This is a genomic window from Agrobacterium burrii, from assembly GCF_017313405.1.
In the GTDB taxonomy this organism is placed as follows: Bacteria; Pseudomonadota; Alphaproteobacteria; order Rhizobiales; family Rhizobiaceae; genus Agrobacterium; species Agrobacterium burrii.
In genome coordinates, this window is the sequence record NZ_JAFLNA010000020.1 from 1 (window position 1) to 114735 (window position 114735).

96 protein-coding genes, 1 pseudogene and 1 riboswitch are annotated in these 114735 nt (G+C 58.6%); of the genes and pseudogenes, 53 read left to right on the forward strand and 44 right to left on the reverse strand.

The annotated features are described in order from the left end of the window. Positions 1-471 (forward strand): class I SAM-dependent methyltransferase (locus JZX89_RS26555; protein ID WP_207135905.1); only part of this gene is annotated, 471 nt, incomplete at its 5' end. Here the strand turns inward: JZX89_RS26555 and JZX89_RS26560 are convergent. Further along, positions 472-840, reverse strand: a complete 369-nt coding sequence (locus JZX89_RS26560) for a hypothetical protein (protein ID WP_207135906.1) — start codon at positions 838-840, stop codon at positions 472-474. A gap of 305 nt (positions 841-1145) precedes the next feature. On the opposite strand from JZX89_RS26560, the gene sdhC reads away from it, so the two are divergent. From sdhC to JZX89_RS26640, 16 genes are all read left to right on the forward strand, one after another. After that, positions 1146-1538 carry a succinate dehydrogenase, cytochrome b556 subunit gene (gene sdhC, locus JZX89_RS26565; protein WP_207135907.1) on the forward strand — a complete coding sequence of 131 codons (393 nt, stop codon included), beginning with the start codon at positions 1146-1148 and terminating at the stop codon, positions 1536-1538. A gap of 13 nt (positions 1539-1551) precedes the next feature. Beyond that, entirely contained in the window at positions 1552-1932 is a 381-nt protein-coding gene (gene sdhD / locus JZX89_RS26570; protein WP_149900519.1) for a succinate dehydrogenase, hydrophobic membrane anchor protein, read from the forward strand. Positions 1933-1939: 7 nt separating this feature from the next. Then, positions 1940-3781, forward strand: a complete 1842-nt coding sequence (sdhA, locus tag JZX89_RS26575; RefSeq protein ID WP_207135908.1) for a succinate dehydrogenase flavoprotein subunit — start codon at positions 1940-1942, stop codon at positions 3779-3781. A gap of 15 nt (positions 3782-3796) precedes the next feature. Further along, positions 3797-4576, forward strand: a complete 780-nt coding sequence (locus JZX89_RS26580) for a succinate dehydrogenase iron-sulfur subunit (protein ID WP_207135909.1) — start codon at positions 3797-3799, stop codon at positions 4574-4576. Positions 4577-4781: 205 nt separating this feature from the next. After that, entirely contained in the window at positions 4782-5324 is a 543-nt protein-coding gene (locus JZX89_RS26585; protein ID WP_149900522.1) for a protease inhibitor Inh/omp19 family protein, read from the forward strand. Between the two features lie 92 nt (positions 5325-5416). Continuing rightward, positions 5417-6580, forward strand: coding sequence for a cell division protein ZapE (zapE, locus tag JZX89_RS26590; protein WP_207135910.1), 1164 nt, complete (start codon positions 5417-5419; stop codon positions 6578-6580). Between the two features lie 178 nt (positions 6581-6758). Next, positions 6759-7724 (forward strand): malate dehydrogenase, encoded by a 966-nt coding sequence (gene mdh / locus JZX89_RS26595; protein ID WP_149900524.1) that lies wholly within the window; start codon positions 6759-6761, stop codon positions 7722-7724. Between the two features lie 30 nt (positions 7725-7754). Further along, positions 7755-8948 carry an ADP-forming succinate--CoA ligase subunit beta gene (gene sucC, locus JZX89_RS26600; protein ID WP_149900525.1) on the forward strand — a complete coding sequence of 398 codons (1194 nt, stop codon included), beginning with the start codon at positions 7755-7757 and terminating at the stop codon, positions 8946-8948. Positions 8949-8965: 17 nt separating this feature from the next. Further along, positions 8966-9868: a succinate--CoA ligase subunit alpha gene (gene sucD / locus JZX89_RS26605; protein WP_006310787.1), complete on the forward strand. Its 903-nt coding sequence runs from the start codon at positions 8966-8968 to the stop codon at positions 9866-9868. 179 nt (positions 9869-10047) lie between these two features. After that, positions 10048-13044 (forward strand): 2-oxoglutarate dehydrogenase E1 component, encoded by a 2997-nt coding sequence (locus JZX89_RS26610; protein ID WP_149900527.1) that lies wholly within the window; start codon positions 10048-10050, stop codon positions 13042-13044. A 53-nt stretch (positions 13045-13097) separates the two neighbouring features. Then, positions 13098-14315: a 2-oxoglutarate dehydrogenase complex dihydrolipoyllysine-residue succinyltransferase gene (odhB, locus tag JZX89_RS26615; RefSeq protein ID WP_207135911.1), complete on the forward strand. Its 1218-nt coding sequence runs from the start codon at positions 13098-13100 to the stop codon at positions 14313-14315. A gap of 69 nt (positions 14316-14384) precedes the next feature. Beyond that, positions 14385-14798, forward strand: coding sequence for an MAPEG family protein (locus JZX89_RS26620; protein WP_207135912.1), 414 nt, complete (start codon positions 14385-14387; stop codon positions 14796-14798). Between the two features lie 13 nt (positions 14799-14811). Next, entirely contained in the window at positions 14812-15456 is a 645-nt protein-coding gene (locus tag JZX89_RS26625) for a LysE family translocator (protein WP_207135913.1), read from the forward strand. A 67-nt stretch (positions 15457-15523) separates the two neighbouring features. Continuing rightward, entirely contained in the window at positions 15524-16930 is a 1407-nt protein-coding gene (lpdA, locus tag JZX89_RS26630; RefSeq protein WP_207135914.1) for a dihydrolipoyl dehydrogenase, read from the forward strand. 128 nt (positions 16931-17058) lie between these two features. Further along, positions 17059-17559 carry a cytochrome b gene (locus JZX89_RS26635; protein ID WP_207135915.1) on the forward strand — a complete coding sequence of 167 codons (501 nt, stop codon included), beginning with the start codon at positions 17059-17061 and terminating at the stop codon, positions 17557-17559. Between the two features lie 127 nt (positions 17560-17686). Beyond that, positions 17687-18142, forward strand: a complete 456-nt coding sequence (locus tag JZX89_RS26640; protein ID WP_207135966.1) for a DUF2867 domain-containing protein — start codon at positions 17687-17689, stop codon at positions 18140-18142. A gap of 16 nt (positions 18143-18158) precedes the next feature. Here JZX89_RS26640 and JZX89_RS26645 read toward each other — a convergent pair whose 3' ends face one another. Both JZX89_RS26645 and JZX89_RS26650 read right to left on the reverse strand, forming a co-directional pair. Beyond that, positions 18159-19253, reverse strand: coding sequence for a TraB/GumN family protein (locus JZX89_RS26645; RefSeq protein ID WP_207135916.1), 1095 nt, complete (start codon positions 19251-19253; stop codon positions 18159-18161). A gap of 183 nt (positions 19254-19436) precedes the next feature. After that, on the reverse strand, positions 19437-20384 hold the full coding sequence (locus JZX89_RS26650) for a tyrosine recombinase XerC (protein WP_207135917.1): 948 nt from the start codon (positions 20382-20384) through the stop codon (positions 19437-19439). A gap of 145 nt (positions 20385-20529) precedes the next feature. Between JZX89_RS26650 and JZX89_RS26655 the strand changes: the two genes are divergently transcribed. From JZX89_RS26655 to fdhD, 8 genes are all read left to right on the forward strand, one after another. After that, positions 20530-22746: a primosomal protein N' gene (locus JZX89_RS26655; protein WP_207135918.1), complete on the forward strand. Its 2217-nt coding sequence runs from the start codon at positions 20530-20532 to the stop codon at positions 22744-22746. A gap of 80 nt (positions 22747-22826) precedes the next feature. Beyond that, positions 22827-23213, forward strand: a complete 387-nt coding sequence (locus JZX89_RS26660) for an AGROH133_08824 family phage infection protein (protein WP_207135919.1) — start codon at positions 22827-22829, stop codon at positions 23211-23213. Between the two features lie 261 nt (positions 23214-23474). Further along, positions 23475-24041 carry a F0F1 ATP synthase subunit delta gene (locus JZX89_RS26665; protein WP_170979849.1) on the forward strand — a complete coding sequence of 189 codons (567 nt, stop codon included), beginning with the start codon at positions 23475-23477 and terminating at the stop codon, positions 24039-24041. Beyond that, positions 24041-25570: a F0F1 ATP synthase subunit alpha gene (gene atpA, locus JZX89_RS26670; RefSeq protein ID WP_149900537.1), complete on the forward strand. Its 1530-nt coding sequence runs from the start codon at positions 24041-24043 to the stop codon at positions 25568-25570. Before JZX89_RS26665 ends, atpA begins: the two co-directional genes overlap by 1 nt. 31 nt (positions 25571-25601) lie before the next feature. Next, positions 25602-26480, forward strand: coding sequence for a F0F1 ATP synthase subunit gamma (locus tag JZX89_RS26675; RefSeq protein ID WP_149900538.1), 879 nt, complete (start codon positions 25602-25604; stop codon positions 26478-26480). A 23-nt stretch (positions 26481-26503) separates the two neighbouring features. After that, positions 26504-27958 carry a F0F1 ATP synthase subunit beta gene (atpD, locus tag JZX89_RS26680; RefSeq protein ID WP_149900539.1) on the forward strand — a complete coding sequence of 485 codons (1455 nt, stop codon included), beginning with the start codon at positions 26504-26506 and terminating at the stop codon, positions 27956-27958. Between the two features lie 129 nt (positions 27959-28087). Further along, positions 28088-28498, forward strand: a complete 411-nt coding sequence (locus JZX89_RS26685; RefSeq protein ID WP_149900540.1) for a F0F1 ATP synthase subunit epsilon — start codon at positions 28088-28090, stop codon at positions 28496-28498. A 322-nt stretch (positions 28499-28820) separates the two neighbouring features. Beyond that, positions 28821-29627 carry a formate dehydrogenase accessory sulfurtransferase FdhD gene (gene fdhD / locus JZX89_RS26690; protein WP_207135920.1) on the forward strand — a complete coding sequence of 269 codons (807 nt, stop codon included), beginning with the start codon at positions 28821-28823 and terminating at the stop codon, positions 29625-29627. Positions 29628-29772: 145 nt separating this feature from the next. Here fdhD and JZX89_RS26695 read toward each other — a convergent pair whose 3' ends face one another. From JZX89_RS26695 to JZX89_RS26715, 5 genes are all read right to left on the reverse strand, one after another. Then, on the reverse strand, positions 29773-31512 hold the full coding sequence (locus JZX89_RS26695; protein ID WP_207135921.1) for a methyl-accepting chemotaxis protein: 1740 nt from the start codon (positions 31510-31512) through the stop codon (positions 29773-29775). Between the two features lie 409 nt (positions 31513-31921). Then, positions 31922-32398 (reverse strand): chemotaxis protein CheW, encoded by a 477-nt coding sequence (locus JZX89_RS26700; protein ID WP_003504949.1) that lies wholly within the window; start codon positions 32396-32398, stop codon positions 31922-31924. 264 nt (positions 32399-32662) lie between these two features. Continuing rightward, on the reverse strand, positions 32663-36823 hold the full coding sequence (locus tag JZX89_RS26705) for a translocation/assembly module TamB domain-containing protein (RefSeq protein WP_207135922.1): 4161 nt from the start codon (positions 36821-36823) through the stop codon (positions 32663-32665). 45 nt (positions 36824-36868) lie between these two features. Further along, the gene (locus JZX89_RS26710) at positions 36869-38794 is read right to left on the reverse strand and encodes an autotransporter assembly complex protein TamA (protein WP_207135923.1); all 1926 of its coding nucleotides are present in this window, start codon (positions 38792-38794) and stop codon (positions 36869-36871) included. Between the two features lie 175 nt (positions 38795-38969). Further along, positions 38970-39221 carry a YMGG-like glycine zipper-containing protein gene (locus JZX89_RS26715; protein ID WP_003492347.1) on the reverse strand — a complete coding sequence of 84 codons (252 nt, stop codon included), beginning with the start codon at positions 39219-39221 and terminating at the stop codon, positions 38970-38972. A 371-nt stretch (positions 39222-39592) separates the two neighbouring features. Here JZX89_RS26715 and hemA point away from each other — a divergent pair, with 371 nt between their 5' ends. After that, positions 39593-40810, forward strand: coding sequence for a 5-aminolevulinate synthase (gene hemA, locus JZX89_RS26720; protein ID WP_045021181.1), 1218 nt, complete (start codon positions 39593-39595; stop codon positions 40808-40810). Between the two features lie 46 nt (positions 40811-40856). Next, positions 40857-41291 (forward strand): hypothetical protein, encoded by a 435-nt coding sequence (locus JZX89_RS26725; protein WP_207135924.1) that lies wholly within the window; start codon positions 40857-40859, stop codon positions 41289-41291. A gap of 117 nt (positions 41292-41408) precedes the next feature. On the opposite strand, the gene dxr is transcribed toward JZX89_RS26725, so the two are convergent. Further along, positions 41409-42602, reverse strand: coding sequence for a 1-deoxy-D-xylulose-5-phosphate reductoisomerase (gene dxr, locus JZX89_RS26730; protein WP_207135925.1), 1194 nt, complete (start codon positions 42600-42602; stop codon positions 41409-41411). A 185-nt stretch (positions 42603-42787) separates the two neighbouring features. Between dxr and JZX89_RS26735 the strand changes: the two genes are divergently transcribed. Then, entirely contained in the window at positions 42788-43489 is a 702-nt protein-coding gene (locus JZX89_RS26735) for a phosphatase PAP2 family protein (protein WP_153515546.1), read from the forward strand. Between the two features lie 32 nt (positions 43490-43521). After that, positions 43522-44775 (forward strand): FAD-dependent oxidoreductase, encoded by a 1254-nt coding sequence (locus JZX89_RS26740; protein WP_207135926.1) that lies wholly within the window; start codon positions 43522-43524, stop codon positions 44773-44775. A gap of 6 nt (positions 44776-44781) precedes the next feature. On the opposite strand, the gene JZX89_RS26745 is transcribed toward JZX89_RS26740, so the two are convergent. From JZX89_RS26745 to JZX89_RS26760, 4 genes are read right to left on the reverse strand one after another with little or no spacing between them, the layout of a single operon-like run. After that, positions 44782-45708: an ROK family protein gene (locus JZX89_RS26745; protein ID WP_207135927.1), complete on the reverse strand. Its 927-nt coding sequence runs from the start codon at positions 45706-45708 to the stop codon at positions 44782-44784. A gap of 3 nt (positions 45709-45711) precedes the next feature. Then, positions 45712-46878 carry an N-acetylglucosamine-6-phosphate deacetylase gene (gene nagA / locus JZX89_RS26750; protein ID WP_207135928.1) on the reverse strand — a complete coding sequence of 389 codons (1167 nt, stop codon included), beginning with the start codon at positions 46876-46878 and terminating at the stop codon, positions 45712-45714. Continuing rightward, positions 46875-47897, reverse strand: a complete 1023-nt coding sequence (locus tag JZX89_RS26755) for an SIS domain-containing protein (RefSeq protein ID WP_207135929.1) — start codon at positions 47895-47897, stop codon at positions 46875-46877. Before JZX89_RS26755 ends, nagA begins: the two co-directional genes overlap by 4 nt. Before the next feature lie 26 nt (positions 47898-47923). Then, on the reverse strand, positions 47924-48679 hold the full coding sequence (locus tag JZX89_RS26760; protein WP_207135930.1) for a GntR family transcriptional regulator: 756 nt from the start codon (positions 48677-48679) through the stop codon (positions 47924-47926). A gap of 438 nt (positions 48680-49117) precedes the next feature. Here JZX89_RS26760 and JZX89_RS26765 point away from each other — a divergent pair, with 438 nt between their 5' ends. The 5 genes from JZX89_RS26765 to JZX89_RS26785 all read left to right on the forward strand — a co-directional run bounded on the left by JZX89_RS26765 (position 49118) and on the right by JZX89_RS26785 (position 54621). Continuing rightward, on the forward strand, positions 49118-50299 hold the full coding sequence (locus tag JZX89_RS26765; RefSeq protein ID WP_207135931.1) for a Gfo/Idh/MocA family protein: 1182 nt from the start codon (positions 49118-49120) through the stop codon (positions 50297-50299). A gap of 12 nt (positions 50300-50311) precedes the next feature. Further along, positions 50312-51196 (forward strand): carbohydrate ABC transporter permease, encoded by an 885-nt coding sequence (locus JZX89_RS26770; protein ID WP_149900555.1) that lies wholly within the window; start codon positions 50312-50314, stop codon positions 51194-51196. Beyond that, positions 51193-52050, forward strand: a complete 858-nt coding sequence (locus tag JZX89_RS26775; RefSeq protein WP_207135932.1) for a carbohydrate ABC transporter permease — start codon at positions 51193-51195, stop codon at positions 52048-52050. Before JZX89_RS26770 ends, JZX89_RS26775 begins: the two co-directional genes overlap by 4 nt. Before the next feature lie 38 nt (positions 52051-52088). Next, positions 52089-53321 (forward strand): extracellular solute-binding protein, encoded by a 1233-nt coding sequence (locus JZX89_RS26780; protein ID WP_149900557.1) that lies wholly within the window; start codon positions 52089-52091, stop codon positions 53319-53321. 187 nt (positions 53322-53508) lie between these two features. After that, positions 53509-54621, forward strand: a complete 1113-nt coding sequence (locus JZX89_RS26785) for an ABC transporter ATP-binding protein (protein ID WP_207135933.1) — start codon at positions 53509-53511, stop codon at positions 54619-54621. A gap of 152 nt (positions 54622-54773) precedes the next feature. On the opposite strand, the gene JZX89_RS26790 is transcribed toward JZX89_RS26785, so the two are convergent. Next, a complete protein-coding gene (locus JZX89_RS26790) occupies positions 54774-55259 on the reverse strand; it encodes a hypothetical protein (RefSeq protein ID WP_207135934.1) in 486 nt (161 codons plus the stop codon). Between the two features lie 243 nt (positions 55260-55502). On the opposite strand from JZX89_RS26790, the gene JZX89_RS26795 reads away from it, so the two are divergent. The 6 genes from JZX89_RS26795 to JZX89_RS26820 all read left to right on the forward strand — a co-directional run bounded on the left by JZX89_RS26795 (position 55503) and on the right by JZX89_RS26820 (position 62730). Continuing rightward, entirely contained in the window at positions 55503-56366 is an 864-nt protein-coding gene (locus JZX89_RS26795; RefSeq protein WP_207135935.1) for a MurR/RpiR family transcriptional regulator, read from the forward strand. An 83-nt stretch (positions 56367-56449) separates the two neighbouring features. Further along, positions 56450-57232: an SDR family oxidoreductase gene (locus JZX89_RS26800; RefSeq protein WP_207135936.1), complete on the forward strand. Its 783-nt coding sequence runs from the start codon at positions 56450-56452 to the stop codon at positions 57230-57232. Between the two features lie 44 nt (positions 57233-57276). Continuing rightward, positions 57277-59196, forward strand: coding sequence for a beta-N-acetylhexosaminidase (locus JZX89_RS26805; RefSeq protein WP_207135937.1), 1920 nt, complete (start codon positions 57277-57279; stop codon positions 59194-59196). 12 nt (positions 59197-59208) lie between these two features. Beyond that, entirely contained in the window at positions 59209-60642 is a 1434-nt protein-coding gene (locus JZX89_RS26810; RefSeq protein WP_207135938.1) for a M81 family metallopeptidase, read from the forward strand. Positions 60643-60704: 62 nt separating this feature from the next. Continuing rightward, positions 60705-61910, forward strand: coding sequence for an MFS transporter (locus JZX89_RS26815; protein WP_149900564.1), 1206 nt, complete (start codon positions 60705-60707; stop codon positions 61908-61910). A 79-nt stretch (positions 61911-61989) separates the two neighbouring features. Further along, positions 61990-62730, forward strand: a complete 741-nt coding sequence (locus JZX89_RS26820) for a copper homeostasis protein CutC (protein WP_207135939.1) — start codon at positions 61990-61992, stop codon at positions 62728-62730. Here JZX89_RS26820 and JZX89_RS26825 read toward each other — a convergent pair. From JZX89_RS26825 to JZX89_RS26855, 7 genes are all read right to left on the reverse strand, one after another. Further along, complete coding sequence (locus tag JZX89_RS26825) at positions 62696-63847, reverse strand: glycosyltransferase family protein (RefSeq protein ID WP_207135940.1); 1152 nt, start codon at positions 63845-63847, stop codon at positions 62696-62698. The genes JZX89_RS26820 and JZX89_RS26825 overlap by 35 nt on opposite strands. After that, positions 63844-65091, reverse strand: coding sequence for a glycosyltransferase (locus JZX89_RS26830; protein WP_207135941.1), 1248 nt, complete (start codon positions 65089-65091; stop codon positions 63844-63846). Before JZX89_RS26830 ends, JZX89_RS26825 begins: the two co-directional genes overlap by 4 nt. A gap of 43 nt (positions 65092-65134) precedes the next feature. Continuing rightward, a complete protein-coding gene (locus JZX89_RS26835) occupies positions 65135-66343 on the reverse strand; it encodes a glycosyltransferase family protein (RefSeq protein WP_149900567.1) in 1209 nt (402 codons plus the stop codon). 72 nt (positions 66344-66415) lie between these two features. Next, entirely contained in the window at positions 66416-67591 is a 1176-nt protein-coding gene (locus tag JZX89_RS26840; protein ID WP_142842334.1) for an ABC transporter permease, read from the reverse strand. After that, positions 67588-68586, reverse strand: coding sequence for an ABC transporter permease (locus JZX89_RS26845; protein ID WP_149900569.1), 999 nt, complete (start codon positions 68584-68586; stop codon positions 67588-67590). The genes JZX89_RS26840 and JZX89_RS26845 overlap by 4 nt, the downstream gene beginning before the upstream one ends. A gap of 1 nt (position 68587) precedes the next feature. Next, entirely contained in the window at positions 68588-70489 is a 1902-nt protein-coding gene (locus JZX89_RS26850) for an ABC transporter substrate-binding protein (protein ID WP_207135942.1), read from the reverse strand. Further along, positions 70486-72378: an ABC transporter ATP-binding protein gene (locus JZX89_RS26855; RefSeq protein ID WP_207135943.1), complete on the reverse strand. Its 1893-nt coding sequence runs from the start codon at positions 72376-72378 to the stop codon at positions 70486-70488. Before JZX89_RS26855 ends, JZX89_RS26850 begins: the two co-directional genes overlap by 4 nt. 211 nt (positions 72379-72589) lie before the next feature. On the opposite strand from JZX89_RS26855, the gene JZX89_RS26860 reads away from it, so the two are divergent. Next, positions 72590-73549 carry a glycosyltransferase family 32 protein gene (locus JZX89_RS26860; protein WP_207135944.1) on the forward strand — a complete coding sequence of 320 codons (960 nt, stop codon included), beginning with the start codon at positions 72590-72592 and terminating at the stop codon, positions 73547-73549. Here JZX89_RS26860 and JZX89_RS26865 read toward each other — a convergent pair. Together JZX89_RS26865 and JZX89_RS26870 are read right to left on the reverse strand one after the other, a co-directional pair. Then, the gene (locus tag JZX89_RS26865) at positions 73541-74284 is read right to left on the reverse strand and encodes a polysaccharide deacetylase family protein (RefSeq protein ID WP_207135945.1); all 744 of its coding nucleotides are present in this window, start codon (positions 74282-74284) and stop codon (positions 73541-73543) included. The two genes, JZX89_RS26860 and JZX89_RS26865, sit on opposite strands and share 9 nt — an antisense overlap. Then, on the reverse strand, positions 74281-75378 hold the full coding sequence (locus JZX89_RS26870; protein ID WP_207135946.1) for a glycosyltransferase family 4 protein: 1098 nt from the start codon (positions 75376-75378) through the stop codon (positions 74281-74283). Before JZX89_RS26870 ends, JZX89_RS26865 begins: the two co-directional genes overlap by 4 nt. Positions 75379-75505: 127 nt before the next feature. On the opposite strand from JZX89_RS26870, the gene JZX89_RS26875 reads away from it, so the two are divergent. Continuing rightward, the gene (locus JZX89_RS26875; RefSeq protein ID WP_207135947.1) at positions 75506-76846 is read left to right on the forward strand and encodes a nucleotide sugar dehydrogenase; all 1341 of its coding nucleotides are present in this window, start codon (positions 75506-75508) and stop codon (positions 76844-76846) included. Between the two features lie 12 nt (positions 76847-76858). Beyond that, positions 76859-77341, forward strand: a complete 483-nt coding sequence (locus JZX89_RS26880) for a class I SAM-dependent methyltransferase (RefSeq protein WP_207135948.1) — start codon at positions 76859-76861, stop codon at positions 77339-77341. 35 nt (positions 77342-77376) lie between these two features. Here JZX89_RS26880 and JZX89_RS26885 read toward each other — a convergent pair whose 3' ends face one another. The 4 genes from JZX89_RS26885 to JZX89_RS26900 form a co-directional block, all read right to left on the reverse strand. Then, positions 77377-79071, reverse strand: a complete 1695-nt coding sequence (locus tag JZX89_RS26885; RefSeq protein ID WP_207135949.1) for an adenylate/guanylate cyclase domain-containing protein — start codon at positions 79069-79071, stop codon at positions 77377-77379. Positions 79072-79394: 323 nt separating this feature from the next. Further along, positions 79395-80255, reverse strand: coding sequence for an MBL fold metallo-hydrolase (locus tag JZX89_RS26890; protein WP_207135950.1), 861 nt, complete (start codon positions 80253-80255; stop codon positions 79395-79397). Positions 80256-80444: 189 nt separating this feature from the next. Continuing rightward, positions 80445-80900 (reverse strand): cyclic nucleotide-binding domain-containing protein, encoded by a 456-nt coding sequence (locus JZX89_RS26895; RefSeq protein WP_149900577.1) that lies wholly within the window; start codon positions 80898-80900, stop codon positions 80445-80447. A 43-nt stretch (positions 80901-80943) separates the two neighbouring features. Beyond that, entirely contained in the window at positions 80944-83661 is a 2718-nt protein-coding gene (locus JZX89_RS26900) for an ABC transporter ATP-binding protein (protein ID WP_174374219.1), read from the reverse strand. Between the two features lie 344 nt (positions 83662-84005). Here JZX89_RS26900 and JZX89_RS26905 point away from each other — a divergent pair, with 344 nt between their 5' ends. After that, positions 84006-85826 carry an alpha/beta hydrolase family protein gene (locus JZX89_RS26905; RefSeq protein WP_207135951.1) on the forward strand — a complete coding sequence of 607 codons (1821 nt, stop codon included), beginning with the start codon at positions 84006-84008 and terminating at the stop codon, positions 85824-85826. On the opposite strand, the gene JZX89_RS26910 is transcribed toward JZX89_RS26905, so the two are convergent. Genes JZX89_RS26910 through JZX89_RS26930 form a run of 5 tightly spaced genes read right to left on the reverse strand, consistent with a single transcriptional unit; the run spans position 85794 to position 91582 of the window. Further along, entirely contained in the window at positions 85794-88250 is a 2457-nt protein-coding gene (locus JZX89_RS26910) for a glycoside hydrolase family 2 protein (RefSeq protein WP_207135952.1), read from the reverse strand. The two genes, JZX89_RS26905 and JZX89_RS26910, sit on opposite strands and share 33 nt — an antisense overlap. Further along, positions 88247-89230 carry a DUF1839 family protein gene (locus tag JZX89_RS26915; RefSeq protein WP_207135953.1) on the reverse strand — a complete coding sequence of 328 codons (984 nt, stop codon included), beginning with the start codon at positions 89228-89230 and terminating at the stop codon, positions 88247-88249. Before JZX89_RS26915 ends, JZX89_RS26910 begins: the two co-directional genes overlap by 4 nt. Positions 89231-89236: 6 nt before the next feature. Continuing rightward, positions 89237-90145 carry an amino acid--[acyl-carrier-protein] ligase gene (locus JZX89_RS26920; RefSeq protein ID WP_207135954.1) on the reverse strand — a complete coding sequence of 303 codons (909 nt, stop codon included), beginning with the start codon at positions 90143-90145 and terminating at the stop codon, positions 89237-89239. Between the two features lie 4 nt (positions 90146-90149). Continuing rightward, entirely contained in the window at positions 90150-91331 is a 1182-nt protein-coding gene (locus JZX89_RS26925; RefSeq protein WP_149900583.1) for an acyl-CoA dehydrogenase family protein, read from the reverse strand. Further along, positions 91331-91582: an acyl carrier protein gene (locus JZX89_RS26930; RefSeq protein WP_003504852.1), complete on the reverse strand. Its 252-nt coding sequence runs from the start codon at positions 91580-91582 to the stop codon at positions 91331-91333. The genes JZX89_RS26925 and JZX89_RS26930 overlap by 1 nt, the downstream gene beginning before the upstream one ends. A 183-nt stretch (positions 91583-91765) precedes the next feature. Continuing rightward, a riboswitch (TPP riboswitch) is annotated at positions 91766-91877 on the forward strand. A gap of 94 nt (positions 91878-91971) precedes the next feature. On the opposite strand from JZX89_RS26930, the gene thiC reads away from it, so the two are divergent. From thiC to JZX89_RS26960, 6 genes and pseudogenes are all read left to right on the forward strand, one after another. After that, positions 91972-93795 (forward strand): phosphomethylpyrimidine synthase ThiC, encoded by a 1824-nt coding sequence (gene thiC / locus JZX89_RS26935; protein ID WP_207135955.1) that lies wholly within the window; start codon positions 91972-91974, stop codon positions 93793-93795. Between the two features lies 1 nt (position 93796). Next, positions 93797-94799 (forward strand): annotated as a pseudogene (gene thiO, locus JZX89_RS26940) (glycine oxidase ThiO). Continuing rightward, a complete protein-coding gene (gene thiS / locus JZX89_RS26945) occupies positions 94768-94965 on the forward strand; it encodes a sulfur carrier protein ThiS (RefSeq protein ID WP_207135957.1) in 198 nt (65 codons plus the stop codon). The pseudogene thiO and the gene thiS overlap by 32 nt, the downstream one beginning before the upstream one ends. Positions 94966-94969: 4 nt before the next feature. After that, positions 94970-95743: a thiazole synthase gene (locus JZX89_RS26950; protein ID WP_207135958.1), complete on the forward strand. Its 774-nt coding sequence runs from the start codon at positions 94970-94972 to the stop codon at positions 95741-95743. An 88-nt stretch (positions 95744-95831) separates the two neighbouring features. Then, positions 95832-96836, forward strand: coding sequence for a P1 family peptidase (locus tag JZX89_RS26955; protein ID WP_207135959.1), 1005 nt, complete (start codon positions 95832-95834; stop codon positions 96834-96836). 3 nt (positions 96837-96839) lie between these two features. Continuing rightward, a complete protein-coding gene (locus JZX89_RS26960) occupies positions 96840-97235 on the forward strand; it encodes a winged helix-turn-helix domain-containing protein (protein ID WP_153515575.1) in 396 nt (131 codons plus the stop codon). Here JZX89_RS26960 and modC read toward each other — a convergent pair. The 4 genes from modC to JZX89_RS26980 form a co-directional block, all read right to left on the reverse strand. Next, complete coding sequence (gene modC, locus JZX89_RS26965; protein WP_207135960.1) at positions 97204-98280, reverse strand: molybdenum ABC transporter ATP-binding protein; 1077 nt, start codon at positions 98278-98280, stop codon at positions 97204-97206. The genes JZX89_RS26960 and modC overlap by 32 nt on opposite strands. Beyond that, positions 98277-98984 (reverse strand): molybdate ABC transporter permease subunit, encoded by a 708-nt coding sequence (gene modB / locus JZX89_RS26970; protein ID WP_153515577.1) that lies wholly within the window; start codon positions 98982-98984, stop codon positions 98277-98279. The genes modC and modB overlap by 4 nt, the downstream gene beginning before the upstream one ends. 53 nt (positions 98985-99037) lie before the next feature. Further along, positions 99038-99829 (reverse strand): molybdate ABC transporter substrate-binding protein, encoded by a 792-nt coding sequence (gene modA, locus JZX89_RS26975; RefSeq protein ID WP_207135961.1) that lies wholly within the window; start codon positions 99827-99829, stop codon positions 99038-99040. A gap of 302 nt (positions 99830-100131) precedes the next feature. Further along, on the reverse strand, positions 100132-101415 hold the full coding sequence (locus JZX89_RS26980) for an NAD(P)/FAD-dependent oxidoreductase (protein WP_207135962.1): 1284 nt from the start codon (positions 101413-101415) through the stop codon (positions 100132-100134). A 130-nt stretch (positions 101416-101545) separates the two neighbouring features. On the opposite strand from JZX89_RS26980, the gene JZX89_RS26985 reads away from it, so the two are divergent. Then, positions 101546-102460, forward strand: coding sequence for a LysR family transcriptional regulator (locus tag JZX89_RS26985; protein ID WP_207135963.1), 915 nt, complete (start codon positions 101546-101548; stop codon positions 102458-102460). A gap of 104 nt (positions 102461-102564) precedes the next feature. After that, a complete protein-coding gene (locus JZX89_RS26990) occupies positions 102565-102801 on the forward strand; it encodes an Lrp/AsnC ligand binding domain-containing protein (protein ID WP_003521320.1) in 237 nt (78 codons plus the stop codon). A gap of 283 nt (positions 102802-103084) precedes the next feature. On the opposite strand, the gene JZX89_RS26995 is transcribed toward JZX89_RS26990, so the two are convergent. The 3 genes from JZX89_RS26995 to epmA all read right to left on the reverse strand — a co-directional run bounded on the left by JZX89_RS26995 (position 103085) and on the right by epmA (position 105774). Beyond that, the gene (locus JZX89_RS26995) at positions 103085-103273 is read right to left on the reverse strand and encodes a hypothetical protein (RefSeq protein ID WP_045019798.1); all 189 of its coding nucleotides are present in this window, start codon (positions 103271-103273) and stop codon (positions 103085-103087) included. A gap of 375 nt (positions 103274-103648) precedes the next feature. After that, complete coding sequence (locus JZX89_RS27000; RefSeq protein ID WP_207135964.1) at positions 103649-104713, reverse strand: lysine-2,3-aminomutase-like protein; 1065 nt, start codon at positions 104711-104713, stop codon at positions 103649-103651. Then, positions 104710-105774: an EF-P lysine aminoacylase EpmA gene (gene epmA / locus JZX89_RS27005; RefSeq protein WP_153515582.1), complete on the reverse strand. Its 1065-nt coding sequence runs from the start codon at positions 105772-105774 to the stop codon at positions 104710-104712. Before epmA ends, JZX89_RS27000 begins: the two co-directional genes overlap by 4 nt. 250 nt (positions 105775-106024) lie before the next feature. On the opposite strand from epmA, the gene efp reads away from it, so the two are divergent. Next, the gene (gene efp / locus JZX89_RS27010) at positions 106025-106594 is read left to right on the forward strand and encodes an elongation factor P (RefSeq protein ID WP_149900622.1); all 570 of its coding nucleotides are present in this window, start codon (positions 106025-106027) and stop codon (positions 106592-106594) included. A 113-nt stretch (positions 106595-106707) separates the two neighbouring features. Here efp and JZX89_RS27015 read toward each other — a convergent pair whose 3' ends face one another. The 5 genes from JZX89_RS27015 to JZX89_RS27035 all read right to left on the reverse strand — a co-directional run bounded on the left by JZX89_RS27015 (position 106708) and on the right by JZX89_RS27035 (position 114460). Next, positions 106708-108150 (reverse strand): efflux transporter outer membrane subunit, encoded by a 1443-nt coding sequence (locus JZX89_RS27015; protein WP_149900597.1) that lies wholly within the window; start codon positions 108148-108150, stop codon positions 106708-106710. Positions 108151-108300: 150 nt separating this feature from the next. Beyond that, a complete protein-coding gene (locus JZX89_RS27020) occupies positions 108301-111390 on the reverse strand; it encodes an efflux RND transporter permease subunit (RefSeq protein ID WP_149900598.1) in 3090 nt (1029 codons plus the stop codon). A 53-nt stretch (positions 111391-111443) separates the two neighbouring features. Then, positions 111444-112646: an efflux RND transporter periplasmic adaptor subunit gene (locus JZX89_RS27025; protein ID WP_149900599.1), complete on the reverse strand. Its 1203-nt coding sequence runs from the start codon at positions 112644-112646 to the stop codon at positions 111444-111446. Positions 112647-112847: 201 nt separating this feature from the next. Next, positions 112848-113507 carry a TetR/AcrR family transcriptional regulator gene (locus tag JZX89_RS27030; RefSeq protein WP_207135965.1) on the reverse strand — a complete coding sequence of 220 codons (660 nt, stop codon included), beginning with the start codon at positions 113505-113507 and terminating at the stop codon, positions 112848-112850. A gap of 2 nt (positions 113508-113509) precedes the next feature. After that, positions 113510-114460 (reverse strand): phosphoribosylaminoimidazolesuccinocarboxamide synthase, encoded by a 951-nt coding sequence (locus JZX89_RS27035; RefSeq protein WP_149900601.1) that lies wholly within the window; start codon positions 114458-114460, stop codon positions 113510-113512. Between the last annotated feature and the right edge of the window lie 275 nt (positions 114461-114735).

A 114735-nucleotide genomic window follows, 5' to 3' on the forward strand; every position in this document is an offset into this window, starting at 1 on the left:
GGTGGGCAGGGGCTTGCCCGTTATGTGCTGGATCACCCTGACAGCGTGTGCGGCAAGCGTGTACTGGATTTCGCCAGCGGCTCCGGACTGGTCGCCATCGCCGCCGCAAAGTCGGGCGCCACCAGCGTTCTGGCTGCCGATATCGATCCGTGGACGGAGACGGCCATTCGGCTGAATGCGGCGCTTAATGGCGTGGCTGTCGATTTTACCGGGATCAACTTGGTGGGCAAGCCGGTTGAGGCGGATGTTCTGCTGGCGGGCGACGTGTTTTACGACCGCGCCTTTGCCGAACTTCTCGTTCCATGGTTTCTGGAACTGACTGAGAAGGGCGTGAGCGTTCTTGTGGGCGATCCGGGGCGTGCCTACCTGCCCAGACAGCGTCTTCGTGCCGAGGCGACCTATGAGGTGCCGGTGACACGGGCGCTGGAAGACAGCGAAGTGAAAAAGACTACCGTCTGGCGTTTCGTCTGATTAAGGCCGGATGATGCACACACCATGCTCATAAGCACAGGCGTCGCCGGCGGTTTCGGCGCGGACATTGATGATTTTAGCTTTCGGTGCAAGCCGGGCACCGATTGTTGCGTTTGCGCCGTTTCGCGCAAGCCGACCGCCTACCGCGAAATAATTGCCGTTGCCGCGAACGCGCAGCGCCGATATCGCGCCGACATAGGTGCCGCCGGAGAGGGTGGATGGCAGCCCATCGGTGGAGAAACTGACCTGTGATTGACGGTGCTGATAAAGATGGCGGCCCTGAAAATCCTCTGCCATTACAGGAGGCATCACGGCGAAAACGACGCCCGTGGCGACCATGGCGAAAGCGGCGATTCGACGCTGTAACATGAGCCTCATTCTCCGGATTTTCTTGGTTAATCAAAGGTAAATTACACGATTCCTGAATTACGTAAAGGTAAATATTTTGAGAGTGTAAATCTTGGAAACACTCGATTTTTTATTTTCAGGCAAAAAAAACCCAAAAAAATTCGTGAACCAATCGATTAAATTCGAATCGGTCATGAAATATGCTTGTCGTGACGCCCCCATGTGATTAAACGTCGCGGTTGGTGCAATGCACATTCTTTCGTCATGTGCAGTTGCTTGGGGGCGTCCTGTCTGATGGGCGCACGGGAAAACGCCGCGAGGTTCTGATGGCGAATTTGACAAATACCCGGCCTTTGTCGCCGCATCTTCAAATTTACAAGCCGATTCCGACGATGGTCGCGTCCATCGTGCACCGCATCACGGGTTCCGCCCTTTATTTCGGAACGCTGCTGGTCGCCTGGTGGCTTATCGCGCTTGCTTCCGGCCCGGCCTATTACGACTGGGTCAGCTGGGCGATGGGTACGATTATCGGCAAGATTATTCTGATCGGCTATACTTGGGCTCTCGTTCACCACATGCTAGGCGGCCTTCGCCATTTCATGTGGGATCTCGGGCACGGCTTTGAGAAGAACTTCAACACGAAACTCGCCAAGGCGACCTTTGTAGCGTCGATCTGTCTGACCGCGCTCATCTGGGTCATCGCCCTGATCGTGCGCTAAGGAGAAGCCTGTCATGGATATGCGTACACCTCTCGGAAAGGTTCGCGGCCTCGGCTCCGCCAAGGAAGGCACCGACCATTTCTGGCGTCAGCGCCTGACGGCGGTCGCCAACGTTCCCCTGCTGATCTTCTTCGTGGTCTTCCTCATCAAATATGCCGGCGCGCCCTATCCGGAAGTTGCAGCCGCGCTGTCCAACCCGCTCGTCGCGGTCATCATGGCTCTGGTGCTGGTTTCCGGCCTCGTCCACATGAAGCTCGGCATGCAGGTCATCATCGAAGATTACATTCACGCCGAGGTTTTGAAGCTCGTTCTTCTGATGCTCAACACGTTTTTCGCGATTCTGATTGGCGGTCTTTGCATCTTCGCCATTCTGAAAATCGCATTCGCAGGATAAGTCCGCCATGGCATCGATCAGTTCACCTTCCCAGAATGGCAAGGCCTACACCTATGTCGATCACTCCTATGACGTGATCGTGGTGGGTGCCGGCGGCGCGGGTCTTCGCGCCACGCTCGGCATGGCCGAACAGGGTTTCAAGACCGCCTGCATCACCAAGGTTTTCCCGACGCGCTCGCACACGGTGGCGGCGCAGGGCGGTATCGCCGCTTCGCTCACCAACATGACGCCTGACTGTTGGCAGTGGCACCTTTACGACACCGTAAAGGGCTCCGACTGGCTCGGCGACGTCGACGCGATGCAATATCTCGCCATGGAAGCGCCAAAGGCGGTCTATGAGCTGGAGCATTACGGCGTGCCCTTCTCGCGCAATGCCGAGGGCAAGATCTACCAGCGCCCGTTTGGCGGCCATATGCAGAATTACGGTGAAGGCCCGCCGGTGCAGCGCACCTGCGCCGCCGCCGACCGTACCGGCCACGCCATTCTACACACGCTTTATGGTCAGTCGCTGCGCCACAACGCTGAATTCTTCATCGAATATTTCGCGCTCGACCTCATAATGTCTGCGGATGGTCGCTGCACCGGCGTCGTCGCCTGGAACCTCGATGACGGTACGATCCATCGCTTCTCCGCCAAGATGGTGGTGCTGGCGACCGGCGGTTACGGCCGCGCCTATTTCTCGGCAACGTCTGCCCACACCTGCACTGGCGACGGCGGCGGCATGATCGCCCGTGCCGGCCTCCCGCTTCAGGACATGGAATTCGTGCAGTTCCACCCAACCGGCATTTATGGCGCAGGTTGCCTGATTACCGAAGGCGCACGCGGCGAAGGCGGTTATCTCGTCAACTCCGAAGGCGAGCGCTTCATGGAGCGTTATGCGCCATCCGCGAAGGACCTTGCTTCGCGTGACGTGGTGTCCCGCTGCATGACGATGGAAATCCGCGAGGGCCGTGGCGTTGGCAAGAACAAGGACCATATCTTCCTGCATCTCGATCACCTCGATCCGGCAATCCTGCACGAGCGTCTTCCGGGCATTTCCGAAAGCGCCAAGATTTTCGCTGGCGTCGACGTGACGCGCGAGCCGATCCCGGTTCTGCCGACGGTTCACTACAATATGGGCGGCATTCCGACCAATTATTGGGGTGAAGTGCTGAACGCCGATGCCGAAAACCCGGAACGCGTCGCGCCTGGCCTGATGGCCGTTGGCGAAGCCGGTTGCGCCTCGGTTCACGGTGCTAACCGTCTCGGCTCGAACTCGCTGATCGACCTCGTGGTCTTCGGTCGTGCTGCGGCCATCCGCGCCGCACAGGTCATCGATCGCGACTCGGCCGTTCCCGCTTTGGATATCGCGGCCTGCGACCGGATCATGGAGCGTTTCGACAGCTTGCGTTTTGCCAATGGCTCGACGCCGACGGCGGTGCTGCGCGACAAGATGCAGCGCGCCATGCAGGACGATGCGGCCGTGTTCCGCACGCAGGAATCGCTGGAAAGCGGTTGCCAGCGCCTGTCCGCCATCTGGAAAGAGCTGCCTGACATCAAGGTCACCGACCGTTCGATGGTCTGGAACTCCGATCTGGTCGAGACGCTTGAGCTGCACAATCTGATGGCCAATGCGATTACCACGGTCTATGGCGCGGAAGCGCGCAAGGAAAGCCGTGGTTCGCACGCCCGCGAGGATTTCGTCGATGGCCCGTTCGCCGGTCGCGACGATGTGAACTGGCGCAAGCATACGCTTGCCTGGCTCAGCCCCGAAGGCGACGTCAAGCTCGACTACCGCCCGGTTCACACCGACCTGATTGCCGACGGCATCGATCCCAAAAAGATCGAGCCGAAGGCGCGCGTCTACTGATTTGAGGAACTGGACATGGTTGAACTCGCTCTCCCCAAGAATTCCCAGATCAGCGAAGGCAAGGTCTGGCCGAAGCCGGATAGTGCCAAGAATGTGCGCGAATACCGCATTTATCGCTGGAACCCGGATGACGGCCAGAACCCGCGTATCGATACCTATTATATCGATGTCGATGATTGCGGCCCGATGGTTCTCGATGCGCTTCTCTACATCAAGAACAATATCGATCCGACACTGACGCTGCGCCGCTCCTGCCGTGAAGGTATTTGCGGTTCCTGCGCGATGAACATTGACGGCACCAATACGCTTGCCTGCACCAAGGGCATGGAAGAGATCAAGGGTACGGTTAAGGTCTATCCGCTGCCGCATATGCCGGTCGTGAAGGACCTGGTTCCTGACCTGTCGAACTTCTACGCCCAGCACCGTTCCATCGAGCCATGGCTGAAGACGGTTTCGCCGGCGCCTGCCAAGGAATGGAAACAGAGCCATGAGGACCGCCTGAAGCTGGATGGCCTCTATGAGTGCATTCTGTGCGCCTGCTGCTCGACCTCCTGTCCCAGCTACTGGTGGAATGGCGACCGTTACCTTGGTCCCGCTGTTCTGCTGCAGGCCTATCGCTGGCTGATCGACAGCCGCGATGAGGCAACGGGCGAGCGTCTCGACGATCTCGAAGATCCGTTCCGTCTTTATCGCTGCCACACCATCATGAACTGCGCGCAGGCTTGCCCGAAGGGTCTGAACCCGGCCAAGGCGATCGCGGAAATCAAGAAGATGATGGTCGAGCGCCGCGTCTAAGGGCGATTCGCTGGTGACGGCAATTTATCCGGGCCGCGGTCTCCACCGCGGCTCTTTTTACAACCGGGTCTGGGAAATTTCGGTAAAAATTGACCGAAATGGTAATTATCCCGGCCATCGCTTGTGCAAGGTAAGGCTTTAGTAATAATTCAGCCTTCTTGTTCGATCATGGTCTTTCCGGAAGCGAGAGAATCGGGAGCTTGATATGCAATTCAGATATGTGGTGACGGGCCTTGCGGTTGTGATGAGCCTTGCCGGTTGCCAACGTACCTCCTACGATTACAACAACAACGGCAGCAATAACCCCGGTTATACGCCGCCGTTGCAGGCACAGCCGGTCCCCTCCGTTCAGTCCGGTGCCCTGCCGCCACCCGGTGGCGCTTCGGGCAGCCAGTTCCCTTCGGCACCCGCATCCGCGGCGCCTGGCGGCGTGAATGTCGCTTCTGCCGCCCCGCCGGCGACGGCGCTCGACGTCACCAAGGAATCCATGGTCGGCAACTGGCGCATCTCCAATGGCGGCGCAAATTGCGACATGTTCTTGACGCTCACCAATCTCGGCAGCGGCTCGCGTGGCGGCACCCGTGGTTGCTCCGGTGAGCTGACGGCGATGGGTTCCTGGGAAGTGTCCGGCAAGATGGTTCTCTTCAAGAACCGTTCGGGTGATACGATCGGCCGTGTCTACAAGAGCGCCGACGCCCGCTTTGATGGGACGACCAATAGCGGCCAGCCGCTCAGCCTCAGCCGATGAGCATTTCCGGTGCATCCGGATTGCTTTCCTCGTTCTGAGCCATTCCATTCGTCGCGGGTGCTTTGCTGCGTCCGCGACCGGGGCGCTTTTCCATGAAGCCATTGCCTGATTACAATCATAGTGTCGTTGAACAACTCAACGCATTGACGGCAGCTGGCACTTTGCAGGCCGATGCCGCCCAGCTTGGTGTGGCCACGCATCTCGATCGTATTCTCGCTGATCTGAAGGCGCGCAAGCCCGCCAGGAAAAAAAGCGCGCTCGGCTGGATGTTCGCGCGCAAGGCGGGACCAGCCACTTTTGTCAAGGGATTGTATGTCCATGGCAGCGTCGGTCGCGGCAAGACGATGCTGATGGACATGTTCTACGAGATGGCCCCCGTCTCTTCCAAACGGCGTTGCCATTTTCACGAATTCATGGCGGACGTGCACAATCGCGTGCACGCACATCGGCAGAAGCTGAAGAATGGTGAAACCAAACAGGCCGATCCCATACCGCCCGTCGCGGCGCAGCTTCTGGCGGAAGCCGAGCTGTTATGCTTCGATGAGTTTACCGTCACGGATATCGCCGATGCGATGATCCTCGCCCGGCTGTTCAGCGAGCTGTTTGCCAATGGCTGCACCTTGGTGACAACCTCCAACGTCGTGCCCGATATTCTTTATAAGGACGGCCTTAATCGCGGTCTGTTCCTGCCCTTCGTCGATTTGCTTAAAAAGTATGTGGATGTGGTGACGCTGGACAGCCCGACTGATTACCGGATGGAAAAGCTGGAAAGCCTGCCGGTCTATGTCACGCCGCTTGATGGTACGGCGGATCAGGCAATGGATATGGCCTGGCGGCACATGACTGCCGGTCATCTTGTTGCGCCGACGGAAATACCAATGAAGGGCCGCTCCATTCTGGTGCCGCGTGCCAGCGGTCGGGTCGCCCGTTTCTCGTTTTCCGACCTTTGCGAAAAGCCGCTCGGGGCTTCCGACTTCCTCGCCATCGCCAATCGGTTCGATACGGTCTTCATCGATCATATCCCGTTCCTCAATGCGGACAAGCGGAACGAGACCAAACGTTTCATCATCCTCATCGATGCGCTTTACGACCACAGCGTCAGGCTTTTCGCCTCCGCCGCGGCTATGCCGGAGGATTTGCTCGGCAAGCGCAAGGGCACCGAAGGTTTTGAGTTCGATCGCACGGCCTCGCGGCTGTTTGAGATGCGCAGCGCTGATTATCTCGTGCTTCACCATGAAAAGCGGCGGAAAGTTTGACACTTTCGTGACGCATTTTCTTACGTTTACGTAAGAAAATAATGATCTAAACGATTGAAAATATTCATCACAAAAGAATCTGTTGCCAATTTTGGCCAATGGGGCTAATCGAAGTGCGACAATTTGGCTGCCGGTTTGGCGCGGTGAAATTGAATTGAAGCTCAAGAGGAAGCATTCGATGGCTCGCAAAAAAATTGCACTTATTGGTTCTGGCATGATCGGCGGCACGCTGGCACACCTCGCCAGCCTGAAGGAACTGGGCGATATCGTCCTCTTCGACATCGCCGACGGCATTCCGCAGGGCAAGGGTCTGGATATTGCCCAGTCCGGCCCGGTTGAAGGTTTCAATGCGAAGCTTACCGGCGCTTCCGATTATGCCGCCATCGAAGGCGCAGACGTCTGCATCGTCACCGCTGGCGTTGCCCGCAAGCCCGGCATGAGCCGCGACGATCTTCTCGGCATCAACCTCAAGGTCATGGAACAGGTCGGCGCCGGCATCAAGAAATATGCCCCGAACGCTTTCGTCATCTGCATCACCAACCCGCTCGACGCCATGGTCTGGGCGCTGCAGAAGTTCTCCGGCTTGCCGAAGAACAAGGTCGTCGGCATGGCCGGCGTTCTCGACAGCGCGCGTTTCCGCCTGTTCCTGGCTGAAGAATTCAACGTTTCGGTTCAGGACGTCACGGCTTTCGTTCTTGGCGGCCACGGCGATACGATGGTGCCGCTCGCCCGTTACTCCACCGTTGGCGGTGTTCCGCTGACCGATCTCGTCAAGATGGGCTGGCTGACCGCCGAGCGCCTTGAGCAGATCATTCAGCGCACCCGCGACGGCGGTGCGGAAATCGTCGGCCTGCTGAAGACCGGCTCGGCCTATTATGCACCGGCTGCTTCGGCAATCGAAATGGCTGAATCCTACCTCAAGGACAAGAAGCGCGTTCTGCCAGCCGCTGCCCACCTCTCGGGCCAGTATGGCGTTGACGATATGTATGTCGGCGTGCCCACCATCATCGGTGCTGGCGGTATCGAGCGCATCATCGAGATCGAACTGAACAAGGAAGAAGAAGCAGCTTTCCAGAAGTCCGTCGGCGCTGTCGCTGGTCTTTGCGAAGCCTGCATCAACATCGCTCCGTCGCTGAAGTCATAACTTCAAGCGGCTCCAAACAGGGATTATTCCATGAATATTCACGAATATCAGGCCAAGGCTCTTCTGAAGGGCTACGGTGCGCCGGTTGCTGAAGGCGTTGCCATCCTCAAGGTCGAAGAAGCTGAAGCTGCTGCAAAGCAGCTTCCCGGCCCGCTCTACGTCGTCAAGAGCCAGATCCATGCTGGCGGCCGCGGCAAGGGCAAGTTTAGGGAACTCGGCCCGGACGCCAAGGGCGGCGTTCGCCTCGCAAAGTCGATCGAAGAAGTCGTTTCCCATTCGCGCGACATGCTCGGCAACACGCTGGTAACGGCCCAGACGGGCGATGCCGGCAAGCAGGTCAACCGCCTCTACATCGAAGACGGTGCGGACATTGCCCGCGAACTCTATTGCTCGCTTCTGGTTGATCGTTCCGTCGGCCAGGTTGCCTTCGTGGTTTCCACCGAAGGCGGCATGGATATCGAAGCTGTCGCCCACGACACGCCCGAGAAGATCCACACCATCGCCATCAACCCGGAAAAGGGTGTGAGCGATGCGGACATTGCTGCGATCTCCAAGGCTCTCGAGCTTGACGGTGCCGCTGCAGAAGACGCCAAGGCGCTGTTCCCGATCCTCTACAAGGCCTTCAACGAGAAGGACATGGCCCTCCTTGAGATCAACCCGCTGATCGTCATGGAAAATGGCCATCTGCGCGTTCTCGACGCCAAGATGTCCTTCGACGGCAATGCGCTGTTCCGCCATGACGACGTCAAGGCGCTGCGCGACGAGACCGAAGAAGACGCCAAGGAAATCGAAGCCTCCAAGTGGGATCTCGCTTACGTGGCGCTCGACGGCAACATCGGCTGCATGGTCAATGGCGCAGGTCTTGCCATGGCGACGATGGACATCATCAAGCTGTACGGCAAAGAGCCGGCTAACTTCTGCGACGTCGGCGGTGGCGCCGGTAAGGAGAAGGTTGCGGCAGCTTTCAAGATCATCACGGCCGATCCGAAGGTCGAGGGCATCCTCGTCAACATCTTCGGCGGCATCATGAAGTGCGACGTCATCGCCGAAGGCGTGATTGCCGCGGTGAAGGAAGTCGGTCTGCAGGTTCCGCTCGTTGTTCGCCTCGAAGGCACCAACGTCGAACTTGGCAAGAAGCTTCTGAACGAATCGGGCCTTGCGATTACGGCTGCTGACGACCTGGACGACGCAGCCAAGAAGATCGTCGCGGCGATCAACGGCTAATTGAGGGACCGGAAATAATGTCTATTCTCGTTAATAAAGACACGAAGATCCTCGTTCAGGGTCTGACCGGCAAGACCGGCACCTTCCACACCGAACAGGCGCTTGCCTATTACGGCACGCAGATGGTCGGCGGTATTCACCCCAAGAAGGGTGGCGAAACCTGGACCGGTTCCAAGGGCGAAAGCCTGCCGATCTTCGCAACGGTTGCCGAAGCCAAGGAAAAGACCGGTGCAGACGCATCCGTGATCTACGTTCCGCCGGCAGGCGCCGCTGACGCCATCATCGAAGCCATCGAAGCGGAAATCCCGTTCATCACCTGCATCACCGAAGGCATTCCGGTCATGGACATGGTGCGCGTCAAGGCTCGCCTCGACCGTTCGAAGTCGCGCCTGCTCGGCCCGAACTGCCCCGGCATCATGACGCCGGAAGAATGCAAGATCGGCATCATGCCGGGCTCCATCTTCCGCAAGGGTTCCGTCGGTATCGTTTCCCGTTCGGGCACGCTCACCTATGAAGCCGTGTTCCAGACATCCAACGAAGGCCTTGGCCAGACGACGGCTGTCGGCATCGGCGGCGACCCGGTCAAGGGCACCGAGTTCATCGACATCCTGGAAATGTTCCTCGCTGACGACGCCACGCAGTCGATCATCATGATCGGCGAAATCGGCGGTTCGGCTGAAGAAGATGCGGCGCAGTTCCTGATCGACGAAGCCAAGAAGGGCCGCAAGAAGCCGATGGCTGGCTTCATCGCGGGCCGTACGGCTCCGAAGGGCCGCACCATGGGCCACGCCGGCGCTGTCGTTTCCGGCGGCAAGGGCGATGCAGAGTCCAAGATCGCTGCCATGGAAGCAGCCGGCATCAAGGTATCGCCTTCCCCGGCGCGCCTCGGCAAGACGCTGGTTGAAGTCCTCAAGGGCTGAGACCACATGAGACCGGTAACGGGCGGCGCGGCTTCAACGCTGCGCTGCCCGATGCCGCAAAGACGATAGACAGAACGGCATACCGCCCCGGCGGCAGGCAGCAATAATCAAAGCGGCAGGCCGGTGAAACGGCCCTAACGGCATCGAGGAGGCGGACGGACAAGTCCGCAGGAACGAAAATGGCAAGGCAAGAAGCGAACGAGCAGTTTCAGATCACGTCGTTTCTGGACGGCGCGAATGCAGCCTATATCGAGCAGCTCTATGCCCGGTACGAAGAGGATCCCTCTTCCGTGTCGCCGGAGTGGCAGAGCTTCTTCAAGGCGTTGTCCGATAATCCGGAAGACGTGAAGAAGGCAGCCAAGGGCGCCTCCTGGAAGCGGGCCAACTGGCCGATCCCGGCGAATGGCGAACTGGTTTCCGCACTTGACGGCAACTGGGCCACGGTCGAGAAGGCCATCGAGAAAAAGGTTCAGGCGAAAGCCGATACGAAGAGCGCCGCTACCGGCAAGCCCGTCAGCGAAGCGGAAGTGCTGCAAGCGACCCGTGACAGCGTTCGCGCCATCATGATGATCCGCGCTTACCGTATGCGCGGCCACCTGCACGCAAAGCTCGATCCGCTCGGCATCGCCAGCGCCGTTGAAGATTACAATGAGCTCTCACCGAAGTCCTATGGCTTCGAAGACAGCGACTACGACCGCAAGATTTTCATCGATAACGTGCTCGGTCTTGAATATGCGACCGTGCGCGAAATGGTCGAAATTCTCGAGCGCACCTATTGCTCGACGCTCGGCGTCGAATTCATGCACATGTCCAACCCGGAGGAAAAGGGCTGGATTCAGGAGCGCATCGAAGGCCCGGACAAGGGTGTGGACTTCACGCCTGAGGGCAAGAAGGCCATTCTTTCCAAGCTGGTCGAAGCCGAAGGTTACGAGCAGTTCCTCGACGTGCGTTTCAAGGGCACCAAGCGTTTCGGCCTCGATGGCGGTGAATCGCTGATCCCGGCGCTGGAGCAGATTATCAAGCGCGGCGGCCAGGATGGTCTTCAGGAAGTCGTTCTCGGCATGGCCCACCGTGGTCGTCTGAACGTTCTGACCAACGTCATGGGCAAGCCGCACCGCGCTGTGTTCCATGAGTTCAAGGGCGGTTCGTTCAAGCCTGATGACGTCGAGGGTTCCGGCGACGTGAAGTACCATCTTGGTGCCTCCTCCGACCGCGAATTCGACGGCAACAAGGTTCACCTGTCGCTGACGGCCAACCCCTCGCACCTTGAAATCGTCAACCCTGTTGTCATGGGTAAGGCCCGTGCCAAGCAGGACCAGCTGGCCAAGCAGTGGGACGGCGACATCATTCCGCTGTCTGAACGCGCCAAGGTGCTGCCGCTGCTTCTGCATGGCGATGCTGCTTTTGCGGGTCAGGGCGTCGTTGCTGAAATTCTCGGCCTGTCCGGCCTGCGCGGTCACCGCGTTGCCGGCACGATGCATTTCATCATCAACAACCAGATCGGTTTCACCACCAATCCGGCCTTCTCGCGCTCCTCGCCCTATCCGTCTGATGTCGCCAAGATGATCGAAGCGCCGATCTTCCACGTCAACGGTGACGATCCGGAAGCTGTGGTCTATGCGGCGAAGGTTGCGACCGAATACCGCATGAAGTTCCACAAGCCTGTCGTCATCGACATGTTCTGTTACCGCCGCTTCGGCCATAACGAAGGCGATGAGCCGGCGTTCACGCAGCCGAAGATGTACAAGGTCATCCGTGGCCACAAGACTGTTGCCCGCATCTATGCCGACCGCCTGATCGCGGAAGGTCTGATCACCGAAGGCGATTTCGAGAAGGTCAAGGCCGATTGGCGCGCCCATCTCGAGCAGGAATTCGAGGCAGGTCAGTCCTACAAGCCGAACAAGGCCGACTGGCTTGATGGTCAGTGGTCCGGCCTGCGCGCCGCCGACAATGCCGATGAGCAGCGTCGTGGCAAGACCGGCGTGCCGATGAAGCAGCTGAAGGAAATCGGCAAGAAACTGTCGACCATTCCGGAAGGCTTCACCGCGCATCGCACGATCCAGCGCTTCATGGAAAACCGCTCACAGATGATCGAGACGGGTGAGGGCATCGACTGGGCGATGGCGGAAGCGCTGGCTTTCGGTTCGCTTGTCGTCGATGGCCACAAGATCCGTCTTTCCGGTCAGGATTGCGAACGCGGCACCTTCTCGCAGCGCCACTCGGTTCTCTACGATCAGGAGACCGAAGAGCGTTACATTCCGCTCGCCAATCTCGCCCCTACGCAGGCCCGTTACGAAGTCATCAACTCGATGCTTTCGGAAGAAGCCGTTCTCGGCTTCGAATATGGCTACTCGCTTGCTCGCCCGAATGCGCTGACGCTCTGGGAAGCCCAGTTCGGCGACTTCGCCAACGGCGCACAGGTTGTGTTCGACCAGTTCATCTCGTCGGGTGAACGCAAGTGGCTGCGCATGTCCGGTCTCGTTTGCCTTCTGCCGCATGGTTATGAAGGTCAGGGTCCGGAACATTCCTCCGCCCGTCTGGAACGCTGGTTGCAGATGTGCGCCGAAGACAACATGCAGGTTGCCAACGTCACGACGCCGGCTAACTACTTCCACATCCTGCGCCGTCAGATGAGACGCGACTTCCGCAAGCCGCTGATCCTGATGACGCCGAAGTCCTTGCTGCGTCACAAGCGTGCCACCTCGTCGCTGGCGGAGCTGGCCGGCGAGTCCTCCTTCCACCGTCTCCTGTGGGACGATGCCGAAGTCATCAAGGACGGCCCGATCAAGCTACAGAAGGACGCGAAGATCCGTCGTGTGGTCATGTGTTCCGGCAAGGTTTATTACGACCTGCTGGAGGAGCGTGAAAAGCGCGGCATCGACGACATCTATCTGCTGCGCGTCGAACAGCTCTATCCGTTCCCGGCCAAGGCGCTCATCAACGAGCTTTCCCGTTTCCGCCACGCGGAGATGGTCTGGTGCCAGGAAGAGCCGAAGAACATGGGTTCGTGGTCGTTCATCGATCCTTACCTGGAATGGGTGCTGGCGCATATCGACGCCAAGTACCAGAAGGTCCGTTACACGGGCCGTCCGGCTGCCGCCTCTCCGGCGACCGGCCTGATGTCCAAGCATCTGGCGCAGCTTGCTGCGTTCCTGGAAGACGCGCTGGGAGAGTGAGAACTCTCCCGCATCGCCCCGTATAAAAGACACCCGAATAACGGAACTAGATCATGGCCACTGAAATCCGCGTACCTACCCTCGGCGAATCCGTCAGCGAAGCGACCGTCGGCACCTGGTTCAAGAAGGTCGGCGATACCGTCAAGGCCGACGAACCGCTCGTTGAACTGGAAACCGACAAGGTTACCGTCGAAGTCCCGGCGCCCGCCTCCGGCGTGCTGACCGAAATCGTTGCGCAGAATGGCGAAACCGTCGGTCTCGACGCGCTTCTCGGCCAGATCGCCGAAGGCGCCGCCGGCGCTGCAACCGCCGCACCGGCTGCAAAGCCTGCCGCCGCTGCCGCACCGGCAACAGCCGCTGCACCTGCCGCCAGCGCCATGCCGCCTGCACCTGCCGCCGGCAAGCTGCTTGCCGAAAACAACCTGTCTGCCGATCAGGTTGACGGTTCCGGCAAGCGTGGCCAGGTTCTGAAGGGCGACGTTCTCGCCGCCGTTGCCAAGGGTGTTTCGGCACCTGCCGCCGCTCCGGCTCCGGTTGCTGCTCCCCGTCCGGTGTCTGCCGAGCAGGATCAGGTTCGCGAAGAGCGCGTGAAGATGACGCGTCTGCGTCAGACGATTGCCCGTCGCCTGAAGGATGCGCAGAACACCGCCGCCATGCTCACCACCTATAACGAGGTGGACATGAGCGCGGTTATGGACCTGCGTAACCGTTACAAGGACGTGTTCGAGAAGAAGCATGGCGTCAAGCTCGGCTTCATGGGCTTCTTCACCAAGGCCGTGACCCACGCGCTGAAGGAACTGCCGGCCGTTAACGCTGAAATCGACGGCACGGACATCATCTACAAGAACTATTGTCACGTCGGCATGGCTGTCGGCACCGACAAGGGTCTCGTCGTTCCCGTTATCCGCGATGCCGACCAGCTGTCCATCGCTGGCGTCGAAAAAGAACTCGGCCGCCTCGCCAAGGCTGCACGTGACGGTTCGCTTGGCATGGCCGACATGCAGGGCGGCACCTTCACCATCACCAATGGTGGCGTTTACGGCTCGCTGATGTCTTCGCCGATCCTCAACGCACCGCAGTCGGGCATTCTCGGCATGCACAAGATCCAGGAGCGTCCGGTCGCCATCGGCGGTCAGGTCGTCATCCGCCCGATGATGTATCTGGCGCTCTCCTACGATCACCGCATCGTTGACGGCAAGGAAGCCGTGACCTTCCTCGTTCGCGTCAAGGAAAGCCTCGAAGATCCGGAACGTCTGGTTCTCGATCTTTAATCGGTCTTGCTTTTCCTTTCAGCGGGATTTCAACTGAGGTCCCGCTGAAATTGCATCAGGAGAGCGAAAGTGCAGCCGACATTTCTTGCCGCTTCACCCTTTTTACCGCTGATCGGCCTCAGCGTCCTGCTGCTTGTGGTGCATATCATGCTGCAAGCCATGACGGCGACGCGGGAACTGGGGCTGGACTGGAATGCCGGCCCACGGGATGCGGAGAAGAAACCGGAAGGCAGGCTTGCCGGCCGTGCAGCGCGCGCGTCTGAAAATTTCCGGGAAACCTATCCCGCTTTCATAGCACTCGCCTTCGGCGTCATCATGGCCGGCGATCCGTCCGGACTGGCACTGACCGGCGCGTGGATATGGCTGATCTGCCGAGTGATTTACATACCGCTTTATCTGGCCGGCGTGCTTTATATCCGCTCATTGCTCTGGCTCGGCTCCCTGCTCGGCCTGCTGCTGATGCTTTTCGTGTTGATGTTCTAGAGGCTTGTTTCAGATGCATCAGTATTTAATCGAGCTTGCATCCCTGATGGCGATCTTCTTTTTCGCGATCGTCTCCCCCGGCGCAGATCTCGCGATGGTGATGCGCCAGGCCATGGTGCATGGGCGCAGGCAGGCCATCATCACCAGCTTCGGGGTGGGAACGTCGCTGATGTTCCACGTCACCTATACGATCCTCGGACTTGGTCTCATCATCTCTCAGTCGATCTATCTCTTCAACATCGTCAAGTGGCTGGGTGTCGCCTATCTGATCTATATCGGCATCAAGGCGCTGCGCGCTGGCAAGACGGAATTGCCGTCGGCTGAAGGCGAGGGTGGTGTTCAGGTCAAAAGCTGCCAGACGGCCCTGAAGGCCTTTACCCTCGGTTTCGCCGCCAATGCGCTCAATCCCAAGCCGGTGTTTTTCTTTCTGTCGATCTTTTCGACGGTGGTTCATGCCCATACGCCGGTCGCCATCAAATTCGGATATGGTCTCGTCATGGCGAGCTGCCTTATCCTGTGGTTCGTCGGCGTCAGCCTGTTCATGACGACGCCGCGCATGCGCGCTGCATTTCAGCGCGCCAGCCAATGGATCGACCGCACCAGCGGCGTGGTCTTCATTGCACTCGGTATAAAACTCGCAACGGAAAAAGCGGCCTGAGTTTCAGGTCAAACGCAAGCAGGGCAATGATCCGGTATCTTGCCCGACATCAATCAGGAAAACGAACATGGCATATGATGTAGTTGTAATCGGCACAGGCCCCGGCGGTTATGTTTGCGCGGTCAAGGCGGCACAGCTCGGCCTGAAGGTCGCTGTCATCGAAAAGCGCGCGACTTATGGCGGCACCTGCCTCAATGTCGGCTGCATCCCGTCCAAGGCGCTGCTGCACGCGTCCGAAACCTTTGCGCATGTTGCCCATGGTGTCGATTCGCTTGGTATCGAAGTCGCTGCTCCGAAGCTTAACCTTGAAAAGATGATGGGTCACAAGGACGGCGTGGTGAAGGCCAATGTCGATGGCGTTTCCTTCCTGTTCAAGAAGAACAAGATCGATGCCTTCCAGGGCGCCGGCAAGGTGGTTTCCGCCGGCAAGGTTTCCGTCACCAACGACAAGGGTGAGACGCAGGAGATCGAGGCGAAGAACATCGTCATCGCCACCGGTTCCGATGTTGCCGGCATTCCGGGCGTTCAGGTCGATATCGATGAAAGCGTCATAGTCTCCTCGACCGGTGCGATCGCTCTTTCCAAGGTTCCGGAAAAGCTGATCGTTGTCGGCGGCGGCGTGATCGGCCTCGAGCTTGGTTCGGTCTGGTCGCGTCTTGGCGCGAAGGTTACCGTTGTCGAATATCTCGACAATATTCTCGGCGGCATGGACAGCGAAGTTTCCAAGCAGGCTCAGCGTCTGCTCGCCAAGCAGGGCCTCGATTTCAAGCTCGGCGCCAAGGTGACGGGTGTTGAAAAGACCGCCGCCGGCGCGAAGGTGGTGTTTGAGCCGGTGAAGGGCGGCGCTGCCGAGACGCTGGAAGCGAATGTTGTGCTGATCTCCACCGGTCGCAAGCCTTACACCGAAGGTCTGGGCCTTGCTGAAGCAGGCGTCGTGCTCGACAGCCGCGGCCGCGTCGAAATCGACGGCCACTACAAGACCAACGTGGATGGTATCTATGCGATCGGTGACGTCGTGAAGGGCCCGATGCTGGCGCACAAGGCGGAAGATGAGGGCGTTGCGCTCGCGGAAATTCTCGCCGGCCAGCGTGGCCATGTGAACTATGATGTCATCCCGGCCGTTGTTTATACGCAGCCTGAAATCGCGTCCGTCGGCAAGACCGAGGAAGAACTGAAGGCCGCTGGCATCGCCTACAAGGTCGGTAAGTTCCCCTTCACCGCCAATGGCCGCGCCCGCGCCATGCAGGTGACGGATGGTTTCGTGAAGATCCTCGCCGACAAGGAAACCGACCGGGTTCTCGGCGGCCATATCGTCGGTTTCGGCGCTGGCGAAATGATCCACGAGATCACTGTGCTGATGGAATTTGGCGGTTCTTCGGAAGATCTCGGCCGCACCTGCCATGCGCACCCGACCATGTCGGAAGCCGTGAAGGAAGCAGCGCTCGCGACCTTCTTCAAGCCGATCCACATGTGATCGGCGTTTAAGCCCGTCGCTCGAAATATTAAATTTCAGTCATCTGTCGAACCCCGGCTTGCCATGCAGGCCGGGGTTTTTCATACTCGCGCCATAGCCGATCTAACCTTTTGATAAAAGGCAATAAAATGGCGTACTCAACTCAAGTTTCCTTCTCTTTCCCGCAGCGCGTCATTCATTGGATAATGGCGCTTTTGATCTTCTTCAACCTGCTGTTTCCCGACGCCATGGCGCATGCCTACCGGCTGATGCGGCGGGGCGAAACATTGACGCCGGAGCAGATTTCTTCGGCCAATATTCACGCCTATGTCGGTTTCTCCCTCCTGTTGCTTGCAGTTCTGCGCCTCTGTCTGCGCGTCTTCCAGGGCGTGCCGCCGCATCCCGTCGAGGAGCCGCGACCGTTTCAAATCGCTGCCAAAGTCGCGCATTTCACCTTCTACGCGTTGTTCTTTATCCTGCCTTTGTCCGGTATCGCCGCTTATTACTTCGGCGTTCAGGCCGCCGGGCAGTTGCATTCCGGCCCCTTCAAGGCGCTGATGTGGGTGTTGATCGTCGGCCATGTCGTTGCCGTTCTGGTCCACCAGTTTTACTGGCGCACCAACGTTCTGAAGCGCATGACGCACGGCTAGGGCATTTCCGGAGAAAGCCGCTTCGCAATTTTACCGGACATGCTCAAAACGGCGGTTTGTCGCGTTTCTTCTCCGCCAGAAAAAGAAGATGGTCAGCCTTGCCGCATCGGGCGGCTGGGGTTCAGGGATGCGGGATAGCGAAGACATATTGCCGGGCGCTGACTGGTGGGATCGCTTTCAGGGAGAGATGGTGACGCCGGAATCGTCCTCGCTCAATGTGAGCAGGCTTCTTCTCGACCATCCCCCGGCGTGGATCAGCAGCCTGATGGCGCTTCGAAATCGTATTGTATCGTTTTTCGGCCTCAGGACCGTTGAGCTGGCGGCGGGTGCTTCGGCAGGGGGATTTCCGGTATTGTCGTCTACAGCCGACCGAACCGTACTCGGTTTTGACGACAGCCATCTCGATTTCCGCATCGTCGTGGATCTGGAACAGGAAATGGACCGGCAGGTGGTAACCGTCACGACCATCGTCAGACGCAAGAACTTGTTCGGGTGGCTATATCTTTTTATGGTCGTGCCGTTCCATCGGCGCATCGTGCCGGCGACTATGCGGCCGTTCTGCGCCAATGTCCGGCCCGTCTAGGTCTCGGGGAAGAGGATCAGTCGACCCGCGTGAGTGTAAAGCCCTTTGCGCGCAGCAATTCGACCACGCCTTCCTCACCCGGCAGGTGCAATGCGCCGACGGCCATGAAGACATTGCCTTTGGCAAGCTCGGGGGTCGCCCGATCCGCCATGACGTGGTTGCGATCGGTAATGATGCGTTGCTCGAAGGCGGCATAACCCTGATCGCCCTCTGCCGGTTTTTTGGTGTCGAGGCTTTTCAACATGGGCATGGTCAAGCCGATATCGCCCGCGACGTAAAGATCGGTCATGGTCGTCATGATATCGTCCATGCGATCACCGAGTTCCAGCGTTTCGATCAGCGCCTGCAGATGAAATTCCATCGGCAGCTCAGACATGGCCGTCAACTGCTCGACCATGGTTTCCAACCCGACGAGACGTTTTCCGTCCGCGACCGCATCTTCGGCCAGCTTCTTGTCGAGAAAAGACAGGCCGGTGGCCTTGCGGGCGAATTCACAGGCGGGAAGGGCGACGAAGCTCGACAGAATCCACGGCTTCATGCGCGAAACGGCGCTCAGCGGAATGCCGCGCTCCTTGAGGCCCTTTTCCAGTCGCGCGACATTTTCCGGTGCCAGGATGTCGGTGATCGACTTGCCGTCCAGAAACATGGTGAGTTCCGGCTTGGCCAGCAGCGATGCGGCGATCTTCTTGTCATCGACGATTTCGTCCGATTCCACGATGACAGTTGCGGATTTTTCGAAGGCAGGTGCAGCGGCGGCAGGCATGCCGAGAACACGCGGATCGGTGACATGCATGGTGCCGAGAAGAAAGGATGGGGCCGTTCCGGCCTTTTCGATACGCCAGAAATTACCCTTGCCGTTCGGGATCGCGGCGGCTTCCTGTTCGATCTTCGCAAAGCCCTGCGGATCGCTCTTGCGCATCTCCACAAGAATGTCGCTACCCGTGCAGCTAATCTTCTGCTCGGCGGCCTGCGCCTCACCCAGCGATAGCAAGGTGGCGAGCAGGATTGCGATGGCTGCGACATGCATTGCCGCCAGCAACCAGAGCAGGGCGTCACCGGTCTTGCCCATCAGGGTAGCGGTGAAATTTTGTGGTTTCATCAGGCTGTGCATGGGTCTCATCCGGTTCTCGTTCGCTTATAGAACGGCGGCTTGCACGTCTGGTTAATGACTATGGTTAAACAATTCCTGCTTTAGAGCTCGCCCGGTTCGACCGGAATTGTCGGACGTGTTCCATGTTTTGTTTTTACGCATTATCCTGATGTAAAACCGCTGCGCACTTTTACTGGAAATGCTTCATGCACGCGGGTGGGCGTTGTCGTAGATTTCCAGCAATCTTGCGGTGTCGACGCCGGTATAGATCTGCGTGGTGGAAAGGCTGGCATGGCCGAGCAACTCCTGAATGGTCCGCAGATCGCCACCGCCGGCCAGAAGATGGGTGGCGAAGGAATGGCGCAGCGCGTGCGGCGTGGCGTTTTCCGGCAGGCCGAACGCGCTGCGCAGCTTCTGCATTTCCCGCTGGATGATGGCAGGCTGGAGTTTCCCCCCGCGTGCGCCAAGGAACATAGGTTCATTCGCCGCCAGAGCATAGGGGCAAAGCTTCTTGTAGGCATCGACCGCTTCCGTCACCACCGCCAGCAGCGGCACGATACGCGTCTTGTTGCCCTTGCCGGTGATGCGCAGGCTGCGGGCGCCGGGCGGGACATCGGCCAGCGTCAGACCGAGCGCTTCGGAAATACGAAGGCCGCAACCATAAAGCAGCGAAAGGACCGCTGCATTGCGGGCGGCGATCCATGGTTCCTCGTTCAACTGCGCCTCGGCCGTGGTGATTTTCAGCGCCTGCCGGTCGGTCAGCGGCTTCGGCAGCGATTTCGGCTGTTTTGGCGCGCGCATGGCGGTGGCGCCGGCCGCATTGACGAGGCCTTTTTTTTGCAGGTGGTGAAGAAGGGAGCGCAGTCCCGCCAGATGCCGGCCGAGTGAACGCGCGCCAACACCTTCCTTGCGCCGGTTGGCCAGAAAGGCGCGAAGATCGACAGGGCGCAGATCGGCCATATCGGTCATGGCGGCGGGCTTGCCGATGTAACCGGTGAGGAACATCAAAAACTGGCGGGTATCGCGCTCGTAAGCTTCGACGGTATTGTCGGCAAGGCGGCGTTCGCCGGCGAGCGCGGTAAGCCAGGATTGACGTTCGTTCAACAGATCGGCTTCGGCAAAAGTCAGGATTTCGGTCACGCAGCGCTCCATTCCTGTTCCGCAGCCTATGCTCTCATGGTCAGTATTTGGTTAAGGCCTGTGTCTGCGCTTTGCATCCGGCGTGGACTTTGCCGGGGTGAGCCATTACATCCGGGCGGTTTCCTTTTTAATTTCGCCGGGGCATGGTCGCGACATCATGGCAAAAGATTCGTCCGATCTGTTTGGGGCTCTGTTCGACCCACCGTCGCCCACGCGCACGGTGCCCGTTCTGGTGCCCATGCCGGCGCCCGGACCCTATAGTTATGCCGTGCCTGAAGATATGGTGGTGGAGACCGGTTCCGTGGTTCAGGTGCCGCTTGGTCCCCGGCAGGTCTTTGGCGTGGTGTGGGACGAAGCTGGCGAGAAAAGCGTCGATCCGAAGAAGTTGCGGCCGATCACCAAAAGTTTCGAGTGCCCGCCGCTGAAGGCGGAAATGCGCCGTTTCGTCGATTGGGTTGCCGCCTATACGCTTTCTCCGCCCGGTCTGGTGGCGCGCATGGCGCTTCGAGCGCCGGCTGCTTTCGATCCAGAGCCGATGATCGAGGGGCTGCGACTGACCGAAGGCAGGCCGGAGCGCCTTACTCCCGCCCGTGAGCGTGTGATGGCGCTGGCGGACGAGGGGCATGGCTGGACGAAAAGCGGACTTGCCCATGCCGCCGGTGTCTCGACCAGCGTTGTCGACGGTCTCGTCAAGCAGGGCGTGTTCGAGACGGTCTTTCTGCCCGCCCCGCCTGTCGTGGCCGAGCCGGATCCGGACTATACTGAGCCGCGACTGGAAGGCCCGCAGAGACAGGCGGCGTCGGAAATTCTCGAAGATGTGCGCAAGGGCGGGTTTCACGTCTCGCTGATTGACGGTGTGACCGGTTCGGGCAAGACCGAGGTCTATTTCGAGGCCGTGGCCGAGACGCTGCGTCAGGGCAAGCAGGTTTTGATCCTGCTGCCTGAAATCGCGCTGACGGCGGCGTTTCTGGAGCGGTTTCAGGATCGGTTTGGTGCAAAGCCGGCGGAATGGCATTCCGATGTGTCGCCACGAATGCGCGAAAAGGTCTGGCGACAGGCGGTGACAGGTGAGGTGAGGGTGGTTGCCGGCGCGCGTTCGGCGCTTTTTTTACCTTTCGACAATCTCGGTCTCATCATCGTCGATGAAGAGCACGACCCTGCCTACAAGCAGGAAGACCGTGTCTTCTATAATGCGCGCGATATGGCTGTCGTCAGAGCGAGGATCGCGGAGTTCCCGGTGGTGCTGGTGTCCGCCACGCCTTCGGTGGAAAGCCAAGTCAATGGCAGCTCAGGCCGTTACAACACCATCCATCTACATACACGTTTTGGCGATGCGGCGATGCCCGACCTGCATCTTGTCGATATGCGCCGCCATCCGCCGGAAAGGGGAGGGTTTCTTTCGCCGGTTCTGCTGCGCGGCATCGGCAAGACCATCGAGAAGGGCGAACAGTCGCTGTTGTTTCTCAATCGTCGCGGCTACGCGCCGCTGACCCTCTGCCGGGTCTGCGGCCACCGTTTCCAATGCCCGCAATGTTCCAGCTGGCTGGTGGAACACCGCTTTCGCAATCAATTGCAGTGCCACCAGTGCGGTCACAATGAGCCGACCCCGGATCATTGCCCGGAATGTGGAACCTTCGATCATCTGGTGGCCTGCGGGCCGGGGGTGGAGCGGATCGCCGAGGAGGTGGAGAAACATTTCCCCGATGCCCGCACCATCGTGCTCTCCTCCGATCTCATGGGCGTCAAGCGCCTGCGTCTGGAGCTGGAGGCGATCGTCAAGGGTGAGGCGGATATCGTCATCGGCACGCAGCTCGTCGCCAAGGGGCACAATTTTCCCCTGATGACGCTTGTCGGCATCGTGGATGCTGATCTAGGACTTGCCAATGGCGATCCGCGCGCGGCAGAGCGAACGTTCCAGCTTCTCTCACAGGTGACGGGCCGCGCCGGGCGTACGGGGTTGAAAAGCCACGGCCTGCTGCAGACCTACCAGCCGCAGCATCCCGTGATGCAGGCGATCGTTTCGGGCGATGCCTCGGCCTTCTACGAAAGGGAGATCGTGGAGCGGGAAAAGGCCGTTCTGCCGCCCTTCGGACGTCTCGCCTCGATCATCGTCTCCGCCGATACGCGCGGCGAGGCGGAAACCCATGCGCGGGGCTTGAGAGCCGCTGCCCCGCAGGTTACGGGCATCATGCTGCTCGGCCCGGCGGAAGCGCCGCTGGCGCTCATTCGCGGCCGCCATCGTTTCCGCTTGCTGGTGCGCGGTCGACGCAATTCCGACATGCAGTCTTTCCTCCGAACGCTTTTGGCCAACGGCCCGAAGGAACGGGGCAGCGTACATGTGCAGCTTGATATCGATCCGCAAAGTTTCCTTTGAACTTTATCAATCAAGGCGTTTTCCCGCTGTCATGGCCGTGTCATAACGCAGCACACGAAAAGAATGATTTGGGGAACGAGATGGAGTTTTATTTTCCTGCCGAGTTCGGCGAGCAGCTGGCTTTCGGCGCGGCGGCGGTGTCGGCCGTGATTGGCCTGTTTTTCATGTTCGCACCCGGCATGACGCTGCGCGCTTTCGGTCTTCAGCCGGCTGGCGAGCGCAGGGACGGCTATGCGCTTGTGCGTTCATCGCTTGCCGGCCTTTATCTTGGCCTCGGCTCCGCTGCGTTGCTTCTGGCGCAGCCCATGGTCTATCTCGCCTTTGGTGCGGCTTTTGGTCTGAGCGTGTTTGGCGGCATTCTCTCCATTCTCTCGGATGGAGGCGCAACCATGCGGAATTTCATACTCCTGGTTGTACACTTTCTGCTGTCCGCACTGTCGTTGAGCTACGTGTTCGGGTTGGTCTGAAGCGGGGTTTTGGGCTTTTGTGCCGCACCAAACCCGCATCCTGAGCGGAATCGGAAAATTTAAACGCATTCCCCCTTGCCCAAACGGCGCTTTCCGCTATTACGCGTGTTGCGAGTCCCGGCGTCCTATGCTAGACGGACCGCGAAATTGGGAAAAGACAGGGGGGAATTCCGGTCTTTTTCGGGGAAATTGAAACGATTTCAAGAATTTGATGCGGTGGATCTCCATTGCTGATGATCTTGGATGATTAGCAGGGAAAAAGTGCCCGTGGCAGACACCTCCCAGGGAACATCCGGTGTAGCGGAAAGGTATGCGTCGTCGCTTTTCGAGCTTGCTTTGGAAGCGGGTGCGGTTGAAGCGGTTGGAGCCGATCTGGACAAGTTCGGCGCACTTCTTGACGAAAGCGACGATTTGAAGCGTCTGGTTGCGAGCCCGGTGTTTTCCGCCGAGGATCAGTTCAAGGCAATCACCGCGATCTGCGAGAAGGCCGGAATTGCCGGTCTCGCTGTTAATTTCCTCAAGGTCGTTGCCAATAACCGCCGTCTCTTTGCCGTTCCCGGCATGATCCGCGCCTACCGCACCATTGCCGCTGCCCATCGCGGCGAAATCACCGCCGAGGTCACCTCGGCACATGCGCTCGACGAGGCGCAGGAAACTGAACTGAAAGCGGCGCTGAAGAGCGTTACCGGCAAGGATGTGACGATTTCCGTTACCGTCGATCCGTCGATCCTCGGCGGTCTGATCGTCAAGGTCGGTTCCCGCCAGATCGATACGTCTCTTCGCACCAAACTTTCCACCCTTAAGCTTGCACTGAAAGAGGTTGGCTGATGGATATCCGCGCCGCGGAAATTTCCGCAATTCTAAAAGATCAAATCAAAAATTTCGGCAACGAGGCGGAAGTCTCGGAAGTCGGTCAGGTGCTTTCCGTCGGTGACGGTATCGCCCGCGTTTATGGCCTCGACAATGTTCAGGCCGGCGAAATGGTCGAGTTCCCCGGCGGCATCCGCGGCATGGCGCTCAACCTTGAAGCCGACAATGTCGGTGTGGTTATCTTCGGTTCGGACCGTGACATCAAGGAAGGCGACACCGTCAAGCGGACTGGCGCTATCGTTGACGTTCCGGTCGGCCCGGAACTGCTCGGCCGCGTGGTTGACGCTCTCGGCAACCCGATCGACGGCAAAGGCCCGATCAACGCCGCCAAGCGTTCGCGCGTTGACGTCAAGGCTCCCGGCATCATTCCGCGCAAGTCGGTTCATGAGCCGATGTCGACCGGCCTCAAGGCCATCGACGCCCTCATCCCGGTTGGCCGTGGCCAGCGCGAGTTGGTCATCGGTGACCGCCAGACCGGCAAGACCGCGATCATTCTCGACGCGATCCTGAACCAGAAGGCCATTCACGACAATGGTCCTGACGGCGACAAGCTTTATTGCGTCTACGTTGCTATCGGCCAGAAGCGTTCGACTGTTGCCCAGTTCGTCAAGGTTCTGGAAGAGCGCGGCGCGCTGCAGTATTCGATCATCGTTGCTGCGACCGCCTCCGATCCGGCTCCGATGCAGTACCTGGCACCGTTTGCCGGTTGCGCCATGGGCGAATACTTCCGTGACAACGGCAAGCACGCTCTCATCGGTTATGACGATCTTTCCAAGCAGGCCGTTGCCTACCGTCAGATGTCGCTTCTGCTGCGTCGTCCTCCGGGCCGCGAAGCTTATCCGGGCGACGTTTTCTACCTTCACTCCCGTCTTCTGGAGCGCGCCGCAAAGCTCTCCGACGAAATGGGCGCTGGTTCGCTGACGGCTCTGCCTGTTATCGAAACGCAGGGTAACGACGTCTCAGCCTTTATTCCGACCAACGTGATCTCGATCACCGACGGCCAGATCTTCCTTGAAACCGACCTGTTCTACCAGGGCATCCGTCCGGCCGTTAACGTCGGTCTGTCGGTTTCGCGCGTTGGCTCTGCCGCTCAGATCAAGGCGATGAAGCAGGTTGCCGGCTCGATCAAGGGCGAGCTTGCCCAGTATCGTGAAATGGCTGCCTTTGCCCAGTTCGGCTCGGACCTCGACGCTTCCACGCAGCGCCTGCTGAACCGCGGCGCACGCCTGACGGAGCTTCTGAAGCAGCCGCAGTTCTCTCCGCTCAAGACGGAAGAACAGGTTGCGGTGATCTTCGCCGGTGTCAACGGCTATCTCGACAAGGTTCCGGTCGCACAGGTCGGCAAGTTCGAGCAGGGTCTGCTTTCCTACTTCCGCTCGGAAGGCAAAGCGATTCTCGACACCATCCGCACGGAAAAGGCTATCAGCGACGATACCAAGGGCAAGCTCAAGGGCGCTCTCGATACCTTCGCCAAGTCTTTCTCTTAAATCAGGGCTCTTTTACTCGGACGGATAACGGATGCCTTCACTAAAGGATCTGAAAAACCGCATTGCCTCCGTGAAGGCGACGCAGAAGATTACCAAGGCGATGAAAATGGTCGCCGCGGCGAAGCTTCGGCGCGCCCAGGAAGCTGCGGAGGCCGCCCGGCCTTATTCTCAGCGCATGAGCGCCGTTCTCGCCAACATCGCCAAGGCGGTTGAGGCGGACGTTGCTCCGGCGCTGATGACCGGCACCGGCAAGGACGACGTGCATCTGCTCGTCGTCTGCACGGCTGAACGTGGTCTTTGCGGTGGTTTCAACTCGCAGATTTCCCGTTTTGCACGCGATCAGGCCCGCAAGCTGATTTCCGAAGGCAAGACGGTCAAGATCATCACGGTCGGCAAGAAGGGCTATGACAGCCTTCGCCGCGAATTTTCAGCCAATATCATCGAACGCATCGAATTGCGCGAAGTGAAAAAGGTTGCTTTCGAAAACGCCGACCAGATCGCCAAGAAGGTGATCTCGCTGTTCAATGCGGGTGAGTTCGATGTCTGCACGCTGATCTATTCGGAATTCAAGTCCGTCATCAGCCAGATCCCGACCGGCCTGCAGCTCATTCCGGCCGCAACCCCGGTTGTGGAAGAGGATGTGGCGACGCAGAGCGCCGTCTACGAATATGAGCCGGATGCGGCTTCTATTCTGGAAGACCTTATTCCGCGCAACATTTCCGTTCAGGTTTTCCGGGCTCTGCTTGAAAACGTTGCCGGTGAAATGGGCGCCAAGATGAGCGCGATGGATAATGCAACGCGCAATGCCGGTGAGATGATCAACAAGCTGACGCTTTCCTACAACCGTCAGCGTCAGGCTCAGATCACCAAGGAACTCATTGAAATCATTTCGGGCGCGGAAGCGCTCTGAGGTAAGGAAAGAGGGTAAGGATTATGGCTAAGGCAGCTACCCCCAAGAAAACCGCAGCGGTGACCGGCGCGGGCAAGGTTACCCAGGTTATCGGCGCTGTTGTCGACGTGGCGTTCGAAGGCGAACTGCCTTCGATCCTGAACGCGCTTGAAACCGAGAATAACGGCAACCGCCTTATTCTGGAAGTCGCGCAGCATCTCGGCGAAAACGTCGTCCGCACGATCGCGATGGACTCGACCGAAGGTCTGGTCCGCGGTCAGGCCGTTACCAACACCGGTGCACCGATCGAAGTTCCGGTTGGTCCGGAAACGCTCGGCCGCATCATGAACGTCATCGGCGAGCCGGTTGACGAAGCAGGGCCGATCGTTACCGCCAAGAAGCGCGCTATTCACCAGGATGCGCCGTCTTACGTCGAGCAGTCGACGGAAGCACAGATCCTCGTCACCGGTATCAAGGTCGTCGATCTTCTCGCTCCTTACGCCAAGGGCGGCAAGATTGGTCTGTTCGGCGGCGCCGGCGTTGGCAAGACGGTTCTCATCATGGAACTGATCAACAACGTCGCCAAGGCGCATGGTGGTTACTCGGTATTTGCCGGTGTGGGTGAGCGTACCCGCGAAGGCAACGACCTTTATCACGAAATGATCGAGTCGAACGTCAACAAGCTTGGCGGCGGCGAAGGCTCCAAGGCCGCACTCGTTTACGGTCAGATGAACGAACCGCCGGGTGCGCGCGCCCGCGTTGCTCTGACGGGTCTGACGATCGCTGAAAACTTCCGTGACGAAGGCCAGGACGTTCTGTTCTTCGTGGACAACATCTTCCGCTTCACGCAGGCTGGTTCGGAAGTGTCGGCTCTGCTCGGCCGTATTCCTTCGGCCGTGGGCTATCAGCCGACGCTCGCAACTGACATGGGCCAGATGCAGGAACGCATCACCACCACGAACAAGGGTTCGATCACCTCTGTTCAGGCGATTTACGTTCCCGCCGACGACTTGACCGACCCGGCTCCGGCCACCTCGTTCGCGCACTTGGACGCAACGACGGTTCTGTCGCGTTCGATCGCCGAAAAGGGTATTTACCCGGCTGTTGACCCGCTCGACTCCACCTCGCGTATGCTCGACCCGATGATCGTCGGTGAAGAACACTACGAGGTTGCCCGTAAGGTTCAGTCGACCCTGCAGCGTTACAAGTCTCTTCAGGACATCATCGCCATCCTCGGCATGGACGAACTGTCGGAAGAAGACAAGCTGACGGTTACCCGCGCCCGCAAGATCGAGCGCTTCCTGTCGCAGCCGTTCTTCGTCGCCGAAGTCTTCACCGGTTCGCCGGGCAAGCTCGTTGCGCTCGAAGACACGATCAAGGGCTTCAAGGGCCTGGTCAACGGCGAATACGACAACCTGCCGGAAGCTGCTTTCTACATGGTCGGTTCGATGGAAGAAGCCATCGAAAAGGCAAAGAAGCTGGCTGGCGAAGCCGCCTGATGATGAATTGGCAGGCGCGTGGTTCACCCGCGCGCCTTGTCGGCAATGACGGCAAAACCGCAATGGTGATGCCGGTGTTGTAACGAATAAGTCCGTGACGCCCGCGTAATTGAAAAGAAGTGAATAGCCATGGCTGACAGTTTCAAATTCGATCTCGTTTCCCCGGAACGTCTGCTCGTTTCCGAAACGGTTACGGAAGTCGTCATCCCGGCTACGCTGGGTGAGATGACCGTTCTGGCCAATCACGCGCCGACGATGACGACGATCAAGCCGGGTCTGGTAACGGTGAAGTTCGCCTCCGGTGAGACGCATAAATACGTCGTTTTCGGCGGTTTTGCTGATATTCTCCCGACCGGTTGCACGCTTTTGGCTGAATCTGCGGTTTCGGCCGATGATATGTCCCCCGACACGCTGCAGAAGCGCATCGATGCGGCCAAGTCCGAAATCGAAGAAGGCAATCATCACCACGAGCATCTGACCAAGCTTGAAAAGCACCTTTACGAGTTGACGAACCTGCATGAGGTGCTCGTCGCTGCTTGAAAGCACCGGGCGGGTTCGAAAGAATGACTGCCCACAAAATATTACAAACAAACAAGCGGCCTCTTCGGTCGCTTTTTTGTTTTTCGGGTGCCTCTCAACTATCTGATGAGAAAGCCGTCTTTCTTTTTTTAGGCACGTGTTTCGAGCCGCTTGAACCAGTTCCGGGGCATTCCGGTAAGAGGGTTGCGGTTTTTACGGAACGCGCTTCAGGAAGTTGATTCCGGTTTTCAGAGCTATAGGCTAGATTTGGTTTCGAAAAAGGATGCGGCCTCTTGATCGGGAATGAGACGAGGCAGGTGTTCGTTGTAGAAGGAAGATCGCCGTGTCGGCAGAGGCAAGTTACCGAAGGGTTGCAAGAACCGGTCTGCGAGAAGGGGTGGTAACGGAGGGCAGCCGTGCCGTGCCGGAGGAGGTGCCGGTCGCCTTTTCTTATGGTGGCAGCACCCATGCCGTGATGATGGCCAGCCCGGCTGATCTCATCGATTTCGCCGTTGGTTTCAGCCTGACAGAAGGCATCATATCGTCACGCGCCGAAATCCAGGCTGTTGAAGTGGTCGAGGCCGGGCAGGGATTTGATGTTCAGGTGGATTTGCGGGATGCCAATGCCGATGCGTTGCGGGCAAGACGGCGGCATATGGCGGGTCCGGTGGGTTGCGGCCTGTGCGGTATTGAATCCATAGAGCAGGCGGTTCGCCTCGTGCCGGATTTGAGCGGCGTGGAAATTTCCTTTGACGGTCATCACATCGTTGCTGCGATGAAAGCGCTGCACGACGCCCAAAGCCTTAACCGCGAGACGAGGGCCGTTCACGGTGCCGGCTTTTACAGCGCTGAAGGCGGTCTGCTGGTGGTGCGGGAAGACGTCGGCCGCCACAACGCGCTCGACAAGCTGGCAGGTGCGGTCATCAACGCGGGCATATCTTCCAGTGCTGGCATCGTAGCCGTCACCAGCCGCCTGTCGGTGGAGATGGTTCAGAAGACGGCGATCCTCGGCAGTGCCGTTCTGGCGGCCATCTCGGCGCCCACTGCGCTCGCCATCGAAACGGCCGAGGAAGCGGGCATCACACTTGTTGCGCTGGTGCGGGGTGAAGACTTTGAAATCTTCACCCGCGCGGATCGCATTATTTTCTAGCTTTAGAGCATTTCCAATAAAAGTGTGCAGCGGTTTTACGTCCGGAAAATGCGCAAAACAAAGGGTTAGATCGTTTTCGCGTTTCGGAGAAAAGCGGAAATGCTCTAAGGCCGTCGCCTTTTGGTGGCCATCCTGTTTCAGAGGGCTAAAACTCCGCCCATTCGGCTACGGCATTTCCCTGAGACCTCGTTGCGGTGGCATATCGAGGTTGTGGTGTCGGCAGTCTGGTGACCATCGCTGGCTTTTTGTCGGTTGGCCGGGCCGGTGATGCCGATGCCCCGTGCGATATCCTGAATTGCCGCAGCAATTCGTGCAGGGTTTCCGCTTCATTGGCGAGGCCATGGCTGGCGGCCGTGGTTTCCTCGACCATGGCGGCGTTTTTCTGGGTTGCCTGGTCCATGATGTTGACGGCCTGATTGATTTCCCTCAGGCCGTTCGCCTGTTCGCGCGAGGCCTCAACGATGGCGGAGACGTTAGCATCGATTTCGCCCATCTGGGACTGGATATCCCGCAAGGCGCTACCGGTTCTGCCGACCAGATCAACACCATTGGCAACCTGTTCGCGAGAGGTATTGATAAGCGACTTGATTTCCTTGGCCGCGCGGGCGGATCGCTGCGCAAGTTCCCGCACTTCCTGCGCTACGACTGCGAAACCCTTGCCCGCTTCACCGGCGCGGGCGGCTTCGACGCCGGCATTCAGTGCGAGAAGATTGGTCTGGAAGGCAATGTCGTCGATGACGCCGATGATATTGGTGATTTCCCCGGACGAGCGCGAGATTGCGTCCATGGCGGAAATCGCCTGCTGAACGATCTCGCCGGAATGTTCGGCATGGTCTTTCGTCCGCAGCACCAGCTTGCCGGCATCGCCGGCGCGCTGGCTGGCATCGGTAACAGTGGTGGTGATTTCTTCCAATGCGGCTGCCGTCTCTTCCAGTGAGGCGGCCTGCTGTTCGGTGCGCTGCGAGAGCTGATCGGCTGCAATGCGGATCTCGCCCGAACCGGATGCGATGGTGGAGGCGTTGTTGGCGATGGTCTGCATGGTGGACTGAAGCTTGCCGACAACCTCGTTGAAGTCGTGGCGCAATTTTTCCATGCTGGGCACGAAGCTATTGTCGAGGCGCTGCACGAGGTCGCCATCGGCCAGCGCCTGCAGGCCATTGGCTAGAACGGTGATGGCGCTCATACGCGGTGTCACGTCGGTGGCAAATTTCACCACTTTCACCACCTTGCCGGTGTCATCCAGCACCGGATTATAGGCGGCCTGGATCCATATTTCCTTGCCGTTTTTGCCATAACGCACGAATTCATCCGAGATGAATTCCCCCGAGGCCAGCCGTTGCCAGAAATTGCCATAGGCGGGTGACGCCGCATAGGCTGGATCGCAGAACATGCGGTGGTGTTTGCCCTCGATTTCCTTGAGGTCGTAGTTCACCGTGGCGCAGAAATTCGGATTGGCGGTAATGATCGTGCCGTCAGGAAAAAATTCGATGGTGGCCTGCGAGCGGGAGAGTGCTTCCAGTTTGCCGGCGTCTTCCGCAGCCTTGATCTTCTTGGCGGTGATATCGGTGGCGATCTTGATCACCTTGTAGGGCTTGCTCGAACGAAAAACCGGGTTGTAGGAAGCCTCGATCCAGATGACCGCGCCGTCCTTGCGGATACGCCGATATTCCTTGGCCTGAAACTCGCCACGGGCGAGAGATTCCCAGAACTCCTGATAGGCACGCGATGCGGCGAAATCGCCGTCGCAGAAGATGCGATGGTGCTTGCCGGTGATTTCGGCGAGATCATAACCCAGCGCCGCGCAGAAATTGCCGTTTGCCGTGAGAATATTACCTTTGAGATCGAATTCTATGACTGCCTGCGATCTGGAGATCGCATCGAGCATGTTTCGGTTATCTGCGCTTTTCCCTAACCCCAGCATTGGACGTCCCCCGAATATCGGCCACAGCGCGGCCAACCGCATAAGAGGATGCGGTCCGCGCCGTATCATGTTGAACAACGAACAGGTTTGCCGCAGAAAGCGGCAATGCAGGCACTTGCGTCTTATCGGCCTAGGTCAGGTATCGGACCCGCGAGATGGCGTGTCGGTGCGGTACTGATTTTCAGCTTTTAATATTAGATATCTATAATATTAAAATGTTCTTATTTAAAAACACAGGAATAGAAAAAACAAAACCGCCGGGCGATGCTCCGGCGGTCTGGTCTGATTGTCGGTATTTGGAACGAAACAGGCTCGTCTCTTTTGCATGCGTCAGAATGCGGACCGGTAAGGAAAAGCAGGCCAATAGGCGGGCTTAAGCCGCGAGATCTTCCGCTTCGGTTCCCTTGAACATCTTGGCGAGGTTCAGGAAGCAGATCATGCCGTGTTCGTTGGCGATGATGCCTTCGGAATAGGACTTGTCAAAAGAGGCGGAGATTTCCGGAACCGGCTGTACCTGATTTGCCGGGATCGTCAGAATGTCGGACACGCGATCAACCAGCATGCCGATGACCATGTTGTGCACTTCGGCCACCACGATGGCGCTTCTCTCATTGGCGACGGTGCTCTTCATGCCGAGCTTGTGGGCCAGATCGATGATCGGAATGACCGAGCCACGCAGGTTCATGACGCCGATAACGTCTTTCGGCGCGTGGGGAATAGGCGTGGAAGGCGCCCAGCCGCGAATTTCGCGGATAGTCGTCGTCTTCACGCAGAATTCCTGATCGTGCAGGCGGAACGCGATGATTTCCAGCGTCTCACCGCCAAAATTGGTAGAGTTTATCATTGCCATCAGAATTCTTCCCAATGCTCGCTGTGGAGGCCGGCGCAAGTGCACCGACACTTGCATATGCGGATTTGGCGTTCTGCCTGGTGCCTGAACAGCCGGAAACAATATTTCCGTCTTCATTCAATGATTGTTATCATGAGATGGTTTCGCAAACCTAAATGCGCACGGCTCTGGAGCGTTTTCGCTTTTCTTTGAATGCGAAAACGCTCTCTCTTTGATTTACGCATTGTCCGAACGTAAAACCGCTACGCACTTTTACTGGAGTGCTTAGTATTCTTTCTCGTAAAATATACCGGCTGCACCTTCGCCATCGCCGCCCGCCTCACCGCGCAGTTTCACACCGCGCCCGACATCGAGGTTGATGATGGCTTTGGCACCGGATTCACCGCTCTGCTCCAATTCGAGATAGGTTCTCTCATTGAGATATTTGCCGGCGGAAACGCGGGCCTGGCCTTCTGAATCGGTCGAAATATCCAGATCATCGACGCCGAGATTGCTTCTGAGCTTGTCGAACAGCGAGGTTGAGCGACCGCCGGCCAGTTGTGCGGCGGCATCTGCCAGCCGGGCGATCTGCAGAGCGGAGAGTTTCGACATGGACTGGCCAAAGATCAGCTGCGCCATGACTTCATCCTGCGGCAGGGCGGGGGCCGAGGAGAAGGCGAATGTCGGGTCGTTGGCATTGCCGGAAACCGCAACCGTGACGGTGGTTGAACCGACCGTCGAATCCGCCTTCATATCGAGAACCGGGATAAGGCCGCCACCGAAGCTGATGTTGCCGGTGGTGAAATCAAGACGACGGGTGAGGATTTCCAGCCTGCCACGACGCATTTCAAAACCGCCCGAAATGACGGGGACAGCCGCCGTGCCGCGGATCGTCAGATTGCCGATCAGTTCCGCATCGATTCCGCGTCCGCGCACGAAGATGCCGCTCGGTGCATTCACCTGCAGATCGAGATTGATGGTGGAAGAACTGCCGCTGCCGCCCTGATCGCCACCGAGCGCTTTCGCCTGCGCGCGCACCTTTGGCGGGGCGTTCTTGTGCTTGATGTCGATTTCCGTCAACGAGGCCGGGAGTTTTTCCGGAATGGTGATGGCGCTTCTGTCCAGCGTCAGGTTGCCGCCAAGCACGGGGGAATTCAGCAACGGGCCTTTCAGCGTCAATGTGCCGCTTACCACCGTCGTTACCAGTGTGCCGTCATTATAACCGGCACGATCGAGTGTGATCGATATGTCGGCAGGGAAACCCGACCCGCCGGCTATGCCGACGCTGCCGGTTCCCGAGATCGTTCCGCCGCCCGCCAGCTTACCTGTCAGGCGGGAAATGATGGCGCGATCGCGATCGAAGGTGACGGTTGCTCCCAGTCCGTTGACGGTCAGGTTCCGGCGCACGTCTGTCAGGCGTGTGCCATCGGTGGTGATGCTGCCGGTAACAACAGGTGCTGTGGCGCTGCCAGAAATTTTCACGTCGATGGCGGCCGTGCCGTCCACATCGAGACCCTGCGCTGCGGTTTGCGCCGCAACCGCGGAGAAGGGCAACCTGCCGTTAAAGGCCATCGAAAGCGGGCGATTGCCGGCGATGCCGAGAGAACCGCCGCCCGAGAGCGCCATGCCGCCCTGGCCGGTCACATTCGTATCGATCTGTAGCGTGCCGCCGGCGAAACGGCCGTTCGCCTTGATGCCAAGTGCTGCAAGCCCAGCGGCGCGGGTCTGCGAGACCTCGGCGTTCGCCCAGTTGAGATTATAATCGACCGAGGGGTCGGATGCCGCGCCCTTGGCGCTGACGGTGCCGGATATGCTGCCTGCCGCATCCAGCCCGGCAGCGAAGGCATTTGCAAGACTGGCGGGAAGCGACCGGATATCGGCATTGATGTCGAGCGCCGATCCGGCGGTGCCGTTGACCTCAATTCGCCCGTCGCCGGTGATGATTGTCAGATCGGAGATGCGCGCCGTGCCATTCTGGATGGCAATGGTGCTTGGTTTTTCAAGCCGCACGGCAATGCCCTTCGGAGCGGCGGAAAAGGCGTCGAGCCTCACCGTCATCGGCGTTCCGCCGGTATCGGCGCTGCCCTTCACCACCAGCGGTGCATTGTCGTAACGGCCGTTGACGTCGAATTGCGTTGTCGTGCCGGAATGGCCGATGGTGGCATTTAGGCCGGAAATCGAGGCGGCGCCGGCATTGACGCTGTCGGCGCTGACCTTGCCATTGATCGCGAGCGCCTGCAGGTCGTCTATGGAGATATCGGCGGCGAGCTTGGAGATTGTCGTCGTGCCCTGACGGATGCTGCCGCCATTGGCCTTTATCGTTGCGGCAATTCGGCCATTGGCGTTGCTCAGGGCGATATCGCCGGCAATATCGCCATCCGCCTGCTGCGCAACAAGTGCGGCCAGCAGGGCAAGATCGGGGAAATTGAACGAAAGATTACCCGTCGGCAGGAATTGCTGCGAGAATTGCAGCTGACCGTTCAGCAGGTTGCGGCCCACGGCCACATGCAGTTCAGGTATCGCCGTACCGTTCTCCGTTTGCACCACATTGGCGTTGGCATCGATCTTCTGCCGGTCGAGGCTGCCGCTGGCGGTGAGCTTCGCCTGCGGTGCTGCGGGATCAGCCTTGCCTGTGGCATTGATTTTCAGTGCTTCGAGGGTTCGTCCGGCAAGGATAGCGCTTTCGGAACTCAGGGTGATGTTGAAATCAGGTGCAGACACTGCGCCGCGGGCATCGATTGCAAACTCTGCGACACCCTTTGCCTGCGGTGTCAGCTTTTCGAGAGCGGGAAATTTGCCGGTCAGGCTGGCGCTTAGCGCGTCGTTTTCGAGGCTGACATTGCCTGCCGCCTCTATCGTACCGGATTTGACGGTGAGGTTCTCAACGCTTGTGCGCCCGCCAATGGTCAGGTCGATATCGCCCTGCAGGGCGATTGTGGTGTCGAATTTTTCTGCGAGCGCCGGCGGCAGGGTGGCCGGCAGGGCGAAAAGCTGCACACTGGAGGTCAGGCGATTATTGGCGAGATCGAAACTGCCGTTCAGAGTTCCGCCGACACTGGCGCTTTCGAGCGTTGCACCGTCAAAGCCGATGGCGGAAGAGGTGAGGCTGAGTGGCGCCTTGATGGTGAGTGGCGCACGCACCAGCCGGTCGATATCAGGGCTGACGAAGGATGATTGCGTAACTGACAGGACGGTGGCGATGGTGCCGCTGCGGCTGGCGATGTTGAGGTCGATGCTTTCGGCCGTCAGTTTGACATCGTCAAGCCGGCCCTTGGGCAGGGCAAGGCTGCGTAATGATGCCGTGGTCTTCAGGTGTGCGGCATCCGCGTTGCCTTTCAGGGAAAGGTCGAGGCCGTTGATGAGGGCCTGAACTTCGCCATTGCTAAGAGGCCAGCGGAAATCGACGGGACCGGCGGTGCCGATGAGGTTGGCGGCAAGATCGTTTTGACCGTTCGGATCGATGGTGCCGGAAGCGGTCAGCAACAATGTGCCGGTCTCCAGCGTACTGCTGCCGATTTCGATGCGGCCCTGCGGTGAGAGCGTGGCGTTTGCATCGAGCTTCGTCTCACCGGCAAAAAGCTGGCGGAAGGCGGGGGGAAGGAGCAGATCCGGCTGGCCACCGCCCGCGATCTCGATACGGCGCGTGCCGTCATCGCCAAGAGTATGGCGGCCGCTAACATTGACGACGGGGTTACCGGCGACACCGCCGCGCAGCGTGCCGGTCCAGTTGGAAAGCGGTCCTTCACCGTTCACGTCGATTGCCACTGCGGGCGTACCGGGCAGCGAAAGCAGTGTGGCGAGAAGTCCGCCTTCGGGCTCCTTCATCTCCGCTTTCAGCTTCAGGACATTTTCATTCGGCAGGAAGGCGATGTCGGCATTCACGGCAGCATTTACAGCATTGATCCGATGGGCCGATAGCGACAGCCTGATATCGTCCCGGGCAGCCTTGAGATTGCCTTCGGCCGTCAGCTCGAAAGGGCTGCCCAGAAGTGATTGGCCAAGGCTGATGTCGGGGAAGCTGAAATTATCGATGCCGACTTCAATCGGCAGCGACGAACTACCGGAGCTTTTGGTCGGCGTCTGTTCAGCGGCAAGCGGTTTACGCTCGACATCGATCGATCCGGCCGAGACCCGGTCGGCATGAAAGGTTCCGGCAAGCAGCGAGAGCGGCGACCAGTCGACGGCGATCTGGTTCACGCGGGCATAGGGTCCCTGCCGGTCTGAAAGGGTGACGTTGTCGAGCCGCAGTCGGCCGGTCAAAAGGCCGCTCGGGGGAGAAATCTCGATCGTCTGATCTGGCGTCGATACAAGTGCTGAAATCTGCTTAGCTGCAATTCTGGCGCCCATCGGTGTAAACCCGACGAACAGAACCGCAAGCAACACCAGCACCACGCCGCACAAGGCAACGTAGCCCAGCCATTTCAGCAATCGAATCAACGTTTTCATCAAAGGTAATCTACACTCTGCTTCAAGGGTGTTCGATGGTGGCGTTTAAAAAGACTGGCCGATGCCAGCATAAATGCCGAAACTGTTACCGCCATCATATTTATCGAGCGGCATGGCGACGTCGAGACGCAAAGGCCCGAAGGGCGTTGCGTAACGCAGGCCAATGCCGGCGCCCACCCGGATATCGGAAAAATCTGGCGCCACATCTTCCGATACTACACCCGCATCGATGAAAGGCACGATGCCGATCGTATCGGTGACCTTGATGCGGGCTTCTACGGAACCGACCACATAGGAGCGGCCGCCGGTCGCGTCGCCCGCTGCATTATAGGGCGATATTTCCTGATAGCTGTAACCGCGCACCGATCCGCCGCCGCCTGCATAAAAGCGCCGTGTGGTGGGGATGTCCTGCAGGTTGCTGCCGCCCACGAGCACGCCGCCGGAAATCTTTCCGGCCATGATCAGCCGGTCTTCCGCGCCAAGCCCCTTGTAACCGCTGATCGAGCCTTCGAACGACGAGAAGAACGTGCCGTTCAGCGCCTCATAGCTGGGCTTGGCGGCAATCGACGCACGAAAACCTTCGGTGGGGTTGAGTTTGTCGTCGCGCGTATCGCGAACAAATTCCAGCGGGATGGAGGTGGTCAGATATTCATTCTTGCCGAAGGCGTCTTCGGTATCGGCCCATTGCACCTCGAGACCGGCGGCGGCGGTGTCGGTGTCGTTGAGCTCATAGGCAAAACTGGCCGTGCCCGTCACCGTCTTGGCGTCGTATGTGTCGGGGTGTTCGGTCTTGGCGATCAGGCTTGTCTTGAAGGTCGTACGCGGATTGAACATGCCGGGCTTGATGAAGGTGATGCCGGCCGAATAATCCATGCCTTCGACGCTTGATGCCTCGGCGATGCGCGAGACCGATCCTTCGATACGCAGCGACTCCGCCTGTCCGAACAGGTTTCTGTGGCCCCAATATCCCTGAAGGCCGATGCCTTCGGTGGTGGAATATTGCGCGCCGACGCCGAAATAGCGGTGCTTGCCTTCAGACACTTCGATGGTGAGCGGAATTGTGCCGTCGCGCGCCAGCGTGCCCGCTTCCTTGATCGTCAGGCTGGAGAAGACGCCTAGCTGGCGTAGCCGATCCGCAGCCTTGCGCAGCTTTTCCGGCGAATAGGGTTCGCCGCCATTGAGGCGCGAATAACGGCGGATGAAATCGCCATCGACGGTTTTTTCGCCGGTGACGGTGACCGTGCCCAGTGGGGCAACCGGTCCGCCTTCTGCAGCCATGGTAATGTCAACCGTGTTCGTCGCGTGGTTTGCCACCGCCTCGCGTTTCGTCAGCTTGGCAAGCGGACGGCCTTCGGCCTTCAGATCGTCGATAAGCTTGTTGCCGGCGCGGATGATTGCCAGAGATCCGGCCTCGCCGCCGGTGGTCAGGCCGTATTCTTCAAGGTTGCGGCCCGTCACATCGCCTTCGAGCCGGACGCTGCCCAGCGTGAATTTCGGACCTGGCGTCACCGTTATGACCACCGGTACGGGCGCGCTGTGATCAAAGACGGGATTGGGCGGCAGGGCATCCACATCCTTGCCGGCGAGCGTGACTTTGACGATGCCGCCGTAACGGGCGTTTTCGTAAAGCGCGGCGATCAGCCTGTCCCTGTCGTCTCTCGCCTTTATCAGGAGGCCGAGATCACCGGAGGCGGGCTTGTCCTTGTCTGCGAGAAGAAGCGAGCTGTTTTCTAGGCTGCCTTTCAGCGACTTATCTGCTTCACCTGCGTCAAGCGTGACGGCATATTTGACCGGATTGATGACTTCAACCTCCGGTTCTTCCGAACCCCAGAGGCGCACACCGAACAGTTTGAAGGCAAAGGCGTCACGGGTAAACGCCGGATACAGGGCGAACGTGAAAGCAACCGCAAGTGCGGTGCCAGCTTTCCGATACGCAATACCTGTCTTCGGGTTAGTTCGTGTTCTTCGCATAAGCTGCTTTATGGTTGAGCATTTATTTTGGCTCCAACCCGTTTCCTGTCCGTTAACATTGCAATTTAATCATAAATAAACGGCGTTGAGGACCCTTTGACTTGCGTTTTGCCCGCCTTAACGCAAAAAGCCCCGGGTGACCGGGGCTTCTGTGCAACGGTATTTCGCGGTGCGATTAACGGCAACGCGCCGTGTAACGCTGACCGTACTGGTCGCGATAATAGCAATAGCCCGGCTCGGAAGCATTGCCGATCAAGGCACCGCCTACACCGCCGATGGCCGCACCCACTGCTGCGCCACGAACATTGCCCGTGATAGCGCCGCCAAGGACCGCACCGGAAACGGCACCGATCGAAGCACCCTTTTCGGTCTGCGTGCAGCTTGCAAGCGACAGGCCGACCAGCGCAAATATGATTGCCTTTTTCATGAAACTCTCTCCAACGTTACAATGAGCTCTTCGGCTCGGTAGGCGTCCCATATTTATCTGCGGCGACTGCTACCTCCGACCGCCACAGATAACTAACAATTCGATGTCGTTTAGGGAAGCCTCCTGTTTCGGGGATTCCGCCGAGCGTAAATCGATTGCGTGCCAGACAACGGGGCTACGCGAAAAAGGTTCCAAAATTCGTGGTTTTTTGATGTGAATCAATTTTGTACTTTTCATCGACGGCTATAAACGGTTTATTGGAATGGTTCAAAACAACGGCGAATTGACGCAGACGCGGTTAAAGTGGCCCGAAAGGGTTGACGGTCCCGGTAGCGGAGCGGAAAACGGTCTGGTCAATTCTGGAGCATGGCATGGACTTCGAGGCATTTTTCACGACGGAACTGCAAAGCCTGCATTCTGAGGGACGTTATCGCGTTTTTGCGGATATCGAACGCCAGCAGGGCAATTTTCCCCGCGCGACACGGTATAACGCCAATGGCGAGCGCAAGGACGTAACGGTCTGGTGCTCCAACGACTATCTCGGCATGGGCCAGAACCCGAAAGTCATCGAAGCCATGAAAGCGGCGATCGATCACTGTGGCGCGGGTGCGGGAGGCACCCGGAATATTTCTGGTACCAACCATTATCATGTCTTGCTCGAACAGGAACTTGCCGATCTGCACGGCAAGGAATCGGCGCTGATCTTCACCTCGGGTTATGTGTCCAACTGGGCAACACTCGGCACACTCGGCCAGAAGATTCCGGGCCTCATCATTTTCTCCGATGCGCTGAACCATGCTTCGATGATCGAGGGCATTCGTTATGGCCGTTGCGAGCGGGTGATCTGGAAGCACAACGATCTCGAAGATCTCGAGGCAAAGCTCAAGGCTGCCGATCCGAACGCGCCGAAGCTCATTGCCTTTGAATCCGTCTATTCGATGGATGGCGATATCGCGCCGATCAAGGAAATCTGCGATCTGGCCGATCGTTATGGGGCCATGACTTATCTCGACGAAGTTCACGCCGTTGGCATGTACGGTCCGCGCGGCGGCGGCATTGCCGAGCGCGAAGGCCTGATGGATCGCCTGACGATCATCGAGGGAACGCTTGGCAAGGCCTTCGGCGTCATGGGCGGTTATATTACCGGTTCGACGGCGGTCTGCGATTTCATCCGCTCTTTCGCCTCCGGCTTCATCTTCACCACGGCCCTGCCGCCGTCGCTTGCTGCCGGTGCCATTGCCTCGATCCAGCATCTGAAGGCCAGCCCCTTCGAGCGCGCCCGCCATCAGGACCGGGTGCGCAAGCTGCGCGGCCTTCTCGACGCGCGCGGCATTCCGCATATGGACAATCCAAGCCACATCGTGCCTGTCATGGTCGGCGATGCCGCCAAGTGCAAGTGGATTTCGGATATCCTGCTCGACAATCACGGCGTCTATGTGCAGCCGATCAATTATCCGACCGTGCCGCGCAAGACAGAGCGCCTGCGTATTACCCCGACACCGCTGCATACCGATGCCGATATTGAGCAGTTGGTCGGTGCGTTGCATCAGCTCTGGTCACATTGCGCGCTGGCGCGGGCGGTGGCGTGAGGCCCGACTGAGTTTAAGGTAAGAGAAGCGAACGCGGAGAGGTGAGATGCAGACATCGATCCAGTATCCCGAACCGGAAGATTTCATAGCCGCGCTCGCAAAGCCATTCGATAGCGAAGCCGTCACGAAGATCGTGACACCTTTTGGTGTGAGTTGGTCGGATGCCATCAAACTCGACAGGGATCTGGCGATATTTGATCTCAGCGCGGCAGCGTTCGGCGTGGACTTCCATTTCAAAGACCGGGCTCTCGTGAACGAAAGCGATGGCCATTCCGTTGGTGAGGGTCCGAACCTGCTGACGAGTTGCGCTTGCTGGGGTTATGAAAAAGGTGTCGAAACCTATGGCGGGTCTTTGTGGAAAGACCTTCGTTTTTCGGACACAAAGGTCGACGCAATTGCCAAACTGGGCGAGCCGGACCGGGTCGGACGATATGATATTCACCAGTGGATCTTGCCGGATTTCAAGCTGTCGATCCACTAGAACAGTCCAGACAAAATCCGCGTCGTCTCTTACTGGATGATATCGGAATAGGCAGCCGGCGCGCCGGCATATCAGGGTGATGCCAACCCTTGAGAACGTGTGTCTACGACGTGCCGGTTAAGCCGCTTTTCCGATGTCCGTGACTATTTCCATTGCATGATCCCGAGCTTCCCTGTCTGCCGCAAACACATCTTCAATCGTGGCGGCGGAGCGGCCGTCATGCATGCGGTTCATGACCGTTTCGACGATTTCAGCCATGTCGAGGAAGCCGATGCCGCCCGCAACGAAGGCGTGAAAGGCGGTTTCTTCGGCTGCATTCAGGATAGCACCCTGTGAACCGCCACGCTCCAGAGCCATACGGGCGAGCCGCAGCGCGGGGAAGCGGGCTTCATCCGGTGCCTCGAAATCGAGCCGCGCCAGTTTTGCGAAATCCAGCCGCTCAACGTTCAGATTGCCGCGCTGCGGATAGGTGAGGGCATAGGAGATGGCGGTGCGCATGTCGGGTGAACCGAGCTGGGCGATATAGGAGCCGTCGCTGTAACCGACCATCGAATGTATGATCGATTGCGGATGGACGATCACCTCCACCTGATCGGGTCTGAGATCGAAGAGGTATTTCGCTTCGATCATTTCCAGCCCCTTGTTGAACATGGAGGCGCTGCCGATGGAGACCTTCAGCCCCATCGACCAGTTGGGATGGGCGCGGGCAATATCGGCCGTGACATTGGCCATCTCGTCGCGCGACCAGGTGCGGAATGGCCCGCCGGAGGCCGTCAGCACGATACGCTCCACGGCCTGTTTGTGATCCCCCGTCAGGCACTGGAAGATCGCGCTATGTTCGCTATCGACCGGGATCAGCCTGCCGCCGCCCTGTTTGACCGTGCGCAGAAAAACATCGCCGGCTGAAACGAGGCATTCCTTGTTGGCAAGGGCGATATCGGCGCCGCGCCGGGCGGCTGTCAGCGTCGGGGCAAGGCCGGGCGTCCCGGCAATCGCCGCCATCACCCAGCCGGCCTCCATCGAAGCCGCTTCTTCAAGGCCGGACTTGCCAGCCGCGACTTTTATACCGGTGCCGGCAAGGGCGGATTTTAATGCTTCGTATTTGTCATCTTCGGCCGTCACCACCATCTGTGCGCCGAATTGACGCGCCTGCTCTGCCAGAAGCGCGATATTTCCCGCGCCGGTCAGCGCCATGATCTGGAATTGGTCGCGGCCGCCCAGTTGACGCACGACGTCCAGCGTGTTGGTGCCGATCGAACCGGTGGAACCCAATATCGTCAGTTTGCGTGGCATTTCACTGGCATTCGTCATCTTCGGTCCGTCGGTATTGTGCGGTTCGCACCTTTTAGAGCATGTCATTCTTGTGAACCGCTGCACGGTTTCGGTGACATGCATTAGCCTCTACTCGCGAAAATCAGCCATAACAAGGATAAAGCCCGGCTATTGTTTTTGCGGATGGCAAAGCCATATGCAAGAAAAACGATGAGAGGACTTAGATGCGACGTTTCCTGGTTTCCAGCGGATGGATTTTTGCGGCAAGCCTCGTGCTGGTGCTGGTCTTTATTCCTCTCGATCCACGTCTTTCCGAAAGCGCGCAGGCCCTGCCCGGAACGATCGTCTCCTTCAATCGCGCCATCACCGATTTCGGAACCTTCAGCTGGATGCTTTATTCCACGGGCGCCCTTGCCATTCTTGCCTATGTCGGCGCGCGGGTTTTGCAGGCGCAGACCTATGCGGGGCGCTTGAGAACAGCATGGCGGCTTCTCGCCTATTTTTTTCTGACGATCGGAACGGCAAGCATTCTCGTCCATACGCTGAAATTCTTGATCGGACGGGCGCGGCCGGAGCTTTTCCTGGAAATCGGCGCCTATAGCCTCACCCCATTTACCGGGGATAATCTCTATGAAAGTTTTCCTTCTGGTCATTCGACCGCTGCAGGAGCATTTTTCGGTGTTTTTGCCATGCTGATGCCGCGCTTCCGCTGGGCGTTTCTTTTGCTTGCCCTTGTCATCGGCGTTTCGCGTGTCATCGTTGGCGCGCATTATCCAAGCGACGTTGCCGCCGGGCTGCTGCTCGGTATGTGGACGGCCATGGCCTTCGCTTTTATCTTTGCCCGGTCCGAAATGCTGTTTCGGTTCGATGCCTATGGCTGGCCGCAGCCGAAAAATGCAAATCTTCCGGTAGCGGATCCACGATAGGGACGTTTACGGGGCGGAAACGGAGAGATGTGATGGAAGAAGCGAAAGTCGCGCCGGAAAATGACGGTAAGGCGGTTCAGCACATCCGCACCTCCGTTGCCATTGCCGGCGGTGGGCCGGCGGGTGTGATGCTTGGCCTGCTGCTTGCGCGCAGCGGTATCGATGTAACGGTGGTCGAAAAACACGGAGATTTCCTGCGCGATTTTCGCGGCGATACCATCCACCCTTCCACGCTTGAACTGATGGAGCAGCTGGGTTTCATCGAGGAGTTTCTGAGCTTGCCGCATACCCGTGCGCCGCGGCTGAACGCGGTTATCGGCGATGAGCGCATCACGATTGCGGATTTTTCCCGGTTACCGGTCCGCTATCGCTTCATTGCCTTCATGCCGCAATGGGATTTTCTCAATTTCATCGTCGGCAAGGCCGGACAATATGAGAACTTCCGGCTGCTGATGAATGCGCCGGTCACTGGCCTGACCGAGCGTGATGGGCGCGTCGGCGGTCTCATCGTCAATACACCTGATGGTGTGATCGAGATCGCCGCTGATCTGGTGGTGGGTGCGGATGGCCGCAACTCCATCGTCCGCGAGGCGGCGGGGCTCGAAATCCAGCGGTTCGGTATTCCGACCGAGGTGCTGTGGATGCGCCTTTCGAAACAGCCGGGCGATTCGACCGAAACCATGGGTCATGTCGGCTCGCGACAGGGTTTCGTGATGATCAACCGGGGCGATTACTGGCAATGCGGTTATGTGGTGCGCAAGGGGTTTTTCGCGGACATCAAGCTGCAGGGACTTGAGGCGTTCAGGGACAGGGTGGCGGAAATCTGCCCTTTCCCGCGCGAGAGGCTTGACGAGCTTACGAGCTGGGATGATGTGCATCTGCTGACTGTTCGCATCGACCGGCTGAAGCGCTGGTGGAAACCCGGTCTGATCTGCATTGGGGACGCGGCCCATGCCATGTCGCCGGTTGGCGGTGTCGGCGTCAATCTGGCCGTTCAGGATGCCGTTGCTGCGGCCAATGTGCTCGTACCGGTGCTCTTGTCCGGTCGGGCCATTACCGATGACGATCTCGCCGCAATCGAAAAACGGCGGTCCTTCCCAACCAAGGCCACGCAATTTTTGCAACGGATGATGCGTATCGGTCGCAAGAAGGGGCAGGCGGAGAAGGCGGAAAAGCCGAAAGGTCCGCCGGCCTTCGTGCGGGCGATCATGCGATTTCCGCTTTTTGCCCATTTGACGGGCCGGCTGGTCGGGCTGGGCTTTCGCCGGGAAAAGATCGAAACATAAGACCGCTCAGGCAGGGAGAGCGATTTCCTTCTCATATTTCAGGCCGATAACGGCTGAGCCGATCAGCCCCGGCTCGATCCGGCAAATGGCAGGCACGACCAGCGGGCGGTTGAAACGCCGGAGAACGCGGCTTCTGACCGCTTCGTCCAGAGCGGCCAGAAGTGCCCTTGAATTCGAAAGCCCGCCGCCGACAGGCACGATGGTCGCGCCGGTGACGTTGATGACCATAGCGAGTGGTGAGGCGAGAATATCGACGAGAATATCGATGGTTCTTGAAGCCTGCGCATCGCCCGCCTGCCAGGCGGAGATGATGTCCTCGCTGGTCATTTCCTGCCGGTGAAGATGCAGGTGCAACTTTTCCATGCCACGGGCGCTGCCGATGGCATCAACGCAACCGGTGAGGCCACAGCCGCACTCAAAACGCGGCAGCGCTACCGGCGGGTTGCCGGCCAGGGTTGCTGCCACCGGCCCATGGCCCCATTCGCCGGCGAAACCGCCATCGCTGTTGATGAGCCTGCCATCGATGACCAGTCCGCCGCCGACACCCGTTCCGAGGATGACGCCGAAGACGACACGATGGTCCTGTCCGGAGCCGATTTCCGATTCGGCGATCACGAAACAATCGGCATCGTTTGAAACGATGACGGGAAGGTTGAGCGCTTTTTCCAACTCGTCTTTCAACACCCTGCCATGGATGCTCTGAATATTGGCAACGGTGGCCTTGCCGGTTTCTGGATCGATGACACCGGCAATCGACAGCGACACGCAGGCGGGTGTGCCGCCGCTATTGTCGATGACGGATTTGAGGCCGGCCGCGAAGTCCTCGAAACTGGTTTTCGGCGTCGGTATGCGCGGCACGGGGCGAATATCATCCGGGGCATAAGCAATCGCCCCCTTGATGGTCGTTCCGCCAATATCGAAACAAACGATCATTGTTCAGGCTCCGGAACGCGCGGCATCGTGGATTTTTTCTCCGTCGATCCATGTGGAATGCATTTGAAGGTCAGGTGTCAGCAAGACGAAATCCGCATCGGAACCGGGCTGGAGTTTTCCCTTGGCCGTCGCACCGATGGCTTCTGCCGGATAAGTGGAGGCCATTCTCAAGGCCTCCTCCAGCGGCGTGTCCATCTTCTCATGCATGAAACGGATGCAGGAGAGCATGTCGATATCCGCCCCTGCCAGCGTGCCATCGGCAAGTGTCAGGCGTCCGCCATTGCGATAGACGCGCCGGCCGTTCAGTTCGAAGCCGTCATCATCCGTGCCGATGGTGGACATGGCATCGGTGACGAGGAAGATGCGGCCGGGGCCGTTCTTGGCGCGCAGCGCAATGCCGATTGCCGTGGGATCGACATGGAAACCATCGGCGATCAGCCCGCAATCAAGTTTTCCGTTCGAGAGTGCGGCTCCAACCAGACCGGGTTCGCGGTGGCCGAGCGGGCTCATGGCGTTGAAGAGATGGGTCACCATGGAAGCGCCGGCATCAGCATAGGCCGTCGCCACGTCGAGGCCGCTGTCGGTGTGGCCAAGGCTGACGACGATGCCGGCCTTTCGGAGCGCTGTAACCTGCTCCTTGGTCACGTTTTCCGGGGCAATGGTCGTCAGCACGAAGGCAAGTTCCGCCTTGCAACGGGTCAGAACCTCGAGATCGGCTGCTTCCATCTTGCGGATCAGCGCCGGATCATGGGTGCCCTTGCGTGCGACGGAAAGATGTGGCCCCTCGAAATGCAGACCGAGGAAACCCGGCACATTGGCCGCAACGGCGGCGATGCCCGCCTGTGCTGCTTCGGAGGTCACATCCGGCCGGTCGGTGATGAGCGTGACCATCAGCGCCGTGGTGCCGAATTGGGCGTGTGCGGCGCAAATGCGGGCGATGCCGTCCACATCCGGCTGGTTGTTGAACATGACCCCGCCGCCGCCATTGACCTGAAGGTCTATGAAGCCCGGCGCGATCAGTAACCCGTTCGCATCAATCACTTCGGCTTCGGCAGGCACGTTGTGTGAGATGGCGGTAACATGTCCATCGCTGGTCAGCAGCACCTTGCCATCGTGCCAGGCGGCGCCATCGAAAATGCGGGCGCCGACAAATGCCTTTATGCCGCTCATTGGGTTTCCGTGACCTTCTTCAATGCCGCAGGTGCATCCGGGTTGAAGCCGCGCGCGCGCGACAATTGCTCGATGAAGCCGTAAAACGGCGCGATCAGCAACAGGGCATCGGTCAGTGGATGGTTTGTTTCCACGAAGGGCAGGGGTTTGGCCGGGCTGCCTTTTGCGGATGTGACGAAAACATTGGCGCCTTTATGGGCAAGACTTGCGGCGATATCCGTCACCGAGGTCTCGGCGCGGTCGCGCGCGGCAAAGGCGATGATGGGGAATTTCGGTGCGACCAGCGAAACGGGGCCATGCATGACTTCTGCCGAGGAGTAGGCTTCCGCATGCAGCTCGCAGGTTTCCTTGCATTTCAGCGCGGCTTCTGCGGCAATAGCAAGGGCGGGGCCACGGCCCAGCATATAAAGCGATTCTTCGCCCTTCACCGCCTCGGCGATCTGGCTCCAGTCGAGTGCAACGGCTCTTGCGAAATTCTGCGGCAGGGCGCTGACCGCCTTGGCGAGCAGGCTGTCTTCCGTCCACTCGGCAAGGATCGCGAGGCCAGCGACGATGGAATTGACGAAGGATTTGGTTGCGGCAACCGCTTTTTCCGGTCCCGCCTGGATATCGATGGCCTGATTGGCTGCATTGCCAAGCGGAGAAGGCAGGGTGTTGACGAGGGAGAAGGTGAGTGCGCCACCCTTGCGGGCACTTTCCGCCAGCGCAACGATATCAGGGCTTTTGCCCGATTGCGACACGGCGAAGGCCGCCGCCCGTTCCAGCCGTAGTTTCGTCTGGTAGATCGAGGCGAGCGAAGGCCCAAGCGACGCCACCGGCAGCCCGGTCTGCAATTCGATCGCATACTTCAGGAAATGCGCGGCGTGGTCGGAGGAACCCCGCGCAATGGTGACGATAACGGCCGGGTCACGGGCTTTCAGCTGGCTGCCGGCTTCCTGAAAATCATTTTTCGCATTGTCCAGCAGACGGGCGACGGCATCGGGAATCTCGTTGATTTCCTGGCGCATCAGGGTTGTCATCGTTTCATGTCCTTGATCGGTGTGTTTCACTCTGAGGTCATCGTCAGTTCGGCGACGAGGTCATAGGCGTCGCTGCGGTAAAGGGCGCGGGATATTTCCATGAGCCGCCCGCTTTCCAGATAGGCCATGCGCTGAACGGACAGCGCCGCCGAGCCCGGCGGAACGCCGAGCAGCAGCGTTTCCTCATCCGTCAGATTGCGGGCGGAAATGCGCTGAATGGCACGGACGGGACGAATGCCGTTTTTCTCAAGCTCCAGATAAAGCGAGTTCTCGACCATCTGCGGGTCGGGCAGAAGATCACCGGGCAGGCTCGTCACTTCGAGCGCAATCGGCTGGTCATTGGCAAGGCGTAAGCGGGTAAGCCGCGCCACCATGGCGGATTGGGAAAGGCCGAGCGCCATCATCTCGTCGCCGGTCGGATAGAACAAACCCCTGTCCAGCCAGCGCGTGCTTGCGGCCATGCCCCGGCGGCGCATGTCTTCCGTAAACGAGGTAAGCTTGGTCAGTGGCTGCTGCATGCGGGTGATGGGCTTGACGACGAAGGTGCCGGAACCGTGCCTGCGAACCAGAAGGCCGTCGCGTACCAGATCGTCCACCGCCTTGCGCACCGTCACGCGGCTGACGCAGGCGCTTTCGGCAATGTCACGCTCGGGCGGCAGGGCGTCGCCATGTTTCAGGCGGCCGCCATCGATGGCGTCTTCAATCGTCTGACGCAGTTTCAGGTAAAGCGGGCCGCCGCCTCCCGATTGCAGGTCGTCCAGATTAAGCACTGCCCCGTTCATCCATAACCTCTGTCGCAATCGATATGGCCAATTCTGGCTATAGCATACAGGCCATAATCAGCAATACCAAAATAGAACCATTAACGAATTTGTACGATTAATCGGTGGTTTGTTCGATGTTTTGCCGAATAATCAGGCTTAATGCTCGATATTTTCGCATTAACCAAAAATATTTTCCTGCTGTAGATATTCCTCTAGACGATTGGCATTTTTTTGGTATTGTTTTTGTAACAGTGGTTGAAGGCGCTCTGTTGCGCATTCGTATCGCTGGGAAAAATTGATCTCCGGTCCTGGATGGGCGTGCGAAATCGAATTTAGCTTGACCGTAATGAAAATTAATTTCATCGTGGCAGGAAATTATCGCAGATAACTGAATAACCAGCACAGAAATGGTTGCTTCTGCGAAAATGAATTACGAATGAACAGGGAACAAAGTTCATGAAGGTGGGAATTATCGGACTCGGATTCCGTCTCGGTTATCTGGGCTACGTTTTTCATGAAATCGACAAGGATTTCGAGATCGTCGGTTATGTCGATCCCGCTCCGGCTGGTCTGCCGGGTCTGCAGGAAAAGGGCATTTCGGTCGGCAAGGCGTATGACAGCCCCGAGGCGTTGATCGCCAACGAAAAATTCGATCTTCTGATGATCGGCTCGCCGAACCATATGCATCTTGAGCATATTCGTCTCGGGCTTGAGGCCGGTTGCACCATCTTCAGTGAAAAGCCGATCGTCGTCAGCATCGAGGAAAGCCTTGAGCTCGCCCGATTGCTCAACAAGCACGGTCATGAGCGGCTTCTGGTGGGCCTTGTCCTGCGTTATTCGCCGCTCTACCGCGATCTGCGCGCCGCGCAGGCCGAAGGCAAGCTCGGCGATGTTGTTTCCATCGAGGCCTCGGAACATATTCCACCGTATCATGGTGCGTTCTTCATGCGCGACTGGCGGCGTTACGAGCATTATTCCGGCTCCTTCATGCTGGAAAAATGCTGCCACGATCTCGATCTTTATAATGGCGTTGTCGGTGCGCGGCCGCGTTTCGTGTCGAGCTTCGGCGGTCGCAAGAGCTTTACGCTCGCGAATGCCCCGCAAAATGACGGTATCAACGACATGGAGGTCTACCATCGCAAGCCGAGCGGCTGGATGGGTTCCGAAAAAGTCTTCGACAGCGACGGCGACATCATCGACTACCAGACGGCGATCGTCGAATATGAGAACGGCGCGTCGCTTGCCTTCCATACCAATCTCAACGTCCCGGACGATTTCCGCCGTTTCTGCGTCATCGGCGCCAAGGGCATGGCGGAGGGTGATTTCGTGCGCGGCTTCCTCAATGTGCACAATGCCCGGACCAATGAAAAGACCGTGGCCAAGACCTATTCGGCGGCAACCACGCTCTCGCAGCATTATGGCGCAGACGAGCAGATGGCAGAGGATGTGATCGCCCATATCGTCAAGGGTGAGCCCCTGCCGGTTTCCGCACTTGATGCGATCGAGGCCGGCATTCTGGCGCTTGCCATGGATGAAGCGCGTCACGGCCGCAAGGTGGTGGACCTCAAGCCGGTCTGGGACGAATATGACCTGGCGCTCTACGGGCAGCCAAAATCGCCCGCCGTGAAATCGGCTTAAGGGGGCGCTGCGATGGATGCGAAACGCAGCGCGGTTATCTTCGCCTGGCTTCTTCTTCTGCCGGCGCTCTTATACATCACGGTTATCGTTGCTTATCCGCTCGTCGATACCTTCATCCTGTCGTTTACCGATGCGTCGCTCCGAAAAACGACCAACTGGATAGGCTTCATCAATTACGAGAAGATTTTCAACGCAACTTTTGCCGATGTCATCACGCGGACCTTTGTCTGGACGTTCTTTTCCGTCTCGATAAAGATGATCATCGGCACATTTGGTGCAGTGCTGCTGAATTCGGCCGTTCCCGGAAGGGCGCTGTTTCGCATCCTGACGATGCCGCCATGGATCGTGCCGATGGCTATCGGCATCTTCATGTGGGGCTGGATGTATAACGGTCAGTTCGGCATGATTTCCGGGGTGCTGCAGAACACCGGTCTGGTGAACGGCCCGGTCGCGTTCCTGGCCTATGGTAACACGGCCTTCTGGGCGACGATCATTACCGATGTGTGGATCGGCGTGCCGATGGTGACGCTGTATCTGCTGGCTGCAATCCAGGCCATCCCGCAGGACCTCTACGAGGCGGCCTGGACGGACGGCGCCAGCCGCGCCTATCGCTTCCGCCGCATCACGCTGCCGCTGATGCTGCCCGCCATGATCACCATGTCGATGATCTCGCTGATTTCGACCTTCAATTCCTTCGACATCATCTGGATTTTGACGCAGGGCGGCCCGACCGGCCAGACGACGACGATGATCATCGATACCTATAAAACGGCGATCGGTTCCTACAAATACGGTGAAGGTGCGGCCCGCGCCGTGCTGATCTGCATCTTCCTGTCGATCTTCACCTATTTCTACTTCCGCATCACCAGCCGTATCTCGCAGGAGGCCACCAGATGACCGACAAAAATGTGATGATCAACCGTTACAGGTGGTATGAAATCGTCGGGATCTATTGTGGCGTCGCGGTGTTTTTAACCTTCGTGCTGGCGCCCTTCGTGGAAGGCTTTCTGGTTTCTCTGAAACCGCTCAGCCTGCTGTTTTCCTCGCCCTACAAGTTCTGGCCGCAAAACGGATCCTTCGAGGCCTACCGAACCATGTGGGTCAGTGTTCCCGGCTTTGCTCGCTACGTCTTCAACTCCTTCTTCATCTCGACGATCTCGACGATCATCGTTTTGCTTTTGGTGGTTCCGGCGTCCTATGCTTTCGCCCGGTTCCAGTTTCGTGGTCGCGGACAGTTGCTCGGCGCGTTTCTGGCGATCAACATGTTTTCCGGCGCGGTGCTCCTGATCCCGCTCTACCGGTTGATGCGCAATATGGGCGTGTTGAACACCTATCTGGCGATGATCATTCCCGGTGCCGCGTTCCTGATCCCCACCGCCATCTGGCTGTTACGCACCTACATGCTGCGCATTCCGCGAGAGCTGGAAGAGGCGGCCTATGTGGACGGTGCGAGCTACTTTTACACCTTCCGCCGGGTGATCCTGCCGCTGGCGATGCCGGGCATCGCCGTCGTCTCCATCACCACCTTCATCGGCGCTTACGCCCAGCAGTTCATCTTCGCGCTCACTTTCAATTCCAAGACCGAATATATGCCGCTGCCCATCGGCCTGTTCGCCTATTTCGGTCGTCAGGAAGTCATCTGGAATGAGTTGATGGCGGCCAGCTTCGTCGGCATTGCGCCGGCCATGATCGTGATCTTCTTCATGCAACGATATCTCGTCAGCGGGCTTACCGCCGGCGCGGTGAAATAAACAACAACAGGAACGACCACCAAAACGGGAGACTAATTATGGCACTGAAACATTACGGATTGGCGCTTTGCGCATTCGCATTTGCCGGTTCCACTGCCCTTACGACGGTGACGGCACATGCCGCCGACAAGGAGATCAGCTGGATCTATTGCGGCGACAAGATGGACCCAATCCATGAAAAATACATCAAGGAATGGGAAGGCAAGAATGCCGGCTTCAAGGTTGTTCCTGAGGTCGTTGGCTGGGCGCAGTGCCAGGACAAGGCAACGACGCTCGCCGCCGCCGGCACGCCGGTCGCCATGGCCTATGTCGGTTCGCGCACGCTGAAGCAGTTCGCACAGAACGATCTCATCGTTCCGGTGCCGATGACGGAAGACGAAAAGAAGACCTATTACCCTAACATTGTCGACACGGTTACCTTCGAGGACACGCAGTGGGGTGTGCCGGTCGCTTTCTCGACCAAAGCGCTCTACTGGAACAAGGACCTGTTCAAGCAGGCGGGCCTCGACCCGGAAGTGCCGCCGAAGACCTGGGCCGAAGAAATCGCCTTCGCCAAGCAGATCAAGGAAAAGACCGGCATTGCCGGTTATGGCCTGCCCGCCAAGACCTTCGACAACACCATGCACCAGTTCATGCACTGGGTTTACACCAATAACGGCAAGGTTATCGATGGCGACAAGATCACCGTCGACAGCCCGCAGGTTCTCGCAGCGCTGAAGGCTTACAAGGACATCACGCCCTATTCCGTCGAAGGTCCGACCGCCTATGAGCAGAACGAAATCCGCGCCATCTTCCTCGATGGCAAGGTTGGTATGATTCAGGCCGGTTCGGGTGCTGCCACCCGCCTGCAGGAAACCAAGATCAACTGGGGCATCGCAACGCTGCCGCTTGGCCCGGAAGCCAAGGGTCCCGGCACGCTGCTCATCACCGACAGCCTGGCGATCTTCAAGGGAACCGGCGTGGAAGAAAAGGCGACCGAATTCGCCAAGTTCATCACCTCGCCCGGCCCGCAGGGCGAATATGAGCTGCAGGGCGGCGCTGGCCTCACTCCGCTGCGTCCGTCGCCGAAGGTTGATGAATTCATCGCCAAGGACCCCTTCTGGAAGCCGCTGATCGACGGTATCGCCTATGGTGGTCCCGAGCCGCTCTTCACCGACTACAAGGGCTTCCAGGATACGATGATCGAGATGGTGCAGTCTGTCGTGACCGGCAAGGCGACCCCGGAGGATGCCGCGAAGAAGGCTTCTGCCGCTCTCGAGCAGTATAAATAATCCACAATGCGACGGTTGCGGGCGCAGGTCGCCCGCAACCTCTTAAATTCGCCGCGAGAATGCCAGCCGCTGTGACGGAAGGGGCTTCTCGTGTTTTTCAACGGTTCCGGTAAAGCGCGGTCTTTCTCGCATTGCGGAACGTCTCTGAGCGCAGCCTGATGTCGGCTGGTGACGGGAGAGGCAAGTTTTGGGTCAGCTTTATCTCAACAACGTCCGCAAGAACTATGGACATTTCGAAGTCATCAAGGGCGTTCAGCTCGACATCAGGGATGGCGAGTTCGTCGTTTTTGTCGGCCCTTCGGGATGCGGCAAGTCCACATTGCTGCGCATGATCGCCGGCCTTGAGGATATTACCGCCGGCGACGTCGTTATTAACGGCGTGAAGGTCAATGAATTGCCGCCGGTCAAACGCGGCATCGCCATGGTCTTCCAGTCCTATGCGCTCTATCCGCATATGACGGTTTTCGAAAATATCGCTTTTCCGCTCCGCGTCGAAAAGATGGAAGAGGCCAAGATCAGGGAGAAGGTCGAGGGGGTTGCCAGGATCCTGCAACTCGACCAGCGCCTGCAGCAGCGTCCCGGCATGTTGTCCGGCGGCCAGCGCCAGCGTGTCGCAATCGGCCGCGCCATCGTTCGCGAGCCGAAGATATTCCTGTTCGACGAGCCGCTTTCCAACCTCGATGCGGCGCTTCGCGCCGATATGCGCATCGAACTCACCAATCTTCATCGGACGTTGCAGGCGACGATGATCTATGTCACCCACGATCAGGTGGAAGCCATGACCATGGCCGACCGCATCGTAGTGCTGAATGCCGGTGAAATCGCCCAGGTCGGCGCGCCGCTAGAGCTTTACCACAAGCCGGCGAACCTGTTTGTGGCAGGCTTCATCGGCAACCCGAAAATGAATTTCCTGAAGGTCACCTGCAAATCCGTCAGCGCCGAGGGCGTGACTGTCGAATATGAGGGTCAGACGATCACCGTGCCGGTGGAGCCTCGCGCCGGCCTCGAAGGCGGGCAACTGACGCTTGGCATTCGCCCGGAACATACGGGTCTCGAAACGGCTGACCTCAACGTCAACTTCGCGCCCAGCGTCATCGAGCGGCTTGGCGTGAATACGATCGCTTATGGCATCGCCCCGACGGGTGAGAACTATTGCGCGCTGCTTTCCGGTTCTGCGCCTGTTGTCGTCGATGAACCCATCATCACCGGCATAAAGGTATCGGATTGCCACCTGTTTGATGAAAGCGGCATTGCGCTGGAACGGCGCGTCGACCTTTCAGTCCTCAAGCTTATCCAATAAGGGGCAGGAACCGGGCTATGAAATCTGTTTTCCCGCGCCCGGCTGTTTCTGATGCGATGCATTTCCGGCGGGTTTCCGTCGTCGCTGCCAGACGAAAAAATGACGCCGGGCTTTTGGCCCGGCGTTCGAAGCTTTCCTGCATGCCCGCGCGGTCACGGCATGGGATTGGGCATGTAACCGGTGAAACCGCTGATCTTCCAGCGTCCTTCATGCAGCCGGCAATAATAGAGCGTCTGCCATTTCATGACGTCGAAGCTGCCGTCGGCCTTGCGAAGCCCGCCGTTGAACTTCTTGCGAACCAGCGCGGTTTCGCCTTCCACCTCGATCTCTTCCAGCGTGGTTGTGGTGAAGATGGCGCCTCTCGGGTCTTCGGCAAATTGCTGGGTTTGAAAATCCTTGGCCTGTTTCAGCCACTCGTCGCGATAGGCGGCGAGCGACGGGAAGGACAGGCGCCAATTGTCCGGGTTAGCCTCACGATTGGCGTTGATGCCGAGAAAGCCGTCCTCGACGAAATCATCCGCGACCTGGGACCAGTCGGCGGCGAGGAAAGCATCGATGTCCCGCGTCACCAGCATTTCCCAGATAAAATGGCGGGCGGTGTCTGTTTTGGCAAAGGGGTTTTTGAATGGATCGCGCATGGTTGTGGTCCGTTGTTGAAATTATTTTCAGGATTTGGAGATTTCTCTGGCGGAGATTGTTGGCATATGCTCATCTCGCAATCAACAAAGAAAATAATTTTCAAATCAGGGATGTGCGGCGTGTCGTCATCGGGACAAAAGATGGGCGATTCATGGGTATGTACGGTTGACGGGCGTCTTGGATTAGGATGCATCGGTAACGGGGCCAGGCCTTAAGTTTTGGCGGAACGGAGACCGGTGAACATGGATATTTTCGCAAGAATACAGGAAGACAGGGGGCAGTTCTCGCAATCGGAACGGCGGATCGCCGATATTCTGGTTTCGGACTTCGAATTCGCCGTCAATGCCTCGATCATCGAGCTTGCGGCCCGTGCCGAGGTTTCTCCGCCGACGGTGACGCGTTTCTGCCGTCGTGTGGGTTGTCTGAGCTTTTCGGATTTCAAGGTCAGTCTCGCCAAGACGGCTTATGTGGGCATTCGTTATCTCACCTCGGAACCATCAAGCACCGGCCCGTCGGATGTTGCGGAGGAGGTGCTTGCCAAGGCGCAGGAAGCGCTTTTCCTGCTGCACAAGACGCTCGACCCCGCCCTCGCCGAAAAAGCGGCGATCAAGATCGCCAATGGTGGCATGATCTATGCTTTTGGTGCCGGCGGCAATTCCTCGATGATCGCCTCGGAAATCCAGAATCGGCTGTTCCGCCTTGGCCTGCGTGTCTCCACCAGTGCCGATCACAGCATGCAACTGATGATGACGGCCGCCGCGCGCAAGGAAGACGTGATCATCGGTTCCTCCTTTTCCGGTCGCAATATGGAGCTGGTGAAGTGTTTCAGGCTGGCGCGGGACATGGGGGTGACCACCATCGCGCTGACCCAGAGCGACACGCCGCTTGCTGCGGCCGCCGATACCGTCGTGGCCGTCAACGTGCCCGAAGGAAACAACATCTTCCGTCCGACCTCATCGCGTTACGCCTATCTGGCGGCCGTCGATATTCTGGCGACACTTGCTGCTTATCACCATCGGCAAAGGTCGATGGTGACATTGCGTCACATCAAGCAGCAGCTCGTGGAACATCGCGATTCGGATGACAGGCAATTGCTCGGTGACTGAGGGCGGCTGACGAAAAATATGGGCTGCATTGCCTGAAATCCCGCCTTTTGGCGGGTCGGAAAGCTTCAAGGGAGTGGTAGGAGATGAAGGACAGGAAAGACCAGCTCGCCGTCGTTACCGGCGCGGCAGGTGATATCGGCCGGGCGATTGCGGCGGCACTTTCTGAAAGCCATGCGAAGGTGGTGCTCGCCGATATCGATGCCGACGCCTTGTCCCATGCGCTTTCGCAGCTTTCCGGTCCTGGCTTCGTTGCGAAGACCTGTGACGTCACCGATCCGCAGGACCTTATGCGGCTGGCCGCCGAGGTTGCCGAACTGGGTGATGTCGCGACCCTCGTCAACAATGCGGGTGCTGCAAGGGCCGTGAGCCTGCATGACACGACCGCCGACATATGGCGCAAGGACAATGCCCTCAATCTGGAAGCGCCGTTTCTGTGCTTCAGGGCTTTCGAGGAAGCGCTGAAGCGGACACAAGGGTCAGTGGTCAATATCACATCCGTCAATGGTATGGCGGTGTTCGGCCATCCGGCCTATAGCGCGGCCAAGGCCGGGCTGATCCATCTGACGAAGCTGATCGCTGTCGAATACGGAAAATTCGGCATCCGCTGCAACGCCGTGGCGCCCGGAACCGTGCGCACCCAGGCATGGGAAGCACGGGCAGCCAGCAATCCGCAGGTCTTTGAGGAGGCGAAGCACTGGTATCCGCTGCAGCGGATCGTACGGCCCCAAGATGTGGCCAGCGCGGTTGCCTTTCTGGCCGGTCCACAGGCACAGGCCATCAGCGGTGTGTGCCTGCCGGTCGATTGCGGGCTTACGGCGGGGCAGGCGCCGCTGGCCCGGACTTTTTCGCAATCCGAACACTACTGATCGACGCCCTTTCACGGGCTCAATACGCAATGAAGGGGAGCATCATGGCGCTCACAAATTATCGTCTTGAAAATTCATGGCATCCGCTCGCAGAGTCCGCATCCGGCGGCTTTACGTTCACGCTGGTCAATCTTTCCCGCGAACCGCTGAAGGATTTTCGCATCGTCTACACCTCGCTGACGCGGACGGTGGACAAGCCGGTTTGCGGCAATGCCGTTTATCTGCGCCGCAATGCCAATTTCCATGAGTTTGCGCCGCCAGCCGGTTTCGTCCTCGAAGCGGGGAAATCCTGGCGCTTCACCGTCGATGGCCTCCTGAGGCCCGCCCGGCATCGCACCGACGGGGCGAAATCCGCCTATGTCAGCCTTGCCGATGGCACGCATCGGGCCGTCGATGTCGGCGATCTGATGCTGGATGGGCGTCATAGCGAGCCAGCGCCGGTGCTGCTTCCGGAAGGCGAGCTCGACCTGCCTTTCGCCATTCAGCCATGGCCCGCTGAAATCAATGCCGAGCCGGGCGAGGGTTTTCCTGTCGCGCTTTTCCCGACGGAAGACGCAAGCACGGAAGAGGTTCTTGCGGTGGAAACCGTGCTTTCCCTGTTCCGCAGGCTTTTTGCCGTGGGGCACGTGCCTTTCAGCCTTGCGCCGGTTCATGAGGGAAAGCCGCTTCGTTTCAAGCAGCATAGCGGGCTGGAAGCCGAAGGTTATCGCATCACCTTTTCCGAAGATGCGGTGGTCGTGGAATATTCGGCCTCTGCCGGTCTGCAATATGGCCTGACGGTTCTGGCGCAATTGCTGCATGGCGCACGCATCGATCCCAAATTCCGGTTCCCGGCGTCTGGCAGCATCAGTGATGCGCCGCGTTACAGCTGGCGCGGCTGCCATCTGGATGTCTCGCGGCAATTTTATCCGACCGGCGATGTCGTGCGGCTTATCGATATTCTCGCATGGCTGCGCATGAACCGGTTCCATTGGCATCTGACGGATGACGAGGCATGGCGTCTCGAAATCAAGGCCTATCCGCTGCTGACCACTGTCGGCGCGACACGTGGTCCAGATGCGCCGCTTCTGCCGCAGCTTGGCAACGGGGCTGAGCCGGTTTCGGGCTATTACACGCAGGACGACGTGCGCAGGGTCGTTGCCCACGCGGCCGCGTTGAATGTCGAAATCGTGCCGGAGGTTGATATTCCCGGCCACAGCACGGCGGCTCTCGTCGCCTATCCGGAATTGACGGACGGGCAGGAAGCGCCCGACAGCTATCGCTCGGTGCAGGGATATCCGAACAATGCGCTCAACCCGGCAATCGAGCCGACCTATGAATTCCTCGGCAAGATATTCGACGAGATGGTGGAGCTGTTCCCGTCGCGGCTGATCCATATTGGCGGCGATGAGGTTGCGGATGGTTCATGGCTGGCCTCGCCGCTTGCCAAGGCATTGATGGAAAAGGTGGGGCTGGATGGCACCTTCGGCATTCAATCCTATTTCATGAAGCGCATTCAGGGGATGCTGCATGAGCGCGGCCGCCAGCTTGCCGGCTGGGACGAGGTTTCCCACGGCGGCGGTGTCGATCCGGCTGGAACATTGCTGATGGCATGGCAGAAGCCGGAAGTCGGTCTTGAGCTTGCACGTCAGGGCTACGATGTGGTGATGACGCCGGGTCAGGCCTATTATCTCGACATGGTGCAGGATGAAGCCTGGCAGGAGCCGGGTGCGAGCTGGGCCGGCACCGTTCCGCCTTCGCATACCTATGCCTATGAGGCCGTCGGTGAGTTTCCGGAGGAATTGAAGGAGCGGATGAAAGGTGTTCAAGCCTGCATCTGGTCCGAACATTTCCTCAATCGCGCCTATTTCAACCATCTGGTTTTCCCGCGGTTGCCGGCTATCGCCGAGGCGGCATGGACGCCGAAGGCGCAGAAGGACTGGCTGCGGTTTTCTGCCATCGTTCCCTTGAGCCCGGTTTATTAAGGGGAGGGCGAGATGCGTATTGCCGTTGGCGGAATTCATACCGAATGCAGCACCTATTCGCCGGTGCTGATGGGTGAGCAGGATTTTCGCGTCTTTCGCGGCGCGGAATTGCTGGAGGCCGAGTATTTCAATTTCCTCGGTGAAGGCGGAGCGGAGATACTGCCGCTTCTGCATGCTCGTGCGGTGCCAGGTGGTCCCGTATCGCGCGGGGCCTATGAGGCGTTCAAAGCGGAATTCCTTGACCGCCTGAAGGCCTCGCTACCGCTGGACGGGCTCTATCTCGCCATGCATGGCGCGATGAATGTCGAAGGCATGGATGATGCGGAGGGTGACTGGATTTCCAGCGCCCGTGCCGTCGTCGGGCCGGATGTGATCATTTCCGCGAGCTACGACCTGCACGGCAATGTGAGCCAGACGATCATCGATCAGCTGGATATATTCGCCGGCTACCGAACCGCGCCGCATATCGACGTGCGCGAGACGATGGTGCGGGCTTGGACGATGTTGCTCAAGGCCCTGAAAACGGGTGAAAAGCCCGGTGTGGCTTGGGCGAAAATTCCCGTTCTTCTGCCCGGTGAAAAGACGTCCACCGAAGATGAGCCAGCCAAAAGCCTCTATGAGGTTCTGCCGGGCTATGACACCCGGCCCGGCATTTGGGATGCGAATTTTATGATCGGTTACGTCTGGGCCGATGAGCCACGGGCGACGGCCTGCGCGGTGGTGACGGGATCGGACAGAGAGGCGGCACAGGCGGTCGCAGCTGAAATCGCGCAATCTTACTGGGATGCCCGGCAGGATTTTCGTTTCGGTCCCGTGACCGAGCCGCTTGAGGCCATTTTGGATATTGCGGAAAAGACGGCTACCGGCCCGATCATTCTCGCTGACTCAGGCGACAATCCAACTGGTGGCGGGGTCGGCGATCGTGCTGATGTTCTGGCGGCACTGATTGCGCGTAACTGGCAGGGTGCTCTCTTAGGCGGCATAACCGACCGACCGGCGGTCGAAGCCTGTTTTGCGGCTGGCGAGGGGGCGGCTCTTTCCCTCAAGATTGGCGGCAGCCTCGATCCGCAAAGCCCGTCGGTCACTGTCGAAGCCAAGATCCTGAAATTGGACGGTTCCGGCGCTGCGGATCAGCGGCAGGCGGTGGTCGCCATCGGTGGTATCACCGTCATTCTGGCGGCGCGGCGCAGGCCCTATCACATGATTTCTGATTTCACCCGTCTCGGCTTTGATCCGAAGGCGGTGAAGTTGCTGGTCGTCAAGTCAGGTTATCTTTCGCCGGAGCTTGCGCCGATCGCCAATCCCAACCTGATGGCGCTGACGGAGGGGGTTATCAATCAGGATATCGAAAACCTTCCCAATCGTCGCCGGGATGGCGATTTTTACCCATGGAAGCCGCATTTCGACTATATGCCGAAACCCATTCTTTCGGCCCGCTGGCAATGACAGCGGTCCGGTAGCTTTTATCCAGCGATCCGGCGGGGCCGGATCATCTCAGGCGAATATCTATGCCGTCGGCTCTTTCCATCGTCATCAACAATCCGTCGATCCGCATCGGGGCGCTCGCCATCCTGTTTTTCGGATTTTCGAATGCGGCGACCGCACCTTATCAGGCAGTCATCGGTATTCGCGAAATAGGACTCAGCAACACCGTTTATTCCCTGCTGATGCTTTTTGCTGCCATCATCAATGTCAGCGCCAGCGTTCTGATGGGCATTGTGGCCGACAGGCTGGGCGAATATCGCAAGCCCATGCTCTATATCGCGCTGTTCGGTGTCAGCGGCTATATGCTGGTTTATCTGGCGGGCAATGCGACGGCCTTTGTGAGCGCGAAGCTCATTCTCCTGCCGATTTTCGGGGCGATGAACTCGCTGATCTTCGCGCATGTGCGCGCCGATGCCCGCAATCTTTCGACGGGCGACATGATTGCCGTGAACTCGATCATGCGGGCGACAATCTCGCTGTCATGGGTGCTGGTGCCGGGTATCGTTGGCATTTTTCTCATCAGTTCCGGCAATATGCTGACGGCCTTCCTGTTCTCCGGCCTTTGCGCACTTGTCTGTTTTCTGCTCGTCGCCTTCTGCCTGCCTCGGGCCGCCACGCCGGCGGTGGTGAATACGGAAGCGCGTTTCGGCCTGCGCGCCTCGCTTGCGGAAATCGGATCACGGCGGGTCTTGTTGCGGATCATCGCCATCGCGCTCATCTGCTCAATGCTGCATCTCAATGATTCGATACGTTCGCTCATCATCACGGGCCAGGCGAAGGGCACGGTGGCGGATATCGGCATCGTGGCGGGCATCGTTGCCGCGCTGGAAATCGTCTTCATTCTCTTGTGGGGCTGGATCGAGAAGAAGGTGCCGCAAACGCTGACATTGGCGGCGGGAGCGGTGCTTTATGCGGTCTACCTCATTCTGCAGGGGCTTGCGACGGAACCCTGGCATATCTACGCGCAGACTTTCATCAGCGCGTTGGGAGCTGCTGCCATCATCAGCATCCCCATCACTTATCTGCAGGAATTGATCGCGGACCGGCCGGGGCTTGGAAGCTCGCTGATCGCGGTCAATATCTTCCTCGGCGCCGGTCTGGGTGCACTGATTTTTGCCGTTGGGACAATGGTCTCCACCTATTCGGGCACCTCCATATTGGGGGCGATCGTGGGTCTTGGCGGCGTTTATATGCTCTACACGCTTGATGGGACGGGTCGCCGCAGGTAGAGCCTCGGACCGAAAAGTGTGAGCGGTTTTCGGATACTCCGGTGCATAAACAGGGCACGTTCAAATGAAAGAGGTTAGGATGATTCTCGAGATTTGCGTGGACGATGTGGCCGGTCTGGAAGCGGCGGTTCGGGGCGGGGCCGATCGGATCGAGTTATGCGCCGCGCTCTCCGGCGGCGGCGTGACACCGTCTGCGGGCTTCATGCAACGGGCGGCGTCCTGTGGATTGCCCGTCAGCGTGATGATCAGACCGCGCGCCGGTGATTTCGTGTTCACGCGCGACGAAGCCGATGTGATGAAACGCGATATCGATGCGGCACGCGCGGCAGGCCTTTCCGGCCTGGTGCTTGGCGCATCGCTTGGGGATGGCTCGCTTGACATTGCCCTGCTTGAAGAATTGCGCCGTCATGCCGAGGGGCTGGATATGACGCTACACCGCGCTTTCGATGTCGTTCCGGATATGGATGAAGCGCTGGAGGCGGCCATCGCTCTCGGCTTCCCGAGAATTCTGACTTCCGGCGGCGCCCGTTCGGCGCTTGAAGGGGTAGAGGCGCTGGCGCGTCTATCCGAGAGAGCAGCCGGTCGGATCATCATCATGCCGGGTGCCGGCGTGCGTCCGCAGAGCGTGCAGGCATTGCTGGATCGCTTTCCGATTACGGAAATCCACGCCTCCTGTTCCGCCGTTCCCTTCTATGATCCGGAAAGCCGGGTGGCGAAGCTAGGTTTCACCGGCGATGGGCGCAAGGGTACAGATGAGGCGGCGGTTCGCGAATTAAAGGCGATGCTTACCGCTCATCATAAAGGCGGCGCAAAGCTCTAGCCGTACCGGCCGCCCCATTGAGATCGAGGTGGATTGCGTCGGGTCCCGGCAGAGCCAATGCCGCCGTGATGGCATCGGCCATGGATTGCGCGGAGATATCTTTCTCCTCCAGAACCTGCGCCAACCCCAACCGTGCCAATCGTTCGGCACGGGCGCTCTGTTCGGTTTCGCCACCGGTCGCGAAGGGGATGAGGAGCGAGCGGCATTTGGCCTGAAGAATATCGCAGACGGTGTTGTAACCCGCCTGTGAAACCGAAAGCCGCGCGCCGGCGAGCAGGCTTGCGAAATCCTTGCGGAAACGGAAGACAGAGACATTGTCCGGTGCCTCAGCCGAAATAGCGTCGAAATCCACCTCGGGCATGTTGGGGCCAGTGACGAGGCACCAGTTCCCGATGCCGTCCAGCAGCGGTGCGGCCTCAAGGGCGGCCCGTACAAGTGCTGCACCGACCGCGCCACCGCCGGCGGATACCACGATATCGAATTTCTCCGCCGGTTGCGGCGGTGGAAGCGGGGCAACAAGGCCGGTATAGACGATGCGCTGGCTGATCTCGCCGGCAAGGGGGAAGGTGTTTTCCAGCCGGGCGAAATTCGGGTCGCCATGCACCAGCACGGCATCGAAATGCTTTTTCACCAGCGACACGGTTTCTTCGTCTCGGCCCGGCTTGGTTTTTTCCTGTAGAATATCGCGCAGCGATGTCATGACCAGCGGGCGCGGTTCGCTGTCCTCGATCTCGTCCAGCAGCGGTAGCAATTCGAACCGCACCTGCCTGCGGCCGAAGGGGAAAGCTTCGATGATGACGATATCGGGTTTTGCACCGTGATAGGCGCCAATCAGCATATCGGTTCTGAGCTTCCTGAAGGCGTCGTCCACCGGCTTGCCGGAACTATCGACAAGACCGGAAAAGCTGCCGTCGCTGACGGCGATCGGTGGTAGCTCTACATGGCGGATTCCCTCGCCCGGAAAGCCCGGAACCGGGGTGCCGCCTGTGACCAGAACGACATCGAAACCATCCGCCTGAAGCGCGTTGGCAATGCGGCTGGCGCGGGCGATATGGCCGATGCCCAGAAGATGCTGGACGTAAAAAAAGACGGAAGGACGCTTTTCCGGATCACTCATGGTGCTTTTTCCCACTCGGTCTCAAACAGCGCCTTCAGTTCCACGATGCTGGTGCGGTGGTCGAACGCGGTTCGCACACGGTTCTCGGCGGCGCTGCCCAGACGCTGGCGCAATTGCGGATCGGTGATCGCGCTGCGCAGAGCGCCTGCGAAGGCGGTCGGATTTTCCGGCTCGGTTAGCAAACCGTTTTCGCCAGAAATGAAAAACTCTGGAATGCCTGAAATATTGGTGGAAATGCAGGTCAGCGCCTGGCTGGCGGCTTCGACCAGCACATTGGGAAGGCCGTCGCGGTCGCCATCGCTGGTGATGCGGCAGGCAAGTGCGAAGAGATCGGCTTCACGGTAATTTTCCAGCACCTGCTTCTGGTCCATGGCGCCGGTCCAGACGATCCTGTCGGCGATGCCAAGCTCGTCGGCGAGTTTCCTCAGTACCGCAAGTTCGTCGCCGCCACCGATATGGGTGAAACGCCAATGGATATCTCGCGGAAGCGAAGCCAGCGCCCGCAGCAGAATGTCGATGCCCTTTTTCTTGACTGCCCGCCCGACACTTAGGATCCGGACTGGATCATCTGCGTCCGATCCATCTCGTGCCGGTCGCGATGTTTCGAAATGCGGGAAGCGGGTGAGATCGAGACCGTGATAGCTGAGATGCACGTTCCGCTTCGCCCCGGAAAGGGTCTGCAGGTGCTGAAAGCCACCGGCGGTGCAGGTCACGGCCCAGCGGGCGCTTTGCAGCTTGGCGGCAAGGTCGCGATCGTTCGAGGTCCAGATATCCTTGGCGTGGGCGGAAATCGTCCAGGGCGTTCCGGTTATCAGATGGGTATAGGCGGCGACCGAGGCGGGCGTGTGAATGAAGTGAACATGCAGCCACTCGGCATCCACAGGCCATTCATGCGCCAGCACAGCGGCCTGCCCAAAACGGCGGAAGCGGTTGCGGCTGAGATCATGGGGCAGATCACTGAAGAAGCGGCGGAGCGCACTGGTGAAGCCCGGCTTTTTCCGGCAGGCCCACAGCGCTTTCAGGACGCGCAGCGGCTCCTCATGCAGATATTCCGGCAGGTAGGTGACGGGTGCGCGGATTTCATCATGAACGGGGTGGCGCTTTTTGTCTGTCGGCCGGCGCATGGACATGAGTTCGAGTTTCAGCCCGGCCTTTTCAAGCCCCAGAAGTTCCTGGGCGATGAAAGTCTCGGACAGGCGCGGATAGCCCTTGAGGAGCACCACGATTTTTTTTGTATCGGTCACGTTGCGCGTGTCTCTTTTGAAGCGGTGGTTGTCGGGGAGCCGGTCACGCAGAGAGCGTGATCGGCGCCTTTTCGCCCTCGGGCGGCAGCCATTCGGCGATCCGTTTCGATATGTTTTCCAGACCGTCGAGCTTCAGCTCTCGCGAATTGACGGAGGGTGGCGCGCGGTTCGGCAGGGCTTTGAGAGCTTCCGCCATTTTTGCGGGATTTTCGGCATCTTCCGGCAAAAGCATGTCGAAAAGGCCGAGTTCCGAGGCGCGGCTGGCGCGGATCAGCTGCTCTTCCCGCGGCACGGTGCGCGGCACGACGAGGGCGGGCTTGTCGAAGGATAAGATCTCGCAGACGGTGTTATAGCCGCCCATCGACACGACGGCCTGGGCGCCGGCGACGAGATCTTCCATGCGGTTGTCGAATTCGATGATCTCTATATGGGGAATATCGGCAACGCTGCTCATGAAGCGCTGACGCTGATCCGCCGGCATATAGGGGCCGAGCACCACCAGCGCCTTGTGGGTCAGTTCAGGATCATGGCGGTAAGCGTTGATGACATCGTCGATCAATTCGCTGCCATCGCCGCCGCCGCCGGTGGTGATGAGGAGATAGTCTCCTTCCGGGCGGTGCGCCACGGTTTCGGCCTGCGTTTTGGACCTTTGCAGGAAGCCGACGAAATCCATCTTGTCACGGACGTTTTCGGGGACATCGAGCCCGGTCAGCGGGTCGTGGAAATCCGGCGGGCCATAGACCCAGACGTGGTCATAAAACTGGCCGATCTTGGTCATGACGTTGTTGCGCTTCCACTCGGCTTCGAGCAGTTGCGGCGCATCCATGACGTCACGCAGGCCGATGACGAGCTTGGTTCCCTGTCCCTTGAGATAGGCAAGCGTTTCTTCCACTTCGCCGCGAAGGCCCATGGGTTCCTTGTCGACGATGAAGATATCCGGCTTAAAGCTTTCGGCCGTATGATAGATGATGGAACGGCGCATCTTCAGGGTTTCCTGAAGATCGATATGCCTGTCCATTGAGGTATATTCGCCATTGCGCAGCTTGATGACGCTCGGGATCTTCACGAAATCGACACGGGCGCGATAATCGAAGGCGCCGGCAATGGTCGCACCCGAAATGATGAGAACATTGAGGCCGCGATAATCCTCCACCAGCGCATGCGCAATTGTGCGACAGCGCCGCAGATGGCCTAGGCCAAAGGAATCGTGGCTGTACATGAGGATACGCGCGTCGTTCAAACGGGAGGTCATGGGCCACACCTCTTTTTGCCTTTCACAAAAAAGGCGATGGCGGAAGAACAGTTTATCAAAGGGTGTTCCATTTTATCTGAAGGGATCCGCAGCATCACGTAGTCCGTCGCCGAAGAAATTAAAGGCCAGAATGACGAGAACGACCGGGATCGTCGGTATGAGAAGCCACGGATATAGCGCAATGACGCTGACGCTGCGCGCCTCCGTGAGCAGAATTCCCCAACTTGTGATCGGTGGTCTGAGGCCGAGACCGAGGAAGCTCAATGCGGTTTCGCCGAGAATCATGCCCGGTATCGTCAATGTGGCCGAGGCGATGAGATGCGACATGAAACCGGGAATAAGGTGCCTGCCAATGATGCGCGGTGTGCCCGCGCCCATCAATTGTGCAGCCAAAACATAGTCTTCTTCGCGAAGCGCCAGCAATTTCGAGCGCACGGCGCGCGCCAGTCCCGTCCAGTCCAGCATGCCGAGAATGATGGTGATGCCGAGATAGACGAGGATCGGGCTCCAGGTCACCGGCATGATCGCCGCAAGCGCCAGCCACAGCGGAATGCTCGGGATGGATTGCAGGACCTCGATGATGCGCTGGACGATGAGATCAAAGGTGCCGCCGCGATAACCAGCGAGACCGCCGATCACAATGCCGAGAACGAAGCTCATGGCGACGCCGAGAAGGCCGATAGTGAGCGAGATGCGCGCGCCATAGATGATGCGCGACAACACATCGCGTCCGAGACGGTCGGTGCCGAGCAGGAACATTTCGCCGCCTTCGGCGGGGCATACAAAATGGGTTCTGCCCTCGAACATGCCCCAGAAACGGTAGGTATCGCCCTTGCAGAAGAAACGCAGCGGCTGAACATCCGTTGGCACGTCCCGATAGACACGCCTCAGATTGTCCATGTCGAGCGTCATTTCCCGGCCGTACACGAAGGGGCCGACAAATTTTCCGTTATCAAAGAGGTGAATGGCCTGCGGCGGGGCGTAGATATGCTCGATATTGCGGGTATGGAGGTTGTAAGGCGCGAGGAACTCGCTGATCAGGATCGAGAGATAAAGAACCACCAGAAAGGCACCGGACCAGACGGCGATCTTGTGCTGGCGAAACTGCCACCACATGAGCTTCAGCTGCGACGCCTTGCTGAAGGCGGCCATTCCGGATGTGTTCGGTTCGATCAAGGAGGGATCGAAGGGCGCGGTCGAGACGTAATGCGGCAGTGCTTCGCCTGCTTTCGGGATGGATGAAGTCATTTGACGTTACCACCTCCAAAGCGGATTCTCGGGTCGAGTATGGCAAGGGCGATATCCGACACCAGAACGCCGATCACCGTCAGGAAAGCGAGGAACATCAAGAACGAGCCGGCCAGATACATATCCTGGCTTTGCAGCGCGCGGATGAGCATGGGACCGGTGGTTTCGAGCGACAGGACGACGGCGGTGATTTCCGCGCCGGAAATGATGGCGGGCAGGATCGAGCCGATATCCGAGATGAAGAAATTCAGCGCCATGCGCAGCGGGTATTTGATCAGCACCTTGAAGGGGTGAAGCCCCTTGGCACGGGCAGTCACGACATATTGTTTCTGCAATTCGTCCAAAAGGTTGGCGCGCAGGCGGCGGATCATGCCCGCCGTGCCCGCCGTTCCGATGATGAGGACGGGTATCCAGATATGTTCGAGGATCGATTTGAACTTCGCCCAGCTCATCGCCTGGTTCAGATATTCGCGGTCCATCAGATGGCCGATGGAGATACCGAACCAGATATTGGCGAAATACATCAGGATCAGCGCCAACATGAAGTTGGGGATGGCGATGCCGAGCAGGCCGAGGAAGGTCAGGCCATAGTCGCCCCAGCTATATTTATGTGTGGCGGAGTAGATGCCGATCGGAAAAGCGAGAATCCAGGTGACGATGATGGTGAGGAACGACACGAGAACCGTCAGCCACAGGCGGTCTCCCACCACATCGCTGACGGGCAGCTGATATTCGAAGGAATAACCGAAATCGCCGACCAGCATGCCGGTCGCCCAGCGGAAGTAGCGGATCGGCGCGGGCTGGTCGAAACCGTAGCGGACGCGCAGCTCCTCGATTTCGGCAAGGTTCGCCGTCTCGCCCATGGCGCGCAGTTCGGCGACATAGCTTTCGAAATAATCACCCGGCGGCAATTCGATAATGGTGAAAACCAGCATCGAGATCAGGATCAGCGTGGGGATCATGACGAGGATGCGCTTGATAATATATCGCAGCATATCAGGCGTCCCCGTCGTACCAGAAGGCATCCGGCAGGTAGACGCCGAGATAAGATGTGGGTTCATAACCGAAAAGCGCCTTTTCGGGCACGTTTCGCATGCGCTTGACATGAACGACAGGCTGAAGTGCGCCGTTGACGATGCCAATGGAAAACACCTGCTGTGTATAGATATCAAGCATTTCCAGCCAGATGGCGGTTCGCTCTTCCTCGGTGACGCTTTTGCGCCATTTTTTCAGGAGATCGAGCAGATGTGCCGCCTCCGGCAGATCAGGCTCCTTGCCCTCGCGGCCGCCGGAAAGATAATGGATGCCCCAGACGGGCCATTGCAGCTGGTCGTCGCCGGTGGGCGCAAGGCCGGAAGGCAGCATATCCGATGTGGGCACGCCATTGTCCATGCCCATCCATACCGACATCAGCACTTCGCCGCCCATCGCACGCTTGCGGAAGACATCGCGCTGGGTGGGGCGGACGGAAACCGCAATGCCGATGCGCCGCCAGTAATCGCTCACCAGTTCCATTACGTCGGTCTCAAGCGTGCTTTCGCCGGTTGTTTCGACGATGATATAGGCCGGACGGCCATCGGGCAGGAGCCTGATGCCGGCATCGTCGCGTTTATCGAGACCCACCTCGTCGAGCAGCCTGTTGGCCGCTGCGCGGTCGAAGGCGCTCCAGGCTTCTGCAAATTCCGGCCTGTAAAGTGGGCTTTCCGGCAAAACGGTGTCGGAGCTTTCCTTCGCCAGCCCGTAAAAGCAGACCATGTTGATTTCGTGCCGGTTGATCGCAAGGGACAGTGCGCGGCGCACCCGCACGTCCTGGAAATAACCCCGCCATGCCGGGTCGGCGCAATTGAGGTTCGGCAGAAGCGCAACCCGCGATCCTTGCGAGCGTTTGTAGAGGTTCACCTTCAGGGGGAAACGCTTTTCGGCATCCTTCAGGAAGGTGTAATCGGCGAAATCGAGGCCGAAATATTGCAGGTCGCTGTCGCCGGACGCCGTCTTGGCCGAGATGATGTCGGAGGAGGTGACGTTCAGCAGGAAGCGATCGAGATAAGGCAGCTGCAGGCCGTTTTCATCGACACGGTGGTAATAGGGATTGCGTTCGAACACGAATTGTTCGGCCGGCGGCGCGGTCATGTTTCGCCATGCGTCCAGCGTCGGCAAAGCGGGGTTTTCCGGGCGCACCTGCCGCGACATCTTGATATGCAGGCCGCTCCAGTCGTCCGCCTTGTTCTTCTTGATGAGCTTGGCGAGGTTTTCCGCGGTCTGATATTTGACGTGGAACTGCTTCATATAGGCGGCGGGCAAAAACAGCCGCGCCGGGGAGGCCGCCGCGAGTTTCGCCAGAAAATCCGGGTTCGGACCTTCCCAGGTGTAGCGCACCGTCAGTTGGTCGATGACTTCGATCAGTGGCGGATTGTTGTTGACCAGAAGTTCGATCGGGGGACCGCCCTTGTGGATTTCCTTGTTAAGGGCGACATCCTCCCAGAAATAGCGGAAATCCTCGGAGGTCAAATCGCTGCCATCGGACCATTTGTGGCCCTCGCGCAGCTTGAAGGTGAAGATGCGTTCTTCCTGGACGTCGTAACTTTCCAGAATGTCCGGATGCAGCTCGAACTTTTCGTCATAACCGACGAGACGGGCATAGTTGCTGATAGGCATCAGGCGGATATCGCGCTGACCACCGATCAGCATGCGAACGGAGCCGCCATGTTTTCCCGGTTCGCGGCCGAGCGATTTCATATTGATGACGCGCGGATTTTTCGGCAGGCGTCCCGCCACGTCGGGCAACTCGCCCTTTTCCCGTTTTTCCTTGAAGTAGTCGGCGTCGGTATAGGCGGCACGCGCATAGGCCGGTAGGAAGACGGAGGCCAGCAGGGCGAGAGTGGTGCGGCGCGTGATCAAGGGCGGAGCTCCCGGATGTCGACGTTGCCGTTTGCAAGAACGAAATGGCCGTCGCCCAGATCGGCGGAAATCATGTCGCCATCACCCTCATCACGGAACTGTTTGCCCCAGTCGAATTTGCCTGTCGCGCTGATCTTGCCAATGGTGCGGAAATCCAGCGGCCGGTCGAGGTCGGGAAAGGGCACAGCCGCCAGCAGCGATTTCGTGTAGGGATGCACGGGGGAGCGCATCATGATTTCCCGCGGTGCCAGCTCAACGATGCGGCCCTCACACATCACGGCCACGCGGTCGGCCATATAGTCAACCACCGCCAGATTGTGCGAGATGAAGAGGTAGGTAAGCCCGAGGTCTTTCTGCAAATCCTTAAGCAGGTTGAGAATTTGCGCCTGAACCGAGACATCGAGCGCGGAAACGGGTTCGTCACAAATCAGCAGTTCGGGACCGAGCGCCAGGGCTCTGGCAATGCCGATACGCTGCCTTTGCCCGCCGGAGAAACTGTGCGGATAACGGTTCAGTGCGCTTTCTCCAAGGCCGATGGCCTTGACGAGATTGCGGACTTTTTCCGCACGGTATTTGGCGTCGCCGCGTCCATGGATTTCCAGCGGCTCGCTCAGGATGTTGCCCACGGTCATGCGTGGCGACAGCGAGGAGATCGGGTCCTGAAAGACCATCTGTATCTTCGAGCGCAGTTCCTTGAGGTCGCCGTCTTTGGCATTGAGCACATCGATATTGCCCTGCGGACGGTGAAATGTGACGGAGCCTTCATCCGGGCGAACGGCGCGCATCAGGATCTTGCTGACGGTGGTTTTGCCGCTGCCGCTTTCACCCACCAGCCCGAGGCATTCGCCCCGGCGGATTTCAAAACTGACGCTGTTGACCGCCTTGGTGGCGTTGGCGTCGCCTTTGCTGAACCAGCTGGACTTGCGGGTGGTGAAGGTCTTGCTGATATTGTCTACGGTCAGAAGCGGGCCGGGGGTTTTATTCACGGCGGCGTTTTTCTTGCCGACGAGGCTTTCATGATCGACCTTGATTTCGCGCAGCGCCTTCAGCCTCTCACCGGGCTTCATGTCGAAATGCGGCACGGCGTTCATCAGGCCTTTGAGATAAGGGTGGCGTGGCGACTTGAAGATCTCGTCGACAGTTCCGGCCTCCATGATCTCGCCCTGATAGATCACAGCAACTTCGTCGGCGATGTTTGCGACGACGCCGAGATCGTGGGTGATGAGCAGCATGCTCATATTCAGCCGGCTCTGCAGATCGCGCAGCAGCTTAAGGATTTGTGCCTGGATGGTCACATCAAGCGCCGTCGTCGGCTCGTCGGCGATCAGAAGAGCCGGGCGACAGATCAGCGCCATGGCGATCATGGCGCGCTGGCGCATACCGCCTGACAGCTCGAAGGGATACATGTTCACGACCTTTTTCGGGTCGGGGAACCCTACGAGGTCGAGCGTCTCATACATTTTTTCCGCGCGCTCAGCCGGCGACAGAATGCTGTGGATACGCAGCGCCTCGTCTATCTGATTGCCGACAGTGTGTAGCGGCGAAAAGGAGGTCATGGGTTCCTGAAAAATCAGCCCGACGCGATTGCCGCGTATGGAGCGGATTTCCCGGCCGTCTTTCGGCAGTTGCAGCAGATCGACAGGACCGGCTGCGGCATTTTCAGGATCGGTGAAAAGCACGCGGCCGTTCACCCGCGCCGTCTTGGGATGGATGCCCATGATGGTCTGGCCGATGACGGATTTTCCGGAGCCGGATTCTCCCACAAGTGCAGTGACTTTTCCGGGAAGAATGCGAAGGCTGGTGCCCCTCACGGCTTCAATCGTGCCGCCCATAAGAGAAAACGAGACCCGCAGGTTTTCAATACGGAGCAAATCTGCGCCTGCGCTCATGCCAAAGGGTTCCTTGCCGTCTCTTTATCGTTGCCTTGTGACAATTTGCTCAGGAGGGCTTAAAGGTACGTTATCGCAGGGTTTGTTGTCTGTCTATGCTTCTGAAACATCGAATTGTTTAACGAATTCAAAGCCGGCTTCCTAAACGCTACGGCTTGCCTCATGGCTCGTGTTTAGCGATATGTTAACGAGCGTTTCTGGATGAGGATCCATGTCCGACAAGAAATATTATGACGCGCAGCTGGAGAAAGCCCGACAGTTGCAAAATGACGGCCAATATGCGGAAGCGCAGGCGCTTCTCCTATCTTTGGTTGCAGCAAAAGACGGTTACATGATGGGCGAGCAGACGGTGCTCGGTCTGCCGCGCCGGCTGCATGCAGCGCGGCTGCGTCTCGCCAAGGCCGAAGGCGATATGGTTGCCAAAATCGGTTACCAATATACGCTCGTGCCGCCGCCGCAGGTTCTGGCAAAATATGCACAGTTTTCGCCGGAAGAGCGCCACACGATCAATCTCAAAAGCAGGGAGGATGTGCCGCGGATCATTCACCAGATATGGATCGGCGAAAGAGCGCTGCCGGTATCGGTGAAAGCCTGGGCCGCCCATGCTGCAAAACATGGATACGACTATCGTCTCTGGAGGGAGGTTGATCTTGAGCGGGAAGGCGTGTTTGCAGACGCTGTCTTCAAGACCATGCTGGAGCAGGGTGATTATCCGGGCGCGGTGGATGTGGCGCGTTATATCGTGCTGGAGCGTTTTGGCGGCATCTATCTCGATTGTGACTGGTATCCGGCGCGGGACGATGTGAGCTTCGACGCATTCCTGCCTTTGGCGGGGCTGACGGCGTTCGACGAAAAAACGCCGCGTGATACGGGTCAGGGCAGCATGCTGCTTGCCAATTCCTTTATCGCCGCGCCGGCTGGACATCCGGTGTTTCGCAGGATGCTGGAAGCGTTTCCCGGTATCCTTGAAGAGATGCCGCGCGCACCCGCCTGGTGGTCGACCGGCCCGTTGATTTTTACCGTCATCGCCCGGGCGGGAAGCATCAGCCTTGCGCCTGCGTCTTTTGTCGCGGCGTCGCTTGCCGATCGCACGCCGTTTGCGGCGGTCGAAGCGCTTCGGCAGGAACTCAATGAAACGGATGGTTTGCTGATCGCCTGGAAATCATGGTGAGATTTCGTTGACGATATCCGCCGAGGAACGCCAGCGGGCGGCGGGATGGTTGGCGGTTGCCTCGAAAAGCCGCCGCAGAAACCGCCAGACATTGTCGTCATGCACGAGATGATGGGTGAGGATGCCGGTCGTGCCGCCGTCTTCGGCGGTCTTCAGAATTCGTGTGGCGGTTTCGGCGAAAAGGATGTCGTCATCGCGGCCGCCTCGGCTGCCGTGCCAGTCGATCACGTCGACATGGGTATTCAGACGCGGCGGCAGGGTGTTTTTCTCCGGGCCGAAAACGGACAGGGCGCGATAGCCGATGCCTGCCAACTCTTTCACGATGCTGGCATCCACGCGGTTCCATGGCGGCACGAGCATCGGCACGAGACGGCTGCCATGCAGGTCATGGAGCTTATCCAGTCCGGATTGCAATTCGTCGAGAACGAGGAAAAGCTCCCGGTGAGCGCCGAGTTCCTGTTTCTTCTCGCCGTTTCCGGCATAATTCGTGTGCGACCAGCCATGCACGGCCACATGGGCAATATCTGACGCATCCAGATATTGCGCGAGCCTGTTCGTTGTCATCTCGGGAATGACCGCGAGGGTGATCGGAACGGCAAAGCTGCGGCAGAGATCAAGCAGCGTATCAAGCGCGGGTGTCGGCTCCACGGCGTCGTCGTCCCGGAGCCAGAGATCGGCGGTCATGCCGCGACGGCTGCATTCGTCCAGTGCTGCAACGAGTTTTTCCACACTCATGATCTTCGCGCCTTTGCTTGCAGCAGGATATTATTCAGCTCTGTTGCGGCGTTTTCCAGAGATCGTTCATTGACGACGAACTGGCGGGCCGCTTTTGCCAGTTTTTCGCGCTGCCTGTCATTGCCGAGCAGGCTTTTGATCGCGTCGGCATAGGCGGCTGTATCATTTTCCGGTGTCAGTAATCCGGTGGTGCCGGATTTTACCACTTCGGGAACACCGGCTACTTTTTCGGCCACCACGGGCAGGCCGGCGGCCTGTGCCTCAAGATAGGCAAGACCATAGGCTTCGCCATGGCCGGGCCAGACATAGAGGGATGCTTTTGAAAGAAGTGCTGTGATCTCGGTTGCGGTTTTTTCCCCGTGCCAGACAAGGCGATTGTTGGGAAATGCGCTGAACATGGCCTGCACGGCGGGACGTTCCGGCCCGTCACCGATAATATCCAGCGTCCAGTCGAGGTCCTGCGGCAACAAAGCGAGCGCTTCGGAAAGGGCGCGATAGCTGGTCAGCTTGTCGCCCGAGCGCATCATGGCGACGGTGATGAGCCTTGCCGGCGTTGGGTGTGGGGCAGTTTCAAGAAAAGTCCCGACATCGATAAAGGGCGGCAACATTTTCCAGTGCAGAGTGGGGGAAGCGCGCAAAAGCCCTTCGCGATCCCGCGCCGTGAAGCAGATATTCACGGCGGCTGCATTCAATGCGGCCAGTAATTCATCCTGTATCGCCTGCCAACCCATTCCATTGCGCTTTGGCGAATAGGAGGCTTCGGCGGTGACGTAGGGGATATCGAACCGTCTGGCGAGTTCCGGTCCGAGTAAATCCGGGGTTTTGTAATACGGATGATAACAAAACCAGAGGTCCGGGGGGCCTTCCCGTCGCCAGCGCTGAGCGATGGCTTCGATCTCGCGATCGGCCGCATCGACGAGCGAGGTTCGTGCCGGGTCATCCGCCTGTTTCAAAAAGCTGCGCAGTTCGGAAGCAACGAAGACCGCGTGGCCGCCCATCGTCATTGCCTGCATCAGCAAACGGGCCATCAACCGGTCTCCGGAGGGAACGGGATGGTTGGGCGATTTGAGCGGCGAATAAAAGGCGATCTTCATGCCGAAGGTTGTGCGTTGGCCGCCACATCGGCGTCAACCGGAATTTGAAAGGGCCGAGTCTTGACAGCCCGGCCATTCTTGCCCAACTGAAAGGCATCTTTTGCACATGCGCGGAGCGTGACACGCTTTGACTTCTCCTGATGTCTCCCAGACCCTGCTTTCCAGCATCGAAAACAAAACCGCCAAGGCGGGTGTGATCGGCCTCGGCTATGTCGGCCTGCCACTGGCCATGACGGTGGCCAAGGCCGGGTTCAAGGTCGTCGGATTCGATATCGACCCCGGTAAAATGACCGCGATCGATGCGGGCCGCAGCTATATCGAGGCGGTGTCCGATGAGGTGCTGGCAAGTGTCAGGCAGGATGACGGCTTCGTCGCGACGGCCGATTTCGCCCGATTGGCCGAATGTGACGTGATCGCCATCTGCGTGCCGACGCCGCTGACGAAATATCGTGAGCCGGACTTATCCTATGTCGAAAAGACCTGTCGGGAGATCGCCACTTATCTGCGCAAGGGGCAGCTTGTTGTGCTGGAATCGACCACCTATCCGGGCACGACTGACGGGGTGGTGAAGACCATTCTGGAGAGCGGCGGGCTGGTCTCCGGCGTCGATTTCTTCATCGGCTTTTCGCCCGAGCGGGAAGATCCCGGCAATCGTGATTTCGAGACTTCGACCATTCCGAAGGTCGTTGCCGGCGATGGCGAAGCGGCCGGAAAACTGATGGCCGCATTTTATGGATCGGTGGTCAAAAAGATCGTGCCCGTTTCGACAAACGCCACGGCCGAGGCGGTGAAAATCACCGAAAACGTCTTTCGCGCCGTCAATATCGCGCTCGTCAACGAACTCAAGGTCGTTTACGAGGCGATGGGCATCGACATATGGGAAGTGATCGACGCGGCGAAAACCAAGCCTTTCGGTTTCATGCCGTTTTATCCCGGTCCGGGTCTCGGCGGCCACTGCATACCGATTGATCCATTCTACCTCACCTGGAAATCACGCGAATATGAATTGCCGACGCGGTTCATCGAACTTGCCGGGGAAATCAACACCGGCATGCCGCGCCACGTTGTCGGACGGGTTGCTGAAGCGCTTGATATTCATTCCGGCAAGGCGCTCAGCCGTTCGAAGGTTCTGGTCGTCGGCCTCGCCTACAAGAAAAATGTGCCCGATATTCGCGAAAGCCCCTCGCTGAAACTCATCGAGCTTATTCAGGAGCGTGGTGGCGAAGCCGCCTATTATGATCCGCACGTGGCGGAAATTCCGAAAACCCGCGAATACAGCCACCTGATGGGTATGAAATCGGTGCCATGGGACAGGCAGACGATAGGTGCTTTCGACGCCGTTCTCGTCGCGACCGACCATGACAATGTTGATTATACCGCGCTCAGCGAATGGGCGCCGCTGATCATCGACACGCGAAATGTCTTTGCGCGGCGGGATATTGCGGCAAAACACATCATCAAGGCCTGATACGGACGGATCATGAGCAGACTGGACAGTTTCATTCGCCGGTTGACGGCGCAGCGGGATATTCTCAACCACCTGGCGGCCGATCTCGATCTGCCGGAAGAGGGTGCGCTGATGGAAATTGGCTTGGGAAACGGACGCACTTTCAATCACCTGCGGGAACTGTTTCCCAATCGTCGTATCATCGCCTTCGACAGGGCCATGGGAGCTCATGCCTCCTCCGTTCCGGCGGCGGAGGATCTTGTTATTGGTGAAATCTCGGAGACCGCACCGGCCTTCATCGGTGCAGATGCGGCGATGGTGCATGCCGATATCGGCACGGGCTATCCGGAAAAGGACGCGGTTACATTGACGTGGTTGCCGGATCTTGCCGCGGGCGTTCTGGCGAAAGGCGGCGTCGCCGTCAGCGGTCTGCCGCTGGATCATCCCATGTTGAACCCGCTGCCGGTGCCGGAAAGCGTGCCAAGGGACCGCTATTTTCTCTATCGCAAGATTTGATCCGGGCAGTTCGACAGCAAGCGTTCTAGCCTCTCCTATAAATAACGTTCGCTCTCTTCTTTCGAGAGCAGGAAAACTTTCATCTGCGAGTTCCGTCCGCGAATGGTGATCTGTTCGCTGCGAAGGTCGGCAATATCCTGCCCTGCCTGAATGAGAGCCGGTTCGGAAACAACGATGGCCGCGCCGACTTCCTTGGCCTTGGATTCGAGCCGGCTTGCCACATTGACGGTATCGCCGATAGCCGTCAGGGTTTTTGCGGCGCCATATCCCATGACACCGACGATGCTTGGGCCGGCGTGAATGCCGACCACGACTTCCAGACGGACGGCGAACTGTTTTTCCAGCCCCTCGTTTAAGATTGCGATATCACGCAATATGGTGGCCGCTGCCTTCATCGCGTTGCGGCAGGCATGTTCCTCATCTTCTCCAAGTCCGAACAGGGCCATGGCGCCATCGCCAATGAACTTGTCGAGATGGCCGCCCGCGTGCTCGACAGCCTGGCCGACGATGGTGAAATAACGGTTCAGGAGGAAGACGACATCATAGGGTAGCTTCGCCTCGGAAAGCGTGGTGAAGTTGCGCAGATCGCAAAAGAGGATGGCGATTTCCTCTTCCCGGCCGGGGCGGGCCAGCTGCGTATCGACCGGCAGGTCGCTCTGCTGGGGCGGCGAAACGAGGAGCGCGATACCAAGATCGCTCGTGGGTCGTAGCTGACAGCCGAGCCGCACATCTGAATCGGCATGGATGCGCCGCAATGTGGTCTGCTCGATGTCTCCGGGCGGCGGAAGCGGACCTTTGCTGTCCAGAACCTTGACCCGACAGGTTGAGCAGCGCCCTTTGCCACCGCAGACGGAATAATGCGGTATGCCGGCAAGCCGGCTGGCCTCCAGAATGCTCAGCCCGGCAGGCACACGCGCCTGCGCGCCATGTTCGTAGCGGATTTCGATGGCCGTCAACCGTTGCCGCCAGCTGCGCACGCCGCGCAGGACAAAAACCAGCATCACCGCGCCGATAAACGATGTTTCCACCGACCCAGTGATGAACCTGATCTGCGTCTCCATTTCCCGTTGCAGCGGTAGCTCGTCTTTTTGAACGGTATTGTCGACGAGTCCCGGAGGAAGCGCATATTTTTCGTCGATCTCCGCCAGCCATCGGCCGGCATCGCTGAAGCCCAGCAGCGCAAGAAGCGGCAGCATCACCGCCACCGTCATGAATAGCCCGGCTATACGCGGATACCAGTCGCGGTAACGCAGCCAGAAATAAAGGCCGATGCATCCATGCACCCAGATCACGATCAAGGCGAGGCTTTGCCACGCGCCCTGTATCGGGTTGTTGATCCACAGCCTGCGGATGACCGAGTAGTAGCCGACATCGATGCCATAAATCATATGCGACACGCGGATATTGACGGCGTGGCCGATGATCAGAAACGGGATCGACAGGCCGAAAATGACCTGAAGCGCTTCGCGCAACGGCATGCGCAATGTTCTGCGCAGATAAAGCGAGCGCAGGACAAGACAGACATGCACCAGAACCGAACCATAAAAAAGCAGGCTGCTGACGGGATTGAGCCAGATCAGGCTGAACCATTTTCGCGCCCGTTCGGCGGTGTCGATCGAGATGAGTGCAAGGGAGTGATTAAAAAGATGGGAAAATACAAAAGCAAATATGATGAGACCGGATAAAATCCGGGCCTGTCTTAAGTTGGTTTCCGAAAAGAAACGGATCATGCAAATCCCATCGTGTGGTCGCTCAGCGCAGAATCATCATTAGTAAGCCGTGACGCTCTTAGTGCAGGGAATCTCGTGGCAATATCGTGGAGCAAAAGGCTGGCGAAGGTCAATTGTGCGTGTTCGAATGTCGCTGACGCGCGTCCTGTTTAAAAGGAATCGTTCGGTGAGCTCTCGCCCTTTGTTCTTACGCATTTTCCGCAGGTAAAGCCGCTGCGCATTTTTGCTGGAAATTTTCTGGACGTACGATTGCAATCGCGACTTGGGGGCGTTGCCAAGCACCCCAAACCTCCGCCGTGACCAAGAGGTTGCGGTGACCGCGATCAGAGTTCGATGATCTGGCCGTCCATGGCCGCGAATGCGCCGTCGAACTGGGCTTTTGCCTGTTTCTCGATGCTATCCAGTTCCTCGTCGCTGCGGCTTGGAGCATGGTGGATGAAACCGACATTTTTTGCGCCAGCCAGCTTGGCGAGGCGGATTGCCTGTTGCCAGGAGGAATGGCCATAACCGCGATAAAGGCCCATTTCCTCATCGGTGAACATGGCGTCGTAGAGGAAAAGATCCACATCCCTGATCAGATCGAGCACGGTTTCGTCGATGCTGCCCGGCTCATGTTCGGTATCGGTGATGATGGCGAGGGACTTTCCTTCCCAGTCCAGCCTGTACCCGATGGCGTTGCCGGGATGATTGAGCATTCCGGTTCTGATTGAAAGGCCGGGGCGCGGGTTGAGCGTGTCGCCGGGCATGAAGTCCCGCGTCACCATTTTTGCGCAGCAAACCTCCAGCGGCACGGGGAACCAGGGTGGGCTCATGAAATCCTTGAGCATTTCCCGCGTTGTCATGATGCCGGCCAGGTGACCAGACCAGATAGCGACGTCGTTGCAACTGTTGTAAAACGGCTTGAAATAGGGGAAGCCGACAATGTGATCGTAATGACAGTGCGAGAAGAACAGATCGACGTCGGTAATGCCTTCCGCCCGCAATGCCAGACCGGCGGGATGAAGCCCCGACCCCGCATCGAACAAAAGAACGTGGTCTCCGCATCGTACCTCGATGCAGATGGTATTACCGCCATATTTTCGGAAGTTTTCACCTGAAACAGGAAGCGTTCCCCGCGCACCCCAGATCTTTACCCGAAAATTTCTATTACTTTCCCGACTTGCTGTGTCGGAATCGAACGCCATGACACACCCCAATAACAACGGAATCTTGCACGCTTTCCTCCCATGAAGCCCGTTGTCTCTATAGATTCTTATATCCGCCTTTTTTAGCGGATGCCCTTACCTCTTATTCAGTCAGCATTTCATTTATATTGCAATGGTGCGACATTTATTTTTCTAATATCGCCCGTCGGGGTAGCAAGGAATTGCCGCTCATGTTCTGGCGCTTGCGCGCGCCTTGCTGAGTTCCGTCGTCGTCTGGGTGAGGCGTTCGGCAAGAACGCGCATGACTTTTATGGTAATATCCGGGAAATCGGACATGAGCTTGAAGAATTGTTCCTTGCCGATCCGCAGGGCTTCGACATTGGTGGAGGCACGCACTGTCGCGGTTCTGACGCTGTCACAGAGGATGGCGATTTCACCGACGATGGCATTGCCGGTCATTTCCGCCACCTTCAATGTGCCTGACGGGGAATCGACCAGAACATCCACTTTGCCGGTCAGAACCACATAGGCCGCATCGCCGACATCCCCCTGCCGAAACAGCACGTCACCTGTATGATAGGATACCCGATCCGACGCAAAAGCGAGTAGTTTGAGCTTCGACGGTTCCATTTCCGAAAAAAACGGGACGCGTTTCAGCATTTGAATTTCTTCTTTGAAGAGCATTGCCTTACCCTATTCTTGTTCCACCTCGGCCACGTTCTTGGATTTATGTTGCGACCATATCCTTGAATGTACCGTTTTCCTGCGCCAGAGTCTCGTAACTTCCGTCGGCGGTGACTAGTCCCTGATGGACGAATATGACCCGGCCGAACATGCGCGAGAGCGTTGCATTCGACAGAACCCATATGATTGACGGGTTATTGTTGTTCTGTTTCAGGAGTGTGATGACCCGTTCAACAATTTCCTCCTGCTGTCGGGGATCAAGGCCGGGAAGGGGGCGATTAAAGACGTAATAATCAGATTTACGGATCAGCGCGCGGGCAAGGTTGAGCTTCTGGCGCTGGAGCGGGCCAAGCCGCTTGCCGCCGGCACCGAGGTTGAAATCCAGACCCACGGCCAGGACACGCTCGTAGACGCCCTGCTTGCGCATGACATCGGCGACGATGCGGGTGATGCGCCGGGAGGCATCGGTATAACGATGGCTGACCTTGCCGAAGAGAATATTATCCAGCAGGCTGGTGGCGCTCATATATTTCGTCGGATCGTAGATTTCGATGATGTTCTTCAGGCTGTCGGGCAGCTTTTCATGGAACATGTGCCGGACCTCGACGATCCGGTTCATGATTTCCGGCGACAACAGGCCGAAACGCTGGCGCGGCTCGACGTAGAAGAAGCTCAGCCGCAGCATTGCGCGTTTTTCGCTCTCATTGGCATCATCAAAACCGCGGCCCTGCAGGCGCTGCAGCATCTGCTGATAGACCGGAATGTCATCGGGTGTCATGAATGTCAGCTGCTGGAAGAAGGGGTGGTCTCCCGGCAGGTCGGCGAAGATTTCGACGATGTTTTCGGCAATCGTGTAACCCATTTCAAACAGGGTTTTGACAAGACCGGTCTCGCGCATCAGCGAGCGGAAATAATCGCTTTCGATGATGGTCCGGATCGTCTGGGAAGAGTCCCGCATGGTGCCGAACAGCAGGTTTTCGCCAACCGTCGCCTCGCTGTTGTAGCTCTCAAGCTCGAAGGGTGCGATGAGGCCGCTCAGGTTCTCTTTTTCCAGTTCTGCACGCAGGACATGCCGCAGTTCCACGATGCGGGCGGCGAGATGCAGGTCGGTCAGAGGGTCGATCGACGAGCGCAGCGCAAATTCCAGAATATCCTGCGACAGTTCCACGCTGTCGAGGACGGCCAGGATTGCCCGAATGAGATTTTCCGGCTTACCGTCCCCGGCCGGGCTGGAAGCGTAGTCGATCCATTCGCTGTTGATGTCGATCAGCGGATTGCCCGCCATCTTGGCTTCGCGGATTTCCCACTTGCGGTGTTCCAGAGCCGCACCCTCGTAGTTTTTGTCTGCGAGCGGGGCGTGTTTCAGGCCGTAGAGCAGGTTGTCCATCAGGCTGGCGTGGAAAAAATAGCTGTCCGAAGAGACATAGGAGATACGACGTCCCGTCAGTGATTCTGGCAGTTCCAGTATGTCGACATCATTGATGCTGATCTTGCCGGAGGCCGGCCAGAGTGTACGACCGATCGCATCCGCAAGCGCTTCGCCTCCCGCGCCGCCGACGATGGCGATGACTTCACCCGGTTCGATTTTCAGCGACGCCTGCTCCAGAAGTCGGCTGCCGCTATCGTCTTCCAGTGTCAGATTGGTGATGACGATCGGTGCGGTGATGGCTGCGACGGCTCCCGGCGACAGTTTCTGTACGTTTTCTTCGATCATGTTCGGTGCATTGAACTGTTCGAAGACCTGCTCGTATTTCACCTGCACGTCCTGGCGGGCCTGATCCCAGTCGATCAGTTCCTTCAGCGGTCCGGGCAGTTCCTTATAGGCGTTGATGACGGCGACCAACTGGCCGACATCGAGGCTGCCCTTGAGGGTGAGATAACCGCCGAGCGCATAAAAGAAGAACGGCGTGAGCTGTGCGAGGAAGTTATTGATGAATTTGACCAGAAACTTCCACTGGTAGAGATCGTAACGGATCTTGAAGATGTCGCCGAGCCGGTGCGAGGCGTCGGCGCGCTCGAAATTGGAGGTATCATAGGCGTGGATGGTCCCGATACCATCGACCATTTCACCGATACGCCCGGCTAGCTGGCGGGCGCTCAACTGCCGCTGGCGACCGAGTTCAATGAGGCGGCGGCGCATCTTGGGGATGATGCCGACCTGAATGGCGGCCATGAAAGCAGCGATCAGACCCAGCCAGAAATTCTGCACGAGGATGAAGAAGAGCGCGGAGAGCGCCTGACCGCCGAGAAGCGCCGGCTGCACGAAGGCGTCGCCGGTAAAGCCACCCAGCGGCTCGACTTCGTCCTTCACCATACTGGAGATTTCAGCACCCTTGACCCGCTTGAAGTGGGTGGGCGGAAACCGCAGGATCCTGTCGATCAGCTCAAAGCGGATACGCCGGAGAAGCCGTTCGCCAAGGCGGCCCTTGAAGGTATTGATGTAATATTTGAAAAGCCCGTTGATGACGACAAGCGCAAGGAATGTGAGGCTGAGCGCCATCAACATCGACATGCGGTTGAGTTCGAGCCCGGGGAACAATGTCACGGTGCCCCAATAGGGAATATCGACCGTGAGATGCATGAAAAGCTGGGTCGCGTTCGCCCCTTCGAAGCCATCTCCCTGAATAGGCCCGTTGACGATCTGTTTGGGCAGATCGAAGGCGAGGAAGTAGGGGATCATGGACAAGGCCACAATCAGCAGAATGAAAAGCTGCTGCCGCCTCGTGTGCGACCAGATGTAACGCGTAAGGCTTTGTTCCATATAAAACTTCTATGACCTGTCGGGGTAAGCCCGGGGTGTTGGTTTGCGCGGTGTCTAAACGATCCGGTGGCCGGGTAGCGCAAGCTCCTCCTGCAAATAGGTACGTGACTCGCTATTTATCAGTATATTCAAGCGGTTTCGAGCAAAATAGCATTCGCACCGAGGCTTACCGCCACACTGAAAGATTGTTTTTGCAACCCCTTTGTCGCAATCGATGTAAATGCGACAGTATTTTTAGAATTCTCTAATGTTATTGTTTGTAGTGTAGGACAGGCGTTAAGACACTTGGGTATAGTGATCCCGTAGTGGTTGAGCCAGACGCTGGCGCAATAGTGGCAAGGTCGATGGCGATAGATATTTCAGAGCGTGCAGGCAGCGAACCTCCCCTTGATTCACGGCAGCTTTTCGACATTTCAGCGGATGGGATGATCGCGCATCCTGTTTCTTTTGAAGGGCTTGCCGGTATTTTTCATCCGGCGCGCAATGATGTGCAACGGGATCATGCGGTTCTTTTCGTCAGCCCGTGGGGCATGGAAGAGCTATGCAGCCGCAAGTTCCAGCGGGTTCTGGCCGAGCGGCTGGCCGCTTCCGGCGTTGCCAGCCTGCGGTTTGACTACCTTGGCGCAGGTGACGCGCTTGAACCGGAAGATGCGGGCCGGGCGGCCGACTGGCTTTCCGACACGCGCGCGGCGTTTGATTATCTGAAGCGTCTTTCCGGCTGCTCCGGGGTTGTCGTTGTCGCTCAGGGTCTCGGTTGCCCGATCGCCGCTCAGGCGCTTGCCGGTGCTCTGGAGGTCGGTTCGATGGCTTTTCTGGCGCCGGTCGTCTCCGGCCGTGCCTATCTGCGCGAGCTGGCAATGTGGTCGTCGATGATCGATGATGGTCTTGGTCTTCTTTCCGGGCAACGTCTGGCGCAGCCCGGGGCGATTGCCGGCATGGCCATGCCGGCAGGCGTTGCGGATACGATCAAAAAAATCAATCTTTCCAGTCTTGAAACTGTTCCAGCCCGCCATGTCCTTGTGCTGGCGAGAGCCGGTCGGGTGACGGACAGTGATTTCGCCAGACATCTTGCCACGATAGGCGGCGAGGTGAGGGAGGCGGCGTTTTCGGGTTATGACGATCTCGTTTCCAGCCCGACGCTTTCGAAAATATCCGGCGACGTCGTGAACCTGTTGGTGGATTGGGTCTTGTCACAGACCCATGCCGGGAACCCTGCGACACTCCCGGAAGATTTCACCATCAACGCGCCGCAGCGCGGCCAGGGTTTTTTCGAACAGCCGGTGCAGTTTGGCGAGGGTGGACGGCTTTTCGGCATTTTTTGCGAGCCGGATCATCGGAAACCGGTTTCTTCGGTCCTTTTGCTTGGCGCGGCCTATGACCGGCATGCGGGCTGGGGCAGGCTTTCCGTGCAGACCGCCCGTGCCCTTGCGCGCGCCGGTGTCGCTTCGATGCGCTTCGATGCGGCCAATATTGCCGACAGCCCGCCGGTCAAAAATGTGCCGGATCAGGTTCTTTATGATGCCTCGCAGAATGACGATGTCGCTGCCGCACTCGATTTTCTCGAGCGGCGCGGCAAAGGTCCCTTCATCGCGGCCGGCCGGTGCAGCGGCGCCTATCTCGCCTTCAACGGCGCGCTTGCAGATAGTCGGATCAGCGCAGTCGCGGCGGTCAACCCGGTCGTCTTCCACTGGCAGAAAGGCCGCTCGGTTGATGAAGCACTGCACAAACGGCCGCGTTCGTTTGGGGAGTATAGCCAGCGGTTTCGCCAGGGGGCGACATTCAAGCGCCTCTTCAGCGGCGATGTCGATGTCGTCAGTGCCGGGCTGAACATCGTCAAGGCGACGATGAAGAAGCTCTCGACAAAAACGGCAAGGCTGTTCCGCCGGGGCAGTGAAGAAGGCCGCGCCGTTTACGGTGCATTCGATTCACTCAAGGCAAAGGGCACTGCCGTTAGCCTGCTCTACAGCGACAATGACGACGGGCTTGAGCATTTCCGCTATTATTTCGATGCCGATGGTCGTGGGCTTTCGGCCTATCAGAATGTGTCGCTGACAATTATTGCCGATGCCGATCACAATCTTTCGACTCCGGAAGCGAAAAAAATCTTTATCGATGCGGTTAAGCGGCTGGCTCTAAAAGGCGAAGCGCCGGCCGGACCCCAATGATACCACCTCGCCGGAAGGTGGCGTTTCGACCGTGCCGGTTTCCGGCACGAGATTGATTGTCTTGTTCTCGCCGGGGGCGAGGTGGAACCAGTTTTCCGAAGCGAGATAGCCTTCTGCCGACACATGGACGGATTGCGCCAGCCGGTCCGTACCGATTTCGAGCGACCAGTTGCCGTTGGTTTCGCTGATACCCGGAGCCAGACTGGCGGCATGCATCGCCTTTTTCCGGCCGAGCGGGAAATGGAAGGCGTCGGCGATGACAAGCCGGGTTGCGACATCACGAAGCCGGGCGACCGTGACATCATGGGATGGCGGGCCGAAACGATAGGCATAGGTCGTATCGAAAAAGGCGCCAAACAAATCGGTTGAGGCAATTATCTGGCTCTGCCGCGGTGAAAGCGTCAGCGGGCGTTTGGCGTGTACGACTGGCTGCATGCCGTCGCGCAGGCAGGTCAGTTCCAGCATGGCGTCTAAGCCGTTGCCGGTTTCGTTGATGAGATGGATGTCCAGCCCGTTGGTGCCTTCATCGGAAAGGCTGAGCTGAATGGGGCGGAACGCCCGCTTTAATGCGTGCCAGACGGATTTGGGCCGGCCGGTGGCGTCGATGATACCCCAGCCAGCACCGGGAACGAGATCCTGCAGGGTCCAGACCAGCGCGCCCCGGCAAGAGGAACCGCTGCGCCGCCATTCGGCGAAGGTCGCCTCCATGACCTCGGCTGTTGCTGCGCGGGACATGTCGAGATAAAGCCCGCCATCCTCCCGCCGCAGAACGTCCGGCTCAACGTCGTAAAGCAGCTTCAGATAATGATCGCGAACATCTTCGAAATCCCAGGACGCGCCGCGATCGCGCGGCGTGCGGGCTTTCCAGCGTGGATCGTGCACGGCCACGCCGGGAAGATATTTGTCCAGCGTTTCCTGTTCGGGAATATTGGAAAAGGCCAGACACTCGGCGGCAAAGCGCACATCGGCGCGGCGGGCATCTTCCAGCGGACGACAATAGGCGCCCACACCATAATAGTGACCGACCCCGGCATTGGGGAAAAATGGCAACGCGCCACCAGAGGGTGAATTGGCGACGTAGGCCGTATCCGGCCGTCTCTCAGCCATCACATCCGGAATAATCTCCTCGGTGAGCGTCGCCTTCCATATCTGTTCCGGCAGGCCCAGCATGGCGCCCTGCTGGTACATCTCGCTGCCGCCGCAGAAAACGGTGAGCGACGGAGAAAGCGCTGTCGCCTCGAGGAATTGCGAGATTTCCGTAACGATATGCTGGCGCAGACTCTCATCCTTTGCCGGGTAATCGAAATTGGCAAGCATGGCGTCCTGCCAGACCATGATGCCGAGTTCATCGCAAAGCGCGAAGAATCCCGGTGTCTCATAGGCCATGGTGCCGCCGATGCGGATCATGTTCATGCCGGCTTCGGCTGCTTTTTTGAGCCATGGCTCGTAGTCCGGCCGCGTTCCCGGCAGGCGCACGATGTCGGCCGTCGTCCATACCGCCCCACGGCAGAAAACGGGTTGCCCGTTCACTTTGAGCCCGAAACCGTTGCCGTCCTCGCCGTTTTCGATCTCAATCTGGCGAAAGCCGGTGCGCCCGAGCCGGTGTTGCTTGCCGTCCAACTCAAGAACGACATCGTGCAGTGCGGGCCTGCCATGGGTGTGTGGCCACCAGATTTCGACGCCCGGTATGAGCAGTTCGCCTAGGAGCCTGCCGTCTTCGCCCTTTGAAAGATTGATGCTGTAACCAGCGCAAATCACCCGTGCGGACTGGATGTCGCGGTTCGCTTCTAGAACGATGCTGACCTTTCCCGTGCCGGTATCGTCAAGTGAAGATCGCAGGCTGCAAAGCACGCTTTCCTGTTTGATGAGGCTGATGGGTCGCCATGGGCCGGCGGCATGGATTTCCGGGCACCAGCCGGGCATATAGCCGAGCGCCGTGGTGCGGATCAGCCGCAACCCCTGCGTATTCATCATCTGTGGGCGCCAGCGGGCGCGCGGACCGGTTTTTTCGAGCCTCGGGCCGAGTGCCCGAAAGCAGATCGAAAGCTCGTCTGCGCCTGTCATTTGGACCGGTACTTCCAGCCTTTCAAACATGCTTTGGCTGGCGGCGATCAGTTCGCCGTTGAAGAAGATTTCGGCAAAGGTGGAGAGGCCATCGAAGCGCAGGGTGGCCCGCTCCCGCGTATCGGAAATCATCGTCAGCCGATACCAGGCATCCTTGTCGTTCAGTGCGACAGGGGCAAACCGATCGAATTTTTCCGCCATTTCCAGTGCCTGCGCCACGGTGCCGGGAACGGAGACGTGCAGGCTTTCAAGCGCTGCCGGAATTTCAGAGGGCGTCTCGTAAGCATCGGCGGGCGTCAGTGTCAGCGTCCAGCCTTCACTCAGCAATTCTTCGCTTTCGCCCGGGAGATAGGTTCTCACGCGGCCTCGCTGGCATCAGACAGTTTCGCCGCAAGGTTTTCCATCAAGCCGTCCCATGCGTCTGCTGCCGGATCGAGCACGGAGGCCAGCGCGTCGAATTTGCGGCGCGTGACGGCGCGGGCAAGCTGGAACTGCACGGTTTTGGCAACCTCGGAGATGCGCAGCGCGTGGTCTCTTGCTTCAGAAAAACCTTGCTTGTCCAGCCATTCGAGATGGCTTGCCGCCAGTTCAAAATTGGCGCCGAGCTGGCGCAGCGTGTTGAAGGCATATTTGTGGAAGAAGCCGAAAGGCCTGTCGGCAACCTTTTCCACCTGAGCCGGAAATACGGCTGAAAAAGCCCTGACCGGATTGGTGGATGGCCGTCTTGAAAAATGAAACTTCAGCAGCCGTTCGGCCGTCTTGCGAATATGCGCCGGCGAGGCATTGCTGTCTGCGAATTTCGCAAATTCGGTGTAGGGCAGGAAGGGTGGATCAGTTTCGGCCAGATGATGCTGGAACAAGCCGTCGAAATCTTCACCTGACAGATGGAAAAAGCCGGCATTGTGGAAATAGTCGAGTTCCCGGTTCGCCAGGTCCAGCCGGTTGATGGCGACTGTGGTTTTGCCGTGTTCCTTCTGATAGCTCACCCCATGGGTATCGGGCATATAGAAGCTGTCCATCTCGATCAGGCAGATGCGGCCGCGCTCCAGTTGCGCTTCGATGTGGTTTTCCACCCGGTCAAAGATCGCAAGCTCGGTGGCGCGAACGCCATAAAGCGCTTCGAGATCTTCCAGCGGCACCTTGAAGAAGGTGAACTGGTCGCCCTCGAAATCCTGTGTGAGGGTGAAACCGAACATGGCTTCCGGCGGCAGGCCCTTGGCCGCCAGCACCTCGATCCACAAATCAATGTAGCAATTGGTTTCCGGCCACATCCTCTCGGAAGAATGGAGCGGATGTTGCACATAGTTTTTGGGATCGAGACCGGGGAAAATCTGCCGCATGGATAATCAGCCCCAGAGGGTTTCCACGACCTTTGCAGGCCATTTCTTCACATCCAGACCATGATGGGCAAACAGCGCCAGCGCGATGCGCTCAAGGCCGAAACCGACGCAGGCGGTATGGGCGACATCGCCGTTGGCGAGGTTGAGGCCCCATTTTTGGCCGAAGGCATCCTGATGATAGTTGAAGCTCATGCAGGCTGTCGGGTTGGTCGTCGATGTGACCGGGATCAGCAGTTCGAATTTGAGGTTCTGATCGCGCTGGTTGTTAGCGAGCATTTTGCCGGCACGGCCGAAGAAAGGATCGTTGGCGACATCGATGGTGACGTCGAGCCCGACCGCCTTCATCATCTCCACGCCGCGATCCATCCAGGTCTGGCGGAATTCGGTGACGTCGGAATCGGTGCCCATGCAAACATATTCGCGCATGCGGAAAAGCTGCTGGCGCGCCGGATCCTTGGAGGGCTCATGGCGGAAACAATAGGACTGGATGTCATAGAGACCGCCGCCGGCAGGTAGCGCGCCGCGCTTGGCGATTGTCGGATAAAGCGGATAGCAGGCCGCCGGCGTCAGCACGATGTCGGTGGCTTTCTGGTCCTTGGTCCAGTCTTCGCCCTCATCCATGGATTTCAGAAGGCTGACATGGTCAAGCTCGCAGCCGCAGAAGGAATGGACCGTGCCGGCCAGCTGCGGAAAGCTCTTCATGTAGCCGCTTTTTTCAAAATAGGCGCGGTTGATGCCGGGCGGAAAACGGATCGCTTCGGCGCCATCGGCGGCGCCCGTGCGGTCGATCAGCCGCTCGAATGCGGCAATCACGTCCTCGAACTGGCCACTGCGGCCATAAAGACCGTCCACACCGGTTTCAATCAGCAGGCCTTCTTCGAACAGTCGATCGAGGAACGATGTTTGCATGTCCATGGTCTTATCCCAAGAGGCTGGTGTCCTGCCTGTGAACCAGCAGGAGGTTGGCGGAATTGCCGAGAATACGGTCGTTGGAAATCATCAAACGGGCGGAATGTGCGTCGCGCAGATGCCGGCCGAGGCTGTAGGGCGTGCCGTTCTTGTAACCCATGATGCCGCAGACCAGCATGGCGTGATCGATGATCTCAAGAATGGTTTCCGAAGAGCAGATCTTCACATTGTTCATGGCGACGGCAAAGGCCATGGACATCAGCTTTTCGGCGTCACTCTTGGTGTCTTCGTAAGCCTTGATGCCGGCAATGATGTTGGATTTCACCACCTGCAGCTTGGTGGAAACCTCGGCAAGCCGGATCGCGCCGGGAGGAGCGGTGCCGGGCGACTTGCGTGCCGCGGCCCTGACAAAGGATTGCGCGCGCAGCACCGCATCCGACGCGATGCCGTACCAGACGGCGCTCCACAGAAGATGGGAGCTTGCGAGCATGGATTGCGCGGCGATTTCCGCAAAAGGTTTCGGGAAAATCTGCGCTGCGGGAGCTTCGCCACGAAACAGGAAACCGTCCGAACAGGTGCCGCGCATGCCGAGCGTATCCCAGATATGGGTCTTTTCGAGCGTATACTGGCTTTTCAGGAAAACGGTCATCACCTGATCGGCCGGCGCGGCATCCTTGTGGGCGCGCGAGGTGATGAGGATCGCATCGGCATTGCTGCCATAGGAAATGACGGTGGCGTCCTTTTCCAGCCGGCAAAATTCGCCCTCGACCTCGATCGCACAGATGGAATTGCGCAGATTGCCGCCAATGCCGCCCTCGGTGGTTGCGGAGCCGAGCAGAAGCTGTTCACCGGCGATGCGGCTCATGAAGCCCGCATGCCATGCGCTTGTCTCGCCATGTTCCACCAGGCTGGACAGCTTGATGTGGTGCATGGCGAAAATCATCGCCGTTGCCGAACAGGCCTGGCCAAGCCGCGCGCAGATATCGGCGATTTGCTGCAGGGATGCGCCTTCGCCGCCCAGCGAGGAGGGGACCTGGATGCCCAGCAGGCGTTCCTGCCGCAGCGCATCGACAGCTTCCTGCGGGAAGCTGCCGGTGACATCCACCTCGTCTGCATGTTTGGCGGCAATGGTCGCGACACGGCCCGCGCGCGCGGACAGCGTTTCATCCTGCGGCGCTACGGTCACGTTCATCAGGCTGCCTCTTTACCATCCAGAATGAGCTTAACGGTGTCTTCAATGGCCTTGATGCTGGCGAAGGACTTGCGGTTCAACAGATTGTCGGGAAACTCGATATCGAATGCTTCTTCGATGCCCAGCATCAATTGCACCGATGCAAAGGAAGAGAGGCCTGCCGCATAAAGATCTGCTTCATCTGCAATCGTATCGACGGGGGTGGGAAGCTGGCCGAATTTTGCCAGTATTTCACGAATAGTCGCATTCATTCCGACGGATCTCCAATGAAATTAACATTAGGAAGGTTTGTGCTTATCGTTATGTCGCAAACGATAATATTCACCTAAACCGTTAGGTTAATTACAACTAACGGCAGCATGCGCCATTCCCGCACCTTTGCCAAGCGTTGATCGGCGGCCTTGACAAAAGGCGGCCGGTGTTTTTTGCTGTGAGCCATTCACCAGGGGTGTCCCGTCAAGGGGCTGAGATTCTGCTTTCATGCGCAGTGACCCGTTGAACCTGATCCAGTTCATACTGGCGTAGGGACGGTGCAAAGACCGAAGGTCGGCTGGCGTGTGCAATGCGCTGTCGGCGCTGCGGTATTTTCCATCATTCCGGCTCGAACTGGGTCTCCACTGTCAAACTTTGGAGCCTCATGATGAATATCGCTGCCAAGACTATCCCGCTGTCGGTTACCACCGGACCGCATGCCGCCTCCACGAAAATCCATAAACCGGGAATCCTGCATCCGCATATTCGCGTGCCGATGCGCGAGATCGCGGTGCACCCGACGGCGGGCGAACCGCCGGTAACAGTCTATGATTCCTCCGGTCCCTACACCGATCCCACACATCCCGTTCTGATTGAAAAGGGTCTGCCGCGACTGCGTCACGACTGGGTCGTGGCACGCGGTGATGTCGAGGCTTACGAGGGCCGGCACGTTAAGCCGGAGGATAACGGCTTTGCCACCGGCGAGCGCCTGACCCCCGAATTTTCCGTGCGCCACCAGCCACTCAGGGCGACTGCCGGCAAAGCGGTGACACAGCTTGCCTATGCGCGGGCTGGCATCATCACACCGGAGATGGAATTCATCGCCATCCGCGAAAATCTCGGGCGCGAGGCGGCCAAGGAGAAGCTGGTGCGCGACGGCGAGAGTTTCGGCGCGCATATCCCTGATTACGTGACGGCGGAATTCGTTCGGCAGGAAGTGGCGTCGGGCCGGGCCATCATTCCCGCCAATATCAATCATTCGGAACTTGAGCCGATGATCATCGGCCGTAATTTTCTGGTGAAGATCAACGCCAATATAGGCAATTCCGCCGTTACGTCCTCCATGGCGGAAGAGGTGGAGAAGATGGTCTGGGCGATCCGCTGGGGTGCGGATACCGTCATGGACCTCTCGACCGGGCGCAACATTCACAATATCCGCGAATGGATCATCCGCAATTCGCCGGTGCCGATTGGCACGGTGCCGCTTTATCAGGCGCTGGAGAAGGTCAATGGCATTGCCGAAGACCTCAACTGGGAGGTGTTTCGCGATACGCTGATCGAACAGGCAGAGCAGGGTGTGGATTATTTCACCATCCATGCCGGCGTGCGGCTGCATTACATTCCGCTCACCGTCAACCGCGTTACCGGCATCGTCTCCCGCGGTGGGTCGATCATGGCCAAGTGGTGTCTGCATCATCATCGCGAAAGCTTCCTTTATGAGCATTTCGACGAGATTTGCGATATCTGCCGCGCCTATGACGTCTCCTTCTCGCTGGGCGATGGCTTGCGTCCCGGCTCGATTGCCGATGCCAACGACGTGGCGCAGTTTGCCGAGCTGGAAACGCTGGGGGAGCTGACGCAGATCGCCTGGGCCAAGGATTGCCAGGTGATGATCGAAGGCCCCGGCCATGTGCCGATGCACAAGATCAAGGAGAATATGGACAAACAGCTGAAGACCTGCGGCGAGGCGCCCTTCTATACGCTTGGGCCGCTGACCACCGATATCGCGCCCGGTTACGACCATATCACGTCAGGTATCGGGGCGGCGATGATCGGCTGGTTTGGCACGGCGATGCTTTGCTACGTCACGCCGAAGGAACATCTCGGCCTTCCTGATCGTAACGACGTGAAGGTCGGCGTCATCACCTACAAGATCGCCGCCCATGCTGCCGATCTTGCCAAGGGCCATCCGGCCGCACAGGTGCGGGACGATGCGTTGTCGCGCGCAAGGTTCGAGTTCCGCTGGGAAGATCAGTTCAACCTATCGCTCGACCCGGATACGGCTCGGTCCTTCCATGATGAGACCCTGCCGAAGGAGGCGCACAAGGTTGCGCATTTCTGCTCCATGTGCGGACCGAAATTCTGCTCGATGCGGATTTCCCATGATATCCGCGCCGAGGCGCAAAAGGAGGGACTGGAGGCGATGGCCGCCCGCTTCAAGGAAGGTGGCGAGCTTTATATGCCGCTTCCTACGCCTGCGAATGCCGAATAGGATGCGCGTCCTTGTCAAGGGAACGGGGGTCGCCGGATTGACGGCGGCCTTCGAACTGGCGCGGAGCGGCGTTGCTGTCGAGGTGTCGGAGCGCAATTCCGAGCTTTCTCGCGGGGCGTCGTTCTATGCGGGCGGCATGCTGGCGCCCTGGTGCGAGCGTGAAAGCGCGGAAGAAGCGGTTCTGGCACTGGGCAAGGCGGCGCTCGACTGGTGGGACGAGGCGACCCCCGGCCTTGTGGTCCGCAACGGCACGCTGGTCGTCGCACCCGCCCGCGACAAAGCGGAGCTGTCGCGCTTCGCATCGCGGACCAGCGGCTATCGCTGGGTGGGTGAAGGCGAAATCGCCGCTCTGGAGCCTGACCTTGCCGGTCGCTTTCGGTCCGGACTTTATTTTGCGGATGAGGGGCATCTCGATCCGCGCCTTGCTCTGAAATCGTTGCATGAGCGGCTTTGCGCCATGGGTGTGCCGTTTCATATGGGCGTTTCGGTGGATGAACAGAGGTTCCATCGGGTGGTGGATTGCACCGGACCTGCGGCGGTGGGAGAAATTTCCAACCTTCGCGGCGTGCGGGGAGAGATGCTTTATCTCGCTACGTCGGAGATTTCCCTATCCCGCCCCGTCCGGCTGCTGCATCCGCGCATTCCGCTTTACATCGTGCCGCGCGAGCCTGGCCGGTTCATGGTGGGCGCGACGATGATCGAGACGGAGGATGCCGGGGCGATTTCCGCGCGTTCGATGATGGAATTCCTGAATGCCGCCTATGCCGTGCATCCGGCCTTTGCGGAGGCGGAAATCATCGAGACCGGCACGGGCGTGCGCCCCGCCTATCCCGACAATCTGCCTGACGTCACCGAGGACGGGCGGACCATCTTCATCAACGGCGCGTACCGGCACGGCTTTCTACTCTCGCCCGCGATGGCGCGGAAGGTGGCTGAGATCGTCTGTCACACTCTCTCGAAAGGAACAGGATCATGAAACTTCTGGTGAATGGCGACGAGCTTGATCTCGCCACTGAAACGCTGGCCGGCTTGCTCGCCAGCCTGGATTATGAAGGCGAGTGGCTGGCGACGGCGGTCAATGGCGATATGGTGCATTCGCAAGAACGTGCCGACTACTTGCTGAAGGCCTTCGACCGTGTCGAAATCCTCTCGCCGATGCAGGGAGGTTGAGGCCATGCTGACGCTTTATGGCCGTGAGGTCTCGTCCCGCCTTCTGCTTGGCACGGCGCGTTATCCTTCCCCCGCCGTGCTTGCCGATGCGGTGCGGGCCAGCAATACGGATATTCTGACGATTTCGCTGCGCCGGGAGACGGCGGGCGGCAAGAAGGGTGGGCAGTTTTTCGAGCTGATCCGCGAGCTGGATCGCTATATCCTCCCCAATACGGCCGGCTGTCATACGGTTAAGGAGGCGGTGCTGACGGCGCAGATGGCCCGCGAGGTTTTTCGCACCAACTGGATCAAGCTGGAAGTCATTGGTCATCACGATACCTTGCAGCCGGATGTCTTTGCGCTTGTCGAGGCAGCGAAAATCCTTTGCGATGAGGGTTTCGAGGTCTTTCCCTATACGACCGACGATCTTGTCGTGGCCGAAAAACTGCTGGATGCCGGCTGCAGGGTGCTGATGCCCTGGTGCGCGCCGATTGGCAGCGCCATGGGACCGCTCAATCTGACGGCGCTGAAATCGATGCGGGCGCGGTTTCCCGATGTGCCGCTGATTGTCGATGCCGGCATCGGCCGACCGTCGCATGCGGTGACGGTGATGGAACTTGGCTATGATGCCGTTCTGCTTAATACGGCGGTTGCCGGGGCGGGTGATCCGGTCGGAATGGCGGAGGCTTTCGCCCGTGCAATCGAGGCTGGCCATCAAGCCTTTCTGTCTGGGCCGCTGGAGCCGAGGGACATGGCCATTCCATCGACACCTGTTATCGGGACGGCGGTATTCTCCTGATCGCGGTTTTCCGCCAAGGTCGGGCACGTCACCTTTTGCGTTGACAGTGCCCTGCGGCGGCGGGATACCGGGAGGAAAGGGGAACGGCATGGCGGCACGCAACAATCTTCTCACGGATATCGACGGCGTTTCGGTCGGCAATGTCACCGATCTCTCCCTCGGCTCCGGCGTCACGGCGATTGTTTTCGAAAAGCCCGTCATCGCCTCCGGTTCGGTTCTCGGCGGTGCGCCGGGCGGGCGTGACACCGGCCTGCTCGACCCCGCGATGACGGTTGAAACGGTGGATGCCCTGGTTTTATCAGGCGGTTCAGCCTTCGGACTGGATGCGGCGGGCGGCGTTCAGGCCGGATTGCGCGAAATTGGTCGTGGGTTGCAGGTTGGCTCCGCCCGCGTTCCCATCGTACCGCAGGCAATCCTCATGGATTTGCTGAATGGTGGCGACAAGGACTGGGGGCTGCATTCGCCCTATCGCGAGATGGGGTATGCGGCTTTCAAGGCGGCAGGCCGCGAGGCTTTCGAACTCGGAACGGTGGGTGCAGGAACGGGTGCGACGACCGCCACCTTCAAGGGTGGTCTGGGTTCAGCCAGTGCCATCAGTTCCGGCGGTTACAAAGTGGCTGCCATCGTTGCCGTCAATGCGCTCGGCTCGGCAACTGTCGGCACCAGCCGCCATTTCTGGTCCGCGCCTTTCGAAGTGCAGGGTGAATTCGGCGATTGTGGTTTTCCCGGACGCTTCACGGCGGATGATACCGCGCTTCGGCTGAAGGGCGTCAATCTCACCGCTACGACCATTGGTGCTGTCGTGACCGATGCCGTCCTAACAAAAGCGCAGGCGCATCGCCTTTCCATCATGGCGCATGATGGGCTGGCCCGCGCCGTACTGCCCGCTCATCTGCCGAGCGACGGCGACACCGTGTTTGCGGCCGCGACCGGCGAGAAGCCGCTGGAGGGCGGAGTTCATTTCGCCGAACTTTGTCATTTGGCCACCATCGTGATGGCGCGAGCTGTGGCGCGCGGCGTCTACGAGGCGACTGCCCTGCCGCAGCAGGGTGCGCAGAAAGCCTATTGCGATCTTCATGCCGGGGGTCTTTGAACGATGAGCGAGACACGTCCGCCGCTGAAACCTGTTCTCCGCATTGATTTTCCGCCGGGAGAACGTCTGGGCCATGGCAAGATCGAGTTGATGGAGCTGATTGTGGAGACCGGCTCGATCTCTGCCGCCGGCCGGGCAATGGACATGTCCTATCGCCGAGCATGGCTGCTGGTCGATGCGCTGAACCATATGTTCAGGCAGCCGGTGATCGAATCCCAGCGCGGCGGCAAGCAGGGCGGCGGGGCAGCGCTGACCGCCTTCGGTGCTGAATTGCTGGAACGTTATCGCGGCATGCAAAAGCAGATGAACGAAGTCTTGCGTCAGGATATCGACTGGCTAGAGGCCAATCGTAATCCGCAGGCCGCCGTCAATACGGATCGAGAGCCGCCGATTTTATGATCGCATGCACCGGTTTGCCGGGCGCCAGTTGCAGGCGTTCGCGCGAGAGGTCGGTGATGCGTGACTGGATGATGTCCCCACCGCAATCCACCTGAACCGTCACCATGCCGCCCTCGCTGACCGAGATATCTGCAATATGGCCTTCGAGAATGTTGAGTGCGCTAAGGCCTTCGGGTTTCACCAAAGCCAGCATGACATCGCGAGCCGGTATCAGCACCCGTGCAGGGCTGCCGGGTGTTCCTTTTTTTGCCGGAACCTGAAGCAGCGCTGTGTTGAGTCTGACGGCGGCAAGCCCGTGCCGTGCATCGAAGCTTTCGATGTGCCCTGACAGGATGCTGCCCGCTTCCCGCCGCTCCAGATGGCTGCTGAAATCGGGTCTCCCCAGAACTTCGGCCGCGGTTCCCTCGGCTTCCACCTTACCGTCTTTCAGCACCACAATGCGGTCGGCAAGGCGGGCGACTTCCTGGATGGAATGGCTGACATAGACGATCGGAATTTTCGTCTCGTCGCGCAGCCGCTCGAGATAGGGAATGATCTCGGCTTTGCGCTGCTCGTCCAGCGAGGCGAGCGGTTCGTCCATCAGCAGCAGTCTGGGGCAAGAGAGCAAGGCGCGGCCGATGGCAACGCGCTGTTTTTCGCCGCCCGAGAGTTTGTTCGGACGGCGCTGCAAAAGATGGCCGATGCCCAGCATGTCGATGATATGGTCTTCTTGTACGACCTTCGTTTTGTCTGAGGTGAACCATCTGCCATAATTTAGATTCTGCGCCACGCTGAGATGCGGGAAGAGCCGCGCCTCCTGAAAGACATAACCGAAACGGCGTTTATGCGCCGGTAGGAACAGCCGCTTTCCGCTATCGGCCAGTACTTCGCAATCGAGCGAGACCTTTCCTTCATCCGGCCGCAGCAGGCCGGCAATGATGCGGATCATCGATGTCTTGCCGGAGCCGGAGCGCCCGAACAGTGCGGTCACGCCGCCTTCGGAGGTGAATGACGCGTCAAGTTCGAAGGAGCCGAGGCAATGGCGAGTGGAGACCGAGAGCGTCATTCCATGCTCACCCGTTTGCCGATGATGCGGGCCAGAAACTCCGAGACGAGCAGAGCGAGCATGGAAATCACGACGGAAACGATGGTCAGCCGCAATGCACCGGCATCGCCGCCGGGCACCTGTGTGAAGGTGTAGATGGCGGCAGACAGTGTCTGGGTCTCGCCGGGAATATTGGACACGAAGGTGATGGTTGCGCCAAACTCGCCCATGGCCTTGGCGAAAGCGAGGATCATGCCGGCGATGATGCCGGGCAGGATCAAAGGCAGGGTAACGGTGAGGAATACCCAGAACGGGCTTGCCCCCAATGTTCCCGCTGCCTCTTCCAGCTTGCGGTCCACCGCTTCGATGGAGAGGCGGATGGAGCGCACCATCAGTGGGAAGGCCATGACGGCGCAGGCGAGTGCGGCCCCCGTCCAGCGGAAAGAAAAGACGATGCCGAACCAGCTATCGAGAAATTGCCCGATGGCGCCCCTGCGGCCGAAGAGAACGAGCAGCAGGAAGCCGGTAACGACGGGCGGCAGAATGAGCGGCAGATGGACGATGCCGTTCAGCAGCGACTTGCCCCAGAAGCGGCCGCGGGCAAGCGCCACGGCTACTGCAATGCCGAAGGGCAGGCTGGCGAACATGGCGATGGAGGACACCCACAGGCTGAGCCTGATCGCCGTCCATTCTTCGGGGCTGAGTGTCCACCAATGCAATGCCATATCCTGCAATCGTCAAGTTTCATGGCCCACCGGGAGGTGGGCCTGAGACAAGCTTATTTCAAAACGGTAAAGCCTTGCTTTTCGAAGAAGGGCGTTGCCTTGGCCGACTTCAGGAAGTCCAGATAGGCCTTTGCAGCCGGAGACTTTGCTTCCGAAAGAACGACGACCGGGTAGATGATCGGCGGGTGACTGTCTTCCGGGAAGGTGCCGACAATCTTCACGCCCGGATCAGCGGCGGCGTCGGTCTGGTAAACGATGCCATAGGGTGCTTCGCCGCGTGAGACGAGCAGCAGAGCGGCACGCACGCTTTCCGCGCCGGCGACTTTCTTTTCAACCGAAGACCAGGCGCCGAGCTTTTCCAGTGCGGCCTTGCCGTATTTACCAGCCGGAACGGAATCGACCGCGCCCATGGCCAGACGGCCATCGCCCACCAGAGCAGCAAGATCGAAGCCCTGCTTGATATCGACGGGCTTTGCCTTGTCTGCGGGAGCGACGAGAACGATGCGGTTGCCGAGAAGATTGGAGCGGCTGTCAGCGTTGATCCGCTTCTTTTCGGCGACATAATCCATCCATGCAAGGTCAGCGGAAATGAAGATATCTGCCGGCGCGCCCTGTTCGATCTGTTTGGCGAGCGCGGAGCTTGCGGCATAAGAAACGGTCGCTTCGTTGCCGCTGTCCTTCGCCCATTCGGCATTGATGGCGTCGAGCGCGTTTTTCATGCTCGCGGCAGCAAAGACCGTGACTTTTTCGGCGGCATGGGCCGGAACACCCACAAAGGAAGCTGCCACCCAGAAGGAGGTGGCGGCGGCAATGGTTTTGAAGAAGTTGCGACGCAAAAGTCTCATGGTCTGTTACCCCCGTTTCGAGATATTTTGATGAATATATCGATAGGCCTATAGGGCAATCATTATATTTTCAAGAATATATCGATGAGGAGGCGAAAAGCCGCTGCTGCGGGTGTCTATGTGGGGGAAAATGGGGGACAAAAAGCGCTCCTCCGTCATGCTCGGGCTTGTCCCGAGCATCTGCAACGTCCTGAATTCGTTCGACATGGTTAGATCCTTGGGACAAGCCCAAGGATGACGTCGAGGGTGAGGGCAGGTTTGCCGCTACTCTCAAGACCGCCCATTGGCGCGCTCTCTGTCAGTCAAAAACGCTCGCCGGCGAAATGGGCGATCTGCGCGCCCGCCTCGTAATAAGCTTCCTTTATCGCACGGAAAGCCTGCGCTTTCGGCTCCGTCACGGGTAAAGGCAGTTCGCTTTCGGCGATGTCGCCTGAAATATGCTGTGCAATTACCTTGCCGAAGGCGGTACCCGGGGCGATACCGCGGCCGTTATATCCTGAAAAGCCGACGACATTGTCCGCGAATTTGTGAAAGCGCGGCACGGCATTGTCGGTCATGCCGATCTGGCCATACCATTCACATTCGAATTCCGTTTCACCCAACTGCGGAAAAAGCCGTTTCAGCGACCGTTTCGCCCAGGCCCGATGAATGGCGGCGCCTGTGCCCCGCAAGGCGCCGACGCTGCCGAAGACCAGCCGGCCGGCCTTGTCCATGCGGAACGACGAGAGGATTTCCTTCGTGTCCCAACAGCCCTCACGGCCCGGCAAAATGCTTTTTTTAAGGTTGTCGCCGAGTGGCTTTGTGGCGAAGTTGAAATAGGGCAGGTAGGTCTGTTCGTCGCGGACGATCTGCCAAGGGCCGGTGCTATAGGCTTCGGTGGCGACGACGATCCAGTTGGCGGTTACCGATCCCTGCGGCGTCTTCACCACCCATTGTCCACCGCTGCGTTCGGTTGCCACCACGGGGCTTGCGGTGTGCAGCCGCGCGCCTGCCTTTTGCGCGGTGGCCGCTAGACCACGAACATAGGCAAGCGGCTGAATCGTGCCGGCGCGGGTGTCCAGAAGAGAGCCGGAATAGCCAGTGCTGCCGGTGCGCCTTGCAGTTTCATCGGCATCGAGAACACGGACAGGCGCGCCTCTCGCCGCCCATTGTTCGCAGCGCTCGCGAATTTCCGCGAGGCCTTTCTCGCCGACGGCACAATGCAGGGTGCCGTTTTTTTCGATCTCGCAGGAAATCTCGTGTTTTTCCACCAGTGCGCGGACGAGCAATGGTGCATCGCCCAGAAGGCCGAGAAGGCGTTCGCCGTAAACCTCGCCCAATACACCCGGCAATTCCGTGGGCATGACCCACATGCCGCCATTGATGAGGCCGACATTACGGCCTGCGCCGCCAAAGCCGATTTCCTTAGCCTCGAGAAGGACGACGTCTACGCCTCTTTCAGCAAGATGCAGGGCGGCGGATTGCCCGGTGAAGCCGCCACCGACGATCACGACATCGGCAACCGCCGAGCCCTGCAAGGCGGGTGTTACGGGCGGCTGCGGTGCGGTCTTTTCCCAGAGGCCGTGCGAGCGGGGGTCGTTATACATCGTTCCACCATATTCCGGGCCAGTTCATTTGTTTTTCGTATGAGTGACAAGCCCTTGTTTATGAGACTTTACAAGTGACCATACCTGTTGAATATCGACATATCGTCAAGAGTTCATTCCGTGAGGGAATATGGTTCTGCCGCCGCGCCGTTTTCTGCCGTCGCTTTCGCTGCTGGCGGCCTTCGAAGCCGCTTCGCGGGCGGGCAGCGTCACCGCTGCGGCGAGGGAACTCGGTCTGACGCAGGGCGCTGTCAGCCGGCAAATCCTGGCGCTGGAAGAACAGCTTGGTGTGGCGCTGTTTCTCCGCGAGCGGCAGACGATCCGGCTGACGCGGGCGGGGGAAGGGTATGCGCGGGAAATTCGCGAAGCCCTGCGGCGCATATCGACCGCTTCGCTTAATCTGCGCGCCAATCCGGATGGGGGCACGCTCAATCTCGGTGTTCTGCCCAGCTTCGGCACGCGCTGGCTCGTGCCGCGCCTTCCCGATTTCATCGCCCGGCATCCGGGTGTTTCGGTCAATCTTCTGACGCGGTCGTCACTGTTCGATTTTCGGACCGATACCGTCGATGCGGCGATCCATTTCGGTCTGCCGCACTGGCCGGGCACCGAGCTGGTTTTCCTGATGCATGAAAAGGTCATTCCGGTATGCTGCCCCGCCTTCAGGGAGCGCCATGGACTTTCAAGGCCGGACGATCTGTTGCAGGTGCCGCTGCTGCATATGACGACCCGGCCGGATGCCTGGGAACAATGGTTTGGCAGCCATGATGTGCGTTTCGACAATGTGCACGGCATGCTCTTCGATCAGTTCACCACCATTGCCGAGGCTGCAGGTGCGGGGCTCGGCGTATCGCTCATTCCTTCCTTCATGATCGAGGAGGAGTTGCGAAGCGGGCGTCTGGTTGCGGCTGTCGCGGGGGAGGTGGAAAGCGAAGAGGCCTATTACCTTGCCTGTATGCCTGATCGCGCCGGTTATGCGCCGCTTGAGAGCTTCCGGCACTGGATCGTTGCCGAGGCGGCGCATGGGCCAGGGGCGTTTTCGGCGTAAACCGGCGAGGCGGTCTTGCAAGTCTGGTGCGGCTCAGCCAATAGTGCGCCATGACGTGTGGCGCGAGACGCCACACACCGAAAGTTCCAATACGGGAGATGTCCGTGAAGCCCATTTTTGTTCAGCTTCAATGTGAGCCCGGCAAGACTTATGATGTCGCCGACGCCATCTATAAAACCGAACTGGTTTCCGAGCTTTATTCAACCAGCGGCGAATATGATCTGCTGCTGAAAATCTATCTTCCGCAGGAAGAGGATATCGGCAAGTTCATCAACCAGAACATCGTCAATATTCCGGGGATCGTCCGCTCGCTGACGACGCTGACCTTCACCGCGTTCTGACGCGGATAAGCCTTCATAGGCACATGGCTGTAAAGGCGATGGTGCTCCCTGGGGCGGTACGCCGCTTCATTGGATCAAGATATGTGTCTTTGGGGGAAGGGCCTTGCCGGGCTTTTCAGATCAGCGGATCGGCGTGTTTTGATACACCCTGAATGGGCTGCGTTACGCCGGCAGACGAATTGTCATGCAAAATAAAAGCGCGCCATCGGCCCGCAATTTCGGGTCCGATATTTGGCGCGCTTTGGTTTTGACGGTTCTGTGAGCGGGCGATAGTTTTCCCGCATCAGGCCGCGGCCAGATTCCGGTTGCGCACGAGATCACGGATTGCGATCCGCACGTCATCTGCACTGTCGAACTTCTGTTCGTCCAGATCGTGAACGTGGAACTTTACCGCGATAAATTTCAACCGGTCGTTGTCCGGTATGACGATGCCGACGGGTTCGCCAGCGAATTCAATAACTTGCTTTTGCATAGATATACTCCCGCTGTGGCTACTTCACAGCATGTTGTCGAACTGAATTTCAGGAAATTGAGACCGTTAAGTCACATTCGACAGCAGCGGGAACACGTGGATTTAAATCCAGCGTTCCAGGACACAAGACCAAGGATTGCGTTAATGTTGATATATTTTGACATGACACACTCCCTGTATTGGTGTTGGCCCGGAATCAGGAGACTTGTTCTCCAGTTACACACTGATATTCCAGACCTGCACTAAAATCAATGCTGATTGTTATAGGTAGAATATTTTTCTTTATGATGACAGGAGAGGGGCGGAATTGTGAAATTTTTGTTTTCGTTGGTGGCCGCCCACAAAAGCCCGGCACAGCGGGCTTTTTATTTTATTTTAATTGCTGCCGGGTGTCTGCGGCGGGTAAATATGATCGTTACCGTTGAAATCGGCTACAGAATAACAGCCCTCACGGGTTTTTTCGGCCGCATTTCTGCCAATTGCCGCCTTGCCGTGGCCGCCGGGTATGTCGAGAACATAGGTCGGCTGGCAGAGACCGGAGAGATTCCCCCGCAAGGCGGAAACGATTCGCTGGCCCTCTTCGATCGTCAGCCGGAAATGGCTGGTGCCGGGGGCAAGATCGGGATGGTGCAGGTAATAGGGCTTGATGCGGGTCTCAACAAAGGCGCGCATAAGCTCGGCCAGAGTTGCCGGGTCGTCATTGACGCCTTTCAGAAGCACCGTCTGGCTGACCATGGCTATGCCGGCATCAATCAGCCGCGCGCAGGCGCTTCTGGCTTGGTCGCCAAGTTCGCGTGCGTGATTGGCGTGCAGAGCCACATAGGTGGTCTTGCCGCTGGCCTTGAGGGCTTCGATAAGCGGCCCGTCGATGCGCTCAGGATCGACGACTGGCACGCGGGTATGGAACCGGACGATCTTCACATGCGGTATGTCTTTTAACCGCTTCATCAGGTCGGACAGGCGTCGCGCCGAGAGCACCAGCGGATCGCCACCGGTGAGGATGACTTCCCAGATGGCCGAGTTGGCATTTATATAGTCGAATGCGGCGTCCAGCTCCTCCGGGCTCATCATACCGTTGCCCTGCGGGCCGACCATTTCGCGACGGAAACAGAAACGGCAATAGACGGGGCAGACATGCACCGCTTTTAAAAGAACCCGGTCGGGATAACGGTGAACGATGCCATGCACTGGGCTATGGGCATCGTCACCGATCGGATCGTCCCGTTCTTCGGGAAGGTGGATAAGTTCGGCCGTATCAGGCACAAATTGCCGGGCAATGGGATCCTGCGGATCGCGGCTGTCGATGAGATCGGCGATCGGTGGTGTGATCGCCAGCGCGTAACGCTGCGTCACCGCGCGCAGACCCTCCAGTGCGCTGGCCTCGACCAGCCCCGCTTCGACAAGTGCTTCGGGTGTCTTGATGATTTCAAGCCTTGTCATCGTCCATATTCCGCAACGGGTGCCCACATGACGAGATCGATACGGGGAGCGCCGGTCGCCAGCATTACTAGCCGGTCAAAACCGAGCGCGATGCCGCTGGCCGGCGGCATGATGGCCAGTGCAGCGAGAAAATCCTCATCCAGCGGATAGGTCTCGCCATAGACCCGTCGCTTCTCGGCCATTTCCATTTCGAAGCGCCGTCTCTGTTCAGTGGCGTCGGTCAATTCACCGAAGGCATTGGCAAGTTCCACACCGCAGGCATAAAGCTCGAAACGTTCTGCGACGCGCACATCCCTCGCAGACTTGCGGGCGAGGGCTGCTTCGCTCGTCGGGTATTCATCGAGAATGGTAGCGCGGCCGAAGCCCAGTTCCGGCTCCACCCGCTCGACGATGACGCGGCTGAACATATCCGCCCAGGTATCGTCGTCGGCGACGCGGATGCCGGCATTGGTGAGGCTGGCGGCAAGATGCCGCTCGTCCGTCTCACCGTTTCGGCTGATGGTGGCCAGAAGATCTATCCCCGCATAACGCTCGAATGCCTCGGCGACGCTCAACCGTTCGGGTTCGAGAAAGGGATCGACGCTGCGGCCACGATAGGTGAAGTTTTTCGTGCCCGTGGTTTCAGCGGCAAGCGCCAGAAGATCGGCGCTATCCTTCATCAGGCTCTCATAGGTTTCACCGACCCGATACCATTCCAGCATGGTGAATTCCGGATGGTGCAGGGGGCCTCTTTCCCGGTTCCTGTAAACATGGGCGAAACAGGAAATACGTTTTTCACCGGCGGCAAGCAGCTTCTTGCAGGCGAATTCCGGCGAGGTGTGGAGATAGAGCGGTATGGCATCGCCGCCCGGCGTCAGGCCCTCCGTAGCAAAGGCGTGCAGATGGGCCTCGTTGCCGGGGGAAATCTGCAGGGTGGCGGTATCGACCTCGAGAAAATCAGCGCGGGCAAAGTGGCTGCGGAATGCCGACTGAATCGCGTTGCGGCCAATGAGAAAAGCGCGGCGGTCGGCATGGACGTCGGGCGTCCACCAGGGCGACATTGTCTCGTTGTTTGCGCGCATCTTCTCTTCTTTTCCGTCTTCTCTGCGGCGCCTGTTGCGGTTAAACGCCCCGCAAAACGCCTGATCGCGTCATTTAAAGCAATTCCGGGCGGAAAACCGCTAGGCACTCTTCCGCGAATTGCTGTAGAAGGCTGGCAATTCGTGCGGATTTAAGGTAGTTGCGCCCCAGAAAAAAGACAAAATGTCTGACGGGGCCGGTGCTGCCGCGCAGTCCTTTACGACGCATTTCATCGAGTTACAAGGAAGTCATATGGTCAAGGTTATCGCCTCATCCGTCCGCAAGGGCAATGTTCTCGACGTGGACGGCAAGCTTTACGTTGTTCTCACCGCGCAGAACTTTCATCCCGGCAAGGGCACGCCGGTCACGCAGGTGGACATGCGCCGCATCGTTGATGGCGTAAAGGTCTCCGAGCGCTGGCGCACCACCGAGCAGGTCGAGCGGGCTTTCGTCGAAGACCTGAACTTCCAGTTCCTCTATGAAGACGGCGAAGGTTTCCACTTCATGAACCCGGCCAACTACGATCAGGTGGTTGTCGACGTTGACACCATGGGCGACCAGAAGGCCTATCTGCAGGAAGGCATGACCTGCGTTCTGTCCATCCATGAAGGCAATCCGCTGTCTGTTGAACTGCCGCGCCACGTGACGCTGGAAATCGTGGAAACGGAACCGGTCGTGAAGGGCCAGACGGCTTCTTCTTCCTACAAGCCGGCAATCCTCTCCAACGGCATCCGCACCATGGTTCCGCCGCATGTCGACGCCGGTATTCGCGTTGTCATCGCGACGGAAGACAATTCCTACGTCGAGCGCGCCAAGAGCTGAGCCTGATCGCGGGTTAAACAAAAAGCACCGGTTACCCGGTGCTTTTTTTGTGTCTGGAATAACAAAAAGCCCGCGTCGAAACGCGGGCTTTTTGGTTTGCCTTGTGGCGTGTCTTACATAGCCTTCGCCGCGGTCCGGGTGGGGCCGGGCACCTTCTTCGGGGCAGGCTGGCCAACGGCATAGCCGCCGCCGAGCGCCACGTTCAGTGACACATAGTCCTGTGCGGTCGTTTGGATCGCCGTGGCAAGGTTTGCCTGCGCATCCGAGACCGAGCGCTGAGCATCCAGAACGTCGAGCAGAGACGATGCACCATCACGGTAGCTGGCGGTGGAGAGCTGCAGCGCTTCCTGGTAGGAGGCGACGGTCTTTCTCAGCGCGTCGACGGTACGCTGATCGCGATTGACGGCGGCCAGAGCGTTCTCGACTTCTTCCACTGCGTTAAGAACGGTCGATTTCCAGACGAGATATTGCTCGCGCGCCTGCGAGTTGGTCAGGTCGACATTGGCGCGGAGTTTGCCGCCATCAAGGATCGGCAGAACGAGGCTTGGACCAAACGACCAGCTATTGGCCGTTCCCCTGCCACCACCGCTCAGGAAATTGTAGCTCGGGGTGATCGCGCCACCGAGTTCGATGCTCGGATAAAGCTGAGCTTCAGCGACGCCGATCGAGGCGACCGCAGCGGCCAGATTGCGTTCAGCGACGCGAATGTCCGGACGGTTGCGGATCAGGTCGGCCGGAATACCGGTGCGGGGAACTGCACGCGCAACAGGCTGGCGCGCGCCCTTTTGCAGTTCAGCAATGAGCGACGAGGCCGGCATGCCGAGCAGGGTCGCGATGCGATGTGCGGCCTTGCGGAAGCTGGTTTCGAGGCCTGGTATCTGCGACAGCGTGGAATTGACCAGACCTTCGGACTGGACGACATCGAGGCGCGACGCTGCACCGGCTTCAAGCTGCAACTTGGTCAGGTCAAGCGTTTCGCGGCGGGAACCCAGGTTCTGGCGGGCAATCGCCAGACGCTCCTGATAATAACGCACGTCGATATAGGCTGCGGCGACGGATGAAATCAGCGTCAGGCGCTGAACGTCGACGGTAGAGTAAGCGGCATCAAGCGATGCATTGGCGCTTTCCGTTGCCCGGCGATAGCGACCGAAAAGGTCGAGGAACCAGGACACGCTGAGGCTGCCCGAAGACACGTTGGTGACGGGAACGTCACGGTAGCTTCCCTTGGTCTCACTGGTCGTGTGGCTGCCGTTGGCCGTCAGGCCCGGCAGACCGTCAGCACCGGCCGCGATCACCTGGGCTTCCGCCTGATTGATGCGCTCTATCGCCTGCATCACGGTCAGGTTCTGCGCCAGGCCAGTTGAAACGTAACCGTTCAGGCGGCTGTCGTTAAAGGCCGTCCACCATGCAACGGTGCTTATATCGCCATTACCGGTTTTCCCAGCTTCCGCGAACTTTCCCGGCAATTGGATTTCCGGGGTCTTGTGGTCGGGTCCGACGACGCAGCCTGAAAGCAGCAGCATTGTCAGGGGAAGAGTTGCGCGAATAGACAGCATATAATTTTCCCAATTCTATAGGTTGGCTTACCGAGCGCGGCTTGCTGACAAATGGGCTGCGCGGTCGATATGCCGTAGAAACGTGCATTAGCCAAATCGGCAACATTTCTAGCAGCGTATTAACGGTTGGCACAGCCCATTTTTGTTTTGTTAACGCCTTGAAAGGCGACGAATGATGACGAAAAAGGACGGAACGAAGAAAATTCCGAGCAGTGTTGCAGAAAGCATACCACCCAGCACCCCGATACCGATTGCATTTTGCGCGGCAGAACCCGCTCCGGTTGCGATGGCGAGAGGCACAACGCCGAGGATGAAGGCGAGCGACGTCATGATGATCGGACGCAGGCGCAGCTTCGCAGCTTCCAGCGCAGCTTCCACCAGACTTAACCCATGCTCCTGCCTCTCCTTGGCGAATTCGACGATCAGGATCGCGTTTTTCGCAGCAAGGCCGATGGTCGTCAGCAGGCCCACCTTGAAGTAGACGTCGTTTGTCTGACCGAAGAAGTGGGCCGCAGTCAAAGCGCCAAGGACACCCACCGGGACGGCCAAAATGACCGAGAAGGGGATCGACCAGCTTTCATAAAGCGCGGCGAGGCAAAGGAACACGATGAGCACCGACAGCGCATAAAGCATGGGCGCCTGTGAACCGGACAGACGTTCCTGGTAGGAAATGCCCTGCCACGCCACGGTGTAGCCACCCGGCAGGCTTGCCGTCAGGCGCTCCATCTCGTCCATGGCCTCACCGGAGGCGACACCTGTCCCGGCGGTACCTTCAAGCGAGATTGCGCCTGTTCCGTTGTAACGGGCGAGAGATGGCGGGGCGTTGATCCACTTCACCTCGCTGAAGGAGGAGAAGGGCACCATTTCGCCGTTGGTGTTGCGGGCATACCAGAACTTGAGGTCGTCCGGCTGCATGCGGTAGGGCGCGTCGCTCTGGACATAGACGGGCTTGAGTTCGCCGTTAAGCGTGAAGTCATTGACATCCCTGCCGGCAAAGATCGTCGTCAGCATGAGATTCACGGAGGCAAGATCGACGCCCATGGCCCCCATCTTTTCCTGATCGAGAATGATCTTCATCTGCGTTTCATTGTCCTGGCTGTCGCTTCGAAGCGAGCTGATCTTCGGATTGCCCGTGGCAAGCGCGATCAGTTCCTTGGATGAGGCAGTCAATGCGTCGGTACCGTTGCGGCCGCTATCCACCAGATACATCGAGAAACCGCTCGATGTACCCATGCCCTGAATTGCCGGCGGCAGAAGCGGGAAGACCTGCGCATCGCGGAAACCGAAGAAGGTGCCCATAGCACGCTGCACGATGGCGGCGGCGTGCTGGTCGGGTGCCGTTCTTTCGGCGAAATCCTTGAGCTTGGTGAAGACGATGGCGTTGTTCTGGCCTGAACCGCTGAAGCTGAAGCCAAGCACACCGAAAACAGATTCGACATTGTTGGCTTCTTTTTCGCGGAAGTAGTTTTCAACCTGCTTCACAACCTCGTTGGTGCGTTCGATGTTCGAACCGGTCGGTGTCTGGATGATCGTCAGAAGCACGCCCTGGTCTTCCTGCGGCAGGAAGGAGCTTGGTAGCTTGCTGAAGAACCAGGCGCAGCCGCCTATGACGATCGCAAAAAGAATCATCACACGCAGGGGGCGTTTCAGCAGGTAGCCAATGGAAGAGACATAGCCGTCCGTCGTCTTGCCGAAGCCACGGTTGAACCACGCACCCGGTCCACGCTTCTTTTTATTGTGGTCGATGGGCTTCAGCATGGTTGCGCAAAGCGCCGGTGTCAGAACGATGGCGACCACAGCCGAAAGCAGCATGGCCGAAACGATGGTGATCGAGAACTGACGATAGATGATGCCCGTCGATCCTCCGAAGAAAGCCATCGGAATGAACACGGCGGTCAGGACGAGCGCAATGCCGATGATTGCACCGGTGATCTCACCCATCGATTTTTCGGTCGCCTCGACCGGCGACAGGCCTTCTTCCGACATGATGCGCTCGACGTTTTCGACAACGACGATGGCGTCATCGACGAGAAGGCCGATGGCGAGAACCATGGCGAACATGGTGAGGGTGTTGATGGAATATCCCGTCAGCGCAAGGACGCCGAACGTGCCGAGAAGCACGACGGGCACCGCGATCATGGGAATGAAGGTGGCTCTGAGGTTTTGCAGGAACACCAGAAGCACGACGAAAACGAGGATGATCGCCTCGATCAGCGTATGCACCACCTTCTCGATCGACAGCTTCACGAAGGGTGTCGTGTCGTAGGGATATTCGATCGAGACGCCCTCGGGCAGCGAACCCTCGACGGCGGAAAGCGCCGATTTTACGCGCGCCGCCGTGTCGAGCGCGTTCGCACCGGTGGCGAGGTTGACTGCGAAACCGGCAGAAGGCCGGCCGTTGGAGCGGGAATCCCCACCATAGGTTTCCTGGCCGATTTCGATGCGGGCCACGTCGCTGAGGCGGACGGTCGAGCCATCCTTTTCGACTTTCAGGATCACCGATTCGAAATCGGCGACCGTGGTCAGCTGGCTCTGCGCCGTCACTGTCACGTTGAGCTGCTGGCCTTTGACGGCAGGAACCGCACCGAGCGAACCGACCGAAACCTGGGTGTTCTGGCTTTGGATGGCGCCGGTGACGTCAGCGGTGGTCAGCTGATATTTGTTGAGCTTGAACGGATCCAGCCAGATGCGCATCGCATATTCGGAGCCGAAGACGTTGATGCTGCCCACACCTTCCAGACGCTTGATCTGGTCTTCGACGCGTGAGGAGAACACGTCGCCGAGATCGGCGGAATTACGCTTGCCGTCGGTAGAGATCAGCGCCCCCACCATCAGAATGCTCGAGGTGGAGCGGCTGACCTGGATACCCTGCTGCTGCACGGTATCGGGCAATTGCGACTGGACGAGCTGCAGCTTGTTCTGCACCTGAACCTGCGCGATGTCAGGCATGATGCTGTTGCCGAAGGTCAGGGTCACTTCGGCGCTGCCGGTGGAGGAAGACGACGTCATATAGGTGAGGTCATCGAGGCCGGTCATGCCGTCCTCAATGATCGTCGTCACCGATTTTTCGACTGTTTCGGCGCTGGCGCCGTTATAGGTCGCGCTGACGCGCACCGTCGTCGGTGCAATATCGGGATATTGCGAGATGGAGAGCGTCGCGATTGCCAACGCGCCGCCCAGCATGATGACGATGGCGATAACCCATGCAAAAACGGGGCGCCGGATGAAGAAATGGGCCATGGCAGTCCTGCCTTACCTTTTACGAGCTTCGACCAAGGGTTTCGTGCTCATGCTTATTTCGAGGGGGCGGCGGCAGGCGGAGCTTGCTGCGGCAGAACAACGATACCGCGATCGTCGATGGTTACTTCCACCGGCGCCACTGTCGCGCCGTCGGCAATCCACTGGAAGCCGTCCACGATGAGCTTGTCGCCATCCTTGACGTTTTCCATCACCAGCCAGGCGTTGTTGGATTGCTGGCTGGACGGGAAGGTGCGGGTTTCCACCTTGTTTTCCGCCGAGACGAACTTTGCGGTCAGTTCGCCATTGGCGTTCCGGCTTGCCGCGCGCTGCGGAATGCGGAAGCCCTTCTCCTTGCCGATGGTCAGCGTGGCGCGAACATAGGTGCCGGGAAGCAGAAGATCATCCGGATTTTCGAAGAGGGCGCGGATGGAGAAAGTACCGGTGGTTTCGCTCACCGCCATGTCCGACATGTCGATCTTGCCGTCATGCTTGTATTCGGTGCCGTCTTCCAGCGTCAGATGAATGCCGGTTTCCTTGGTGTCGCCGCCGAGCTGGCCCGACGAAATCGCATTTTTCAGACGCAGAAGATTGATGCTGGATTCCATCAGATCGATATAGATCGGATCGATGCGACGCAGCGTCGTCAAAGCCGTCGTCTGGTTTGCCGTCACCACGTTGCCGATGCTGAAAGCGGTGGCGCTGGTGATGCCGTCGAAAGGTGCGCGGACCTTGGTGAGGTCGAGATTGATTTCAGCCGTTTCCAGCGCCGCCTTGGTCTGGGCCACGTCGGCCTGTGCCTGCAGCAGCGTCACCTTGGCGTTTTCATATTCGATCTGGGTTGCGCCGCTGTTGACCAGCCGTTCGTAACGGGCAAGGTTCGCCTCGGCGCTTGGAACGCTGGCTTCGGCCTTCGCCACGCTTGCCTTGGCCTGCGCCACTTCCGCCAGATAGGTGTTGTCTTCGATCTGGTAGAGAACGTCGCCCTGCTTGACCTCGCTGCCTTCCTTGAAGGGAATTTCGCGGATGATACCGGTGACGCGCGGACGGATCTCGGCGGTCTGGAATGCGCTGGCGCGACCGGGAAGCACTGTTGTCAGAGGATATTCGCTGCTCTTCATCAGGATGATGCTGACCGGAGACGGCGGACGCTCGGCACCCTGACCGGCGGTCTGGCTGCTCTCGCCGCCATCGCTGCATCCCGCCAGGAGCGCTGTTACACACAAAGAAGCAAATAGGGGTAAAATACGTCGGCTCATTGTTCTTCCCTGCGTATCAGTCGCATTCAACTATAAGCGCAATGTCGCTCGGCGGACGCGCGCCCGGAAAGAATAGGTATGACAGGGAAAGGCCTTATGGGGCCTTCGTCATTACATTCATTCCGGACCGCCACGCGCATAGAAGCGCAGGCTCAGGCGCTTCGCAAGCAATTGCGAGAAGGTGACGTAAATAGGGAATCGTCACTTAGCAAGTGGATTGCGCAATCCGGCATCGATTAAATCGACGAGTTGATCACAACGTGTTGCCAAATTGCCGATATCTTCCCGGGCAACGAGGACGGGATGGATAACGCTTGTCAGCGCGTGGAGCACGGTTTCCGCCAGCGGTGGAATGTCCGCCGGCGCATAGACCTTCGCGTTGATGCCGTCGCTGATAATGTCGGCTAACAGGTTTGCGATGACGGATTTATAATAGTCGCCGCACTTCATATCCTGCTTGGCCGTCATCAGGATCATTTCGAATATATAGGGATTGTCGTTGAGGTCCTGATGGTGCTGTTCCATCAGGGTACGGGCGAGGTGGCGCAGTCTGGCAAGTGGTGGGTGACCATCGTCGAGCGGGCGGATCTCTCTTTCGAAGATCCCGATCTGTTCGAAGGCTATGGCGTCGACGAGCGCGTTCTTCGAACTGAAATTCTTGAAGACATTGGCGGGTGACATGCCGAGTGCTGCGGCGATATCGGCTATCGCCACTGCATTGAAGCCACGCTCGCGAAAAAGCTCTTCGGCTTTGGCGAGAATGTCCCGCCGTGTTTCTTCGGCGGAACGGCGAGGCCGGCGTTTGACAGGACGGTCGTTCTTCCTGTCACCCTTTCGCGCCTGTTCGATCGTTTTGCTCAAGGTCAGACTCCGGGGAAAAACCGCTCCAGATTCCGGCGTATTCTTGCAAGCGGCGTCTCACCGCTATCGTCGGGAACGAAACTCTGTCCGGTGATGCGTTCGTAAGCATCAATATAGACCTTCGAGGTCTGCAACACGAGGTCCTGCGGAATCTCGGGCACCTCGTCCTTATAGGGATCGCAACGTTCGGCAACCCAGGCTCTGACGAAATCCTTGTCGAAGCTCGCCGGCCGTGTGCCATTGCGGAAGCTTTCCTCATAGCTGTCAGCCATCCAGTAGCGGCTGCTATCCGGCGTGTGGATTTCGTCGGCCAGAATGATCGTGCCGTTTTCATCGGTCCCGAATTCATATTTCGTGTCGACGAGGATGAGGCCCTGCTTTGCGGCAATCTCCTGCCCGCGCTTGAACAGCGCCAGCGCATAATGAGAGAGCGTGTCCCATTGCTCCTGTGTCAGAAGTTTCTTCTCGACGATCTCTGCGGGTGTCAGCGGCTCGTCATGGCCGCCATCGAATGCCTTGCTTGTCGGCGTGATCACCGGCTCGGGTAAAATCTGATTGTCCTTCATCCCGTCCGGCAGGCTCATGCCGTACATCTGCCGCTCACCCTTCTTGTAAAGGGTCAGGATCGATGTGCCGGTGGTGCCGGCCAGATAACCGCGAACCACCACTTCTACCGGCAGTATGTCCAGCCTCTTGCCGATGACGACATTCGGATCGGGATAACTTACCACGTGGTTAGGACAAATATCCTTCGTCAGCTCGAACCAGTAGCGCGCCGTCTGGGTCAATACCTGCCCCTTATAAGGAATGCATGTAAGAATTCGGTCAAAGGCGCTCAGGCGATCGGTGGATATGATGATGCGGTTGCCATCAGGCAGATCGTAGTTCTCCCGCACCTTGCCACGGTAATAATTCGGCAGCTCGGGAATGACGGCTTCATCGAGAATGCGCACGGGCTCTCCAATTCTTGGGCTTATATGGGGCGTTGAACGCCCCGGTCTTTCTGAAACTCTTGCCCGTTCCTATTGCATGTTTCCCGGAACAGGGCCAGTCGCCACAGAAAGGAGGCGTTTTCAGGAGCCTCATGTGCATTTGTGTTAAAGTCCTATGTAAAATCAGCCACTTACCAAAAATGTCAGTTTTTTGACGAAGGGTGTGTTGACTTGTTTGCGGGTGATCTCTTATAAGTCCGCTCACTGAACGAGGGCGGCGGCGCTGCTGGCGACGA

Coding starts and splice junctions, on each gene's coding strand:
- JZX89_RS26560 (WP_207135906.1), bottom strand. CDS start 840: ATGTTACAGCGTCGAATCGCCGCTTTCGCCATGGTCGCCACGGGCGTC.
- sdhC (WP_207135907.1), top strand. CDS start 1,146: ATGGCGAATTTGACAAATACCCGGCCTTTGTCGCCGCATCTTCAAATT.
- sdhD (WP_149900519.1), top strand. CDS start 1,552: ATGGATATGCGTACACCTCTCGGAAAGGTTCGCGGCCTCGGCTCCGCC.
- sdhA (WP_207135908.1), top strand. CDS start 1,940: ATGGCATCGATCAGTTCACCTTCCCAGAATGGCAAGGCCTACACCTAT.
- JZX89_RS26580 (WP_207135909.1), top strand. CDS start 3,797: ATGGTTGAACTCGCTCTCCCCAAGAATTCCCAGATCAGCGAAGGCAAG.
- JZX89_RS26585 (WP_149900522.1), top strand. CDS start 4,782: ATGCAATTCAGATATGTGGTGACGGGCCTTGCGGTTGTGATGAGCCTT.
- zapE (WP_207135910.1), top strand. CDS start 5,417: ATGAAGCCATTGCCTGATTACAATCATAGTGTCGTTGAACAACTCAAC.
- mdh (WP_149900524.1), top strand. CDS start 6,759: ATGGCTCGCAAAAAAATTGCACTTATTGGTTCTGGCATGATCGGCGGC.
- sucC (WP_149900525.1), top strand. CDS start 7,755: ATGAATATTCACGAATATCAGGCCAAGGCTCTTCTGAAGGGCTACGGT.
- sucD (WP_006310787.1), top strand. CDS start 8,966: ATGTCTATTCTCGTTAATAAAGACACGAAGATCCTCGTTCAGGGTCTG.
- JZX89_RS26610 (WP_149900527.1), top strand. CDS start 10,048: ATGGCAAGGCAAGAAGCGAACGAGCAGTTTCAGATCACGTCGTTTCTG.
- odhB (WP_207135911.1), top strand. CDS start 13,098: ATGGCCACTGAAATCCGCGTACCTACCCTCGGCGAATCCGTCAGCGAA.
- JZX89_RS26625 (WP_207135913.1), top strand. CDS start 14,812: ATGCATCAGTATTTAATCGAGCTTGCATCCCTGATGGCGATCTTCTTT.
- lpdA (WP_207135914.1), top strand. CDS start 15,524: ATGGCATATGATGTAGTTGTAATCGGCACAGGCCCCGGCGGTTATGTT.
- JZX89_RS26635 (WP_207135915.1), top strand. CDS start 17,059: ATGGCGTACTCAACTCAAGTTTCCTTCTCTTTCCCGCAGCGCGTCATT.
- JZX89_RS26640 (WP_207135966.1), top strand. CDS start 17,687: ATGCGGGATAGCGAAGACATATTGCCGGGCGCTGACTGGTGGGATCGC.
- JZX89_RS26645 (WP_207135916.1), bottom strand. CDS start 19,253: ATGCACAGCCTGATGAAACCACAAAATTTCACCGCTACCCTGATGGGC.
- JZX89_RS26650 (WP_207135917.1), bottom strand. CDS start 20,384: ATGGAGCGCTGCGTGACCGAAATCCTGACTTTTGCCGAAGCCGATCTG.
- JZX89_RS26655 (WP_207135918.1), top strand. CDS start 20,530: ATGGCAAAAGATTCGTCCGATCTGTTTGGGGCTCTGTTCGACCCACCG.
- JZX89_RS26660 (WP_207135919.1), top strand. CDS start 22,827: ATGGAGTTTTATTTTCCTGCCGAGTTCGGCGAGCAGCTGGCTTTCGGC.
- atpA (WP_149900537.1), top strand. CDS start 24,041: ATGGATATCCGCGCCGCGGAAATTTCCGCAATTCTAAAAGATCAAATC.
- JZX89_RS26675 (WP_149900538.1), top strand. CDS start 25,602: ATGCCTTCACTAAAGGATCTGAAAAACCGCATTGCCTCCGTGAAGGCG.
- atpD (WP_149900539.1), top strand. CDS start 26,504: ATGGCTAAGGCAGCTACCCCCAAGAAAACCGCAGCGGTGACCGGCGCG.
- JZX89_RS26685 (WP_149900540.1), top strand. CDS start 28,088: ATGGCTGACAGTTTCAAATTCGATCTCGTTTCCCCGGAACGTCTGCTC.
- JZX89_RS26695 (WP_207135921.1), bottom strand. CDS start 31,512: ATGCTCGATGCGATCTCCAGATCGCAGGCAGTCATAGAATTCGATCTC.
- JZX89_RS26700 (WP_003504949.1), bottom strand. CDS start 32,398: ATGGCAATGATAAACTCTACCAATTTTGGCGGTGAGACGCTGGAAATC.
- JZX89_RS26705 (WP_207135922.1), bottom strand. CDS start 36,823: ATGAAAACGTTGATTCGATTGCTGAAATGGCTGGGCTACGTTGCCTTG.
- JZX89_RS26710 (WP_207135923.1), bottom strand. CDS start 38,794: ATGCGAAGAACACGAACTAACCCGAAGACAGGTATTGCGTATCGGAAA.
- JZX89_RS26715 (WP_003492347.1), bottom strand. CDS start 39,221: ATGAAAAAGGCAATCATATTTGCGCTGGTCGGCCTGTCGCTTGCAAGC.
- hemA (WP_045021181.1), top strand. CDS start 39,593: ATGGACTTCGAGGCATTTTTCACGACGGAACTGCAAAGCCTGCATTCT.
- JZX89_RS26725 (WP_207135924.1), top strand. CDS start 40,857: ATGCAGACATCGATCCAGTATCCCGAACCGGAAGATTTCATAGCCGCG.
- dxr (WP_207135925.1), bottom strand. CDS start 42,602: ATGACGAATGCCAGTGAAATGCCACGCAAACTGACGATATTGGGTTCC.
- JZX89_RS26735 (WP_153515546.1), top strand. CDS start 42,788: ATGCGACGTTTCCTGGTTTCCAGCGGATGGATTTTTGCGGCAAGCCTC.
- JZX89_RS26740 (WP_207135926.1), top strand. CDS start 43,522: ATGGAAGAAGCGAAAGTCGCGCCGGAAAATGACGGTAAGGCGGTTCAG.
- JZX89_RS26745 (WP_207135927.1), bottom strand. CDS start 45,708: ATGATCGTTTGTTTCGATATTGGCGGAACGACCATCAAGGGGGCGATT.
- nagA (WP_207135928.1), bottom strand. CDS start 46,878: ATGAGCGGCATAAAGGCATTTGTCGGCGCCCGCATTTTCGATGGCGCC.
- JZX89_RS26755 (WP_207135929.1), bottom strand. CDS start 47,897: ATGACAACCCTGATGCGCCAGGAAATCAACGAGATTCCCGATGCCGTC.
- JZX89_RS26760 (WP_207135930.1), bottom strand. CDS start 48,679: ATGAACGGGGCAGTGCTTAATCTGGACGACCTGCAATCGGGAGGCGGC.
- JZX89_RS26765 (WP_207135931.1), top strand. CDS start 49,118: ATGAAGGTGGGAATTATCGGACTCGGATTCCGTCTCGGTTATCTGGGC.
- JZX89_RS26770 (WP_149900555.1), top strand. CDS start 50,312: ATGGATGCGAAACGCAGCGCGGTTATCTTCGCCTGGCTTCTTCTTCTG.
- JZX89_RS26775 (WP_207135932.1), top strand. CDS start 51,193: ATGACCGACAAAAATGTGATGATCAACCGTTACAGGTGGTATGAAATC.
- JZX89_RS26780 (WP_149900557.1), top strand. CDS start 52,089: ATGGCACTGAAACATTACGGATTGGCGCTTTGCGCATTCGCATTTGCC.
- JZX89_RS26790 (WP_207135934.1), bottom strand. CDS start 55,259: ATGCGCGATCCATTCAAAAACCCCTTTGCCAAAACAGACACCGCCCGC.
- JZX89_RS26795 (WP_207135935.1), top strand. CDS start 55,503: ATGGATATTTTCGCAAGAATACAGGAAGACAGGGGGCAGTTCTCGCAA.
- JZX89_RS26800 (WP_207135936.1), top strand. CDS start 56,450: ATGAAGGACAGGAAAGACCAGCTCGCCGTCGTTACCGGCGCGGCAGGT.
- JZX89_RS26805 (WP_207135937.1), top strand. CDS start 57,277: ATGGCGCTCACAAATTATCGTCTTGAAAATTCATGGCATCCGCTCGCA.
- JZX89_RS26810 (WP_207135938.1), top strand. CDS start 59,209: ATGCGTATTGCCGTTGGCGGAATTCATACCGAATGCAGCACCTATTCG.
- JZX89_RS26815 (WP_149900564.1), top strand. CDS start 60,705: ATGCCGTCGGCTCTTTCCATCGTCATCAACAATCCGTCGATCCGCATC.
- JZX89_RS26820 (WP_207135939.1), top strand. CDS start 61,990: ATGATTCTCGAGATTTGCGTGGACGATGTGGCCGGTCTGGAAGCGGCG.
- JZX89_RS26825 (WP_207135940.1), bottom strand. CDS start 63,847: ATGAGTGATCCGGAAAAGCGTCCTTCCGTCTTTTTTTACGTCCAGCAT.
- JZX89_RS26835 (WP_149900567.1), bottom strand. CDS start 66,343: ATGACCTCCCGTTTGAACGACGCGCGTATCCTCATGTACAGCCACGAT.
- JZX89_RS26840 (WP_142842334.1), bottom strand. CDS start 67,591: ATGACTTCATCCATCCCGAAAGCAGGCGAAGCACTGCCGCATTACGTC.
- JZX89_RS26845 (WP_149900569.1), bottom strand. CDS start 68,586: ATGCTGCGATATATTATCAAGCGCATCCTCGTCATGATCCCCACGCTG.
- JZX89_RS26855 (WP_207135943.1), bottom strand. CDS start 72,378: ATGAGCGCAGGCGCAGATTTGCTCCGTATTGAAAACCTGCGGGTCTCG.
- JZX89_RS26860 (WP_207135944.1), top strand. CDS start 72,590: ATGTCCGACAAGAAATATTATGACGCGCAGCTGGAGAAAGCCCGACAG.
- JZX89_RS26865 (WP_207135945.1), bottom strand. CDS start 74,284: ATGAGTGTGGAAAAACTCGTTGCAGCACTGGACGAATGCAGCCGTCGC.
- JZX89_RS26870 (WP_207135946.1), bottom strand. CDS start 75,378: ATGAAGATCGCCTTTTATTCGCCGCTCAAATCGCCCAACCATCCCGTT.
- JZX89_RS26880 (WP_207135948.1), top strand. CDS start 76,859: ATGAGCAGACTGGACAGTTTCATTCGCCGGTTGACGGCGCAGCGGGAT.
- JZX89_RS26885 (WP_207135949.1), bottom strand. CDS start 79,071: ATGATCCGTTTCTTTTCGGAAACCAACTTAAGACAGGCCCGGATTTTA.
- JZX89_RS26890 (WP_207135950.1), bottom strand. CDS start 80,255: ATGGCGTTCGATTCCGACACAGCAAGTCGGGAAAGTAATAGAAATTTT.
- JZX89_RS26895 (WP_149900577.1), bottom strand. CDS start 80,900: ATGCTCTTCAAAGAAGAAATTCAAATGCTGAAACGCGTCCCGTTTTTT.
- JZX89_RS26900 (WP_174374219.1), bottom strand. CDS start 83,661: ATGGAACAAAGCCTTACGCGTTACATCTGGTCGCACACGAGGCGGCAG.
- JZX89_RS26905 (WP_207135951.1), top strand. CDS start 84,006: ATGGCGATAGATATTTCAGAGCGTGCAGGCAGCGAACCTCCCCTTGAT.
- JZX89_RS26915 (WP_207135953.1), bottom strand. CDS start 89,230: ATGCGGCAGATTTTCCCCGGTCTCGATCCCAAAAACTATGTGCAACAT.
- JZX89_RS26920 (WP_207135954.1), bottom strand. CDS start 90,145: ATGGACATGCAAACATCGTTCCTCGATCGACTGTTCGAAGAAGGCCTG.
- JZX89_RS26925 (WP_149900583.1), bottom strand. CDS start 91,331: ATGAACGTGACCGTAGCGCCGCAGGATGAAACGCTGTCCGCGCGCGCG.
- JZX89_RS26930 (WP_003504852.1), bottom strand. CDS start 91,582: ATGAATGCGACTATTCGTGAAATACTGGCAAAATTCGGCCAGCTTCCC.
- thiC (WP_207135955.1), top strand. CDS start 91,972: ATGAATATCGCTGCCAAGACTATCCCGCTGTCGGTTACCACCGGACCG.
- thiS (WP_207135957.1), top strand. CDS start 94,768: ATGAAACTTCTGGTGAATGGCGACGAGCTTGATCTCGCCACTGAAACG.
- JZX89_RS26950 (WP_207135958.1), top strand. CDS start 94,970: ATGCTGACGCTTTATGGCCGTGAGGTCTCGTCCCGCCTTCTGCTTGGC.
- JZX89_RS26955 (WP_207135959.1), top strand. CDS start 95,832: ATGGCGGCACGCAACAATCTTCTCACGGATATCGACGGCGTTTCGGTC.
- JZX89_RS26960 (WP_153515575.1), top strand. CDS start 96,840: ATGAGCGAGACACGTCCGCCGCTGAAACCTGTTCTCCGCATTGATTTT.
- modC (WP_207135960.1), bottom strand. CDS start 98,280: ATGACGCTCTCGGTCTCCACTCGCCATTGCCTCGGCTCCTTCGAACTT.
- modB (WP_153515577.1), bottom strand. CDS start 98,984: ATGGCATTGCATTGGTGGACACTCAGCCCCGAAGAATGGACGGCGATC.
- modA (WP_207135961.1), bottom strand. CDS start 99,829: ATGAGACTTTTGCGTCGCAACTTCTTCAAAACCATTGCCGCCGCCACC.
- JZX89_RS26980 (WP_207135962.1), bottom strand. CDS start 101,415: ATGTATAACGACCCCCGCTCGCACGGCCTCTGGGAAAAGACCGCACCG.
- JZX89_RS26985 (WP_207135963.1), top strand. CDS start 101,546: ATGGTTCTGCCGCCGCGCCGTTTTCTGCCGTCGCTTTCGCTGCTGGCG.
- JZX89_RS26995 (WP_045019798.1), bottom strand. CDS start 103,273: ATGCAAAAGCAAGTTATTGAATTCGCTGGCGAACCCGTCGGCATCGTC.
- JZX89_RS27000 (WP_207135964.1), bottom strand. CDS start 104,713: ATGACAAGGCTTGAAATCATCAAGACACCCGAAGCACTTGTCGAAGCG.
- epmA (WP_153515582.1), bottom strand. CDS start 105,774: ATGCGCGCAAACAACGAGACAATGTCGCCCTGGTGGACGCCCGACGTC.
- efp (WP_149900622.1), top strand. CDS start 106,025: ATGGTCAAGGTTATCGCCTCATCCGTCCGCAAGGGCAATGTTCTCGAC.
- JZX89_RS27015 (WP_149900597.1), bottom strand. CDS start 108,150: ATGCTGTCTATTCGCGCAACTCTTCCCCTGACAATGCTGCTGCTTTCA.
- JZX89_RS27020 (WP_149900598.1), bottom strand. CDS start 111,390: ATGGCCCATTTCTTCATCCGGCGCCCCGTTTTTGCATGGGTTATCGCC.
- JZX89_RS27025 (WP_149900599.1), bottom strand. CDS start 112,646: ATGAGCCGACGTATTTTACCCCTATTTGCTTCTTTGTGTGTAACAGCG.